Here is an 87,404-nt window from a genome sequence, read left to right on the forward strand (position 1 = left end):
CCTGGTCGCCGAGGCGGGCGGCCCGCCGGGCGTGGGCGTCGCGGGCCGCGACGAACCCCGCCGGCGGCAGCGCGTACAGCTCGTCGGCTATCCGGTCGATCGGCACGACGTCCACGATGCCGACCAGTCTGCTCGCCATCGAGTTGATGTGCGGTTCGTTACTGATTGCGGGGGTGATTCGACAATTCACCGTTGACACTGGTTGACACACCGGCCGGTTGGCTCTTGACTGGAGGGGTCGCGGCCCTCCTCGGCTTGTGCGGCACATTTCGCGCATTCGCGCAAGAGGTCATCCAGTCCAATGTGGACTTCACTGTTGCGCTGTTCGTCCGATTGTCCGGACAGACCCGGGGGGATGTGCTTGCGCCAATCTTTTCCCACGAAGGGTTTGCGCCGTGATCAATTCGGTAAGCCGGTGGAGACACCGCGCCGGTGCGGCCTTGCTGGCCGCTGTGCTGGGCACCGCCGGCCTCGGCCTCACCGCCGGCCCCGCGGTCGCGCAGGAGGCGCCGAGCGCGCCCGCGCCGGCCGACAAGCAGCTCGACAAGCAGGACCTGGAGCGGCTCACCGAGGCCGAGCGGGCCGGCCAGGCGAACGTCACGCTCCTGGTCGCCGCCGAAGAGGGCGAGCTGGACTCCGCGGCCGACGAGCTCCGGGCGCTCGGCGGCGTCGTCGAGACCACCGAGCGGGACGTCGACTACCTCCGGGTCTCGGTGCCGCGCGACAAGGCCGAGAAGGCCGCCGGGCTCGCCTCGGTGAACTCGGTGGACGTCGACGGCCTCGTCAAGCTGGACGACCCCCGGCCGGACGGCACGGGCACCCCGCTCCCGCAGCCGGCGCCGGGCGCGAAGACGCCCAAGAAGAACCCCTACATGCCGACGCGGGACACCAACGCGGCGCAGTTCACCGACCAGCACCCCCAGTGGGACGGCCGGGGCACCACCATCGCGATCATGGACTCCGGCATCGACCTGGACCACCCGGCGCTGGCCACCACGTCGACCGGTGAGCGCAAGATCGTCGACTGGTACAACGCCAACGCCACCAACTCCGGCGACGGCACCTGGGTCCCCGTGACCGGCTCGTACGTCGGCACCTTCACCAGCGGCGGCGCCACCTACAAGGCCCCGGCCACCGGCGGCCCCTACAGCTTCGGCCTGTTCCGCGAGACCGCGGGCGACCTCGGCCTGTCCAACAGCGAGACCGGCGGCGACATCAACCGCGACGGCGACCGCGTGGACGCGTTCGGCGTGCTCCAGGACCGGACCACCAAGGAAGTCCGGGTGGACGTCGACGGCGACGGCGACTTCACCGACCAGGTCGCGATGATCGACTACAAGGTCAAGAAGGACGTCGGCCACTTCGGCGCGGACAACCCGGGCACCCCGGTGCTCGACACCGTGGCGTTCGTGGTGCAGACCGACCGGTCGATCTACGACAACGGCGGCACCGCGTACGTCAACATCGGCATCTCCGCCGCCGCCCACGGCTCGCACGTCGCGGGCATCACCGCGGCGAACAAGATGTTCGGCGGCAAGATGCAGGGCGCGGCCCCCGGCGCGAAGCTGATGGCCGTCAAGGTCTGCCTGTCGACCCCGTCGTGCACCAGCAGCGGCCTGCTCGACGGCCTGCTGTACGCGGCGCGCAACGGCGCCGACGTCGTCAACATCTCCATCGGCGGCCTGCCGGCGCTCAACGACGGCAACAACGCCCGCGCGGAGCTCTACAACCGCATCATCAACGAGTACAACGTCCAGGTGTTCATCTCCGCCGGCAACAGCGGCGCGGGCGCGAACACCGTCGGCGACCCGTCGGTGGCCACCGACTCGATCAGCGTCGGCTCCTACATCACCAAGGAGACCTGGCTGTCGAACTACGGCTCGGTCACCGCGCAGCGCGAGGGCCTGCACGGCTTCTCCTCCCGCGGCCCGCGCGAGGACGGCGGCTTCAAGCCGAACATCGTCGCGCCCGGCTCGGCGATCTCGACCACCCCGCAGTGGCAGAACCCCAACCCGGTGCCCGGCACCTACCCGCTGCCGGCCGGCTACGCCATGCTGAACGGCACCTCGATGGCCGCGCCGCAGGCCGCCGGCGCCGCCGCGCTGCTGATCTCCGCCTACAAGGCCGAGCACGACGGGCAGCGCCCGCCGGTCTCCGAGCTGCGCAACGCCATCCAGTCCGGCGCCAAGTGGGTGTCCACGCTCCAGGCTTACGAGCAGGGCGCGGGCCTGTTCGACACCAAGAAGGCGTGGACGCAGCTCAACGCGCACCCGAACACCCAGGCCGTCGCCACCTCGGTGACCGTCAACACCGCGCTGTCGGGCCTGCTGGCCACCCCCAACACGGGTGTCGGCATCCACGACCGCGAGGGCGTGCAGGTGGGCAAGGAGTACACCCGCACCTACACCCTGACCCGCACCACGGGCCCGGACCGCAGCCAGCAGTTCCTGGTCAAGTGGCAGGGCAACGACGGCACGTTCTCGTCGAAGTCCCTGATCAGCCTGCCGCTCAACGCGCCGGTGAAGTTCGACGTCAAGGTCAAGCCGAAGACGGCGGGCGCCCACTCGGCCGTGCTGAAGCTCGACAACCCCGGCACCCGCGGCATCGACGTGTTCACCCTGAACACCGTGTTCGCGGCGGACGAGTTCACCGCGGCGGGCCGGTACGCGGTCGCCAAGACCGGCTCGATCGCCCGCAACCAGTCGAAGTCGTTCTTCGTGCGGGTGCCGGCCGGCGCCAGCGCGCTGAAGGTCGACATGGCGGCCGGCGGCACCGAGGCGGGCAAGGGCCAGGTCCGGTTCCTGCGCTTCGACCCGTACGGCGTGCCGTTCGACACCACCTCGTCCACCAACTGCTACAACCCCGACGCGGGCGCGGGCTGCGCCGGTGGCACGCCCACCAGCCGGACCGTCAACAACCCGACGCCGGGCGTGTGGGAGGTCGTGGTCGAGGCGCGGCGCACCTCGGACGCCGCCTCGGCGCCGTACTCGGTGACCGCGTCGGTGCTGGGCACCACGGTCAGCCCGAACCCGGACACCATCGAGTCGGTGACCGCGGGCACGCCGGTCGAGCGCTCGTACACCGTGACCAACGCGCTGGCCGGGTTCAACGGCAAGGCCGTCGGCGGGGCGCTGGCCAGCGCCCGCATCTCGCGGCCGACCATCGCGAACCTGGAGTCGCAGTCCTACGACCTGACCGTGCTGCCGGGCGCGACGCAGCTGCGGGCCACCATCGGCCGCACCAGCGACGTGGCCGCCGACCTCGACCTGTTCGTCTACAACTGCACCAGCGGCACCTGCGTGCCGGCGGGGCAGCAGGCGGACGGCGACTCCGAGGAGTCGGTGACGCTCGCCAACCCCGCGCCGGGCGCGTGGCGGGTCGTGGTGGACGGCTTCGAGGTGCCCGCGGGCACCACGGAGTACGACTACCTCGACCTGTTCGCCGCCCCGGGCCTCGGCTCGCTCCAGGTGACCGACGCGGACGCCGACCGGGTGGCCGGCTCCTCGTGGACGGTGCCCGCCGTGATCACGGCCCTGAGCCCGGCCGGCGCCGGCCGGGTGCTGCGCGGTGAGCTGACCGTGCAGACCTCGGAGGGCGCGGTCGTCGGCCGCGGCACGGTGCTCGTGCGGAACGTGGTCTGACGCTCTTCCGACCGCAGGGCCGTCCCCGGTTCGCCGGGGGCGGCCCTGCTCTTGTCGGTCGAGGGCGCGGGTTTCCGGTCAGGGTCCGCGTTTCTCGGTCGAGGAGCGGGGTTCTCCGGTCAGGGTGCCGGGTCGCCGTTGGACAGCGGCTCGTCCACGTCCACCTGCCGCACGCCCTCGACCCCGGGCACCCGCGCCACCTCGTCCACCGGCACGGTCGCCCGCACGTACCCGACCGAGGCGTCCGAGGACTCGACCGTCGCGCCCAGGCCCCGCAGCCCCGCCACGGCCCGCTCGACCTGGCCGGGTTCGGTGGAGACCGTCACCGCGACCGCCCGCGCGCCCTCCGCCCTCGCCCTGGCCAGCGCGTCCTGGGCCTGCGGACCGAGCTTCACCGGCGCCTCCCGGGCGGTGGGGTTGACAGGGGTGGGGTTGACAGGGGTGGGGCTGACGGGGGTGGGGATCGCGGGGGCCGACGACGGCGTCACGTCCCCCGCGGACGTGCCGGGGTCGGCGGGCCGCTGCCCGCACCCCGCCAGGGCCAGGGCCAACGCCGCCGCCAGGGCCGCCGCCACCGGTTTCCTCATGCAAGACCTCCCGAACCTCGCCCCACCACCAGGACGGGACGCGGGGTCAGCCCGGTTGCACCGGCTGGTCGGGTCCGCGGAACGCCTGCACGCGCTCCTGCCCGTCCGGGCTGTCGCCGAACACCCGGTTGTCCGAGGCGCCGTTCGACGTCGGCTCGGCCACCCGGCCGCCGGCGCGGGGCAGGTCGCGCACCCGCACCTGCGGCAGCGCGCCGGGGTGGGTGGACCGCAGCCACGACACCAGGTGCTCCCGCACCACGCACCGCAGGTCCCACAGCCGCCCGGCGTCGGAGGCGCTCACCAGCGCCCGCACCCGGACGAACGACCCCACCGCGTCGGTGACCTGGAGCACGCTCACCCGGCCGTCCCACAGGTCGCAGCCCTCCAGCGCGTGCCGCAGCTCCTGCCGCAGGTCCTCCACCGGCACGGTCCAGTCCAGGTCCAGCTCGACCGTGCCGAGCAGCGCCGACTGGGTGCGCGTCCAGTTCTCGAACGGCGTCCTCATCAGGTACGACGTGGGCAGGATGAGCCTCCGGTCGTCCCACAGGTGCACCACCACGTAGGTCAGCGTGATGTCCTCGACCCGGCCCCACTGCTTGTCCACGACCACCACGTCGTCGAGCCGCACCGCGTCGCTGAACGCGATCTGCACGCCCGCGAACACGTTGCCCAGCAGCGACTGCGCCGCCAGCGCCGCGATGGCGCCGATCACCGCGGTCGAGGCCAGTATCGAGGTGCCCGCGGTGCGCGCGCCCGGGAACGTCATCAGCACCGCGGCCACCGCGAGCAGGCCCACCACGACCACCGTGACCCGCCGGATCAGCGTGACCTGCGTGTGCACCCGCCGCGCGTGCCGGTTGTCGGACACGTCGACCCGGATGCGCGCCAGGGTCGCGTCCTCGACCACCACCAGCAGCGCCGCGAGCAGCCAGGCGCCCGCGAGGATGAGCGCTATGCCGGTCACGTGGATCGCGACCGGTCGCCAGTCGCCGTGGGCCACCACCCCCAGCGAGAACTGCACGGCCGACAGCACGGCCACGGCCAGCGCGGGCCGGTGGGCGTGCTCGGCGAGTTCGGCGAACAGCTTGGACCGCCGCCCCAACCGGCCGACCACCCGGTGGACGAGCGCGACGACCACCAGTGCGACCAGCAGGGAGCCGGCGAACGTGATGACGGCTGCGAGCACGAAGGGGAACCTCCTCGACTTCGGGTACTCCACTGGGCCGTACCCACGGGGGGAGCCGTTCAGCCGCCGGGGAGGAAGTGTGCGACTTTCCCCACGAAGGCGACCAACCGGTCGGGCGTGAACCGCCCGGGGTCGGTGACGGCCAGCCGGCCGGCCATCTCGGCCAGCGCGAGCATGGCGTGACCGAGCAGCTCGGCGTCCAGGCCCGGATCGCCCGTGGCCCGCACGCCGAGGTCGGCCAGCTCGTTGACCTGCGCCAACACCCGTCTGCGCACCAGCTCGACCTGCCGGCGGAACTCCGGCGGGGTGCCCTCGGGCGGCACCAGGACCAGCCGCCAGCGGTCCGGGGCGGCCACCACCGCGTTGACGAACGCCCGCACGGCGCCGGTGTAGACGTCCTCGGGGGAGCGGGCGGCGGGGTCGGCCCCCCGGAGGGCGTCCAGGACCTGCGCGGTGGCGCGCTCGGCCTCGCGCCGGAGCAGGGCGTCGAGCACCTCGGCGCGGTTCGCGTACAGCTCGTAGACCACGGGCTTGGTGACGCCCGCCCGCCGGGCCACGGCCTCCATGGTGAGCGCGTCGAACCCGCCCCCGGCGATGAGCGCGAGCGCGCCGTCCAGGAGCTGCTCGCGCCGCTGCCCGGGGGGCAGGCGCGGGGCGTACTTCCGGCGCGTTGTGCTCACCGGGCCATATTGCTACGGTGTCGTAGCTTTTCAAAAGCTACGTTGCCGTAGTAATTCATCAGTAGTAATTCATCAGGGGGGCGGTCCGGCCTTGTACGTGGAGTCCGACGGTGTGCGGCTGGCGGTGTTCGAGCGGGGCGACCGCTCCGCCCCGACCGTGCTGCTGGTGCACGGCTACCCCGACACGCACCGCGTGTGGGACGGCGTGGCCGAGGCGCTGGCCGGGGAGTTCCACGTGGTCAGCTACGACGTGCGCGGCGCGGGCCGGTCCGGCGCGCCGCGCGGGCTGGCCGCCTACCGCCTGCCCGTGCTCGGCCGGGACCTGGTCGCGGTGGCGCGGGCGGTCAGCCCCGACGCGCCCGTGCACGTCGTCGGGCACGACTGGGGCTCCATCCAGGCGTGGGAGGCGGTGACCACCCCCGGCGCGCCGATCGCCTCCTACACCTCCATCTCCGGGCCCTGCCTGGACCACGTGGGCCACCGGATGCGCGGCGGCGCGAACCCCGAGCAGCTGCGCCGCTCCTGGTACATCGCGGCGTTCCACCTGCCGTTCGTCGCGCCCCTGGTCTGGCGCTACCTCGTGGGCCCGAGGTGGGGCGCGGTCCTGCGCCGCGCCGAGGGCGTGTCGGCCCCCGTGTCGCCGACGGTCGTCGAGGACGGCGTGCGCGGCATGGCCCTGTACCGGGCCAACTTCATCCCCCGGCTGCGCGCGCCGCGCGTGCGGCGGACCGACGTGCCGGTGCAGCTCGTGCACCCGCGCCACGACCGGTACGTGACCGAGTCGCTGACCCGGGGCGTCGAGCGCTGGGTGCCCAACCTCAAGCGGCGCGTCGTCGACGCCGGGCACTGGGCGCCGGTCACCCACGCCGACACCGTCGCCCGGCTGGTCGCCGAGCACGTCACGGACTCGCGCACGGCCTGAGCGGCACCTCGCGCAACGCCTCCCGCGCCCGGAGGCGACCCAGGTTCCAGCTCCGCCACCCGTCCTCGTCGACGTGGCGGAGCCACAGGGCGCACCCGCGCAGGTCGTCCGGGAGGGCCGTCAGCGCGGGCACGGCGTCGTCGGACAGGCGGCCCAGGTAGGTCACGTCGACCTCGCCGGTCGCGCGCCAGCGGTCGACGTTGCGCTCCGCGATGAACCGGTCGGGGTTCAGCGCGGCGAGCCCGAGCAGGGTGGCGAACCCCGCGCCCAGCACCGCCCGCGGCAGCCACCGGCCGTCCAGCCGCACGCCCGCCGCCAGCACCAGCAGGTAGACCACGCCCAGCCACAGCTCGCAGGCCGAGACCAGGACGCGCAGCACGGTGAAGCCGTAAGCCTGCTGGTAGACCCACATCCGGGTCAGCGCGGAGGCGACGATCACCAGGGTGAGCGCGCTCAGCGCGCCCAGCAGCAGGCGCAGCACCCGGCGGTCGCCCGGCTCGTCCCGTGCGGCCCGGCCGGCGGCGACCGCGATCACCCCGAGGGTCAGCGCGGTGACCACGAGCAGCTGCCAGAAGCCGGAGCGGGCGTGCCCGGCGTAGGTCAGGCCCGAGGTGGTCAGCACGTGGTCGTCGCCGCCGAACAGGGTGCCGACCTGGACCGCCACGAAGGCGGCGAACAGCAGCACCAGCGCGCCGACCGGCAGCGCCCAGTCCCGGCGCGCCACCGGTCGGACGGGACCGCCGGGCGCGTCGTCGGGCGTCAGCGGCAGGGCGATCAGGCAGCACGCGCCGACCGCGCCCAGGCCGACCGCGAGGAACACCGCGACCGGCTGGAGCGAGGCGCCGGCGTCGGGCAGGACCGAGGTGAGCAGGTTCGCGAAGGTCCGGTCCGCGCTCGCCAGCAGCGGGGTGAAGACCAGCAGGAGCGCGGCGGTCACCAGGGCGGGACGCAGGAGCGGCGGGGCGCCACCCGCGCGGAGGCCGCGCGCCAGCCACGGCCCGGCCCGCAGCGCGGCGGCGGGGACGGCGATCGAGCCGACGAACAGGTCGAAGGTCGACCGGCCGCCGGCGACGGCGAGGGAACCGGCGGCGCAGCCGGCGATCGCGCAGAGGGTGAACAACCAGGGGGAGGCGGTGAGCGCGCCGACCGCGAACAGGGCGGTGGAGAGCGCGGCCCAGCCCGGTCTGACGTGGCGGAGCAGGGCGAAGACGAGGACGGCGGTGAGGGACCAGCCGAGGCCGGGTCGGTCGAGCGGGAGGAGGACGGCGGCGCCGGCGCCGGCGGCGGTGCCGATCAGGAGGACGCGGGTGGGGGACATTTCGGGGGCTCCCGGGCAGGCGTCATCGGCCCCCGGCGGCTCCGGGTGAGCCGGAGATGTCGGTGGTCGGTGGTTGAATGGAATTCGGGGGTCCCCTGGGCGAGGACCCTTGCGGAGCGGCGGGGTTGTTCGGCGGCCGGTGGTCGTCAGCTCGCCGCGACCGGCGGGGGCACCGCAGCCTGTCGTGCCGCCGTGGCCTGCCGTGCCGCCGTGGCCGGCAGCGTCGTCTTGACCGGCAGGGTCGTCTTGGCCGGCAGCGTCGCCCGGATCCGGCACCCCGGCCCGTCCACCACCGCGATCGTCCCGCCGTGCAGGTCGACCGCCCAGCGGGCGATGTTCAGGCCCAGCCCGGTCCCGCCCCCGACCGCCCGCTCGCCCCTGGTGAACCGCTCGAACACCCGCTCCCGGTCCGGCGGCGCGATCCCGGGCCCGTCGTCGGCGACCTCCAGCACCAGCTCCTCGCCCACCACCGCGGTGACCCGCACCTCGCCCCCGGCCGGCCCGTGGCGGGCCGCGTTGTCCAGCAGGTTCGCCACCACCTGCGCCAGCCGCCCCTCGTCCGCGTGCACCACCGCGCCGGGCGGCGAGACGTCCACGGTGAACCGCACCCCCCGGGCGGCCACCGACGCCTCCGCCACCACGTCCGCCAGCAGCGGTTCCAGGGCGAACTCCGCCCGGTCCAGCGGGTGCGCGCCCGCGTCGAGCCGGGACAGGTCCAGCAGCTCCGCCACCAGCCGCCCGAGGCGCTCGGTCTGGGCCAGCGCCGTGCTCAGGGTCGCGGCGTCCGCCGGCGCGACCCCGTCCACGACGTTCTCCAGCACGTTCTGCAACGCGGTGATCGGCGTGCGCAGCTCGTGCGACACGTTCGCGATCAGCTCGCGCCGCTGCCGGTCGGCCGCGCCGAGGTCCGCCGACATCTGGTTGAACGCCGAGGCCAGCTCCCCGACCTCGTCCCGCGCCGTCGCCCGCACCCGCCTGCTGTAGTCGCCGGCCCGCATCGCCCGCACCGCCGCCGTCATCTCGCGCAGCGGCCTGGTCATCCCGTGCGCGAGGACCTGCGAGGTCAGCACCACGATCGCCATCGTCCCGATCGTGGTGCCCGGCGGCAGCCAGCCGATCCGGTGCCAGAAGAACGCGAACCCGGCCGCGAACGCCGCCACCAGCAGGATGCCGATCTTGAGCTTGATCGACCGCACCGGGTCCAGCGGCCGGGGCAGCAGCTCCGCGACCGCCGACACCGCCGCCGCCAACGCCGACCCGGCCGACCTCGCCGACCGACCCGACCCCGCCGACCCCGCCGTCACGACGACACCGCCTTCGGCACCTCCAGCGCGTACCCGACACCGTGCACGGTGCGGATCAGGTCCGCCCCCAGCTTGCGCCGCAACGCCTTCACGTGGCTGTCCACGGTCCGCGTCCCCGTCCCCTCCTGCCAGCCCCACACCTCGCTGAGCAGCCGTTCCCGCGACTGCACCGCCCGTGGCCGCTCGGCCAGGTGCACCAGCAGCTCGAACTCGGTCGGCGTCAGGTGCGCCTCCTCGCCGGCGCGCAGCACCCGCCGCTCGGCCAGGTCGATCTCCAGGTCGGCCAGCGCGATCCGGGCCGCCGGCGCCGCCGCCGCCCGCTCCACCCGCCGCAGCAGCGCGTGCACCCGCGCGGCCAGCTCGCGCATGGAGAAAGGCTTCGTCAGGTAGTCGTCCGCGCCCACGGCCAGCCCCACCAGCAGGTCCGTCTCGTCACCGCGCGCGGTCAGCATCAGCACCGGCACCGGTCGCCGGGCCTGGACGCGCCGGCACACCTCCAGCCCGTCGAACCCGGGCAGCATCACGTCCAGCACCACCAGGTCCGCGTCCCGCGCCCGGTCGACGGCCGTCGGCCCGTCGTGCGCGAGCGAGACCTCGAACCCCTCCGCCCGCAGCCGCGCGGCCACGGACCTGGCGATCGTCAGGTCGTCCTCGACCACCAGCACCCGGCGTGTCGTCACGCGTCCGACTGTAGGTGCCCCCCCGTGGAGGCGGGCGGCGGGAGTTGTGAACGTCCTGTGGAGGGAGCCGCGGCGGACCTGACGCGCCGGGGTGTCGGTGCGGCGGCCTAGGGTGGCGGGGTGGGAGATGCCGTGCTGGAAGCGGTGCTGGAGAGGATCACGTTCGCCAACGAGGAGACCGGTTACACGGTCGCCCGCGTCGACACCGGGCGCGGCGCGGACCTGGTGACCGTGGTCGGCTCGCTGCTGGGCGCGCAACCGGGCGAGTCGATCCGGATGCGCGGCCGGTGGGGCTCGCACCCCCAGTACGGCAAGCAGTTCGTCGTGGAGGACTACACGACCGTGCTGCCCGCCACCATCCAGGGCATCCGCCGCTACCTCGGGTCCGGCCTGATCAAGGGCATCGGACCGGTCCTGGCCGACCGGATCGTCACCCACTTCGGCGTGGGCGCGCTGGACGTCATCGAGCACGAGCCGCAGCGGTTGGTCGAGGTGCCCAAGCTCGGCCCGAAGCGCACGAGGATGATCGCGGCGGCGTGGGAGGAGCAGAAGGCCATCAAGGAGGTCATGGTCTTCCTCCAGGGCGTCGGCGTGTCCACCTCGCTGGCCGTGCGCATCTACAAGCAGTACGCCGACAAGGCCATCGACGTCGTGCGCGAGGAGCCCTACCGGCTCGCCAACGACGTGTGGGGCATCGGGTTCCGCACCGCCGACGTGATCGCCAAGGCCGTCGGCATCCCGCACGACAGCCCGCAGCGGGTCAAGGCGGGCCTCCAGTTCACGCTGGGCGAGGCCACCAACGACGGCAACTGCTACCTGCCCGAGAACGGGCTGATCGCCGCCGCGATCAAGATCCTCCAGGTGGACACCGGTTTGGTCATCGACTGCCTGGCCGAGCTGGTCGCGGAGGAGGGCGTGGTCCGCGAGGTCATGCCCGACGGGGAGCCGGCGATCTACCTGCTGGCGTTCCACCGCGCCGAGATCTCCTTGGCCAACCAGCTGCTCAGGCTGCTGAAGACCGACGAGGAGCGGATGCCCGCGTTCGGGCGCGTCGACTGGGGCAGGGCGTTCGCGTGGCTGGGCGCGGAGCTGGAGGACAAGCAGCGCGCCGCCGTGCGGCTCGCCCTGACCCGCAAGGTCGCCGTGCTCACCGGCGGACCGGGGTGCGGCAAGAGCTTCACGGTCCGCTCGATCGTGAGGCTGGCGCTGGCCAAGGGCGCGCGCGTGGTGCTCGCCGCGCCCACCGGCCGCGCGGCCAAGCGGCTCACCGAGCTGACCGGCCACGAGGCCCGCACCGTGCACCGGCTGCTGGAGCTCAAGCCCGGCGGCGACGCGGCCTACGACCGGGACCGGCCGCTCGACGCCGACCTGGTCGTGGTCGACGAGGCGTCCATGCTCGACCTGCTGCTGGCCAACAAGCTCGTCAAGGCCGTCGCGCCGGGCGCGCACCTGCTGCTCGTCGGCGACGTGGACCAGCTGCCGTCGGTCGGCGCGGGCGAGGTGCTGCGCGACGTGCTGGCCGACGGCGGGCCCGTGCCGAACGTGCGGCTGACGCACATCTTCCGGCAGGCGCAGCAGTCCGGCGTGGTCACCAACGCGCACCGCATCAACAACGGCGACTACCCGCTGGTGCAGGGCCTGCCGGACTTCTTCCTCTTCCCCGTGGAGGAGGCCGAGGACGCGGCCGCGCTGACGGTCGACGTGGTGGCCAACCGCATCCCGCGCCGGTTCGGCCTGAAGCCGCGCACCGACGTGCAGGTCCTCGCCCCCATGCACCGGGGTCCGGCGGGCGCGGGCGGGCTCAACGCGTTGTTGCAGGAGGCCCTGACGCCCTCGAAGCCGGACCTGCCCGAGCGCCGCTTCGGCGGCCGGGTGTTCCGGGTCGGGGACAAGGTGACCCAGATGCGCAACAACTACGACAAGAACGTCTTCAACGGCACCGTCGGCGTGGTCACGGCGATTGACGTCGTGGAGCAGAGGCTGACCGTTCGGACCGACGAGGAAGAGGACGTGGACTACGAGTTCGGGGAACTGGACGAGTTGACCCACGCCTACGCCATGACGATTCACCGCTCACAGGGCAGTGAATACCCATGTGTGGTCATCCCAATCACGAATTCGGCGTGGATGATGCTCCAGCGCAACCTGCTGTACACGGCGGTCACCCGGGCCAAGAAGCTCGTGGTGCTGGTCGGCTCGCGCAAGGCCATCGGGCAGGCGGTCCGCACGGTGGGCGCGGGGCGGCGGCACACGGCGCTGGACCACCGCCTCGCCCGGGAGCTGTGACCCCCGGGACCACCACGTCCCCTCCGGGCTCCCCGGGGCCGGGGTGGTCGAGGAGCTTCCCGCGGGGGACGTCGCCCGGCGGTACGCGTGGACCCGCGGCCGGTGGCACCGCACGGGTGTCCCCCGCGCGGTGCCACCGGCCCGGTCGCTAGGCCACCGGGAACGCGACGTCGCAGACCTCGTCGTCCGGGCCCGAGGTCGCCCAGTCGGCGAAGTAGACCTCGCGCGGCGCGTCGGTGATCGAGCGGCCGTTCTCCTCGGTCCACCGGGCGACCGCGTCGAAGGCCGACAGGATCTGCGGGTACACGACCTGCGCCTTGCGCAGCCGCACGTACACCTCGGTGTGGGCCGGTTCGACGCGGGAGGCGAACTCCGCCGGCGGGCTCGCCGCGTCGATCGGGTAGCACAGCTCGGCCGGGCCGTTGCTGTCCTCGTTGACCTCGCCGTGGTACTTCACGTAGTGCGGGGCCGCCGCGCCGCCGTGCGGTTCGGCCGCCTTCGCCAGGCGCTCCCGGGCGGTGAGGATCCAGTCCTCCAGCTCCGGTTGCAGCAGGTGACGCTGCTCGGTGAGCACCACCCGTTCAGGCACTTCCCGTTGCTCGACCCGGTACATGTCCATCAATCCCTCTCCGCCGGACAACACGACGCGGAGGTGCGCGGCCAGACCGCGCTGGACGGTGATCCGCTCCTCGACCCGGGTCCAGTACCCGGCCAGCAGGTCGGCCCGCTCGGTCCCGGGGGCGGCGACGATCCGGGCCACCTCGACCAGCGGCATGTCCAACCGGCGCAGCAGGGCCACCAACCGGGCCCCGGTCAGCTGGTCCTCGCGGTAGCGGCGGTAGCCGTTCGCCCCGTCCACCCACGCCGGTCGCAGCAGGCCCTGGCGCTCGTACAACCGCAGCGCCTTGACCGAGAGCCTCGACCGGCGCGCGAACTCACCCGTGCCCAGCAGCCGTTCCACCCGCGCATCCTCCACGGCGACGACCCTGCGGGCTGCCCCTGGGGCCGGGTCAAGCGGCGGGCGGGGTCCCCGACCCCGGGATCGGGGTCACCGGCTCGAAGTCCCCGAGTTCACGATCGGGATGACCGGTTCACCGCCGGGGCCACCGGCTCACTGGCGGTAGTTCTCCACCGTGCCGGGCGGCCGGGCCTCGGCGCCGTCCGGGTCCAACCCCGCGTCGCGGCGCGCGCGGCGCTGCCGCAGCAGGTCCCACGTCTGGTCCAGGGCGACCTCCACGTCCCGCAACCGGCGGGAGTCGGCCTCCGACATGCCCTCGCCGGTGTGCGAGTTCTCCAGCCGGTGCTCCTCCTCCACCAGCGCGGTGATGCGCGTGACCAGTTCCTCGTCCCTCACGGCTCCTCCTCCACCGGGTCCCCGTCCGGACCCGTCCGGACCCGTCCGGACCCCCATCCGGACCCCGGTGTGGACCCTGTCCGGACCAAGATCCGGGTACCTCCGGCCGCACTCCCGAAACCACCGGCCACGACCTGCGGCCATGACGGAGAGCAATGGCCGGTTGGTGGGTGGGCAAGACACCCCCGCGTGCCCCATCCTCCGAATCACCCTGCCTAGGAGGAACGCGTGAAGTCCAGGAGACGCTCACTGCTGACGTTGGCCATGGCCGGTGTGGCGGCGGCCGCCGTGGTCACCGCCAGTCCCACCACCGCGGGCCCCGCGCCCGAGGTCGCGGCGGCGCCGGCCGGCCCCACCTACGTGTACAAGGTCCGCGCCCCGCTGGGCGCCGCCGCCCAGGACCTGCTCGGGCGCGGGTTCGACGTGCTGGAGGACCGCGACGGCGAGCACCTGTTCGTGCTCGGCGACGCCACCACCGGCGCCGGCCTGCGGAAAGCCGGGTTCAGCGCGGTGATCGACGAGGTGCTGCCCGCCCCCGAGTGGCAGCCGCCGGCCGCGCGGGCGCAGGTCGACGCCGCGAACATCGACGAGACCTACTACGGCGGCTACCGGACGATCAACGCCCACTGGTCGCACCTGGACCTGGTCGCCCAGCAGCACCCGGACCTGGCGACCGTCGTGGACTACGGCGACTCGTGGCGCAAGACCCAGGGCGCGGGCGGCTACGACCTGCGGGCCGTCTGCATCACCAAGAAGAACGCGGGGGACTGCGCGCTCGACCCGAACTCCCCGAAGCCCCGGTTCTTCGTCATGGGCCAGCTGCACGCCCGCGAGCTGACCACCGGTGACGTCGCCTGGCGGTGGATCGACCACCTCGTCCAGGGCTACGGCGCCAACGCCGAGGTCACCGCGCTGCTCGACAGCACCGAGGTGTGGGTGGTGCCCATCGCCAACCCCGACGGCGTGAACATCGTCCAGCAGGGCGGCAACTCGCCGCGCTACCAGCGCAAGAACGCGAACACCACGAACGGGTCGAACTGCTCGGGCACCTCGTCCTCGCAGATCGGCATCGACCTCAACCGCAACACCGACTCGCACTGGGGCGAGTCCGGCACGTCGTCCAACCCGTGCGACCAGACCTACAAGGGGCCGTCGGCCAACTCCGAGGTCGAGACGCGGGCGCTCCAGGGCCTGTGGCGTTCCCTCTACCGCGACCGGCGCGGCACGGGCACGGGCGACGCCGCGCCCGCCGACACCACCGGCGTGGTCATCTCCATGCACAGCTACTCGAACCTGGTGCTGTTCCCGTGGGGCTGGAGCGCCACCCAGAAGACCGGCAACGACACCGCGCTGCGCGGCATGGCGCGGGACATGGCGTCGCTGGCCGGCGGTTGGCAGTACGGGCAGCCCGGCGAGGTGCTGTACAACGCGGCCGGCGCGACCGACGACTGGGTGTACGACGACCTGGGCGTGGCCTCGTTCGTGTGGGAGATCGGGCCGTCCTCGGGGACGTGCTCCGGGTTCCTGCCCGCCTACTCGTGCCAGAGCTCGACGTTCTGGCCGAAGACGCTGCCGATGCTGATGTACGCGGCGAAGAAGGCCGTCAGCCCCTACGGCGGCGGGGGCAACCCGCCCACCGGCTGCGCGCGGCAGACCAACGACGCGGACGTGGCGATCCCGGACAACGGCGCGGCCGTGACCAGCACCATCGGCATCTCCGCGTGCGAGGGCAGCGCGTCGGCGACCACGCAGGTCGAGGTGCACGTCAAGCACAGCTACCGGGGTGACGTGGTGATCGACCTGCTCGCGCCGGACGGCTCGGCGTACCGGCTGAAGTCGTCGAACAACGACTCGGGCGACAACATCGACACGACCTACACGGTGAACGTGTCGGCCGAGGCGCGCAACGGCGCGTGGCGGCTGCGCGTGCAGGACGTGTACTCGGCGGACACCGGCTACCTCGACTCGTGGAGCCTGACGCTGTGACCCGCGCGGGCCCGTGCGCTCCCGGGCGCACGGGCCCGTCCCGTGGGTAGCGTGCGCGTATGACCACGGTTCTGGTGACGGGCGCGGCGGGCTTCATCGGGTCTCACTTCACGCGGCACTGGGTGGCCGGGCACCCGGAGGACCGGGTGGTGGCGCTGGACGCCCTGACCTACGCGGGCACGACGAGCAACCTCGCCGACGTGCGGGACCGGGTCGAGTTCGTGCACGCGGACATCGCCGACCACGACCTGACCGGCGTGGACGTGGTGGTGAACTTCGCCGCCGAGTCGCACAACAGCCTGGCCGTGCTGGACCCGGCGCGGTTCTTCCGGACCAACGTGCTGGGCACGCAGGCGCTGCTGGAGGCGGCGCGGCGGGCGGGCGTGCGGCGGTTCCACCACATCTCGACGTGCGAGGTGTACGGGGACCTGGCGCTGGACGCGGACCAGGCGTTCACCGAGGAGTCGCCCTACCGGCCGCGCACGCCGTACAACGCGAGCAAGGCCGGGGCGGACCACGCGGTGCGGGCGTACCACGAGACCTTCGGGCTGCCGGTGACGATCACCAACTGCGCGAACAACTACGGGCCGAACCAGTTCCCGGAGAAGGTGCTGCCGCTGTTCACCACGCGGGCGCTGGACGGCGGCGAGCTGCCCGTGTACGCGTCCAAGGACAACCGGCGGGAGTGGGTCCACGTGCTGGACCACTGCCGGGCGATCGAGGCCGTGCTGCTGGACGGGCGGGTCGGCGAGACCTACCACGTGGGCACGGGCGAGGAGGCCAGCGTGGAGGAGATCGCGGATCTCGTGCTGGCCGAGCTGGGCCTGCCCGCGTCGCGCAAGACGACCGTCCCGGACCGCCCCGGCCACGACCGCCGCTACCTGCTGGACTCGACCCGGATCCGGCGCGAGCTGGGCTGGGAGCCCCGGGTCGGGTTCGCCGAGGGCGTCCGCGACACCATCCGCTGGTACGCCGACAACCGGGCCTGGTGGGAGCCCCTGCGCGACCGCAGCCCGGTGACCGAAACCGCCTGGACGGGCTGACACGACCGCAGAACTCAAGGGTCGCGAACGCTGAACTCGGGTGTCGCGAACGTACGACACGGTGGTCCCGAACGTACGACTCGCGCACGTGTCGAACCCTCACACCCGGCGTGTCGAACCCCCAGCCCGCGCGAGTCGTACGTTCAGGTCACGCGAGTCGTACGTTCGGGGTGGGTGAGTCGTACGTTCGGGGTGGGTGAGTCGTACGTTCGGGAACTCTGAGTTCTGCGTTCGGGGTCCCCTGTTCGGGGCGGGCGGCTGCCGTTCGCCGGACACGGATCTGGGGTGAAGTTGCTCTTCTCGGACCGTACTCGGGGAACCGCTCGATCATCCGCTTGACGTGACCGGACAACGCTGTCCGGGCGCCCGGGCACCTGCGCCCGGCAGCGCTAGCGGAAAGAGATCACATGCGTTCCTCCCCCCGGAGCGGCGTGCTGTTGGCGGTCGCCGCGTTGGCCGTCTCCACCGTCCAGTTCACCTCACCCGCGGTGGCGGCCCCCGCCCCCGCCTCCTCCCCGTGCGGCCCCCTCGACGTCGCGTTCGTCCTCGACGACACCGGCAGCATGGGCGGCGCCATCGCCAACCTGAAGACCGGCGTCAACTCGATCGTCAACGACGTGGTCGCCGCGTCCGGCGGCGACTACCAGCTGGGCCTGGTGACGTTCAAGGACAACGTCACCGTTCACCAGGACCTGGCGCCCGGCAACGCGGCGGCGGTGACGAACTACGTCACCAACACCCTCGCCCCCGGTGCCGGGAACAACGAGCCCGAGGCGTCCGACGAGGCCCTGAACACCGTCGTGAACAACCGGGCGGCGGCCGGTCGCCCGCAGAACGTCGACTTCGACGGCACGTGGCGGTCCAACGCGATGAAGTTCGTCGTGCTGGTGACCGACGCCCGCCCCGGCGGGTTCGACGACACGCACGCGGGCGCGGACGTCACCAACGCCGCCCAGTGGGCCAACGACGCCCTGGCTCGCGGCATCAAGATCAGCTCGGTGTACGTGCCCACGTCGTCGTCGTTCACCCCGGTGATCACGCCGATCATGCAGAACTACGCCACGACGACCGGCGGGATCTTCCTCCAGGCGTCGTCGACCGGCGCGGGCACGGCGGACTCGATCCGCAAGTTCCTGTCCGACTGCCGGCAGACCGACGTGTTCATCCGGGACCAGACCACCGACACCGGTGCCGAGCCCAACCCGGACGGCACGGTGTGGAACAGCCCGGACATCAAGGTCTGCCCGGGGATCGCGGACTGCGGCGCGGGCACCCAGCCCGTCGTCGGCGCGACGAACTACGTCCACGTGAAGCTGAACAAGGACCTGGCGGGGTCGGCCACCGGCACGCTCAAGGTCTACCGGACCCCGGCCGGCGGCGGCACGACCTGGGACAACGCCACCAACGGCGACTGGGTGGCGATCGGCCAGCAGTCGCTGACCGTGCCGCCGGGCGGGACCGTGGCGAAGATCCCGTGGCCGAACATCCCCGGCCCGGGTCACTTCTGCCTGCTGGCGCGCTGGGTGTCGGCGACGGACCCGATGACCTTCGCGGAGGGCCCGAACACCGCGCTGAACACCAAGAACAACAACAACATCGCGTGGAAGAACTTCCAGACCGTGCGCGGGCGCGTGCTGGAGCCGGTGCGCTCCTGGTTCACCCTGGGCAACGCGACCGGGCGGGACGAGGTCCGGACCGACCTGGTGCTGACCGGTGAGAAGCCGGTGGCGGGCGCCGTGGTGATCGACCTCGGTCGGGAGCTGTTCGAGCGCTGGCGCGCCGGCGGTGGCAAGGCGGAGGGCGTGCGGCAGGTCGGCGAGACCGCGCTCCAGCTCGACCCGAAGCGCGCGGCGCTGATCGGTGTGCCGCTGAGGGCGGGGGAGCGGTTCACGACGGAGCTGACCTTCACGCCGGAGGCGCCGGGTGACTACCTGGTGAACCTCGTCCAGTTCGTCGAGGGCGAGGACCACGGCGGGGTGGCCTACCGGGTCGTCACCGACCGCGGGTAGGGCGCGTGAACGTGGTCGCGGCCCTCCGCCTCCCGGGCCGCGACCACGTCCGTGCTGCCCGCCGTGGACGCGGAAGAGCCCCGCAGGGGGGACGCTGCGGGGCTCTTCCGGTCTTCCGGGTGCGGGAGGGTGAAGCCTGCGGGTTACTTCAGGCCGTTGGCGATGGCGGTGACGAGCTCACCGTTGCTGGTGTCGCCGTCGAGGGCCCAGAAGAACGCGCCACCCAGGCCCTGGTTCTTGGCCCAGGTCATCTTGCCGCCGATGGTGGCCGGGGTGTCGTAGCTCCACCACTGGTTGCCGCAGTGCGCGTACGCGGTGCCGGCGATGGTGCCGGTGGCCGGGCACCTGGTCTTGAGCACCTTGTAGTCCTCGATGCCCGCCTCGTAGGTGCCGGGCGCCGCGCCGGTCGCCGTGCCGCCCGGGGCGGCCTGGGTGACGCCGGTCCAGCCGCGGCCGTAGAAGCCGATGCCCAGCAGCAGCTTGGCCGAGGGCACGCCCTTGCCCTTGAGCTTCTGGATCGCGGCGTCGGAGTTGAAGCCCGCGGTCGGGATGCCGGACCACGAGGTCAGCGGGGAGTGCGGGGCCGTCGGGCCCTGCGCCGCCCAGGCGCCGAAGTAGTCGTAGGTCATGACGTTGTACCAGTCGAGGTACTGCGCCGCGCCGCCGTAGTCGGCCGCGTCGATCTTGCCGCCGTTGGAGCCGTCGGCGGTGATGGCCGCGGTCACCAGGTAGTTGGCGCCGAAGCGGGTGCGCAGCGCCTGGGACAGGGTCTTGAAGGAGCCGAAGCCGCTGGTGTCGCAGGTCAGACCACAGGCGTTCGGGTACTCCCAGTCGATGTCGATGCCGTCGAACACGTCGGCCCAGCGCGGGTCCTCGACCAGCTTGTAGCAGGACTCGGCGAACGCGGCCGGGTTCTGCGCGGCCTGGCCGAAGCCGCCGGACCAGGTCCAGCCGCCGAAGGAGAACAGCACCTTGATGTGCGGGTACATCTTCTTCAGCTTGCGCAGCTGGTTGAAGTTGCCGCGCAGGGCGCCGGTGTCCCAGCTGTCCGCGACGCCGTCGACGGAGTTCGCGGCGGTGTAGGCCATGTCGTAGTCGGCGTAGGCGTCACCGATGGTGCACTGCCCGTTCTGGACGTTGCCGAACGAGTAGTTGATGTGCGTCATCTTCGCGGCCGAGCCGGAGGTGTGGATGTTCTTCACGAAGTACTGGCGGCCGTAGACGCCCCACTGGGTGAAGTAGCCCAGGTTGATCTTGCCACTCCGAGGCGGGGTGCTCGTCGTGGTGGTCGGCCCCGTGGTGGTCGTGGTCGTCGTGGTGGTGGTGGTCGTCGTGGTCGTGGTGGTGGTCGGGTTCGTCCCGCCCGCCTCGCACGACGCGCCGTTCAGCTTGCAGTTGGTCGGGGCGGAGTAGGCGCCCGAGTAGCTCACGTTGAAGCCGAAGCTGACCGAGCCGCCCACGCCCACGCTGCCGTTCCAGGTCGGCTTGACGGTGACGCGCTGGCCGCTGGTGGTCTGCGTGCCGTCCCAGACGGAGCTGACGCGGTGGCCGGCGGGCAGGTCGAACTCCACGGTCCAGGTGCTCAGCGCGGTGGTGCCGCCGTTGCGGACGGTGAACTTGCCCTCGTAGCCGGTACCCCAGTCCGAGCCCTTGCTGAAGGTGGCCGAAACGCCGCCCGCGCCGCTCGCCGCGGGTGCGACGACCAACCCCACCACCAACGTGGCGACCGCCACGAACAACGCTGTGACATGCCATCGGATCTTGGACATCGTGCTCCTCGTCAGGAAAGGAGTGCAGGGTGATGTCACCATGTGGTTCAGACCACTTAAGGTCAAGGTCTAGACCATTCGTGTCACTCGAACGGAGTAGTGATATTACCCGCGGAATCGGTTCCGCGAAAGGTGATGACAGGCGGCGACCAGCCAACTACCAGGTAGCGGGCGGGCGACCACTAGGGGATCGGTCAGACTTCCGGACGACGCGGATCGCCACCACGGGGTGACGCCACGGGGCCGCCGGATCGGCAGGCTGGGGACCCTCAACGTCCAAGGGAGGACGCGTTGAAGGTCAAGAGGGGTATCGCCCTGGCCGCCGCGGTGGGGTTGGCGGTCATGGGTGCGGGCGGGACGGCGGTGGCCGCCCCGGGCGGCGACCGGATCGACCGCGAGGTGGTGCGGGGGGCGCTGGACGAGATGGCGGCGACCGGGGCGCAGGGGGTCCAGGTCCGGGTCGTCGACGGGCGGCGGGGGTTCACCGCGCGGGCGGGCACGGCCCGGGTCGGCTCGCCGCGCCCGGTGCCGACCGACGGCCGGTTCCGGGTCGGCAGCGTCACCAAGACGTTCGTCTCGACGGTGGTGCTGCAACTGGTCGGCGAGGGCCGGGTGGAGCTGGACGCGCCCGTGTCCCGCTACCTGCCGGGCCTGCTGCCGGACGGCGACCGGATCACCGTGCGGCACCTGCTCCAGCACACCAGCGGGCTCTACAACTACACGGACGCGCTGCCGCTGGACCCGGAGGACTTCGATCCCATCCGGTACAGGACGTGGACGCCGGCCGAGCTGGTCGCCCTGTCCACGGCACGGCCGCTCGACTTCCGGCCGGGCACCGGCTGGAACTACTCCAACACCAACTACGTCGTGGTCGGGCTGCTGGTCGAGAAGATCACCGGCAAGCCCTACGGGCACGCGGTCGAGCAGCGGGTCCTGCGCCCGCTCGGCCTGCGCGACACGTCCGTGCCGGGCACGCGGGTCGGCATCCCCGGCCCGCACGCCCACGGCTACGCGCGGGTGCGCGGCGAGGTCGTGGACATTACCGAGCTGAACCCGTCCGTCGCCTGGGCGGCCGGCGAGATGATCTCGACGACCGAGGACCTGGGCCGGTTCGTCGACGCGCTGTTGGACGGCCGCCTGCTGCGGCCCGCCCAGCAGCGGGAGATGCTGACCACCGTGCAGGGCTACGGCCTGGGCATCGAGGCCACCGAGCTGCCGTGCGGCGTGACCACGTGGGGCCACGGCGGCGGCATCCCCGGCTACAGCACCCTGGTGGCGAGCACCCCCGACACCGCGACGCGGCTGACCGCCTCGGTGACCTCGTCCCCGGACGGGGGTCCGGTCAACGGGGCGGAGGAGCTGCTGACCGAGGTGTTCTGCTGAGCTGAGCGGTTCGGTGCGAAGGGCTCCCCGGGGGTGGGGGAGCCCCTCGCACCCGACCGGCCCACTGGGGGGTTGGGCGCGGTCGGGAGGGCGGCGGCCGGGGCGGCCGGCCACCGCCGAAGATCACCGGGCGGCCAGGAACTCCTCCAGCCGACCCACCACGAACGCGTGGTCCTCGGCCTGCGGCAGGCCGGACACGCCGACCGTGCCGACCACGCCGACGCCGGCCACGGTCACCGGGAACACGCCGCCGTGCGCGGCGTAGCGGTCGGGGTCCAGGCGCGAGTCCTCCTCGAACGTCCGGCCCCTGGCCCGGAAGCCCTCGCCGACCCGGTAGGAGCTCTGCCCGTAGCGGTCGACCACGCGCGACTTGCGGTCGATCCACTCGTCGTTGTCCACCGAGGTGCCCGGCAGGGCCGCGTGGAACAGGCGCTGGCCGGCGCGCCGCACCGAGATCGTCACGGGCAGCCCGGCCGCGCGGGCGGCGTCCAGCAGGAAGGCGCCCAGGGCCAGGGCCACGTCGTTGTCGAACGACGTGAACACCAGCCGGGCCTCCTGCTCGGCCAGCTCGTCCAGCAGGCTCACGGCACCACCACCTGTCGGGTTCCGAGGGTCACCGGCCCCATTAAAGCAACACCGTGTAATAACGGCCAGGCGTGCCAGAATGGCCGGGTGCCCAACTTGCGCTTCCTGCGGGGATACAACGACGCGGTGGTGCTGGGCCTGGCCCGCTCCGGCGCGGTCACCAGGGTCGAGCTGGCCCAGCGCAGCGGCCTGACCCCGCAGGCGGTGTCCAAGGTCGTCGGCCGGCTCATCGCCGACGGCCTGCTGGTCGAGTCCGGCACCCGCAACGTCGGCGTCGGCAAGCCGCGCACGCTGCTGGAGCTGGTCGCCGACAGCAGGCTGGCGCTGGGCGCCCAGGTCGAGCGGGACGAGCTGCGCGTGGTGCTCACCGACCTGGCGGGCACCGTGCTGGACCGCGCGGTCGCCCCGCTGCCCCGCGACTTCGACCCGCCCACGTTCGTGGCCGAGCTGACCCGCCTGGTCGACGGGCTGCGCAGCGACCGGCTCCTCGGCGTGGGCATCGGGTTCGTCGGGCCGCTCGACCACCGCACCGGCGTGGTGCACGACCCCACCGGCCTGAGCGGGTGGCACGACGTGCCGCTGCGCTCGTGGGCCGAGGAGCGGCTGGGCCTGCCGGTCGTGCTCGACAAGGACACCAACACCGCGGTGGTCGCGGAGGCGTGGCGGCGCGGCGAGGAGCTGCGGGACGCGGTGCTCGTGCTCGTCGGCACCGGCCTGGGCGTCGGGATGCTGCTCGACGGGCGCGTGCACCGGGGCGTGCGCACCAACGCGGGCGAGTACGGGCACACCACGCTCCGGCTGGACGGGCCGCCGTGCGTGTGCGGGCGCACCGGGTGCGTCGAGGCGCTGCACAACCTCGCCGCCGCCCGCGGCGACCTGGTCGGGGCGACCTCGGTCGTCGGCGTCGCCGTGGCCGACCTGGTGCAGCTGCTCGACATCGACCACGTGGTGCTCGCCGGCCGCGCGGTCCTCGCCGAGCCCGCCGCCTACCTGGAGGGGGTCCGCGCCCGGCTGCCGAAGGACGAATGGCTGCCCGTGGAGGTGTCGATCACCCCCCTGGGTGACGACGTGGTCGCCGCGGGGGCCGCCATGCTCGTGCTGAGCGAGTTCTACGGCCGGCCCCGCTGAACCTTTTTGGAGATGCCCTGCTCACGGGCACTCGGGCGGGTGATTCACTATCCGGCATGTATGCGCTCCGGTACGCCGTCGGCACCGACCCCGGCCTGCGCCGTGAAGCGAACGAGGACTCGGTGTACTACAGCGAGCGCCTGTTCGCCGTGGCCGATGGGATGGGGGGTCACGCGTACGGCGAAGTGGCCAGCTCGATCGCGGTCGGGGTGCTGGCCGAGCTGGACCCCGAGGCCGACGACCCGCTCGCCGCGCTGGCCGAGGCGGCGCGGCAGATCGCCATCCGGCTGACCGACCTGGCCGAGGAGAACTTCGACATGCGCGGCATGGGCACCACGCTCACCGCGCTGCTGTGGGACGGCGAGCGGTTCGCGGTCGGGCACATCGGCGACTCGCGCTGCTACCTCGTCCGCGACGGCGGGCTGACCCAGGTGACCCGCGACCACACCATGGTCCAGGCGCTGGTGGACGACGGGCGCATGTCCGCCGAGCAGGCCGACGAGCACCCCGGCCGGTCCATGCTCATGCGGGCGCTCCAGGCGGGCAGCGCGCACGACCCCGACCTGTTCTTCCACGAGGTCCAGCCGGGCGACCGCTACCTGCTCTGCTCGGACGGCCTGTCCGACGTGGTCGCCGCGCCCGAGATCGCCGCGCTGCTGACCACCGACCCGGACGGCGACGAGACCGTGCGCGCCCTCATCGCGGCGGCCAACGAGCGCGGCGGTCCGGACAACATCACGTGCCTGCTGGTGGACGTGGTGCCCGCGGACGCCTCGTGGGTGCCGCGGTGACCGGCCCGCTGACCGGCCCGCTGACCCCGGGAGCCTGAGACCCGTGCAAGCCGACCTGCCCCCGCACGTCGACCTGGCGTGGCGCGACCCGGACCTGGAGCGCGCCGCCCGCGCCCTGGTCGTCGGCGACATCGCGCCCGCCCTCGCCCTCCTCGCCCGCGAGGCCCCGCCCGACCTGCGCGACCTGCGCGTGGAGGTGCTGGGTCAGGCCGGGCAGGAGGTGCTGGTCGACCTGGACGTGGCGGCGGAGGACGAGCCCGACCGCCTGCTGCTGCTCGGCAGCGCCCTGAACGCCGCGGCGTGGTGGGCCAGGGGCGCGCTCTACGCCGGGCAGACCGGTGACGCGCGGGTCGAGCGGTTCCTCGACCTCTCCGGTCGGGCCCGGGACGCGCTGACCCGCGCCGCCGCGGCCGCGCCCGCCGACGCGGCGCCGTGGAGCGCCCTGATGAGCTGCGCGCTGGGCGCGCCCGAGCGGGAGGGCGAGGGCGGCGAGGTCTTCGCCGGGGTCGTGGCGCGCGTGCCCGACCTGGTGTCGGCGCACGAGCGCAGGCTCCAGGGGCTGGCCGCCAAGTGGTACGGCAGCCACGAGCAGATGCTCGACTTCGCGCGCGTGCGGGTGGCCGACCTGCCGAACGGGCACCCGCTGCTGGCGCTGGTGCCCGCCGCGCACATCGAGGTGCACCTGCACGACAGCAGCGCGCCCGGCGCGATCCGGCGGTGGCGGGCCATGGACTACCCGGGTCGCCGGGTGGTGCGGGCCGAGGTGGCCGCGGCGTCGGACCGGTTGTCGGCGGCCGGTGGGGCGGAGCGGGCGCACGCGAGGTGGATCCGGGCCAACCAGGTGTTCGCCGCCTACTACAACTCGGTGGCGGACGTGGCCGGGCTCAGGCCGGAGGACGTGGACCGGTTGGCGCGGCACGTGGCGGAGGCGGGGGAGCGGCCGGCCCGGTGGCCCTGGGGGTACTTCGGGGACCACCACGCGGCGTTCGAGAAGGCCCGGAGGTTGGCGGCCGGGGCGCGCTGAGGTCGGGCGCCGGGGTTGGGCGCCGGGGTCGGGTGCCGGGGTCGGGTGCCGGGGTCGGGCGCTGAGGTCGGGACCGCGCCGAGGTGGCGGGCAACCCGGCGTCAGGTCGCGGCCGGCCCCAGCAGGTCGTGCAGGCCCCGCTCACCGCTCGGCGTGAGCCGCACCGCGCGACCGCCGCCCACCCGGCGCACCCACCCCCGCTCGTGCAGGTGGGCGCACAGGTGCGCCCCCGCCGCCCCGGCCAGGTGGGAGCGGCGCTCGGTCCAGTCCAGGCACGCCCTGCTCGCCGCGCGGCGCCCGCCGGGCCCGAACCCCAGCCCGGCGAACCACACCCACCCCTCCCCGGTGACCGCGCACCCCTCGTCGAGCAGGCCGCGCCCGGTCATGGCGTCGGTGAGGGCGACCCCCAGCCGGCCCGCCAGGTGGTCGTAGCAGGTGCGGCCCCGCCGCAGGGCCTCGTCGGCGGCGACCGCGCGCAGGCCGCCCCCGGATGCCGCCGGACCGAGGTAGGACAGCAGGTCCTCCACCAGCCGGGCCTGGTCGGGCCCCGCCAGCTGGACGTAGCGGTGCCTGCCCTGCCTGCGCTCGACCAGCAGGCCGCCGTCCACCAGGCGGGTCAGGTGCTCGCTCGCGGTCGACGCCGCCACCCCCGCCACGCGGGCCAGCTCGCCCGCCGTCCACGCCCGGCCGTCCATCAGGGCGAGCAGGAACCGCGCGCGGCTGCGGTCGGCCAGCAGGCCGGCCAGGTCCGCGAGGTCGTCGGCTGCCACGGCCGCCATTGTGGCGGGTGGACGGTTCGGCGCCCGCCGAAGCGACCCGGCCCTACGGTGGCGGCGTGGATCCCCGAGTGCTGCTGGACGCGTCCTGGACCGTGCCGCCCGTGCCCGCGAGCGGGTCGGGGGTCGCCTGGCTGAGGTCGCGGGTCGCGCGGTTCAGCGAGGGCCCCGACCACGAGCGGCGGCGCGCGATCGCCACGCGCGTGCTCGCCGGGGTCGACCCGGCGGTCCTGCGGCGGCCCGGCGACCCGGTGGCGGTGCTGGCCGAGGCGCTGGGCGTGCCGCGCGCGGTGACCGGGGACGTGGCGGCGGTCGCGCGCTGCCACCAGCCCCACGTGCCCGTGGAGCCGGGGGCGGACGAGGCGGTCGCGCGGCTGGTCGCGGCGTTCGGCGGGGTGTGGGACGAGGAGACGGCCAACCGGATCGGGCTGCTGGTGCAGGCGTGCGGGGCCACCCGGGCGGCGATCGCGGGCGCCGTGCCGCCGGTGCCGGTGACGCGGCGGGTCGCGCCCGGTGGCGAGGTGGTCGAGGTGGACCTGGCCGGCGCGGAGTTCGGGGCCGGCCGGCACGCCTGCCCCGGGCGGGAGCACGCGGTGGCGCTGGTGGAGGGCGCGCGGCTGTTCCACCGGCTGCACGACGGCCTCTTGGTGCTGCCCAACGCCTGGGACTTCGCGTCGGCGGCGGCGTTCGCGCGGGCGGGGTTCCCGGCCGTGGGCACGACGAGCCTCGGCGTGGCGGCGGCGCACGGCCTGCCCGACGCGGCCGGGGTGGCGCGGGAGGAGACGCTCGCGCTGGCCCGGCTGCTGGTGCGGCTGCCCGTGCCGGTCAGCGTGGACGTGGAGGCCGGGTTCGGCGGCGACGTGCGCGGGCTGGCCGCCGAGCTGCACGGGCTGGGCGTGGCCGGGGTGAACGTGGAGGACGGGCGGGGCGACCGGCTCGCCGACCCGGCCGGGCACGCGGCGGTGGTGCGGGCGTTCAAGGAGGCGGCGCCCGGCCTGTTCGTCAACGCCCGGGTCGACGCGCACTGGCTGGGCGTGGACCGGGGCAGCACGGTGGACCGGGCCCGGCGGTACGTCGACGCGGGCGCGGACGGGGTGTTCGCGCCGGGGCTGCGGGACGAGCGGGGGATCGCGGAGCTGGTGGCGGCGGTGCCGGTGCCGGTGAACGTGCTGGCCGAGGGGGACGTGGGCCGGCTGCGGGAGCTGGGGGTGCGGCGGGTGAGCACCGGGTCTTTGCCGTTCCGGGCGGCGCTGGGCGCGGCGGTCCGGACCGCGCTGGCCGTGCGGGACGGCGGGCGCGGTCCGGACGACGTGCCGGGGTACGCGGAGGTGCGGGGGTTGGTGGGGGGTTAGCGGGGGTTCGACGCGTGGGTCAGGGTCTCCCAGGCGATGAACAGCTTGTCGGTGCCCGCCGGGCGCTGCCGCTCGGTCAGGCGCTGGGTGTTGGTCATCGGGATGCCCAGGCGGGTGCTGAGCGCGGTGAACGCGACCTCGGTGGTCGGCCCCAGCGCCTGCTTGTACGACCCGCCGCACAGCCAGGACGGCACCGGCTCCGCGCCGAGCTGGTAGCGGCTGTGCAGGCCGTACGCGTGGCGCAGGCGCTCGCGCACCTCGCCCCACAGGTCCTGGCCCTGGAGGCGCGCGGTCTCCGCGACGTGCGCGGCGGCGGCCAGGCCGTAGCCGGTGTGCGTGAAGTCGCGGCAGGTCTCCTGGGACAGGCCGTCGACGAAGGTGCTCTGGCCGTGCCAGTGGGAGATGATCTCGTCGCGGGTGTCGATGCCGCTGCCGGGCACGGTCCGGGGCAGCGGGCCGTCCGCGGTGAGGTAGACGTAGGCGGCGATGCGGGTGCGGAAGATCGAGACCGCCTGGTCGTAGGCGGCGCGGTCCTCCAGGAACACCGCGATGCCGAGGGAAGCCTCCATCATGGACAGTTCCCAGTTGCCGTTGGTGTTCTTGCGGCCGTTGACGATCTCCGGCAGGTAGACGTCGCGGAGCATGGTCGCGAACCGGCCCGAGTTCGGCCAGTTCCGGTGCACGTGCTTGATGATCTCGGCGGCGCGGGGCCACGACGAGCCGGCCCACGCGGTCTGGAGCGGCGCGTTGCTGTTGGTGTGGTCGCGGATGGTGGCCGACCAGGCGTCCATGATCTCGATCGCCTTGGTCGCGTACCGGTTGTCCCGGGTGATGTACCAGGCGAGCGACAGCGTGTACGCGGCCAGCGCGTCCTCGCGCTCGTCCGTGCAGCCGTGGTTGGGGTTCGAGTAGGACCCGCACTCGACCACGGCGCGGGGCTTCGGGACGCGGGACAGGGAGGCGAACGGGTGCGCGATCATCTGGTCGAAGGCGGCGCGCCACGGTTGCTGGTTGGTGGTGACCTTGTCGCGGACGAAGTCCAGCTGGGACGTGCCGACCAGCACCCCGGGGTGGGTGAAGACGGCGGGGGCGGCCGACGACGGGGCGGGCGTCGTGACGGTCAGGGTGGCGGCCAACAGGGTGATGGCGGGAAGCAGGGATCTCCGGCGCATGACCCGGAGTCTGGGTGGTCCAGACCACAGGCGTCAACGGCTGTTCATGCTGGTGAAGTGGGGTTTCCTCCCGGTTCCGGCCGGTCGCGCTCCCACCCGGGACCGACCGGGACCGGTGGGGCGGGCACCACGACCGCCGAGCCCCGCCGAGGAGCACGACAACCGGTCGTCGGCCGGTGCGGCGCTAGTCTTCCGTGGTCGCCGGCACCGGCGGCCCCGGTGCCGTCCGGCTCCGGGTGAGGACCGGTCGAACCGGCGGGTGTACCGGCGGGACCGGCAACGGGGACCAGAGGATGATCCCGGGGACGACAGGCGACGGCGCGCACCGCCGGATCGAGCGGGACCCCGGGACGAACCACGTGTCCGGCCAGGTCGGCGGGAGCGTCATCCAGGCGGAGGTCGTCTACGGCGTGCCCCCCGCGACGGCGGTACCGGCCGCGACGCCCTGCCAGGTGCCTCTGGTGGCGCACCCCTTCGTGGCGCGGCCGGAGGACACCGACCGCCTCGACCTGATCACCGCTCCCGGCCCGACCCCCGTGATCGCCGTGCTCACCGGCCTGCCCGGGGTCGGCAAGACGGCCTGCGCGCTGGACTGGGCCCGCCGCAACGCGGACCGGTTCGCCGGTGGCCTGTTGTACGCCGATCTCGCCGCCCACCGGCACACCGGGGGCGTCGCGGTCACCGAGGTGCTCGCGTCGTTCCTGTCGGCGCTCGGCGCCCCGGACGTGCCCCCCGACCTGCCGGGGCGGGTGGCCCTGTTCCGCCACCTGACCTCGCGGGCGAGCACGCTCGTGCTGCTCGACGGCGTCGACGCGCCCGCGCAGGTGCGCGCCGTCGTGCCCGCCTCACCGGGCAGCGTGGTGCTGGTGACCAGCAGGTTCCGCCTCGGTGGCCTGGCCGTGGACGGCGCCCGGACGGTCGCGCTGGGCCCGCTGCCACCGGCGCTGGGCGCGGCACTCCTCGGGAGCGCGGTGCCGGACGGCCGGGTGGAGGCGGACCCGGACTCGGCGCGCGACCTCGTGCGGCTCTGCGCCGGCCTGCCCATCGCGCTGCGCGCGGTCGCGGCCCGGTTGGCGGAACGCCCCCACTGGCCGGTGTCCCACCTCGTGCGGGACCTCGCCGACGAGCGGACGCGGTTGGACGGGTTCGCCGTGGACGGTGAGGACCCCGTGCGGCAGCTGTTCGACGCGACCTACGAGGCCCTGCCCGCCCCCGCCCGCCTCGCCTACCGCGTGCTCGGCCTCCACCCCGGCCCGGAGTTCGGTCGCGACCTCGCCGCGGCCGCCACCGCCGACGCGGGGGTGGAGGACTCGCTCCGGGCGCTGTGCCGGGCGAACCTGCTGGAGGAGTTCGCGCCCGACCGCTACCGCTTCCACGACCTGGTCCACCTGCACGCCCGGGGTCGCGCGGAGCGCGAGGACACCGCCGCGGCGCGGGCCGAGGTCGAGCGCCGCACCGTCCGGTGGTACCGGCTCGGCGCGTCCGCCGCCGACCACGCGGTGCTGGGCCCGGCCCGGTGGCGGGTGGCCCGGCACGACCCGGACCGGCTGCCCGACCGCCCCTCGGCCCTGGCGTGGTTCGAGGCGGAGCGGGACAACCTGCGGTCCGCGGTGCGGCAGGCCCACGCGTCGGCCCTGCACGACGAGGTGTGGCGCACCTGCGAGGCGCTGTGGGCGTCCCACCTCCACCACGAGCACCACGACGAGTGGGTGGAGCTGCACGAACTCGGCGTCGACTCGGCACGTCGGGCCGACAACCCGCAGGCCGAGGTCCAGCTCCGCCACCAGTTGGCGCGCCTGCACGTCGAGGCGGGCGACCTCGTGCGGGCGCGGGTCGAACTGGACCGCGCGGCTGCGGCGATGTCCGGCTACGAGCGCGCCCACGCGCTGCTGACGGAAACGGCGGAGCTGCTGCGCGCCGAGGGCCGGCCGGGGTGACGGGCCGGTTGCTCAGAAACGGGGGAACACGCTCACCGGTCGACGACGGCGCGCGGTGAACTCGACGGCCGCCGTGCCGAGCACCACCTCGAACCGGGGCACGTCCCCGGGGTGCCCGGCGATCGACCAGGCGTGGAAGGCGGCAGCCGCGATGGCGGGGTCGTCGCCGTCGAGCCCGACCACCGTCCGGTCGCGGAGGGCCAGCAGGCACCCCGAGTCCAGCCGGGCCGCCGCGACCGCCGCGCCGGGGTACCGGTCGAGGGCGTCGAGCAGCCACGTCCGGGCCTCCTGCTCGGCCGGCCGGGGCTCGGAGTCCACGATCACCTCGGCGTTGGACCGGCGCACCTCGTCGACCTCCCACTGGACGTCGACCACCAGGAACGGGTCCTGCGCGGCGACCGGGGGCGGACACCCCGCGACGACGGGGAACCGCTCCAGCTCCACCCCCCCACCCCCCGGCGCGACCTTCGCGGCGCACCAGTGGCTGCCGACGGCCGGCGTCTCGAACCGGGTCGGCTCCGGGAGCGGGCGCAGCCGCGGCGGAGGTGCGGGCGGCAGCTCCAGCACCCCGCGGACCACGTCGTTGAGCAGGCGCGCCGACTGGCCCGGGGCGCCCAGGACCCGGTCCGTGAACTCGCCCAGCGGGCGCCGGTGGGCCCGCTCGACCCGGCCCCTGAGGTCGTCCCCGGCGGCCACGCGCTCGACCGCCGCCCACAGCCGTGCGTCGGCGGACCCCTGCTCGACCTCCGGACCCCCGTCCGAGACCAGCAGCACCGGCTTGTCCAGCGCGGCGCCGTAGAGGGTCACCGAACCGTGGTCGCCGATGACGAGGTCCGCCGCGACGAGGGCGGCCTGCCAGCCCCGGTCCGGCGGCACGGTGATCAACCCGCCCTCCCGCGCCCGGCGCAGGACGAGGTCGACCTCGAAAGAACTGTGGGCCTGCTCGACGTTCCAATGACGCACGAGCGCGACCCGGTGGGTGTCGGCGGGCAGCTGCGAGAGCAGCCGGTGCGGCAGGTCCGGGGCGACCCCCAGGGTGGAGTGCTCGCCCCACGTCGAGCTGATCACCACCAGCCGCTGGTGCGGCTCGACGCCCAACCGCCGGCGGTAGCGGTGGCGCAGGTCCCCGCTCGCGCGCAGCTGGTCCACCACGGGGTCTCCGATCACGACGGCGTGGTCCCGCGCCTCCGGCACGTTCGCCAGCAGGGTGCGCAGCTGCTCCTGGTGGGACAGGCCGATCACCGAGGGGATCAGGCGGCCCCCGCGCACGAGCTGGTCGCGGGTGAGCCCGGCGGGCGCGGTGCCGCCGGGCTGGAGCCGCCGGTAGCCGGCGCCGTGCGGCACGACGACCACCGGACCCGGCAGGCGCCCCAGCTCCGGGGTCACGTGCGCGGCCAGCACCAGGTCCCAGGGCGTGCGGCACGCCTCTTCCCACGGGAGCACGGCCCCGCCGAGCCGTTCCAGGTGGTCGACGAGGCCGCGGTCGAAGGCGGAGCCGGCGTCGACGGTGAACCGGATCTCGGTGAAGCCGTCGGGTTCGAGGAGGTCGAGTTCGAGGACGTCGACCAGCGACAGGAGGCGGTCCAGCGAGGTGGGGTTGCGGACGACCGCGAGCACGCGCCGCGCGGCGTTCCACGTGCCCTGCCGACCAGCACTCACGTGCAGCCCCGCCCCACCACGGCCGATCCACTGTCCCGCGCCCCTCTCGACGAACGGGGCGCGGGACGACGGTACCAGCCTGCTGACAACGGTTCCCGCCGCGCGGAGCCGCCCTCCCGCACCCGCCTACCGCCGCAACCGCGACAGGAACAGGGCCGGCACCAGCACCAGCAGCGCCACACCGCTCACCCCGCCCGCGATCCACGCCCCGTACACGGCCATCGACAGCACCTCGCTGCCCAACCCCGCCACCGACGTCACCGTGGCCCGCGCGTCACCGGTGATCCGCTCCTGCAACCGCGCCTCCGCCGACACCAGCACCAACTGGTGCGCCCCGTAGAACAGGGCCACCGCCGCCAGCCCCGCCGGGTGCCCGACCAGCCCCGCCGCGCCCAGCACCACCGGTCCGACGCCGGGGGTGCGGACCGTCTCGGTCAGGCCCGACCTCAGCACGGCCAGGTAGCTCTCCGGCTGGGGTCGGGGCGTCTCGGGGAGCCTGGTGGAGATCAGGGCGACCGCGTTGACGCGGGCCAGTACCCGGCCGAACGCCGGACCCTCGCCGACCGCCACCAGACCGTCGTGGAGGAGGGCCTCCAGGGCGCCCGACGACAGCGCGCCGCCCACGCCCCAGAGCACGAAGCCGGCCGCGAAGCCGGGGAAGCCGGGCAGCGCCGTCCACAGCGCGTAGCCGGCGGCCTGGCACCCGCCGGACGCGACCACCGACCACCGGCGGGAGAACCGGTCGGCGAACGCGCCCAGCGGCACCTCGGCGAGCACCGCGACGGTGGACCAGATCGCGAACAGCGCCGAGATCCGCACGTCCGACAGCCCGGTGTGGGTGAACAGCAGCGCGTACAGCGGGAACAGCGGGATGGTGTGGGCCGGTGCCGCCCAGCCCACCACGAGGCGGGCCAGCGGCCGGGCCCGGGGCGGTAGGGGGCGTCAAAGGAACGGCACGACGCCCAACCTAACCGCCACCGGCCCGGCCGTCGCCGGGATTTCAGGCCCGCGCAAGCCCGCGCAGTCCGGTTCGGACCGGCTCAGACCAGTGCAGACCGGCTCAGACCAGTGCAGACCGGCTCACACCGGTGCAGGCCGGCTCACACCGGTTCGGACTCCGGCGCGGGCTCCGGCCGCGGCTCGTCGGTCTTCTTGTCCTTCGAGCCCAGCAGCACGTCCACGGCCAGGAACGCCAGCAGCGACAGCCCGAACAGCGGGATGAACCAGCCGACCACCGCGGCCACCACGCCCACCACCGCCAGCTGCGCCGGCGGCACCTTCCGCCACCGCCCGCGCGCCACGGGCTTGCCGAACCCGCGCGTCGGCCGGCGCAGCCACCACACCCGGTACCCGAGCACGACCAGCGTCACCAGGCCGAGCCCGAGCGCGAGCAGCAGCAGCTGGTTGGGCCAGCCGAACAGGACGCCCATGTGCGCGTCGATGCCCCACCTGGCCAGCTTCGCGGCCACCGGGTAGTCGCTGAACCGCACCTCCTCCGAGACCGAGCCGCCGGTGATGGCCACCGCGTCGACCTGCGTGGGCCAGCCCCGGCCGATCTCGGTGACCTGCCAGGACATCCCGGCCATCGGCGGCACGGTGATCTCGATGTCGCCCGCGTCGATGCCGCCGCTGGTCCGGGCGGTCTCCAGGATGGAGTCCACCTCGCCGGGGAACACCGGGATGGGGTCGCTCATGTCGTGGCCGGAGTGGTCGTCGTTGCCGCCCAGCGCCGGTGTGCTCCAGTTCAGCGCCTTGCGCAGGTCGGCGACGTTCTCCCCGGCGTAGGTGGACCAGGTCAGACCGGTCGCGGACAGGAACAGCGCGCCGACCAGCACCCACAGGCCGAGCACGGCGTGCCGCCGGGTCGTGGGCTTGAGGCGCTGCGCGCGGCGGCGGCTGAACCACAGGAACACGCCGCCCAGCGCGACCACCCACAGCCAGGACGCGGCCAGTTCGCTGTAGAGCCGACCGGGTTCGCCGAGCATCAGGTTGCGGTGGATGGTGTCGATCGTGGTGCGCAGCGGCAGGACGCCGCTGGTGCCGTAGGTGTCGAGGGTGCCGACCACGGTCCCGGTGCCGGGGTCGACGAACACGGTGGGCCGCGCGTCGCCGTCGCTCGCGAACAGCACGCGCGTGGTGGCGCCCGGCTCGGGCGCGGGCCGCACCGCGACCCAGTCGTGGTCGGGCAGGGCGGTCTGCGCGGCCTTCACCTGCTCGGACAGCGGCAGGGTCTGCTCGGACGCGGGCACGCGCAGGTGGTCCTTGTAGATCCAGGACTCCAGCTGCGGGGTGGCGGCGTACAGCACGCCGGTCAGGGCGGCGATCAGCACGAACGGGCCCACCAGCACGCCCGCGTAGAAGTGGAAGCGCAGCACGAGGCCGCGCCAGGACTCGATCATGGGGGACTCCTGGGTACGGGAGACGCCACCGCTCGGGCAGGGGCGGTGGTGTGGGGAGAGGGGTACCTAGGAGAGGGGCGGGCCGCGGCGCGGCACCGTGCGGCGGCGCAGCACCTCCGCCAGCGGCTGCGGCGGGTGGGCGGCGATGGGGATGCGCAGCGGCGCGACCGCGAGCGGCGGGCTCAGCCTGCGCGGCAGGACCGCCGCCACGGCCGCGGCCAGCCGGAACACGGCCTGTTCGAAGCCCGCGAGGGCGACGACCACGATCGCCGTGGCCAGGGCGTGGCCCAGCAGCATCGCGGGCGCGGGCACCAGCTCGCGCGGCCGGCGGGACAGCACGACCAGGAAGACGTGCGCGGCCACCTGCACCACGCCGACCAGGGACAGCAGCTCGCCGAAGCCCAGTTGGCGGTCGGTCAGCGGGAGGCAGGTCCAGCCGATGGCGAGCGCGAACACCAGCAGGTGCGGTAACGACGGCAGGTGACCGCCGCCGCCCGCGTGGGCGAGGACCGCCAGCAGTCCGGTGGACAGCCCGACCGCGCCGCAGCGCAGGGCGCGCGCGGCTCCGCGGGTCGGTGCTGGTGCCACAACCCAGCAGCGTAGCGGCGGAGGGGGTGTTGAAGAAGTGCTGTTGAGACGGGGGACCCGGGCCGCCTGGCTGCCGGGGCCCACCGCGCCGGACGGTCGTGCGTCACGGCCGGGCGCTACGGCCGGGCGTCACGCCCGTGCGCTACAGCCGTGCGCTACAGCCAGGCGCCGCGCACGGGCGAGCAGGTGATCGCCACGGCCTGCGCCACGACCCCGCCCACCGCGAACGTCACGCCGAACGCGAACGCGTCGAACGCCAGGGTGTCCAGCACGAACACCGTGTAGACCGCGCCGACCATGGCGGAGCAGAAGAACCAGGCGTGCGTGGCGAGCGCCAGCGGGCGCAGCACGCGGTGGCGGTAGACCCAGCGCATCCCGTCGCGGATCTCGCCGCGCAGGTCGCGCCGTGCCGGCACGGGTTCGGGCTCGACGGTCCTCAACCGGGCCAGCACCAGGGCGGAGACGAGGTAGGAGAGGGCGTCGACGAGGAACGCCGCCGGCCCGCCGACGAACTTCACCAGCGCGCCGCCCACCAGCGCGCCGCCCACCAGCGCGCCGCCCACCAGCGGGCCGACGCCCTGGGCCGCCGAGCGGGTCTGCTCCAGCCGCGCGTTGGCGTCGGTGAGCTGCGCGGCGGGCACGAGGCGGGGCAGGAACGACTGGTGCGCCGCGTCGTGGAACAGCGACAGCGTGCCGAACACCACCACGACCGCGGCCAGCAGCGGGACGGTGAGCGCGCCGGTGAACGCCGGCACTGGGATCAGCACGAGCACCGCGGCGCGGGCGAAGTCGGTCGCGACGAGCAGCGGCAACCGCCGCCGGCGGTCCACCAGGACGCCCGCGACCAGACCGAACAGCAGGTAGGGCAGCCAGCGGGCCGACTCCAGCAGGCCCGCGGCGGTGGCCGACGCGCCGAGCGTCAGCACGGCCACCGCCTTGAGCGCGAGCGTGGTCACGTGGGTGCCGGCCGGCGACACGGTGTCCGCGGTCCAGAAGCGGACGAACTCGCGCTGCCTGCCCAGCCTCTCCTGCGTCATGCGAATCCCCCCTCCCCACCCTGCCAGAAGGTCGGGACGAGGGAGAACACCGTTTTGCCCGCGGGTGGGGAGGGTGCCCGGGGCAGGACGGTGTCCGGGCCGGGACCCTCAGCAGGCGGCGGCGCGGTCGAGCAGGAGCTTGCGCTCGCGCCCGTTGCGGGTCAGGCCCGCGGCCCGCTCGAACTCCACCCGCGCCTCGGCGGTCCGGCCCAGCTTGACCAGCAGGTCGCCGCGCACGCTCGGCAGCAGGTGGTAGTCCTTCAACGCGGGCTCCGCCACCAGCTCGTCCACCAGCTCCAGGCCCACCGCCGGGCCGAACGCCATGCCGATCGCCACCGCGTGGTTCAACGCCACCACCGGCGACGGCGTGACCAGCGCCAGCGCCTCGTACAGGCCCGCGATCCGGGTCCAGTCGGTGTCCTCCGGCACGCGCGCCCGCGCGTGGCACGCGGCGATGGCCGCCTGGAGGGTGTACGGACCGGGCGGGCCGGGCGCCGACCACGCCCGCTCCAGCGCGGTCAGCCCGCGCCGGATCAGCAGCTGGTCCCACCGGGCCCGGTTCTGCTCCAGCAGCAGCACGGGCTCGCCGTTCGGCCCCACGCGGGCCTTGGCCCGGGACGCCTGGACCTCCATCAGCGCGACCAGCCCGTGCACCTCGGGCTCGCGCGGCGCCAGGCCGGCCAGCACCCGACCCAGCCGCAACGCGTCCTCGCACAGACCGGGGCGCATCCAGTCGTCGCCCGCGGTGGCCGAGTAGCCCTCGTTGAAGATCAGGTAGACCACGCCGAGCACGGACGCCAGGCGGGCGTCCCGCTCGTCCTCGGCCGGGACCTCGAACGGGACGCCCGCCTTGGTCAGCGCCTTCTTCGCGCGCACGATCCGCTGCGCCACGGTCGCCTCGGGCACCAGGAACGCGCGGGCGATCTCGGCGGTGGTCAGCCCGCCCAGCATCCGCAGCGTCAGCGCCACCTGGGCCTCGGTGGACAGCACGGGGTGGCAGGCGGTGAACACCAGGCGCAGCAGGTCGTCGTCGATGTCGCCGACGCCCGCGCTCGCGTCCGGCGCGTGGTCGTGCTCCGTGTCGCGCCCGACCTCCTCCAGCTTGCGCCGGTAGTTCTGGGCGCGGCGGATGACGTCGATGCCCCGGTTCTTGGCGGCGGTCATCAGCCACGCGCCCGGGTTGCGCGGCACGCCGGTTTCCGGCCACTGCTCCAGGGCGCTGACCAGCGCGTCCTGGGCCAGCTCCTCGGCCAGGCCCACGTCCCGCACCATCCTGGCCAGACCGGCGATGAGGCGGGCGGACTCCATGCGCCACACCGCCTCAACGGCGCGGCGCGCGTCGGTAGCCGTCACGACCCGGGATCAGATCAGCTACCGACGCGCGTGGGCAAGGCGGGGTGGGGTGAGGTGGGCCGGTGACCCGGGGCGGGCCAGGCCATCCGGCGGCGGACCGGCCGACCCGGCGGCGGACCGGCCGACCCGGCGCGGGCCCGGCTCGACCCGGGTGGTGAACCCGGCGCCCCGAGGTCACCCCGGGCCCCGCCCTCAGCCCTTCGCGCGCGCGTCGGACTCGGCCCGCAGCTCGTTCTCGCGGTCGATCAGCTCCTGCGGCGCGTTCTCGAAGTCCTCCGAGGCGAAGACCTGGCGGATCTCGATCTGCGACTCCGCACCGGTCGGGTTCGGCACCCGCTTCACCCACTCGACGGCTTCCTCCAGCGACTTCAGCTCCAGCAGCCAGAAGCCCGCGATCAGCTCCTTGGTCTCGGTGAACGGACCGTCCACCACGGTGCGCTGATCGCCGGAGAAGTACACCCGGGCGCCCCGGGAGCTGGGGTGCAGCCCCTCGCCGGCCAGCAGCACGCCCGCCTTGACCAGCTCCTCGTTGAAGGCGCCCATCTCCAGCAGCTCCGCCTCGGTCGGCATCACGCCGGCCTCGCTGTCCGCGTTCGCCTTCACGATCACCATGAAACGCATCGCCTGATCTCCGTTCGGTTCGTCCAGCCGGGCTACATCTTGGCCTCTGACAACGCGACGAACGAACCGAACGGCGGATCGACACCTCCGGGGATTTTTCTCGAAGTTTTTTCCACGAGCCCCTGACCTGCGACTATCCCGTCAACCGCTCAGCTGAGCGGTTTGCCGCCGGTCACGCCCACGACCTCGCCGGTGATGTAGCTCGACTCCGAGGACGCCAGGAACACGTACAGCGGGGCCAGCTCGGCGGGCTGGCCGGGCCGCCCCAGCGGGGTGTCCTCGCCGAAGCTCTCCACCGCCTCGGGCGGCATGGTGGCCGGGATGAGCGGCGTCCACACCGGACCGGGCGCGACCGAGTTCACCCGGATCTTCCGGTCGGCCAGGTTCTGCGCCAGGCCCTTGGTGAAGTTGACGATCGCCGCCTTGGTGGTGGCGTAGTCGAGCAGCTGCGGCGAGGGCTGGAACGCCTGGATGGACGAGGTGGTGATGATCGACGAGCCCTCGCCCATGTGCGGCACGGCGGCCTTGCACAGCCAGAACATGGCGTAGATGTTGGTCTTGACCACCCGGTCGAACTGCTCGCTGGTGATGTCGAGCAGGCCGTTCTCCTGGGCCATCTGGTGGGCGGCGTTGCTGACCAGGACGTCGATGCCGCCGAACTCCTCCACCGCGCGGGCCACCACGGCCGCGCACTGGGACTCCTCGACGAGGTCGCCGGGGACGGTCACGGCCTTGCGGCCGGCCTCCTCGACGAGCCGCGCGGTGTCGCGGGCGTCCTTCTCCTCCGCGGGCAGGTAGGAGATGAGCACGTCCGCGCCTTCGCGGGCGAACGCGAGGGCGACGGCCCGGCCGATGCCGGAGTCGCCGCCGGTGATCACGGCTCGTTTGCCGGTGAGCCTGCCGGTGCCCCGGTAGGTCGTCTCACCGTGGTCGGGGGTGGGTCGGACGTCGTCGGTCAACCCGGGGTGCTCAATGACGGTTTCGGCCATGACCGCAGGGTGCCCAGGTCGGGGCGCTTCGAACACGCGTCGGTGGCGCACCCGGGTGGGGTGCGCCACCGAGGGGGAGCGGGGCCTAGCGGCGGAACGCGCGGCGGAGGGTGAAGGCACCCGGGCCGAGGACGGCCAGCAGGAGGAACACCCAGCTGTAGACGGCGGCCAACTCGCCCGCGTTGTGGATGGGGAGCAGCGCTTCCGGCTGGTGCACGGTGAAGTACGCGTAGGCCATCACGCCGGACAGCACGAACGCGGCCGGCCGGGCGGCCACGCCCAGCAGCACCAGGACGGCCCCGGCCAGCTCGATGACGCTGCCGTACCAGCCCGGCCACGAGCCGAAGGGGACGGCGGTGCCCTGGCCGTCGACGCCGCCGAAGAAGCCCAGGCCCATCAGGCCGTGGAAGCCGAACAGGAACGACACGACGATCCGGAACGCGCCCAGGGCGACGTCGTTGCGCCTGGCGTCACGAGCGGCGTGAGCGTCACGAGCGGTGGTGGCGGCGGTGTCGGTGGTGGTCATGTCCGGTCCCCTCTTCGGTGGTCTCACCCCTTCGTCGAACGGCGACCCCACCGGATCGACACCTCCGCCGAACTTCTTTCCGGGACCTCGTCCGAGGAGCCCACCTGGAGGGTGAACCTGCCGGTCGGAGCCGGCAGCGGCTGCCCGCGCCGGAAGAAGCGGACCTGCCTCGGGTCCTCCGCCTCGGACCGCATCGCCTCCAGGTCGGCCTCCGTGGGCACCCGGGCGACGGACGGACCGGGGCGGTGGTCCAGCGGCGGCGCGGGCGGCAGGTGCTCGTCGGGCAGCGGCGGCAGGTCGAGCCGCCAGGCGACCAGGCCGGGCGTCTCGGGCACCTCCTCCGGGTAGGACGGGCCGGGCCACACGTAGGGCAGGTCGTCGGGCACGCCGGGGAACAGCGGGGCGTAGTGCTCCGGCTCCTTGCGGATCAGGGAGGACTGGTGGCTGCGGTGCAGCTCGGCGTCCCCGAGCCACGGCGGCAGCAGGCCCTCCTCCAGGCACCACGACCAGGTCGGCTCGCGCCCGCCGTGGTAGTCGAGCAGGACCGCGCGCACCCCGTCCCGGTGCCCGCGCCGCCGCCACTCGTCGCACACCGCCACCCCGTAGGAGACCAGGGCCGGGGTGAAACCGCGCCACATCACCACCGCCGGGTGCCGCTTCCACCCGTACTCGGGCCACACCAGCGCGCGGAGCACCTGGAGCGTCTCCACCCGCTGCTTGCCCAGCCTCCGGGTGTCCAGGGCGGCGGCGCTGCGGCCGAACGTGGGGCACGGCAGGAACGTCTGCACCCGTGCCGTCTACCCCCGCCGGGCGGTCGCCAAGCGTGGTGTCGCTACATCGTGTGGTCGCCGCGCGGCAAAGTTGCACGCCGCCGTACGGCCGTTCGTCGCGCCGGCCGTACGGCGAACGGCCGGCCGCGCGGCGAATGCCGGAACCGCTGGGTCGAATGCCCCAGCGGAAAACCTGATGGCTCGCCCCGGAAGCCCTCCGAAGTCCATTCGCGGTCACGTCGAACAATGAAGATCGTGGCCCGATGTGACCACTCTTCCGGACTATCGCTTCTGATACCGATGGTCCTTACAGTCGTCCCGTGTCCCCGCCGGAAAGTCGGGTCGCGGGATAACCGAAAGCGCTCGAGAAAATTCTCGGTCAACCCCGGGGGTCGGTTCCGCGCGCCCTGCTCCACCGATTTGAGAGGTGTGACCACATGAAGCCGAAGATGAAGAAGATCACCGTCCGCAAGGTCGGCCCGGTTCGCCTGACCGCGGCGGCCTGCTCGCAGTACAAGGTCCCGACGCTGCCCGCCAGCTGATCGGACCGGTTCCGGGGCCGGGCGCGGTCACCGCGCCCGGCCCTTCCGTCACCGCAGCGCCCCACCGGGAGTACGACGTGTACGACCTGCAACAACCGCTCGCCCTGCACCCCCTGGTGTACCTGGAGGACGGCGACGACGTGACCGTGGGGCGGCGGGACATCGAGTCCTACGCGGTCTTCCCTCCCGACGGGGCCGAGCTGGTGCGCAAGCTCGCCGAGGGCGTCGCGCCCGCGCAGGCCGCCCGGTGGTACGAGGGCCGCTACGGCGAGGCGGTCGACATCGACGACGTGGTCGGCGTGCTGCACGAGCTCGAATTCGTGCGCGCTGCCGAAGGCGCCCGTGAAGGCGCGGCCGGAGACACCCCCGAACAATCCCCGGGACCGCCCGGCGCGCTGCCGCCGGTGCGCTGGCAGCGGCTCGGCCAGGCCCTGTTCTCCCGGGTCGCTTTCACCGCATACGGTTTGTTGGTGGTCTGGGCCGTGGTCGCGGCGGTACGGGCTCCCGAATTGCGCCCGAATTTTCGGCACATCTTCTACATCGACTACTACTCGGTGATCCAGGCGACGTTGTTCGTGGCCGCGGTGCCGCTGCTGCTCCTGCACGAGTCGTTCCACGCGCTGGCCGGCCGCAGGCTGGGCCTGCCGTCCCGGCTGAGCATCGGGCGGCGGCTGTACTTCATCGTGCTGGAGACGTCGATGGACAGCCTGGTCACCGTGCCCCGCCGGCAGCGCTACCTGCCGATCCTCGCCGGGATGCTCGCCGACGTGCTGGCCATGGCGGCGCTCACCGTGCTGGCCGACCTCACCCGCGCGCCCGACGGCTCCCTGTCGCTCGCGGGCCGGTTCTGCCTGGCCGTGTCGTTCGCGACGCTGCTGCGGGTGGCCTGGCAGTTCTCCTTCTACCTGCGCACCGACCTCTACGTGCTGGTCAGCACGGTGCTCGGCTGCGTCGACCTGCACGGCGCGGTCAAGGGCACGCTGGCCAACCGGGTCAACCGGCTGCTCGGCCGCACCGACCGGCTGCGCGACGAGACGGCCTGGCACCCCGTGGACCGGCGCGTGGCGCACTGGTACGCGTGGCTGGTGCCGGTCGGCTACGCGATCAGCCTCACCACGCTCGCGCTGGCGGTGCTGCCGGTCACCTGGTTCATGTTCAGCGGCGTGTTCACCCGCTTCACCGACGGCGGCACCGCGACCCAGGTCCTGGACTCGACGGTGTTCCTCGCCTTCTCGCTGATCCCCATCGCGGTCTACGGACTGCTGGCCCTGCGCGACCGCCGTCGTGGCCGCGTCCGGGAGAAAGGACGTGTCTCATGACCGGTCACCTCTGGATCCGCGCCCACCGCGCCACCGACCGGGCCCGCGCGCTCGCCGGGCTGGACCTGCCGCCCGTGCTGGCCGTCGTCGACGCCCACCAGCGGCGGCGGGGCCCGTACTCGGCCGCCGGCTCGCTGCTGCGGCAGATCGCGCCGGCCGCGTTCGCCGCGCACCCGGAGCTGGCGGTCCGGCACAACATCGAGGTCGCCACGGCCGCGCCCGAGCTGGCCGACCTGGTGCCGCAGGCGTGGTCGAGCATGGAGTGGACCGTCTCCGACGAGGAGCGCACCCGGTTCTACTCGCGGCTGCACACGCTGAACGTCGCCAACGGCATCGCGGAGCTGCTGCGGGTCGTGCTCGACGAGCCCCGCACGCTGGTCGTGGACAACGCCCACCACGCCGACCCGACCGACCAGGAGCTGGTCGCGGTCCTGCTGCGGCGCGCGGACCTGCCGCTGCTGACCGTGGTCGTCGGCACGGGCGCGGAACCGCTGGTCGACCCGCGCGGTGAGCTGGCGGTGTCGATGCGGGCCGAGCTGGAGGCGCACGCCACCCCGGTCGACGCCGCGGAGAGCGCGCCGGAGGGGCCGTTCGAGTCCTATGTGGACAGCGACGGCGCGACCGACGACCCGCGCGCCCTGGCCGAGTACGAGGCGCTGTCGCCGGAGCGCAGGACCGAGCTGCACGACGCCCGGCTGGCCGAGCTGGTGGCGCGCGGCGAGAAGTCGTGGACGCTCGGGGCGATCCCGTTCCACGCCGAGCGCGGTTCCGGCGGCGGCGCGGAGGAGCTGCGGGCGGCGATGGACCACTGCCGCAAGGTCGGGCTCTACCAGGCCGCCGCCGAGCTGGGCAAGCGCGGGCGGGCCGCGGTGGACCGGAGCGCCGACCCCCGGCTGTGGTGGCACTTCACCGAGGGCTCCAGCACGTCGCTGGCCTCGGTGGGCCGCGCCGACGAGGCCGAGGAGATCTACTACGACGCCCGCGCGGCGACCGCGGACCCGCTGGTCCACATGAACCTCGCCTACGGCAGCGCCATGCTCTACGCGCGGCACTTCACCGCCGACCGGCGCGACTTCCAGCGGGCCCGGGGTTGGATGAACCTCGCCATCGCCATCGCGGACCAGCTGGGCGACCCCAAGGAGCGGGCCTTCCACTCGGTGTTCAGCCGCAACGGGCTGGCGCTGGTCGAGGTGCGGCAGGGCAACCCGGGCGAGGCGCTGCGGCTGCTGGAGGAGGGCATGGCCCGGCTCGACGCGGACCTGGAGCCCGGCGAGCACGCGCTGCACCGGTCCGTCCTGCGCTACAACCGCGCCCAGGTGTACGCGATGACCGGGCGGGCCGAGGAGGCGCTGGCCGACTACTCGGCGGTGGCCGAGCTGGACCCGGACTTCCCCGAGCACCACTTCCACGTCGGCAGCATGTTGCGGAAGCTGGGGCGCGACGAGGAGGCGCTGGCCGCGTTCGAGCGGGTGCTGCCGCTGTCGCCGCCGTTCCCGGAGGTGCACTACAACCTGGCCGACACGCGGCTGGCCCTCGGTGACGCGGAGGGGGCGCTGCGCGAGTTCTCGGTGGTGCTGGAGCTGGACCCCGCGCACGTGGAGGCGAGGTTGGCGCGGGCCGAGCTGCGGTGCGACCTGGACGACCTGACGGGCGCGGAGGCCGACGTCGAGGCCGTGCCGGACGAGGTGAGCCCGGCGCTGGCGCTGTCGCTGCGGTGCGTGCGGGCCAGGGTGCTGGCGGCTCGCGGAGACCTGGCCGGCGCGCGGCGGGAGGTGTCCGAGGTGGTCGAGGCCGACCCGGGCTTCCACCAGGGCTGGGCGATCAGGGCGCAGTTGGCCTACGAGTCCGGTGAGCTGGAGGGGGCGCTGGCCGACTTCGACCGCGCGGTGGGGTTGTCGGACCTGCCGGAGGTGCGGTTCAACCGGGCCGTGGTGCTGGAGGAGGCCGGGCGGTTCGACGCCGCCGCGGCGGACTACCGGGTGGTGCTCGACGCGACCGGGGACGAGGACGCGCGGGACCGGCTGGACCACTGCCTGGCGCACGCGTAGTGGTGCGGAGCGCGGCACCGGCCACGGGCGGGGGGTGGCCGGTGCCGCGCTCGCGCGCTCTCCGCCCCCTCACGCCCCCGCTTCCGTGCCTCGCCTCGCCCCGCGCCCCGGCCTCGGCCCCGCGCGCCGCGCCTCGCTTCCGCGCCCCGCGCCACCGCGGTCCCGCCCCACCTCCGCTCAGCCGAACAACGGACCGCCGGGTGGTTAGGGTGACCGGGTGGAGTTCCAGCGCGCCCGGCGACCCGAGCAGGTCGAGCAGCGGCGGCGCGCGATCCTGGAGGCGGCCCGCGCCCTGCTCCGGGAACAACCCCTCGCCGACATCAGCCTGCGCGAGCTGAGCTGCCGGGTCGGGCTGGCCAAGTCGAACGTGCTGCGCTACTTCGACAGCCGGGAGGCGGTCTTCCTGGAGGTGCTCGACGAGGAGTGGGGCGCCTGGCTGGACGCCCTGGACGCCGAGCCCCCCACCGGCGACGAGGCGGCCGTGGCCACCGCCCTCGCCTCCTCCCTCGCCGGGCGGCGGACGCTGGCCGAGCTGTTCGGCCACGCGGGCGTCCTGGAGCGCAACATCACCGTCGAGCGCGCCCGCCGGCTCAAGGGCCGGGCGGCGACCCACTCGACGCGGCTCGCGGACCTGGTGCGCGCCCTCCTGCCGGTGCTCGACGAGGACGCGGCGCGGCACTTCGCGGACGCCGTGGTGGTGCTCGCGGCCGGGCTGTGGCCCCGGGCGGACCCGACCGAGGCGGTGGCGCGGGCGCTGCGCGAGCTGGGCTCGCCCGAACCCGCCGAGCTGTTCGCGACCGGGCTGGCCGAGGCGCTGGTCAACCAGCTCGCCGGGCTGGTGGCGCGGTCCACGCGGGACTGACGGCCCGCTAGGAGCGACCGTCCCGCTGGTCCTCCCACCTCTTGCCGAACTCCCGGGCCCGGTCGAGCACGGCGCCGCCGATCCCGTTGAAGTAGATCTCCACCAGCTCGGCCCGCGCGATGCGCCCCGCGCCGACCTCGTCGCGGACGAACTCGGTGGCCCTCAGGTACATCGTCGACTTCTTCGCGTGGTCGGTCCTGACGTCGAACCCGGTCGCCTCGGAGGTGAAGAACTCGGTGATGCCCTCCTGGAGGTCCGCCCCGATCGGGTTGTCGAACGAGAAGTTCATGACGTCCGGGTGCTCCAGCACGTGGAACAGCTCGTGCACGAGGGTGCCCCAGGTGTGGTTGTCGGTGTTGAGGACGACGTTCCGCGACCCGCGCGCCTCCGGGGTGGTCTGCCCCTCCACGTTGGCCGCGTCGATCACGCCGGGACCGGCGAACGCCGTCTTGTCCCGCGCCGTCACCCCGGCCGTCGCCAACCACTTCTCGACCGCCTGTTCGTCGATGCGGGTCAGCCCGAGGCCCGCCAGGTAGTCGCGGACGGTGTCCAGTGCCGGCCGCAGCTTCTCCGCGGCCGACGGGAACCTGCGTTGCCCGCCCTCGTCCACGAACTCCGCGCTCGGCTTGCCCGGGGCCGGCGACAGGGAACCCGCGTTCGTGAAGAGGACCTCGGCGAGCGGCACGTCCAGGGCGGCGGCCAACCGCTCGCGCGCCGAGGGCGGAAACCCCATGGGCAGCAGGACCACGAACCTCACCCGCGGCCGCGTCGCGAGCGGGTTGCGGTCGCCGAACAACCACTTCCGGCCCCACAGCTCGACGGCGCGGTCCCTCTTCGCCCAGAAGACGGTGCGGGCGGGTGCGTCCCGCTCGACGAGCTTGCCGTTCTCGGCCGAGGCGCCGTGGACCTCCCAGGCGGAAGGCGGCGCGGTCGTCCCGCTCCCGTGCTCCGCCGCCAACTCCGTCGCCTTCTTGATCACGTCCTCGGCGCTCGGCTCGATGCCGTTGGCGGCGAGCCAGGCCGGCAGGGGGTGCAGCTGCTCGTCCGCGATCGCGGTCGCCAGCCTGCCGCGCAGGTCGGCCGGCAGGGGGACGCCGAGCGCCGCGAGCGCGGCGGGCAGGCGCTGCTGCACCTCCGCCGACAGCTCCACGCCCAGGGGCATGTCCGCGCTCGCGAAGCGCCGCTGCACCGGGACGGGGTCGTGGGCCACGAGCCGGCGGACGGCGCGGTTGCCGGCGGTCCGCTGCAACCGCAGCAACTCCTGCTCGGGAGGGCGGCCGCCGGTCCCGGCGGTGGGGCGCGCGGCCGAGTGCGACCGGTGCCGCTCCACCGGTGGCTGCCGCTGGTCTTCCCGCACGGACCGCTCGTTTCGCTTCGGTGGTGTGGTGGGTCGATTCTCCTGGACCGGTGGTCCCGCGTCGATCGTCCATCCCGTTCCACCGCTCCGTCGATCAGGTGACCCCGCCCCGCCGGCCTAGGGTGCGGGGTGTGAAGGCACTCGTGGTTCGAGGCGGCTGGGACGGGCACTCGCCGGTGGAGGCGACGGACGCGTTCCTGCCGTTCCTGCGCTCGTCGGGGTTCGCGGTGGACGTGTCGGACACGCTGGAGGTCTACGACTCGTCGCTGTCGGACTACGGCCTCGTCCTCCAGTGCTGGAGCGACGGCGAGCTGACCGACGAGCAGTTCGGGCACCTGGAGGCGGCGGTGCGCGCCGGTACCGGGCTGGCCGGGTGGCACGGCGGGCTGGTGGACGCCTTCCGGCACTCGCGCGGGTACGTGCGGATGGTGGGCGGCCAGTTCGTCGCCCACCCCGGCGACTTCGTCGAGCACCGCGTGGAGATCGTCTCCACGCACCCGGTGGTGGCCGGGTTGAGCGGGTTCACCGTGCGGACCGAGCAGTACTGGGTGCTCACCGATGGGCTGAACGACGTGCACGCGACCACCACGTTCGCCCCCGAGGACCCGTGGCACGCGCCGCTGACCGTGCCTGCGGTGTGGACGCGGCGGTGGGGCGCGGGGCGCGTGTTCGCCTGCACGCTGGGGCACTTCCCGGCCGACCTGGCGGTGCCGCAGGTGCGGACCGTGGTCGAGCGCGGCCTGCTGTGGGCGGCCGGGCGCGCGTGAAGCGTCAGCGGCCGGGCGTGCCCCGGAGGAAGGCGCGCCAGGTGGTGGGCGTGAAGGCCAGGTGCGGGGCGGTGTTCTTGGAGTCCCGCACGCCCACCCCCTCCGGCGCGAACGCCACTTCCACGCACTCCGTGTTCGCTCCGCCGCTGTAGCTGCTCTTACGCCACTGCTTCGCCTCCTGGTGCACTCTGTTCCTCCCGCAGTCGGTCGTAGCGGTCCGCCCACTCGGCGAACACCGACCGCGATTCTTCCTCACTCACCGCCACCAGGTCGAGATCGTTGCAGCACTGCCCGAACAGGTCGGTGGTCTCGACGGCGTCCGAGAACAGCGCCACCGGCCCGGACTCGACGTAGGAGACGGGTGGGTGGTCGGTGAAGTTCATGAAGCTGAAGCCCGAGTTCAGCGACGCCGGCAGCGAAGCGGCGAAGGGCACCAGTCGCACCCCGTCCCGGAACAGCAGTTGCAGCATCTGCTCGTACATCACCTGCGCGCCACCCACCACGCGCAGCAAGGCCGCCTCGTGGACGAAGAACCGGCCCTCGGGCGGCCTCGGGTTGTCGAAGATCCTCTGCCGGGCCACGCGTTCGGCCGCGCGGTGCTCGCCGTCGGTCCTGTTCATGAGCGCGCAGGCGTAGTCGATGGTCTGGAGGAGTCCGGGGATCATGATGACCTGGTAGGACCAGATGATCCTGGCGGTCTGCTCGTGGAGGAGCAGTGCCCTCAGGGAGTCGGGCACCGCCAGCTCGTGGGGCCGGACGAGGTGACCCGTGTTCGGCTCTTGGGCCAAGCCCATGATGTGGTCGTAGGTGGGCTGGTCGGTGCGGAGGTGGCCGACGTAGCGGGCGATGTCCACGGGGCTGGTGCCGCGCGTCCCGCGCTCCAGCTTCGACACCTTGCCGGCGGACCACCCCAATTCCTCCACGAGGGCTCCGAACCTCACCTCGGACCGTCGGCGCGCCCTCCTGAGGGCATCACCCAATTCGCGGCTCAACGCATTCGACTCACGGGAATCCATGCGGTCACGCTAGGGCGTTCGCAACCGCTCTACCAGCCGAAACGTTCTATTCCACCCCATGGGATCACAGTTGTACCCCGGGTCAACTATTGGCCTGTTCGAGGATTTTCCCCGGCGGTACAATTCATTTTGTTGCGCACGCGCAACGAAATGGAGTGGCGTCCTGTCCCGCCGGCGGCGAGGATCGCCGCGTGCACGTCTTCCTGGAAACCGCACGGCTCGTGCTGCGCCCGTTCACCGACGCCGACGCCGACCACCTCTTCGCGCTGGACGGCGATCCGGAGGTCATGCGCTTCCTCACCGGTGGCAGGCCGACCAGTCGCGAGGCGATCCGCACCCGCACCCTCCCGCGCCTGCTGCACGACCACCCGTGCCTGGGCACCCGTGGCTACTGGGCCGCCGAGGAGAGGGCCGCTGAGGAGAGGGCCGGCGGGGCGTTCCTGGGCTGGTTCGAGTTCCGCCCGCTCGTCGAGCACAGCGCCGCCGAGGTCGAGCTGGGCTACCGGCTGAACCGGGCCGCCTGGGGCCGGGGGTTGGCCACGGAGGGGGCGCGGGCGTTGGTCGACAAGGGGTTCACCGGGCTGGGGGTGGAGCGGGTCACCGCGAACACCATGGCGGTCAACACCGCGTCCCGGCGGGTGATGGAGAAGGCGGGGCTGGGGTTCCGGCGGACCTTCACCGGGGACTGGCCCGAGGTGATCGAGGGCGCCGAGCACGGCGAGGTCGAGTACGAGCTGACCCGGGCGGACTGGGCGCGGGGCCGGTGACCGGACCGCCGCTCGCACCGGGGTCGGGGTCCCGGCGCGAGCGGCGTCACCCCGTCAGTACATCGGCACCAGGCTGAGCCTGCGGATGCCGGTGTAACCGGGGCAGCTCACCGATCCGGGCGAGCCGTACATGGTCGGCTCGCCGTACACCGTGCTCCCGTCGCCGCACATCGCGCCGAGGGTGTAGCCCCGGCTGGGCAGGGGGCCGGTGTGGTAGCAGCGCGCCGAGGCCACCGCGTACGTGCCGGGCGTGTAGGTGTAGGTGCAGTACAGGGCTCTCGACTCGGCCCGGCCCGAACTGGGGGCGTTCGGGGTGAGCGGGACGGTGATCCCGTCCCGTTCGTCGGCCGCCATCGCGGTCGTGGTCCAGCCGGTCAACGCCCCCAGCGCCAGCAGGGCGGCCATCACCAAACGAACCGATCTCGACATGGTTCTCCCGTCGCAGGGCGGGGAGGGTGAGGCGGTGTCGACTCACCCCTGACGGAACACTTGACGATCCTCGGATCATGTCGGCGGACCACTGATACGAAACCGTGGAAAAAAGCGCCGGGGGCAGCAGCGGGTTGGGACCATTGCCCCACCGCGACGCCGGCGAACAGCCGCACCCGCCCGGTCGGCGTGCGGTGGGAACCGCGTCCGGACCGGCGGACCCGGTCGCCACCGGTGGTCGCGCCGCCCGCGACCGGGACTTCGCGGGACCAATCCGAATCCCGTTGACGAGGGTGGTTCGACCTCCCACCTCCTTCCGGGTGAAACGTCTATTCCGAGTTGACCGGGCGGACGAGGTGTCACGACCATGTTCCTGCTGGTGTGAACACGGAATTCCACCTTCCAGTGGATTTCCGGTCACGGCCGGGGCGGGGGCGATGTCGACCGGTGGGCGCAGATCCGGGCGAGTGGTGGTCGCCGTGGTCGCGATCGCGGGATCGTGCTCCGGGAGTGGAGCAGGCGCCCGCCGGGGTCGGACTCCAGCGCGAGTCCCACCACTGCGACGCCCCGCGGGTCCGCGACAGCGAGGAGTCGACCGTTGACCGTCAGCCCCAGCCGGTTCACCGCACTGTGGTTCGCGCGCTCCGTGACCGAGGTGTCCGCGCCCGGCATCATCGGCGTCGCGCTGTTCCTCGCCGTGGGCTGGCACTCGTCGTGGCCGGACATTGGCGGGCTGCTCCACGGCGCGGTGGCGGCGGTCCTGTCCGTCGCCGTGCCGTACGCGGTGCTGATCTGGGGCGTGCGCACGGGGCGGTGGAGCGACCGGCACGTGTCGCGCCGCGAGGACCGCGTGCTGCCGTTCCTCATCACGCTCGCCTCGGTGGTCTCCGGGATGGTGTTCCTGCTGTGGGCGGACGCCTACCGGGAGCTGACCTCCGTGGCCGCGTCCATGCTCGGGGGGCTGGCCGTGACGCTGGTCGTGAGCCTGGCGTGGAAGGTGTCGCTGCACGCGGCGTCGGCGGCGGGTGCGGCGACGGCGACGGTGTTCGTGTTCGGGTTTTCGCCGCTCGTGGCGGGTGTGCTGGTGGCGTTGGTCGGGTGGTCGCGGGTGCGCCTGGGTGACCACACGGCGGGGCAGGTGGCGGTGGGGGCGGTGCTCGGGGTCGTCGTCGCGTCCGCGACGTTCCACGCGCTGGGGTGAGGTGGCCGGGGTGGGCCGGACCGGACCCCGGTCGGGCCGGCGGCACGAAGGGCGGCGGCTGCCTCCGGCGATCGCGGACCGCCCGCAGGTAGGCCGCCCCCCGATGCGCAGTCGCGGCCCCGTGCCCACCCGGACCCGCCGGTCGAGCACCTGGTGGTCCGCCGCCTCGACCGCGTCGAGCAGCCGAGTTCCTCCGGCTCGCCGCCCTGTTCAGGGAGGTGGCTGACGGTATCGGTGAGCTACAACAGCAGCTCACCGGCATCCAGCAGTTCGCGACAGCGGCTGCGAATCTGCTTGAGGGGCGGGGTGCGCCGCACACCGTTGTGCCACGAGCGAAGCCATCGGCCACAAATTTGTCCGCGGTGCCCGAACCAGACGACCTCAAGCCGATCTCCGAGCTCGTGGGCGAGCTGTTCGAGATCCTCCCGGTTCGGGGCGACCTCGGCGGCAAGACCTCGGGTACTGGGTCGACGGAGGGCTTACGCCGCCCGGGGCTGGCTCCTGCGTGGGGAACCCTTGCGGTGGCCGACCACGTCGAGGTGCAAGTAGCCGTGCAGGTGCAGGAGATCGGTGGAGCTGACGCTACTGGCCGGGCGGCGTCAAGTCCTACACCGGGAAGGAGCGTTAGCCAGTGGGGTACGTGCTCGACGTGGCTTACCGGCACGACCAGGAGCCGAAGCGCCTCCGCACGCGCGAAGACGTCGTCGCCTTCGTCGACGAGCTGGCGACGCTCGGCCCGGCGTACGCCGCAGCCACCGCTTACGCCGTCGAAGAGGGCAGCGACGCACTGCCCGACCACGAGTTGCTCATCGGAGCCCGCGCCCGAACCGGCCTCGGCGCCGTGCGGTACAGCGGTGAGGCCGGCACCTGGTACGCGAAGGGGGAGCGGACCAATCCCGAAGGGGTCGCGTTCGCCTACTTCGGCACGTCCCACGAGTTCCCGGCGGACGCCGAGGTGCCGCTCGACCTGGTCCGCGAAGCCCTGTGGGGACTGCTGACGAACCGCGGTGGTCGACCGGACGGGATGACCTGGGCCGAGACCGACTGATCGGCCGTTCCGCGCGGCCGTCCGGGATCGGGTGGCGGCCACGCCGACCGGTGGCGCCACCCGGTTCTCAAACGCCCCGGTTCTCAGGCGTCCCCGGTTCTCAGGCGTCCCCGGTTCTCAGGCGTCCCCGGTTCTCAGGCGTCCCCGGTTCTCAGGCCCCTTCGGCGGACAGCGGCGCGGGTTCGGAGTCGGCCAGGTTCTCGGGCAGGCGCAGGCCCTCGTGCAGCGGCACCAGTTCGGACTGGAGCACCAGCGCCGCCCCGCCGATGGCGGAGGCGGTGGCGGCCGAGCGGGACAGGCGGACGTCGACCCGGTGGGCGGCACGGGAGAAGAAGGCGCGGTCGAGTTCGTCGCGGACCACCGGCAGGTAGACCGACCCCGCGATGGCGAAGCTCGGCCCCGTCAGCACCAGCACCTCCAGGTCCATGATGTTGGCCAGGGTGCGGGCGGCGGTGGCGATGTACCGGGCCGAGCGCCCCAGGATGGCCAGCGCCGACGGGTCGCCCCGGCGGGCCGCGCGGCTGACCGCGGCGAAGTCCGACGACACCGACCTGGGCCTGCCGGTCAGGCCGGCGGCGCGGGCCAGGGCCGCGTCGGCGCGGGCGGCGGCGACGACCGCGCCCGGACCGGCCAGGACCTCCACGCAGCCGCGCGCCCCGCACCAGCACTCGGGGCCGTTGGCGTCCACGCAGATGTGGCCGACCTCCCCGGCGTTGCCGCTGGTGCCCCGGTAGGTGATGCCGTTGATCACCACGCCCGCGCCGATGCCCGTGCCCATGTAGAGGGCCGCCGAGGTGGCCGTGCCGCCGATGCCGCCGGACCAGTGCTCGCCCAGGGCGGCGGCGGTGGCGTCGTTGTCCAGCACCACCGGCAGCGCGGTGGCCCGCTCCAGCGCCTCGCCGAGGGGGAAGTCCTCCCACTTGCGCATGGACGGCGGGGTCAGGCCCATGCCGGTGGTCGAGTTGAGCGGCCCGGGGGAGACCAGGCCCAGGCCGAGGACGCGGACCCGGTCGACGCCGACGCCCTCGATGAGGGAGTCCACCTCGCCCGCCATGCGCTCCACCACGGTCTGCGGCTCGGCCGCGCCCGCGCCCGCCCTCGTGATGCGCGCGACGACGGAACCGCCCAGGTTGGTGAGCACGTAGGTGATGCCCGCGTGGTCCAGGTGGACCCCGACCGCGTAGCGGGAGGAGTGGTTGAGCTGGAGCAGCACGCGGCGCTTGCCGCCGGTGGACTCGGCCCGGCCGGTCTCGACCACCAGGCCCTCGTCGATGAGCTTGCGGACCACGGTGGAGATGGTCGCGCCGGTGAAGCCCGTGGCGTTGATCAGCCCCACGCGGCTGATGGTGCCCGCCGCGCGGATCACGTCGAGCACGGCGGCCTTGCTGCTCGCGTGGTGGGTCGCCCGCGCAGGTCCGCTCACGTGGCCTCCGTCTTGGTTCGTCGTCGGTCGAAGGGTAGCAACTTGACCCGCAGATGAAGCGGAAGTGTTGACTTCGTTTCTTCGTTGACTTAACAATCTGCCTCAACGCGGGACCGCGGCCGGTCCTGGGCCAGGAGAGGAATCAACGATGTTCCTGAAGGCAAGGCGCTCCTCACGGGCACGCGTGGCGGCGGCCGGACTGGCCGCGGTCGCCATGCTGGCGACCGCGTGCGGCGGGTCGAACGACTCGGGCGGCGACCGGAACACCGACACGCTCGTCGTGTACACCGGCCAGTCCGGCGACTGGCAGCTGAACTTCAACCCGTTCTCGCCGACGATGCTGGAGGGACCGGGCACGATCTTCGAGCCCCTGTTCTTCTTCAACAACGTCCGCGACGTCGAGCCCAGGCCGCGCCTCGGCAAGAGCTTCACCTGGAACGCCGACGGCACCCGACTGGACGTCGAGCTGCGCGACGACGCCGAGTTCACCGACGGCGAGAAGTTCACCGCCGAGGACGTCGTGTTCACCCTGGACATGGTCAAGAACAACCCGTCCATGAACGGCACGGGCTACAAGGGCGTCGCCACCGCGGTCGACGACACCCACGTCTCGATCACGTTCCCCGAACCCTCCTTCATGGAGGGCCCGCAGGTGCTCGGCCGGATCTGGATGGTCCCCCAGCACAGGTGGAAGGACATCGCCACCCCCGCCACCGACGTCGTGTCCGAGCCGGTGGGCACGGGCCCGTTCCAGCTCGCCGACTTCAAGGCCCAGGCGTTCACGCTCAAGTCCAACACCGGCTACTGGGCCGGCGAGCCCGCGCTGAAGAACATCCGCTACGTCGCGCTGTCGGGCAACCAGTCCGGTGAGGCCGCGCTGCGGCAGGGGCAGATCGACTGGCAGACCGGCCCGGTGCCGGACATGGCCAACATCGAGAAGAACTACCCCGGCTACAAGGGCATCACCATCCCGCTCAACCAGGCCGCGTTGTTCACCTGCTCCAACGCCGAGCTGGGCTGCCAGGGCCCGCAGACCGACGTGGCCGTGCGCAAGGCCGTGTACTACGGCATGAACCGCACCCAGATCAACTCGCTGGCCTTCGAGAACACCGCCGGCGAGATCTCGCCCGGGTTCGCCCTGCTGGAGCGGGACGAGCCGGTCGTCTCCGACGAGCTCCAGGAGCGCTCCGCGCCGATGCAGCCGGACGTGGCCAAGGCGACCGCCGCCCTGGAGGGCGCGGGCTACGCCAAGGGCCCCGACGGCGTCTACGCCAAGGACGGCAAGCCCGTCGCCATGACGATCAAGGTCGTGGCCGGCTGGACCGACTACATCACCGCCGTGGAGACCATCGCCCAGCAGCTCCAGCAGGTCGGCATCAAGATCACGCCGCAGCAGGTGTCCTGGAACGAGTGGTCCGACTCGCGCGGTCGCGGCCAGTACGAGCTGCTGATCGACGCGCTGCACCAGGGCCCCGCGCCCGACCCGTTCTACAACGCGTCCTACTTCTTCAGCACCGCCACCACGGCCAAGGTCGGCGAGGTCGCCAACCCGAACTTCGCCCGCTTCTCCAACCCCGCCGTCGACGGCGCGCTGACCGCGCTCAAGGGCGTGAACCCGGAGGACGACGCGGCCCGCCAGCCGTACTTCGACACGATCCAGACCGAGATCGAGAAGTCGATCCCGTACATCCCGATCCTCACCGCCGGCACCACCAGCGAGTACAACGCCAAGAAGTTCACCGGCTGGCCGACCCAGGACGACCTCTACTCGTTCCCGGCCGTCTGGGCGCGGCCCGAGCACTCGGAGATCTTCCTGAAGCTCAAGCCCGCGGGCCAGTAACCCGGCACCAGAACCGATTGGCGGACCGATGAGGTACTACGTCCGGAAGTTCGCGTTCTACCTGGTCGCCTTCTGGGCGGCGCTGACGCTGAACTTCTTCATCCCGAGGCTGATGCCGGGAAACCCGGTGGACATCCTCATGGCGAAGCTCGCCCAACGGGGCGGGACCGTGGACCCGTCGGCCCGCCGGGCGTACGAGCTGCTGCTCGGCGGGAACAGCAGCGAGTCGCTCCCCCGGCAGTACCTGTCCTACCTGGGCAACATGTTCCGCGGTGACCTGGGCGTCTCGGTGTCGGCGTTCCCGACCCCGGTGTCCCAGATCATCGGGGAGGCCCTGCCCTGGACGCTCGTGCTCGTGGGCATCGCGACGTTCCTGTCGTTCGTCCTCGGCATCGCGCTGGGCATGTTCGTCGGTTGGCGGCGCGGCACCTGGCTGGACGGCCTGGTGCCCGCCACCACCGTGCTGGCCGCCGTGCCGTACTTCTGGCTGGCGCTCATCCTGGCCGCGGCGCTGGCGTCCGGCCTGGGCTGGTTCCCGCTGCTCGGCGGCTACGACGTGGTCCTGTCGCCGGGCTGGGACGCGGACTTCATCGGCTCCGCGATCTACCACGGCACGCTGCCCGCGCTGACCATCGTGCTGTCCTCGGTCGGCGGCTGGCTGCTGGGGATGCGCAACATGATGGTCTCGGCCACCGCCGAGGACTACGTGCTGACCGCGCGGGCCAAGGGCCTGCGCGACTCGCGGATCATGATCAAGTACGCGGCCCGCAACGCGGTGCTGCCCTCGGTGGCCGGCTTCGCCATCTCGCTGGGCTTCGTGGTGTCCGGGTCGGTCATCACCGAGCAGGTGTTCTCCTACCCCGGCATCGGCTCGAAGCTGCTCCAGGCCGTGCAGAACAACGACTACGCCCTGATGCAGGGCATCTTCCTGGTGATCACGGTCGCCGTGCTCGGCGCGAACCTCGTGGTCGACCTGCTGTACGCCGTCATCGACCCGCGCACCCGCGTCAGCGGCTGAGAAGGAGAACGGACACCGTGACGAACCTCAGTCCGGCCACCGTCGTGCCGCCCCGGGGACGCTCGGGCCTGCGGTCGATGCTGCCGCGCTGGTCGCCCAAGCTGGGCATCGGCCTCGCCCTGATCGTGGCGATCACCCTGTTCGGCCTGGTCGGGCCGCTGCTGCTGGGCGACCCAAACCTCATCCGGGACCTCGGCCTGACCTCGCCGGGCGGCGAGTTCCTCCTCGGCACCACGCTGACCGGCCAGGACGTGCTGGCGCAACTGGCCTCCGCCACGCGCGGCTCGCTCTACATCGGCCTGCTGGTCGGCGTGATGGCCACCGTCCTGTCGGCGCTGTTCGGCATCATCGGCAGCTACGTCGGCGGGTACGTGGACGAGGCGTTCTCGCTGTTCTCCAACGTCATGCTGGTGATCCCCGGCCTGCCGCTGGTGATCGTGATCTCCGCGTTCGTGCCCGCCGACCAGCGCGGCTCGTGGACCATCGCGGTGGTGCTGGCGATCACCGGCTGGGCGGCGTCGGCCCGCGTGCTGCGCGCCCAGACGCTGTCGCTGCGCAACCGCGACTACGTGGCCGCGGCGAAGGTGTCCGGCGAGAAGCCGTGGCGCGTGATCACCGTCGAGATCCTGCCCAACCTGCTGCCGCTGCTGGCCTCGCAGTTCGTCTTCGCGGTCATCTACGCGATCCTGAGCGAGGCGGGCCTGTCGTTCCTCGGCCTGGGCGCGTCGAACTCCTCGACCCTGGGCACGATGCTCTACTACGCCCAGAACGGCTTCGCGCTCCAGCGCGAGGCGTGGTGGTGGTTCGTGCCGCCGGGCCTGGTCATCGCCCTGTTCGGCTGCGGCCTGTCGCTGGTCAACTTCAGCATCGACGAGATCATCAACCCCAAGCTGCGCGACATCCCGCGCCGTCGCGCCGCCGAGCCGGACCGCGCGGCCGGGCCCGTGGCGAGCACCGACGCCGACGCCGACGCCGTGATGACCGTGCGCGACCTGTCCGTGGTCTACCGGGTCGGCACGCCGGTGCACGCGGTGAAGGACGTGTCGCTGACGCTGCGGCGCGGCGAGATCCTGGGCCTGGCCGGCGAGTCCGGCTGCGGCAAGTCGACCCTCGCCTACGCGATCAACCGCCTGCACCGGCCACCGGCCGAGGTCACCACCGGCTCGGTCACGTTCCACGACCGCGACGGCGACGACCTGGACGTGCTCGCGCTCGGGCCCGGTGAGCTGCGGGAGTTCCGCTGGTCGAAGCTGTCGATGGTGTTCCAGGGCGCGATGAACGCGCTGAACCCGGTCATCACCGTCCGGGCGCAGCTGGAGGACGTGCTCACCACGCACCGGCCGGGGATGACCGGGGCGCAGCGCCGGGCGCGGTGCGAGGAGGTGCTCCGGCTCGTCGGCGTCGACGTGCGGCGGCTGCGCTCCTACCCGCACGAGCTGTCCGGCGGCATGAGGCAGCGCGTGGTGATCGCCATGGCGCTGCTGCTCGACCCCCAGGTCATGATCATGGACGAGCCGACCACCGCGCTGGACGTGGTGGTGCAGCGCGGCATCCTGCGGGAGATCCTGCGGCTGCGCGACGAGATCGGCTTCGCCGTCCTGTTCATCACCCACGACCTGCCGCTGCTGCTCGAACTGGCCGACCGCATCGCGGTGATGAAGGACGGCGAGGTGGTCGAGTACGCGACCGCCGAGGAGGTGTACGCGCGGCCGGCGCACCCCTACACGCGCGAGCTGCTCGAATCGTTCCCCAGCCTGACCGGCGAGCGCGGCGCGTTCGTCCGGACCGGCGACCGGGCCGAACCCGCCGGGGCCGAACCCGCCGGAGCCGGCGGGGTGGCCGGGCTGCCCGGTGGTCCGATCCCCTCCGGTCCGATCCCTTCTGGTCCGATCCCTTCTGGTCCGATCCCTTCTGGTCCGATCCCTTCTGGGCCGACCCCCTCTGGAGGCGTCCGATGACCACGCTGGAAGCGCACGAACTGGTCAAGGACTTCCACGTCCGGGTCGGCCTCAGGCGGGTGCGGCTGCGCGCGGTGGACCACGTCTCGTTCACCCTCACGCCAGGCCGCACGGTCGCGCTGGTCGGCGAGTCCGGCTCCGGCAAGTCCACCATCGCGCGGATGATCGCCCGGCTGGAGAAGCCCAGCTCCGGGTCCATCACCGTGACCGGCGATGACGGGCGGCGGGTGGCCGACCGGCGGTACCGCGACCACGTGCAGATGGTGTTCCAGGACCCGTTCGCCTCGCTCAACCCGTTCCACACCATCGCCCACCACCTGGAGCGCCCGCTCAAGCTGCACGGCAAGCCGCACGGGTGGGACGAGGTGGTGCGGCTGCTGGAGCGCGTGTCGCTGCCCGGCCGCGACGTCGCCCACCGCCGCCCGCACGAGCTGTCCGGCGGCCAGCGGCAGCGCGTGGCCATCGCGCGGGCCCTGGCGCCCGGCGCGCGGGTCGTGGTGGCCGACGAGCCGGTGTCCATGCTCGACGTGTCGATCCGGCTGGGCGTGCTCAACCTGCTCGCCCGGTTGCAGCGCGAGGAGCAGCTGGCCGTCCTCTACATCACCCACGACCTGGCCACCGCCCGGCACTTCTCCGACGACATCCTGGTGCTCTACAAGGGGCGCGTGGTCGAGCGGGGACCCGCCGACGAGGTGATCCTCAACCCGCAGCACCCGTACACCCGCATCCTGGCGTCCGCCGCGCCCGACCCGGACGCGCGGGGCCGCTCCCTCGACATCGACCCGGCCGAGGTCGAGCGGGCGGGCGCGGCCGCCGCGTACGACCACGACACCCGGCGCTGGGAGGAGTCCGTCACCTGACGCCGACCCGGTCGCCCGGCCCCGGCCCCGGCTCGCGCTGCGGGTCGAGCCGGGGCCGGTGAGCCTGCTCTCGCTGCGCCCGGACGGGCCGCTCGACGGCGTCGGCGTGCCGCTGGTCGAGGTACGGGCGCACGGCCACGGGCCTGGGTCACCACTCGCCGATCACCGGGGGTGCGACCGCGTCGGTGTTGCCGAACACGGCCTCGGGGTCCGGTTCGAGCAGGTAGGACGGGGTTGCGTGGTCCTTGTCCTCGTCGTTGCCGCCGGAGGCGGGCGGCATCGCCCCGCCGCCCGGGGGCAGGGCGGACGCGGAGCCGGGACGGGCCGTCGCGGCACCCCGGGTGGCCGCTTCGGGGTGGGCTGGGTTGCCCAGGACGCCACTGGCGCTCCTGGCCGCACCGGGCCCGCCCGCGCCGCCGTGGTGGCCTGGGCCACCGCGCGACCCCGTGCCGGTGGGAGACCCCGTGCCGGCGTGCGGACCGGCGCCGCCGGCTAGCCTGGCGTTGATGCCCCTGGCCGAGCCGGGACCGCCGACCCCGCCGCCGTACCCGCCCGGGGGCGACCACGGGGAGTTGGCGTGCGCCGAGCTGCCGTGACCGGGTGCGTACCCGGGCTGCGGGGCAACCGGACCCGGTCCGACACCGCTGGGGGTGGTCGACGTGCCGCCGCCGGGCGTGGTGACGGCCGCTCCCTGGGGAGCTGTCGTGCCGCTCTGGTGCGATGGCGCCTGGGCGGTGTCGGTGGCACCGGGCGTGGGTGGAAGCCCGTGTTCGGTCGCTGACCGGTTCCCGTAGGTGGTGGAGATCGGCTGCTGCTGCTGTTGGTGCGGGGGCGGCGGGGACGGGGGTGGAGGCGGGGCGAACGCGGGCTGGGCGGCGGAGGTCTCGGCGAGGGTGTGGTCGTAGGCCCGCACCGCATCGGCGGCGTCCCGGTGGGCCTGCAGCTGCCGTTCGTACTCGGCGTAGTCGGCGCTCGCCTGCCGCGCCTGCTCGAACGGGTCGGTGATCCTCGCCAACCGCTGCTTGATCACCGCGAGGTCGAGCGGCTCGGCGGGTGGCCGCGGGACCTGGGCCCGCACCTGTTGCAGGGCCTCCGCCTGCTGGGCGAACAGCGTGCCGGCCAACTGCGCCGAGACCGCCGAATCGCCCACCTTGCGCCCCAGCTCGAACAGCGCGCTCCGGGCCGCGTCGCCGTTCTCGCCCGTCCACCTCGTGCTGCTGGTGTTGACGGCGTTGATGATCGCGTCGTTGAACTCGGCCAGGTGGTTGCCCAGCTTGTTCCACGCCTGGCCGTACTCGCCCACCACCCCGGGATCGCTGATCTCGTGGACCGCGTCGTACAAAGTCTTGTGCGGCAGCGCCGGGTAGAAGACGTCGGGGGCCGCGGGCGCGCCGCGGGTCATCACCTCGTCCTTGAGCTGCGCGGCCTGCGCCGCCACCAGCGCGGCGGCCTTCCACTTGGCGACCAGGGCGGCGAACGGTCCCCACAGGACTCCCTCCCCGGTCAGCCTCTTCTCCGCGTCCTGGATCGTCTCTGTCCTGGAGACGCGCTCGATACCGCGCCCCTCGGCGGGTGGCGTACCGGGCGATGGGTGGTTCACGTGTTCTCCCGGGGAGGTCAGGGGAGTCTGGGCTCCAGCAGTGCGGCCAGCTCACGGGCGAACGGGCACGGGTCCTCGTCCAGGTTGGCCTTCAACGCGATGTCGACCCGTGAGGACGAGGAGACGCCCAAGACGAGGAAGCAGCTGCCGTCCGAGCCCACCCACGACTTCGCGTCGTGGTCGCCCACCCGGAAGTCGGTCACCGGGCCGGTCGTGCTCGCACCGGCGAGCCCGACGTTGGTCCGGACGTCGATCGCCAGCAGCCGGCCCTCGGTCCGGTACACGCAACTGCGAGCGGTGCCGAGGTCGTCCCGGACCCCTCCGCCGTCGAGCGGACCGGACGCCCGTTCGACCTCCTCGTCGGTCAACAGGCCGCAGGGGTCGGCGTCGTCGAGCGTGCGCGGGGTGCCGCCGGGAGCGACGGACGAGGGCACCGGTGAGGCGGAGACCTCGACACCCGAGCCGCCGGCGGGGGACGCCTCACCCGCCACCGGCCCACCGCACGCCGCGGTCGCGAACAACACCGCGGCGAGGGAGAGGCCGACAAGGTGTTTACGGGAGTGCATTGCTGCCTACCTCGTGTAGTCAGTGGGAGAGAGGTGAGAAGCCTGTTTGTTCAGCTGTTGCGTTTTCTCCCGTTCTGCGGCTTGGTAATCGGCAACAGCTCGTTCGACCAGGCCACGCAGCCTTTCGAGCTCCTCCAGGAGCTTGGCCAGCACGACCGCTCCACCCTGGACGGGGTCGCCGGCGATGGAGGCGAGGAAAGGTTTGTAGACCTGCGCGGCGGGTGTCGTCCCCAGGGGTGGCTCCTGCTTTAGTCGATCGGTCTTCTGCAGCTCTTCTTTCAGGTCGTAGGATATCTCCTGTATCGATCGAATCAAAGCACCGCCTGCGCCCTCGTCGATCGTGAAGCCCCCGGTCACGGCGGTGCTGAACTGGGAGATCGCCCCCGTGACGCCCATCAAGCCGTGGAAGAGATCCGCCATGCCGGTGTCCGTCCCCTGCTTCGCGTGGTGTGCTGCGCGTTCGATGTCCCTGATACCGGTTGTGATGGAGAAATTCCGCGACCGGTTCGGTCTCTCACCCGTAAGTATCAATAATTCCACTCAAGTGGGACTCCGTGTACCGCCGGTCCCACGACCGGTAAGTGACACTGAGTTCGCCCACCGGTCCGGTCCCCGGCACCACCGCGTACCGGCCCACGTCGGTGTCGAGGTAGCTCAACGAGCCCACGGCCTCCTCCCGCCCCCGCCGGTCACGGGCGCCGACCACGAAGTACCCCGCCCCCGTCCGAGGCCGGCGCAGCACCTCGGCGGCCAGGGACTCCGCCGTAGGGGTGAAGCGCTCGCGCCTCGTGACGCGGAATTGCGAGAAGTCCTCGTCTTCATCGCGCGCCGCGCGTTCGACAACCGTAACGGGTTCGCCGGGGGCCGCCGGCCGATCGGGCAGCAGACCCACCAGTCCGCACACCGCGGACTGCGCGGAATACCACCTCAGGCTGATGCTCCCGCCCACTTGGACGGCCAGCAAAGCCGAATGCCCCTCGAATGCGGCCAGTGCGGCGATGTGTTCGCCCGACACCGTGCCGACCAGGGCGGTGGTCAGCGGCGCGCAGGCGAACAGGCGCAGTGCCTCGGTGAATTCCGGTGCGAACCGCGAACCCTCGACCAAACCCCGGGAAGCGAGGTCCCGGTGCACGGTCCCGACCAACCTCACCCGTTCGGCACTGGTGGACCCGTGGTACCCGATGGTGAAGGGAAAGCGCCTGACCTCCAGGCCGAGGGCATCACCCACCACGTCGAGTTCCGCTGGTGAACAGACGATCTCCTCGGGCAACTCGTTCTCTCCCCTTTCGCCCCGGCGGTCCATGATCACACCAAGCGGAGGAAAAGAAGCCGCACATTTCGGGGATAATCGGGTGACAAAACACGGGTGCCGCACACCTCCACGATGTGCGGCACCCGTTCGGGTCAAACCCGGGTCAAACCCCGCTCACACGGCGGTCACCCGCAGCAGCACCAACCGCTCCGGGTACAGCACCGGCGCCTGAACCCCCGCCGCCCCCAGCACCCGACCCGGCAGCACCAACCCGGCCGACCACCACGGCAGCGCGACCCCCCAGTCGTAGGCGTTCCCGTCCGGCCGATCCCCCGGCGGCAGCGGGCGGACGTGGTAGCGGCGGTCCGGGGACAGGCCCGGCAGCCGGACCGCCCCCGGCGGGTACGAGGCCGACGTGGTGGGTGACACCACCGCGAACACCGCGTCCGACCCGTCCTCCGCCACCACCCCGTGCACCTCGACCGCCGGGTCCGGGTGGTCGCCGTGCACGGCGACGCCCGTGTGGAGCAGGGGGCGCAACTCCTTGTAGAGCGCCACCCACTCGCGCAACCGCCCCAGGTCCTCCGGCGACGCCGCCGTCAGGTCCCACTCGATGCCGAAGTGGCCGAACAGGGCCGTGCCGGCGCGGAAGTCCAGCGGGTGCCGCCGGTGGGTGGTGTGGGAGGTCCCCGAACCGACGTGCGTGCCCATCAGCTCCAGCGGCACCAGCGCGTTCGTCCAGCGCTGCACGGCCTGCCGCTCCAGGGCGTCGATGCAGTCCGACACCCACACCCGGTCGGTGCGCTCCAGGATCTCCAGGTCCACCCGCCCCCCACCGGAGGAGCAGGACTCGACCTCGACGCCGGGGTGCCGCCGCCGCAGCTCGTCGAGCAGCCGGTACACCGCCAGGGTCTGCCCGTGCACGCCCGCGCGCCCGGTCACCCGGTGGCCCGCCTCGACCAGGTCCCGGTTGTGGTCCCACTTCAGGTACGACACGGGGTAGGTGGTCAGCAGGTCGTCCAGCCGCTCCAGCACGTACTCGTACGCCTCGGGCCGTGCCAGGTCGAGCACCTGCTGCGACCGCGCGGGACGGGGCAGCCGGTCGCCCGCCGCCATGAGCCAGTCCGGGTGGGCCCGCGCCAGGTCCGAGTCCGGGTTGACCATCTCCGGTTCGACCCAGAGGCCGAACTGCATCCCGAGGCCCGTCACGTGGTCGGTCAGCGGCCCCAGCCCGTCCGGCCACACCTCGTCCGAGACGTACCAGTCGCCCAGGCCCCGCCGGTCGTCCCGGCGCGACCCGAACCAGCCGTCGTCCAGGACGAAGCGCTCCGCGCCCACCGACGCGGCGGCGTCCGCCAGCGCCTTGAGCCGCGCCAGGTCGTGGTCGAAGTACACCGCCTCCCAGGTGTTGACCACCACCGGGCGCGGCGTGGTCGGGTGCGACGGGCGCGACCGCAGGTGCCGGTGGAAGCGCGCGGAGACCTCGTCCAGGCCGACGCCCCACGACCCGTACTGCCACGGGGAGGTGTACGACCCGCCGGGCTCCAGCACGACCTCGCCGGACAGCAGCAGCTCGCCGGACCCGAGCAGGGACACCGAGTGGTAGGTCCGCTCGGCGAACGTCCGGTGGTTGCCCGACCAGGCCGTGTGCACCGCCCGGATCTCGCCCGACCGGTTGCCGAACCCGGCCGTGCCCGCCGCGAGCAGGTACGCCGAGTCGTAGCCGGTGCGCCCGGTCCGGTTCTCCCGCACGCGCAGGCCCTGCGTGAACGCCGTGCGCTGCGGGCTGCGCTCCCGCGCCCACCGCCCGGTGAAGTCCAGCAGCTCCACCGCCTCCGCCGGCACCGGCAGCACCAGGTTCACCGCGTCCACCGCGAACGGGGTGCCGCCGGTGTTGGTCAGCGCCGCCCGCTGCCGCACCAGCCCGGCCGGGGTCAGCTCCACCACCAGCGCCAGCGCCAGCCCGGCCGCCTCGTCCACCGCCCGCACCACCGGGCCGTCCGCCCGGCCGTCCACCGACACCACCCGGAACGCGGTGGAGAAGTCGCGCCCGGCCCGGTTCCCGACGATCCCGGGCGTGCCCAGCCAGCCCGCCGACTGCTCCGGCAGCACGGCCACGTCCACGGTGCCGTCCACGGAGAACCCGATGGGGTGCGGCACCTGCGCGACCACCAGCGCCTCCAGCTCCACCGGGGACAAATCCCCCAGGTCGGCACCCCAGTACCGGACCCGGGGGAGGGTGCCGCCGGAGAGGTCGAGCACCAGGCTCACACCCGCCGCGCGCAGGTGCGTCACGTCCGCCACTTGTGGTTTTCCTCTCTGGCGCCCAACGTCGTTGACTTACTTTAGTTGCTGGCGTAAGAATCGCCATACCCTGCTGTTCACAAGGCAGAACCCGCCGCCGTCGCCCGGAAAAGAGGAACGATGATCCGCAGTACCCTGCACGACGGGTGGCGACTGAGTGCGGTGGGCGGTCCCGTCCCCGGGGACGTCGGGATCGCCGACGTCCCGGCCGAGGTGCCCGGCAGCACCCACCTCGACCTGCTGGCGGCAGGTCTCATCCCGGAGCCCTACCTCGACTCGAACGAGACCGGGCTGGCCTGGATGCACCGCGTCGACTGGCGCTACGCCCTGACCTTCGAGGCGGCGGCGGCCGGACCGGGCGAGAAGGTCGAGCTGGCCTTCGACGGCCTGGACACCGTCGCCACCGTCGAGCTCAACGGCACCGTCCTGGGCCGCACCGCCAACATGTTCCGCTCCTACCGGTTCGACGTGCGCGAGCACCTGCGCGACGGCGCCAACGACCTGGTGGTCACCTTCCGCTCCGCCCTCGCCTACGCCGAGGAGCAGGACGAGGCGCTGGGCAAGCGCGCCCGCGTCTACCCGCACCCGATGAACACCGTCCGCAAGATGGCCTGCTCCTTCGGCTGGGACTGGGGCCCCGACCTCCAGACCGCCGGCATCTGGAAGCCCGTGCGGCTGGAGCGCTGGTCCGCGGCCCGGCTCGGGCGGGTGCGCCCGCTGGTCACCGTGGCCGCCGACGGCGCCGGCCTGGTCGAGGTGCACGCGGAGGTCGACCGCGCCGACGCGGACGCGGAGCTGACCCTGGTCGCCAGGACCGGCGGCGTCGAGCGGGCCGTGCGCGTCGAGGGCGGCGCGGCCGTGGTGACCGTCGAGGTGCCCGACGCCGAGCTGTGGTGGCCCGTCGGCCACGGCGCGCAGCCGCTCTACGACCTGGAGGTCGTCCTCAGGGCCGGCGACGAGGACGTGGACGCGGCGAGCCACCGCATCGGGTTCCGCACCGTCGAGGTCGACACCGAGCCCGACGCGATCGGCAGCCCCTTCACGTTCGTGGTCAACGGCAAGCCGATCTTCGCCAAGGGCGCCAACTGGATCCCGGACGACCACTTCCTCACCCGGGTCACCCGCGACCGGCTCGCGCGCCGCGTCGACCAGGCCGTCTCGGCCAACATGAACATGCTGCGCATCTGGGGCGGCGGGATCTACGAGTCCGACGACTTCTACGACGTCTGCGACGAGCGCGGCGTGCTGGTGTGGCAGGACTTCCTGTTCGCCTGCGCGGCCTACCCCGAGGAGTCCCCGCTCCGGGAGGAGGTCGAGGCCGAGGCCCGCGACAACGTCGCCCGCCTGACCCCGCACCCGTCCCTGGCGCTGTGGAACGGCAACAACGAGAACCTGTGGGGCTTCGCCGACTGGGGCTGGGACGAGCAGCTCCAGGGCCGCACCTGGGGCCTCGGGTACTACACCGACCTGCTGCCCCGGGTCGTCGCCGAGCTGGACCCCACCCGGCCCTACTCGCCCGGCAGCCCGTACAGCCCCGGCGACCTGCACCCGAACGAGGAGACCCACGGCACCCGCCACGAGTGGGAGGTGTGGAACCGCGTCGACTACGCCCGCTACCGCGACTTCGCGCCGCGCTTCTGCTCGGAGTTCGGCTTCCAGGGCCCGCCGACCTGGGCGACGCTCACCCGGTGGGTGCACGACGAGCCGATGACGCCGACCTCGCCCGCGTTCCTGCTGCACCAGAAGGCCGAGGACGGCAACGGCAAGCTCGACCGCGGCCTGGCGCCGCACCTGCCCGCGCCCGGCGCGTTCGAGGACTGGCACTGGGCGACCCAGCTCAACCAGGCCCGCGCGGTCGCGTTCGGGGTCGAGCACTTCCGCTCGCACTGGCCGCGCACCGCGGGCGCCCTGGTCTGGCAGCTCAACGACTGCTGGCCGGTCACCTCGTGGGCCGCGGTCGACGGCGACGAGCGGCCCAAGCCGCTGTACTACTCGCTGCGGCACGCCTTCGCGCCGCGCCTGCTGACCGTCCAGCCCCGCGACGGCCGGGACGCGCTGGTCGCGGTCAACGACACCGACGAGGTCTGGACCGGTGAGGTGGCGCTGAGCCGGCAGACCTTCGCGGGCGAGGAGCGGGCGGCGGCTAAACTCCCGCTCGACGTGCCGGCGCGGTCGGTGGTGGCGTTGGCGCTCGCGGACGAGCTGCTGGCACCCGCGGACCCGGAGGGGGAGGTGCTGGTGGTGAGGACGGCCGACGCGCGCACCGCGCACCTGTTCCGGGAGGACCTGGAGCTGGCCTACGACCCGGAGCCGCTGACCGCCCGCGCGCACCGGGTCGACGGCGGGTACCGCGTGGACGTGACCGCGAACTCCCTCGCCCGCGACGTGGCCGTGCTGGCCGACCGGGTCGCCGAGGACGCCGAGACCGACGACGCCCTGGTCACGCTGGCCGCGGGCGAGAGCCACTCGTTCCTGGTGCGCACCGCGGCGTCGGTGGACCCGGCCGAGCTGACCGACCGGCTGGTGCTGCGCTCCGCCAACGGGCTGTGCGCCGTGGTCCGCGCGTGAGCACGGGCTCCGTCGGCCTCGTCCTGGCCCGCCCCGCGCGCCTGCTGGGCGCGGAGCCGTTCTTCATGGAGTTCATCGCGGGCATCGAGGAGCGGTTGGCCGAGGACGACCGCTCCGTCCTGCTGCACGTGGTGGGCGCCGAGGACGCCGAGATCGCCGCCTACCGCAGGTGGGCGGCCGGCTCGGTGGTGGACGCGGTGGTGGTGGTCAACCGCACCGCGGACGACCACCGGCCCGCGGTGCTGCGGGAGCTCGGGCTGCCCGCGCTGTACGTGGGGGAGCCGGACGAGCTGGCCGTGCCCGCGGTCCGCACGGACGACGCGGGCCCGGTGCGCGAGGCCCTGGCCTACCTGCTGGAGCTGGGCCACCGCCGCATCGCGCGGGTCAGCGGCCCGGACACCCTGCTGCACACCCGCGCCCGCACGGCGGCGCTGCTGGCCGGCTGCGCCGAGGCCGGCGTGGAGCCGGTGGTGCTGGTGGGCGACTACTCCGAGGAGTGCGGCGCCAAGCTGACCGCGGCGCTGCTGGGCGCCGCCGAGCCGCCCACCGCGATCCTGTACGACAACGACGTGATGGCGGTGGCGGGCCTGGCCGTCGCCAAGGAGCTGGGCGTGCCGGTGCCCGACCGGCTGAGCCTGGTGGCGTGGGACGACTCGTCGCTGTGCCGGCTGGCCTCGCCCGCGCTCACCACGATGAGCGTGGACGTGCACCAGTTCGGCGTGAGCGTGGCGGAGTCGGTGCTGGAGCTGGTCGCGGGCGGGCCGGTGGCCGAGCGCTGGTCGCCCACCCCGACGCTGCTGGCGCGGGGCAGCACCGCCGCGATCTGAGGGCGCGGAACGGGCGGGTTCGCCCGCCCCTTCCGCGCAACCGCTTAAGGGCACCGGCTCGTGGCGAAAACCCTGGCGTGCCAAGTGGTCTGGACCTCACGGACTCGCTTCCGCGGCCCCTTGACCAGACTTTGCTTAACCGCTTAACTAAGTCCATGGCCCTCAGCTCCGACCCGGTCGCGCTCGCCCTCGACATCGGCGGCACGAAGCTCGCCGCGGCCCTGGTCGGGTCGGACGGCGCCGTGCTCGCCCGCCGCACCGCCCCGACGCCCGCCGGCGACGCGGAGACCGTGTGGGCGGCCCTGTCCGCGCCGGTGGTGGAGCTGCTCGACCTGGCCACCGCCGGGGGCCGGGAGCTGCTCGGGGCGGGCATCGCCTCGGCCGCCCCGATGGACCGGCGCACGGGCGTCATCAGCCCGGTGAACATCCCCGGCTGGCGCGGGTTCCCGATCACCGCGCGGGTCGGCGAGCTGCTGCCCGGCCTGCCGGTGCGGCTCGGCGGCGACGCGCTGTGCATGGCGCTGGCCGAGTACCACCACGGCACCGGCCGGGGCAGCGGGTGCCTGCTCGGCATGGTGGTGTCCACCGGCATCGGCGGCGGGTTCGTGCTCGACGGCAGGCCGCTGTTCGGCGTCACGGGCAACGCGGGCCACGTCGGCCACTTCGTGATCGACCCGGCCGGGCCGCCCTGCGGGTGCGGCGCGAACGGGTGCGCGGAGGCCGTGGCCAGCGGCCCGTCCATGGTCCGCTGGGCGCTGGAGCAGGGCTGGCGGCCGCTGGGCGGCACCGCGGACGGCATCGCGCTCGCCGCGGCGGCCCGCGCGGGCGAGGCGGTCGCGCTGGCCGCGTTCCGGCGCTCCGGCGAGGCGGTGGCCCGGGTCGTCACGGTGGCCGCCGCGCTGTGCGAGATCGACCGGGTGGTGATCGGCGGCGGCGTGGCCCAGGCGTGGGACCTGCTGGAACCCGCCGTGCTCGAACCCCTCGCGGACCACCCGGGGCTGGACTTCATGCGCCGGGTGGAGGTCCGCCCGGCCACGCTGGGGATCGACTCGGGCCTGATCGGCGCGGCGGCGCTGCTCGTGGGCGACCGGGTCCCGTCGTTGCCGGTGGGGATCTGACCCCCCGTCCGGACAGGCTCGATGGGGGCGGTCGCGTCCCCGGTTGGGAACCTCTCGTGCGCAAGCTCGACACGATCATCCGGGACTACCACTGGGGTTCGCGGACCGCGCTCGCCGAGCTGCGCGGCGCGCCGTCGCCGAGCCCGGCGCCCGAGGCGGAGCTGTGGGTCGGCGCGCACCCCGACGACCCGTCCCGGCTGCGGGACTGCGGGGTGCCGCTGGACCGCTACCTCGCGGCCAACCCGGCCGGCCTGCTCGGGCCGGGCAGCCTGGCGGCGTTCGGCCCGCGGCTGCCGTTCCTGCTCAAGGTGCTGGCCGTGGACGCGCCGCTGTCGCTCCAGGTGCACCCGGACCGGGAGCAGGCCGCGACCGGGTACGCCGAGCGCGGCTACCGCGACGACCGGGCCAAGCCCGAGGTGCTGGTGGCGCTGACGGAGTTCGCCACGCTGGCCGGTTTCCGCGCGCCCGCCGCGACCGCCGCCCTGCTGGACGGGCTGGCCGTGCCCGGCCTCGCGCCGGTGCGGGCCGCGGTGGCGGCCGGCGAGGTCGGGGAGGCGCTGCGGCTGGCGCTGACCGGGACGACCGGCGGGCTGGTCGCGGAGGTGGCCGCCGCGGCGGCGCGGGCGCCCGCGCTGGCGCACGTCGCGGAGCTGGCGGAGGTCTACCCGGGCGACCCCGGGGTGGTCGCGGCACTGCTGCTCGACGCGGTGGTGCTGCGGCCGGGGCAGGCCGTGTACGTGGGACCGGGCGTGCCGCACGCGCACCTGCGCGGCGTGGGCGTGGAGCTGATGGTCAACTCCGACAACGTGCTGCGCGCGGGCCTGACCACCAAGGAGGTCGACGTGCCCGCCGTGCTGTCCGTCGTGGACACCCGCTGCGGGCCGGCCGCCGTGCTGGCCGGCGAGGTGGACGGTCCACTGAGGACATACCCGACCCCGGACCCGGAGTTCCGGCTGCACGAGGCGCGCCCCGGGGCCGTGCTGCCCGGCGGCGGTCCGCAACTCCTGCTGTGCGTCAACGGTTCCGTCGTGGTGCGCAGGGGCGGGGACGAGGTCGTGCTGGCGGCGGGCGAGTCGGCGTTCCTGCCCCACGACGAGGACGCGGCCCAGCTCGCCGGCGAAGGCCGGGCGTTCTGGGCCGCGGTGAACCTCGGTGCGTGAGCGCCTCCGGGGTGCGGCGGAGCGGGGAGGTCCCGCCGCACGACCGGGGAGCCCGGGTCCTACTGGAAGTTCACGTCACTGCACAGGTAGTAGGCCTGGTCCATGTGGCTGGCCTGCCAGATCGTGAAGACCACGTGGCGGCCGGTGCGGCTGCCCGCGTTCACCTGGGCCTGGTACAGGCCGGTGGTGCCGTAGCGACCGGTCGTGGTCACCAGCTCCAGGTCGCTCCAGCGCAGCGGCTGGGTGGCGGTGTTGACGCCCTGGCGGGTGATGTAGATCCGCAGGTAGTCCGCACCGTGCCGGGCCTGGTCGTCGATCCGCAGGGTGAACTGGCGCGACTTGTTCGTGACGTTCCACGCGCCGACCGTGTCGAGCGCCCGGTAGCGGCCGCTCTCGGCCAGACCACCGCTGCACAGCTGACCGTTCGGCAGGGCGCCCTGGTGGTTGCCGCCGACACCGTTGCGGTACAGGCCGTTCCAGTTCCACATCGCGTTGGGGTCGGCCTTCCACGCCTGCGCGCACATCGGGTCGGTCTGACCCATGTTCGGGTTCAGGTGGTCACTGCCCCAGCGCTGGTGACAACCGTAGTTGCGCGACGGCGGGTCGGTGACCGAGCCGTGTGCGCTGGCCACGGTCGTGGTGCCCACCAGGGTGACCGCGCTGGCGGCGAGGACCGCCAGGACCGAGGTGAAGACGCCGAAAACCGAACGGAGACCGCGTCTGGTCATGTGTGTCCTCCACGTTGAGGATGAACAGGATGTTCGACTGGGAGCGCTCCCAGTACCCCAAGGTAGCGAACTGGGCACGTTCTGTGAACCCCATGCGCGGACGAAGGTTTTTCGTTCCGGCAGAGCGCCGAACGGCCCAGTGGTCTGCCCTCGTCAGTGGTAATAGCCCTCCACGGCGGCCCGCGCCTCCCGGTACCGTGCCGGTCCCTCCTGCGGCACGGGCGGAAAACCACCACCCGGTTTGAGCTCGTCGAGCTGCGCGGTCGACAGCGCGAACACCACCCGGCCGAGCCCGGACCGCTCGATCGCGCCCGTGCACATGCCGCACGGCTGGCAGCTGGTGAACAGGGTGGTGCCCGCCGCCACCGCCGGGTCCAGCTCGCGCGCCGCCCACCGGGCCAGCTTCAGCTCCGGGTGCGCGGTGATGTCGTGGTCGGACAACGAGGTGTTGCGCTCCTCCGCCAGCACCTCCCCGTCCGGTCCGACCAGCAGCGACCCGAACGGCGGGTTGCCCGCCGCCCGCGCCTCGGCGGCCAGCTCGATCGCCCTGTCCAAGCTCATCCGAACTCCTTGCGCACGGTCGCCAGCGCCTGCCAGGCGACCTCGGGGTGCCGCGTCTCGGCGGGGTCGCCGAGGAACGGGTCCAGCACGACCGCTTCCGCGCCCGACTCGCGCAGCGCCGCCAGGTCGCCGACGACCTGCGCCACGGTGCCCTCGCCCATCCGCCGGTCCGGGCCGGGGTCGTCCGGGGTCAGGCGCAGCAGGACGCGCGGGGCGAGCGCGGGCACGGGCTTGCCCTCGCGGGCGGCGATGTCCGTCAACCGCCGCACCGCCTCCGCGTGCTGCCGGTGGGTGAGCCGGAGGCCGTGCCACGCGTCCCCGAACCGGACCGCCCGCCGCAGCGCCGCGTCCGAGTGCCCGCCCACCCAGACCGGCACGGTCCCGGCCCGGTAGTCGGCCTCGTCGGACCACGCCGCCCGCACCGCGCGCAGGCCCTCGTCGGTGAGCCGGCCGCGCTCGGCGAAGGGGACGCCCAGCGCCGCGTACTCCTCCCGCGCCCACCCGACGCCGACGCCGAGCACGAACCGGCCGCCGGACAGCTCGGCCAGGTTCGCCGCCATCCGCGCCACCAGCAGCGGGTGCCGGTAGGGCAGCACCAGCACGGTGGTGCCCAGGGTGATCCGCGAGGTCACCCCGGCCAGCCAGGACAGCGCGGTGAACGGCTCGTAGAAGGGGGCCGGGTACTGCTCCGCGACATCGGCGGTGACCGCCACGTGGTCGGAGACCATCAGCAGGTCGAAGCCCAGGCCCTCGACGGTCAGGGCCCACCGCCGCACCACGTCCGGGGAGGTGCCGGGGCCGAAGTTCGGGACGTTCACGCCGAGTCGCACGGGATCAAGGTTAGGCGGGGGAAGTGGTGTCGCTGAAGGGGTTCGTCCCGGTATGAGGGGGTCCGGCCCGTGGATACCACGGTACTTTGCCCCGGTGACCGTGAACCTCGACCAGACCGACTGGGCCATCCTCGCCGAGCTCCAGCGCGACGGCCGGCTCCCGATCACCGAGCTGGGCCGCCGGGTCAGCCTCAGCGCCTCGGCCACCACCGAGCGGGTCCGGCGCCTGGAGGGCGCCGGCGTGGTCACCGGGTACCGGGCCGAGGTCGACCTCGACAAGGCCGGCTACCCGGTGCTCGCGGTGGTGCGCCTCAAGTACCCCGGCAACCGCCACGAGCCGCTGCACGCGCTGCTCGCGGAGCGCGGCGAGGTGCTGGAGTGCCTGCGCACCACCGGTGACGACTGCTACACGCTCAAGGTCGCCGCCACCTCGATGGCGCACCTGGAGCGGGTGGTCGACGAGCTGATGGCGTTCGGCAGCACCACCACGAACGTCGTCTACAGCCAGACCCTGCCGTACCGGGGCGTGGCGCCGGCCGCGCCCCGGTAGCGGTTCACCGCCAGGGCGTGGCGGGCGGACACCCGGCCCACCGCCACGACCCGGCCCCTGGCGCCCCCGTGCCGGGCCTTGCCGAGGTCGCCGCCCGACGACACGACGACCGCGTCCGCGGCGAAGGGGCCCGGCAGCCACTCCCGGTCGCGCACGGCGGTGAAGGACGGGTGGTAGGCGGCGGTCGGGCCGTCGACGGTGCACTCCACCACGCCATGCTCGGTGTAGAGCACGGCGAGGTCGCCGCCGACCGGATCGACGTGGTACTGGTGCGGCACCGCCGGTTCGCGGTGCGGCGCGGCGGCCGCGCAGCCCTGCTCGATCTCGCCCACCCGCGCCGGGGCCAGGCCCGGGGACACCGACGGCGGCTCGGTGGTGGGTCCCGTGGTCGTCGCCGGAGCGGTCCTTGCCGGAGCGGTCGTCACGGGGTTGGTCGTCACGGGGTTGGTCGTCGCCGGGTTGGTCGTCACGGGGTCGGTCGTCACGGGGGAGGTCGCCGCCCCCGCGTCGTCGGTCGGCCGCTGCCCCGGCGCGAGCACCACGACCAGGACGGCCACGGCCGGCAGCCACGGCAGCGCCGAGTGGTGCTCCAGCCGCAGCCGGTCCCGCTTGCGCCAGGCGACCAGGAAGGTGTTCTGGAGGTGGTCCTCGGCCGCCGCCCACGAGGCGGTCAGCCGGAAGCAGTGGTTGTAGACCGCCCTGGCGTGCCGGTCGAACAGCACGCCGAACGCGTGCCCGTCGCCCGCCGACGCCTGTGCCCACAGCACCCGGTCGTCGGGATCATCGGTCGTCATGCCCTGTCAGTGCCCCCGGCGGCGGAAGTGTTGCCCCCGGGCCGGCGGAGCCCCCCGGCACGACCGGCCTCGCCGTTGAGGCCGGCCGCGCCGGGGCGGCCACCGCCCCCGCAACGCCCGCCGAGCGTTGCCGGGGCGGTTTTCGGCACGGGTGGGGAGCGCCCCCGCGGCAGCTCCCCACCCGGGACCGGGTGCGGCCGGGGTCAGGCGGGGATCCCCGCGCCCGCGGGCCGCCGGTGGAGCCCGGAATTGCGCGGACCCCTGCGCCAACTCCTCGCGAAAAGTTCCTGGGAACGCTCCCAGGATGACCGTAACCAGCGAGTTCACATATGGCAAGAATTTTCACATATCTGACCACAGGGCCGTTCACGCTGCTGAACAGCGCGAACGGCCCGTCGGGGAGGCATCGTCGAAATGCCGTCGAAACGGCAGACCGCCGGTGTTTCGTGAAACGGATTTACGAATGCGGGCAGGTGTCGCGGTACTCGGAAATGGCCGTGCCGCGCGGCGCCGGGCAGAGGAACTGCTCGTAGCGGGTGTCGTCGTCGATGAACCGCTTGAGCCACGAGACGCTGTACTTGGCGATGGTGGTGTTGGACGAGTTCGGCGCGAAGTGGCTCGCGCCCGCCAGCTCCAGGTACGCCTTGTCCAGGGTGGACGGCAGACCCGCGTAGAACGGCTCCGAGTGGGTCCGCACGGAGGCCACCGAGTCGTTCTCCGCGCCGATGACCAGCGTGGGCGTCCGCACGGAGGACCAGGTCTTGGTGGTGTTCCACGCGGTGAGCGGGATCGACGCCTGGAGGGTGGGCCGGTCCTTCGTGGCCTCCAGCGCGCCGCCGCCGCCCATCGAGTGGCCCATCACGCCGAGGCGGTCGGGGTCGACGCGGTCGCGCACGGAGCTGCGGGTGGTGAGGTAGTCCAGCGCCGCGAGGAGCTGGTCGCCGCGCGAGGCGGGCTGGTCGTAGCGGGAGTTCGTGTCGATGGTGAAGACCACGAAGCCCTGCGACGCCAACCTGGGGCCCAGCCAGGAGATGCTGGACTGCGCGGCGGTGTAGCCGGGCGAGATCGCGACCGCGCCGAAGGTGCCCTCGGCGGTGCTGGTCGGGTAGTGGATCGTGCCGCCGCCGAACCCGCTCGCGGACAGCGGGGAGACGGTGGTCTGACCGGTCGCGAACGGGCCGCGACTCGCTTCGATGCTGGAGTTCGTCGGGGCCGGGCCCCGCTCGTAGGGGTTGTCCGCGGCCTGGGCGACAGCGGTGGGGGCGGTGAGGGCGACCGCCGCGGCCAGGACGAGGACGCGGCGGGACAGGGGTGACCTCAAAGACATGCGTGTGCTCTTTCCCGGTGCGGGAGGACCTGGCGGAGAGTCCTGAGTGGACATTGCCTGCGCACTGACCGAGTGTGCGGCACTACCTACTGTCAGGTCAAGTAATTCGGCTCACAAAGGTTGGGTCCACCGGCCGCGTTCGGCTGGTCCGAATGCCACTCAGAGTTGGATGAAGATTTGACGAACTGCGTTGTCGCGAAATGGTTCAGACCTATTAGCGGGTCCCCGAAGTACCGGGAACTGCCGGGACCAATACCTCCTACCTGCACGGAAGCGCTCCCACGGAACCCTTGACCGGGACCGCGTCCGGAACGAGGATCGTGCGCGACAGAGCCGTCGCCCTGATGAACGGAACCGCCGAATGTCCCGCAGACACCTGAGCGCCGCGCTGGCCGCGGTGCTCACCGCAGGTCTCCTCACCGGGGGCGTGGCCACCGGTGTGGCCGGCGCCGCACCCGACTCCAAGACCCGGCAGCCGGTCATCGGCGAGCCGCGGACCGAGCACGGCTGCGCGCGGATCGAGAAGGACCTCCCCGAGCTGTCCGACTGGCCCGAGGTGCGCAGCCGGGTCCAGTCCACCCCCGCCGACGAGCGGCGGATCAAGAAGATCGTGGCGGGCATGACCCTGGCCGAGAAGGTCGGCCAGATGACCCAGCCGGAGATCGCCGCGATCACCCCGGACGAGGTCCGGGAGTACGGCATCGGCTCGGTGCTCAACGGCGGCGGCTCGTGGCCGAACCGCGACAAGCACGCGCCCGTCGACGCCTGGCTGGACCTGGCCGACGCCTACTGGCAGGCGTCCAGGACCACCCGCACCAAGATCCCGGTGATCTGGGGCATCGACGCCGTGCACGGCAACAACAACGTCTACGGCGCGACCGTCTTCCCGCACAACATCGGCCTGGGCGCGGCGCACGACCCGTGCCTGGTCCGCGACGTCAGCGCGGCCACCGCCGAGCAGATCCGCGCCACCGGCCAGGACTGGGCGTTCGCGCCCACGCTGGCCGTGCCGCTGGACGACCGCTGGGGCCGCACCTACGAGGGCTACTCCGAGGACCCGCGGATCACCCGCGCCTACGGCTACGAGGCCGTGATCGGGTTGCAGGGCCGCGGCAGGCGCGACGTGGACGTGCTCGCCACGGCCAAGCACTTCATCGGCGACGGCGGCACGATCGGCGGCAAGGACCAGGGCGTCAACCCCTCGACCACCGCCGAGATGATCAACGTGCACGGCCAGGGCTACTACGGCGCGCTCGCCGCGGGCGCCCAGACCGTGATGGTGTCGTTCAACTCCTGGGACAACGCGGAGCAGGGGATCGACGAGGGCAAGCTGCACGGCAGCGAGCTGGCGCTGAACGACATCCTCAAGGGCAAGATGGGCTTCGACGGCCTGGTCGTCTCCGACTGGAACGGCATCGGCCAGGTCGCGGGCTGCACCAACGCCGGCTGCCCGCAGGCCGTCAACGCGGGCATCGACGTCGTGATGGTGCCCAACGACTGGAAGGCGTTCATCGCCAACACGATCGCCCAGGTCGAGGGCGGCCAGATCCCGATGGCCCGCATCGACGACGCGGTGACCCGCATCCTGCGCGTCAAGCTCCGCTCGGGCGTGCTCGACAGCGCGAAGAAGCCCTCGGAGCGGCGCCACGCCGGCGAGGCCGACGCGCTGGAGGCCCGGAAGCTGGCCCGCGAGGCGGTGCGCCAGTCGCAGGTGCTGCTGAAGAACAACAACCGGGTGCTGCCGCTCAAGCCGCGGTCGAAGGTGCTGGTCGTGGGCAAGTCGGCCGACTCGATGCAGAACCAGACCGGCGGCTGGACGCTGACCTGGCAGGGCACCGGCAACACCAACGCCGACTTCCCGACCGGGCAGACCGTGCTCGGCGGGCTCAAGGAGGCGCTGGGCGAGCGGAACGTGGTGTTCAGCGAGACCGGCGACGTCGACCCGGCCGGGTTCGACGCGGTCATCGCGGTCATCGGCGAGACCCCGTACGCGGAGGGCGTCGGCGACATCGGCAAGCGGAGCCTGGAGGCCGCGAAGACCTACCCGCAGGACCTGGCGGTGCTGGACAAGGTCAGCGGCAAGGGCGCGCCGGTCGTCACGGTGTACGTGTCGGGCCGCCCGCTGCACGTCAACAAGGAGCTGAACCGCTCGGACGCGTTCGTCGCGGCGTGGCTGCCCGGCACCGAGGGCGGCGGCGTGGCCGACCTGCTGGTGCGCGGTCGCCACACCTGGCCCGGGTACACCGGCACGCTGTCCTTCTCGTGGCCGCGCTCGGCCTGCCAGACGCCGCTGAACCCCGGTGACGAGGGCTACGACCCGCTGTTCAAGCCGGGCTACGGGCTCAAGACCTGGTCCTACCGCCCGATGGGGAAGCTCGACGAGTCCTCGCCCGAGGGCGGCTGCTCCGGCAACGGCGGCGGTGGCGTCGCGACCGAGGACCTGGAGATCCACAACCGGGTCGACTCCGCCCCGTACCGCAGCTTCATCGGCTCCCCGGACAACTGGAGCGGCACGGAGCTGGGCCCGGACGCGGAGGCCGCGCACACCAACATCACCGTGGTGCCGGCGGACGTGAACGTGCAGGGTGACGCGCTGAAGACCACCTGGACCGGCAGCGGCGCGGGCCAGCTGTACCTCCAGGACCCGGCGGGCGGCAGCGACCTGCGGGGCTACCCCAACGCCAACGCCGCGCTGGTGTTCGACGTGGTCGTGCACCAGCCCCCGGCCGCCCGGACGGTGCTGAGCGCGCACTGCGTCTACCCCTGCCTCGGCGAGGTCAACGCGACCGGCGTGTTCGGCGGACTGCCGGTCGGCGTGAAGTCGACGGTGAAGGTGCCGCTGTCCTGCTTCGCCGAGCGCGGGCTGGACTTCGAGAGCGTGAACACGCCGTTCCTCGTCTACACGGAGGGCGCGTTCCAGGCGTCGTTCGCGAACGTGCGGTGGGTGCCGAAGGCGGCCGCCGACCCCGACGCGAGGACGTGCGCCGAACTGGCCGGCTGAGCCGGGACCGGATCGAGGACCGGGGGCGGGCCGTCAGTCACGGCCCGCCCCCGGTTCGCGTCGGCGCCCCGGTCCGGCCCGCGGCCGTGCGCCGGGACCGGGACGACCGCGCGAACCGGGACCAGGGCCGGGACGAGAGCCGCGACCAGGGCCGGGGCGCGAGCCGCGACCAGGACGCCGACGCGAGCCGGGACCACCCGCCGGCGTCACCACCCGCCCGCCCTCCGGCGTGCGCCGCGACCAGGACGACGACCGCGCCCACGACCTGGGTCGCGGTGAGCGACTGGTCCAGCGCGAGCCACCCGACGGCCGTCGCCACGACCGGGCTGAGCAACCCGAGGAACGCCACCCGCGTGGCGGGCAGCAGGCCGATGCCCCGGAACCACAGCGCGTAGGTCAGGGCGCCGCCGACCAGCCCCAGGTAGGCGTAGCCGCCGAGGTTGGCCGCGTCGAGCGCGGGCGGCGGCCCCTCGACCAGCAGCGCGATTGGCAGCAGCACCAGGCCGCCCGCCGCGAGCTGCCACCCTGTGACCGCGAGCAGCGGCGCGGGCGCGGGCCACCGCTTGCCCAGCACCACCCCGGCGGCCAGGGCCACCGCGCCGCCCAGCGCCGCCGCCACCCCGACCGCGTCGAGCCGGGCGTCGGCGCGCAGCACGAGCAGGGCGACCCCGCCGACGCCCGCCAGCCCCGCGAGGACCGCGCGCGTGGTGGCGGGCCGCCCGAGCAGCAGGGTCGACAGCCCCGCCACCACCAGCGGCTGCACCGCGCCCGCCGTCGCCGCGACCCCGCCCGGCAGGCGGTAGGCGGCCAGGAACAGCAGCGGCAGGAACAGGCCGATGTTGAGCGTGCCGAGCACCACCGCGCGCCACCACCAGTCGCCGCGCGGCAGCCGGCGGGTGAGCGCGAGCAGCAGCAGCCCGGCGGGCAGCGCGCGGAGCAGCCCGGCGAGGAGGGGGCGGTCGGGAGGCAGGAACTCGCTGGTCACGAAGTAGGTCGTGCCCCAGACGGCGGGGCGGTGGCGGTGATGGCGAGCGGGTATTTGCTTAGCACTAAGCTAAAGTAGCTTAGCGATGAGGTATCTAGGTGGGAATTCGACCATCGCTAAGCTGGGCGGGTGGCGGACCACGTCGACCTGGTGCTGGAGCAGTGGCACGCGCAACGTCCCGACCTGGACGTCTCGCCGATGGCGGTGGTCGGCCGGCTGACGCGCCTGAGCCGACTGGTGGACGGCGAGCTCCAGCGGACCTTCGCCGGCCACGGCCTGGACCGGGCCTCGTTCGACGTGCTGGCGACCCTGCGGCGCAGCGCCCCGCCGCACCGGCTCACGCCGACCGGGTTGATGCGCGCGTCGATGGTGACCTCGGGTGCGGTGACCCAGCGCCTCGACCGCCTGGAGGCCCGGGGGTTGGTCACGCGGACGCCGAGCGAGCGCGACGGGCGCGGGGTGGTGGTCGGGTTGACCGGGGAGGGGTTGGCCCTCGTGGACCGCGTGCTGCCGGACCACCTGGCCACCGAGGAGCGCCTGCTGGGCGGGTTGACGGGGGAGGAGCGGGCGGCGCTGGCGGGGGCGTTGGCGACGGTCCTCGAATCCCTGGGCGACACCCGCGACTGAGGTCCGACCCCGCTCCCGGAACCGCCCGCACTGGTCCGTTCGCCGGTCGTCGGCCCGTCTCGCCAGGGGCGAGCGGAGCATCCCACCGCACCCTCCCGGACCAATCCGCGTTCCGGGTCCTTCACAGCGAGTTTCCTTACCGTTACAGTTCTGGGAGCGCTCCCAGTCCGGTGTGCGGTCAGCGTCGACCGCGCACCGGACAGACCTCCTGCGCGGGACGACGTGGTCCCGCCCCGAAGGAAGTGATGCGGATGACCAGCTTCTCGTCCCGTCTGGACGCGCACGCGAACTCGCTGCGGGCGTTGAGCGTTCCCCTGCTCAGGGGCTCTCTCGGCGTGGTGTTCGTGTGGTTCGGCGCGCTGAAGGTGGCCGGTGCGACACCGGTCGCCGACCTGGTGGCCCGAACCGTCCCGTGGCTCGACCCGGGCACGTTCGTCCTGCTGCTCGAGGTGGTGGAGGTGGTGCTGGGGATGGCCCTGGTGGCGGGTCACCGGTTGCGCTGGGTAGCGCTGCTGGTGGTGCTCCACCTGTGCGGGACCTTCCTCACCCTGGTGGTGCAGCCGACCGTCGCGTTCCGGACGGGAAACCCGCTGCTGTTGACCATGACCGGTGAGTTCGTGGTCAAGAACCTGGTCCTGATCACCGCGGCCCTCGCGGTCATGTCGGCCGACACACCCGTGCGGCAGCGGGTGGCGCAGGTACGACAGCGGTGATCTGTGGTGCCGCGGGGCCCCGACCGGCCCCGCGGTGCCGTTCTCCTCCTACCCGCGGCGCGCCACGTGGGCGGCCACGCCGTCCAGGAAGACGTCCAGGCCGAAGGTGAAGTCGGCGTCCGCGTCCTCCTCCGCGCGCAGGTCGTCCAGGTCGAACACGCCCGCCTCGACCACCCGGCTCAACCAGGGCAGCCGGCGGGGGTCGACGACCCGCCTGAGCGCGGTCGAGTAGGCGCGGCTGAACGCCTCGGGGTTGTCCTCGTACCCGGCGGCCAGGTCGCCGGCCAGGCGCACCTCGCCGTTGATGAAGGTGAGCAGGCCCAGCACGACCCGCACCTTCTCCTCCTCCGTCAGGGGGGTCCCGGCCAGCGCGCCCAGGGCCCGGTCGAACCAGGCCAGGTTGCGCGGTCCGACGGGAGGTCCGCTGATCGGGACCCGGCTGAGCCACGGGTGCCTGCGGTGCACCGCCACCACGCCGTGCGACCAGGCGGTCAGCCCGGTCCGCCAGTCGCAGCCCGCCGGCAGCTCGGGCGGCTCCTCCATGGCCGCGTCGAACATCAGCGCCAGCAGCTCGTCCTTGCTCCGCACGTGCCGGTAGAGGGCCATCGTGGACCTGCCCAGCTGCTGCGCCACGTGGGCCATGGACACGGCGGCCAGGCCCTCGGCGTCCGCGACCCCGACCGCGGCCCGGGTGATGTCCGCGCTGGTGAGCGAGGGTTTGCGGCCGCGCCGGGGCGTGTCGCGCAGGCCCCACAGGAGCGCGACGCTGTCGGGTAGGCCGGTCTCCTCGGTCACGCGGCCGAGTCTAGGGCTTGGCCATCAATTGCGTATCAGCTACGCTAATTTGCGTATCGCATACGCACAGGGGGTTGTCATGATCGTGGAGGTGACCGGCCTGAAGAAGGCTTACGGGTCCACCGCGGTGCTGGACGGGGTGGACCTGGAGGTCGTCGAGGGGTCGATCTTCGCGCTGCTCGGTCCCAACGGCGCCGGGAAGACCACCGCCGTCCGAATCCTGTCCACGCTGACCCGGCCGGACGCCGGGCGGCTGCGGGTGGCGGGGTTCGACGTGGTGCGCGAGCCGGTCGAGGTGCGCCGGGTGATCAGCCTGACCGGCCAGTACGCGGCCGTGGACGCCGAGCAGACCGGGCGGGAGAACCTGGTGCTGGTCGGCCGGTTGCGGCGGCTCGGCCGGGCGGGGGCGCGGGCGCGGGCCGACGAGCTGCTGGAGCGGTTCGACCTGGTCGCCGCCGCCGACCGGCGGGTCCGGACCTACTCGGGCGGGATGCGGCGACGGCTGGACCTGGCCATGGGGCTGGTCGCCTCGCCCCGGGTGGTGTTCCTGGACGAGCCGACCACCGGGCTCGACCCGGCCGGCCGGGCGACCACGTGGGAGGCGATCCGCGAGCTCACGCGCACCGGCACGACGATCTTCCTCACCACGCAGTACCTGGAGGAGGCCGACCGCCTGGCCGACCGGATCGTGGTGCTGGACCGGGGCCGGGTGGCCGCGCAGGGCACCGCCGACGAGCTCAAGGCGCGGGTCGGCGGCGAGCGCGTCGACCTGAGCTTCGCCTCGGCGGGCGAGCTGCGCGCCGCGCGGGCCCGGCTGGGCGGGTTCGCCGACCCGGGGCACCGGGTGCTCAGCGTGCCGTCCGACGGCAGCGCCGCCCACCTGCACGCCGTGCTGGACGACCTGCGCTCGGCGGGCGTCGCGCCCGCGCGGGTGTCCTCGCACCGGCCGACCCTCGACGACGTGTTCCTCTCGCTGACCGGGGAAGGGGTGCCCGCGTGAGCCGCCCGATGACCGACCCCGTGGCCGGCCCGCTGGCCGACTCGATCACCATGATCGGCCGCAGCGTGCGCCTGGCCAGGCGCAACACCGACACGTTGGTCATGTCCGTGGTCCTGCCGCTGCTGATGATGACGCTGTTCGTCCACGTCTTCGGCGGCGCGATCGACACCGGCACCCGGTACGTGGACTACGTGGTGCCCGGCATCGTCCTGCTGTGCGTCGGCTACGGCGCCGCGTCCACCGCGATGTCCGTGGCCGACGACCTCACCAAGGGCATGGTGGACCGCCTGCGGTCCATGCCGATCCGCCCGTTCGTGGTCCTCACCGGCCACGTCGTGGCCAGCGTCGCCCGCAACGCCGTCTCCACCACCGTCGTCATCGGCGCGGCGGTCGCCATGGGCTTCCGGCCGACGGCGTCACCGGTGGAGTGGGCCGCGACGGCGGGTCTGCTCCTGCTCTACGTGCTGGGGCTGTCGTGGCTGGCGGCGGGGCTGGGCGTGGTGGCCAAGTCGGTCGAGGCGGCGGGCACGTTCAGCTTCCTCATGCTGTTCCTGCCCTACCTGAGCAGCGCGTTCGTGCCGACCGGCACCATGCCCGCGGTGCTGCGGGTGATCAGCGAGCACCAGCCGATCACGCCGATCATCGAGACCGTGCGCGGCCTGCTCACCGGCACGCCCGTCGGCGGCGCCGGGTGGGCGGCGCTCGCCTGGTCGGTCGGGCTGCTGGCGGTGTCGTTCACCCTGGCGACCCTGCTCTACCGGAGGCGCACCCGGGACTGAACCCACTCCTCGACCAGGTCGCCGGGCGTCGACAGCGCCACGCGCGCCTCCGGCGGCACCACCGCCCCCGGGTGGTGCCGACGTCACCGGACCAGGCGGTGGAGCACGAAGATCCCGCCGTGCAGCGGCCGGTCCAGGCGCTGGTCGTCGGTCGCCACGTACTCGTCGAGCACGGCGCTGATCCGGCGGTCCAGCTCGGCCAGCTCCTCGGGGGACAGGTGCAGCGCGAACCGCGCGTAGGTCCGCACCGACTCGGGCCCGGCCTCGGCCAGCTCCTCCTGGAACGCCTGGAGCGGGGCCATGGGCGCCGGGGGACCGTCGTCGCCCAGCGGCCCGTCCAGCCACCACGACCGGTCGGTGGACCGGTAGGGCTTCTCCAGGGCGCCACCCGCGCCCGCGCGCACCTCGCCGACCTCCAGGAACCCGGCGGCCACCAGTTGGCGCACGTGGTAGAGCACGGTGCCCGGGTCGCGCCCCAACCGCTCGGCCAGCTGCTTGTTGGTCAGCTCCTGCCCCATGCACAGCCGCAGCACGCGCAGGCGCAGCGGGTGGGCCAGGGCCTTCGTCTCCTGGACCGTCGCCGGACGCCGCTGCCGTTGCACCACGGGCCCAATCTAGTCGCGGCCAAACCGATGGAGAAAATCCCACCGATGTGTCAATCTCCACCAATGCACCTGGGGAGGGCGTTCTGGCGCCTGCTGGCTTCTTCCGGCTTCTCGAACCTGGCGGACGGCACGTTCAAGGTGGTCCTGCCGCTGGTCGCGGTGCAGATCACCCGCGAACCCGCGCTGATCGCCGGCCTCGTGTTCGCCCTGACCCTGCCGTGGCTGGTGCTCACCCTGCCCGCGGGCGCGGTGGTCGACCGCTTCGACCGGCGCGTGATCATGCTCGCGGCCAACACGACCCGCGCCGCGCTGCTCGCCGCGCTCGCCGGGGCGGTCGCGCTGGACGTGGCGGGCATCGGCCTGCTGTACGCGATCGCCCTGGGCGTCGGCGCCGCCGAGATCCTCTACGACACCTGCGCGCACTCCCTGCTCCCGCAGGTGGTGGCCCGCGACCGCCTGCCCCGGGCCAACGCCCGGCTGTTCGCGGTGGAGCTGACCGCCAACGAGTTCCTCGGCCCGGCCGCCGCGGGCCTGCTGGTGGCCGCGGGCGCGGTGGTGGCCTTCACCGTCCCGGCCGCGCTCTGGCTGGTGGCGGTGGTCGTGCTGCTGGCGGTCCGCGGCGCGTTCCGGGTGCCCCGGCAGCAGCGCACCACCCTGCGCGCCGACATCGCGGAGGGCATCCGCTTCCTGGTCCGCCACCGCCTGCTGCGCGCCCTGGCCGCCATGGTCGGCGTGTTCAACCTGGCGAGCAGCGCGACGGCCGCCGTGTTCGTGCTGTACGCGGTGGGGCCGGGTTCGGCCATGGGCCTGACCGACCGGGTGTTCGGCCTGCTGCTGACCACCCCGGCGATCGGCAGCCTGGCCGGCTCGCTCGCCGCCGAACGCCTGGTCGCCCGCCTGGGCCGCGCCCGCGCGCTCGGCCTCGGCTTCACCGCCGGCACCCTGCTCCTCGCCGCGCCGGCGGTCACCACCGACCCGTACGCGGTGGCGGCCGCGTTCGCCGTCGCGGGCTTCGGCATCGCCGTGCTCAACGTGGTCGCGATCTCGCTGCGCCAGCAGGTCACGCCGGACCGCCTGCTGGGCCGGGTGAACAGCGCCTACCGGATGGTCGCCTGGGGGACCATGCCGCTCGGCGCGGTCCTCGGCGGCGCGCTGGCCCACCTCGTCGGCCTGCGCGCGCTGTTCGCCGTCGCCACCGCCCTGGCGCTGACCGCCCTGCTCGGCCTGCTCACCGTGACCGACCGCCGGATCGACGAGGCGCTCCGGGCGGTGTCACCCGGTTGACCAGGCGCTCGACCAGGAAGTGCCCCAGGCCGATCCCGATCCCCGTGGTCAACGCCGAGAGCAGCGGCAGCACCGGCCCCGGAGTCCGGTAGACCGGCGCGGGCCCGGTGGCGGGCCCCGAGCGGGGCACCCGGAGCACCTGCCGGGCGGCGGCCTGGAGGCGGGTCGACACCTGCTGGTTCGTCCAGGCGATCACGTCGAAGTCGCCGAACTCGGCCAGCGCCGTGAAGCTGCGGTCCGCCGAGGCGACGCTGAACGTCCGGCACCCCCGGTCGTGGGCGTAGCGGGCGTGGGCGAGCAGCGCCTTCTCGGCCGCGTCCGGACCCGGCGCGACCACGCGGCTGGGCACGTTCATCTCGGTGAGCACGTTGCCGATCACGTCCAGCTCCGGTTCGGTCCGGGCGTAGCAGGCCAGCGCGTGGTGCACCGGCCCGGCCGCCCGCACCAGCGCGGTGATCCGCCCGCGCACCAGCTCGGGCCGGGGGTTGACCGGACCGATCATGTTCTCCAGGTCGATGAGCAGGACTCGCTGCGCCGCTTCCACTTCTCGATCTTCGGCACGCGACGCACCACGGGATCACTACCCGAACGGGTGACGGTCGCCCCGACCGCCCACGACCCCGCCCCGAAAGGGGCACGGCCGCCCCGCCGGTCAATGACCCACATCGACGCCGCGGGCATTCCGGCGAACGGCGGGCACCGGTTGCGAACACTATCGCAACATTGTTCGTTTCACGGGCTTCCGCGCGGGTGCGGCAGGCGTCCAATTGAGATGGGAGTACCGGGTTGTCGCTGGCAGGGGCCGGTGGAAAAGCTTCGAAAGATTTCGAAAAATATCGACAAGCGTTGACCCGGATATCGGGGGTGAATGACCATCGTGCTCATCGAGTGAGCCCGCACCGACGCCCGGCTCCGATCGTCCTCCGGTCCTGGTGCGGTGTTCCACCCCTGCACCAGGAAAGGACCAGTCGAGTGCGAAGATTCCTCCCGGCCCTGGCCGCGGTGGCCGCGCCCTTGGTCGTCGCGAGCGTGCTGCTCGCCGCCCAGCCCGCCTCCGCCGCCACCCTCACCCAGGTCACCAACTTCGGCACCAACCCGAGCAACCTGCGGATGTACGCCTACGTGCCGGACCGGGTCGCGGCCCGGCCGGCGCTGCTGGTGGCCATGCACTACTGCACCGGCACCGCGTCGGCGATCTTCAACGGCTACGCCCGCGACTACGTGACCGCCGCGGACCAGTACGGCTACGTCATCGTGTTCCCCGAGGCGACCCGCAGCGGGCAGTGCTTCGACGTGTCGTCCCAGCAGGCCCTGACGCGCGGCGGGGGCAGCGACCCGGTCGGCATCCTGTCGATGGTGAACTGGGCCAAGCAGCGCTACGACGTGGACCCCTCCCGGGTCTTCCTCACCGGGTTCTCCTCCGGCGCGATGATGACCAACGTGATGGCCGCGGAGTACCCGGACGTGTTCGCGGCCGCCTCGTCGTTCATGGGCGTGCCCGCGGGCTGCTTCGCCACCACCGACGGGTCCGCCTGGAACAGCCAGTGCGCCAACGGCCAGCTCACCAAGACCGCGCAGCAGTGGGGCGACCAGGCCCGCCAGATGAGCGGCGGCCACACCGGGCGGTTCCCGAGGGCGCAGCTGTGGCACGGCACCACGGACGACACCCTGCGCTACCCGAACTTCGGCGAGGCGGTCAAGCAGTGGACCAACGTCCACGGCCTGAGCCAGACGCCGACCGCCACCGACCGGCCCCAGAGCAGCTGGACCCGCACCCGCTACGGCGGCAGCGGCACCCAGCCGCCGGTCGAGGGGATCAGCGTCCAGGGCGTCGGGCACTCGCTGCCGCAGAGCGGCATGGTGCAGTACGCCATCGCGTTCCTGGGGCTCAACAGCACCGGGACCACCGACCCGACCACGACCACCAGCACGACGACGACCACCACGACCACCACCACGGACACGACCACGACGACGACCACGACGTCCCAGCAGCCGGGTCCGGGCAGCACGTTGGCGGCGGCGGCGAACCGGACTGGTCGGTACTTCGGTGTGGCGGTGGCGGCGAACAAGCTCAGCGACTCGACCTACGTCGGGATCGTGAACCGCGAGTTCGACTC

At 73.2% G+C, this 87,404-nt stretch carries 78 protein-coding genes (1 of these 78 cut by a window edge); 35 read left to right on the top strand and 43 right to left on the bottom strand.

Annotated features, from left to right (window positions below; translation table 11 throughout):
- Positions 1-139: the 5' portion of a hypothetical protein gene (locus ACFP3R_RS13370; RefSeq protein WP_380635999.1), read on the bottom strand. The gene continues 686 nt to the left of window position 1, outside the view; 139 of the gene's 825 nt are visible here — the first part of the coding sequence; its start codon is at positions 137-139; its stop codon lies beyond the left edge, outside the window.
- A 256-nt stretch (positions 140-395) separates the two neighbouring features.
- On the opposite strand from ACFP3R_RS13370, the gene ACFP3R_RS13375 reads away from it, so the two are divergent.
- Positions 396-3,641: a S8 family serine peptidase gene (locus ACFP3R_RS13375; RefSeq protein ID WP_380636000.1), complete on the top strand. Its 3,246-nt coding sequence runs from the start codon at positions 396-398 to the stop codon at positions 3,639-3,641.
- A 119-nt stretch (positions 3,642-3,760) separates the two neighbouring features.
- On the opposite strand, the gene ACFP3R_RS13380 is transcribed toward ACFP3R_RS13375, so the two are convergent.
- Genes ACFP3R_RS13380 through ACFP3R_RS13390 form a run of 3 tightly spaced genes read right to left on the bottom strand, consistent with a single transcriptional unit; the run spans position 3,761 to position 6,094 of the window.
- On the bottom strand, positions 3,761-4,228 hold the full coding sequence (locus ACFP3R_RS13380; protein ID WP_380636001.1) for a hypothetical protein: 468 nt from the start codon (positions 4,226-4,228) through the stop codon (positions 3,761-3,763).
- A 46-nt stretch (positions 4,229-4,274) separates the two neighbouring features.
- Positions 4,275-5,414, bottom strand: coding sequence for a mechanosensitive ion channel family protein (locus ACFP3R_RS13385; protein WP_380636003.1), 1,140 nt, complete (start codon positions 5,412-5,414; stop codon positions 4,275-4,277).
- Positions 5,415-5,473: 59 nt separating this feature from the next.
- Positions 5,474-6,094, bottom strand: a complete 621-nt coding sequence (locus ACFP3R_RS13390; protein ID WP_380636005.1) for a TetR/AcrR family transcriptional regulator — start codon at positions 6,092-6,094, stop codon at positions 5,474-5,476.
- 97 nt (positions 6,095-6,191) lie between these two features.
- Between ACFP3R_RS13390 and ACFP3R_RS13395 the strand changes: the two genes are divergently transcribed.
- Complete coding sequence (locus tag ACFP3R_RS13395; RefSeq protein ID WP_380636140.1) at positions 6,192-7,016, top strand: alpha/beta fold hydrolase; 825 nt, start codon at positions 6,192-6,194, stop codon at positions 7,014-7,016.
- Here ACFP3R_RS13395 and ACFP3R_RS13400 read toward each other — a convergent pair.
- The 3 genes from ACFP3R_RS13400 to ACFP3R_RS13410 all read right to left on the bottom strand — a co-directional run bounded on the left by ACFP3R_RS13400 (position 6,994) and on the right by ACFP3R_RS13410 (position 10,303).
- Positions 6,994-8,334, bottom strand: a complete 1,341-nt coding sequence (locus tag ACFP3R_RS13400) for a DUF4153 domain-containing protein (RefSeq protein ID WP_380636006.1) — start codon at positions 8,332-8,334, stop codon at positions 6,994-6,996. The two genes, ACFP3R_RS13395 and ACFP3R_RS13400, sit on opposite strands and share 23 nt — an antisense overlap.
- Positions 8,335-8,480: 146 nt before the next feature.
- Positions 8,481-9,584 (bottom strand): sensor histidine kinase, encoded by a 1,104-nt coding sequence (locus tag ACFP3R_RS13405; protein WP_380636141.1) that lies wholly within the window; start codon positions 9,582-9,584, stop codon positions 8,481-8,483.
- A gap of 50 nt (positions 9,585-9,634) precedes the next feature.
- The gene (locus ACFP3R_RS13410) at positions 9,635-10,303 is read right to left on the bottom strand and encodes a response regulator transcription factor (RefSeq protein WP_380636143.1); all 669 of its coding nucleotides are present in this window, start codon (positions 10,301-10,303) and stop codon (positions 9,635-9,637) included.
- A 135-nt stretch (positions 10,304-10,438) separates the two neighbouring features.
- Between ACFP3R_RS13410 and recD2 the strand changes: the two genes are divergently transcribed.
- The gene (gene recD2, locus ACFP3R_RS13415; protein WP_380636007.1) at positions 10,439-12,604 is read left to right on the top strand and encodes an SF1B family DNA helicase RecD2; all 2,166 of its coding nucleotides are present in this window, start codon (positions 10,439-10,441) and stop codon (positions 12,602-12,604) included.
- Between the two features lie 148 nt (positions 12,605-12,752).
- Here recD2 and ACFP3R_RS13420 read toward each other — a convergent pair whose 3' ends face one another.
- A complete protein-coding gene (locus ACFP3R_RS13420) occupies positions 12,753-13,565 on the bottom strand; it encodes a MerR family transcriptional regulator (RefSeq protein WP_380636008.1) in 813 nt (270 codons plus the stop codon).
- Positions 13,566-13,715: 150 nt separating this feature from the next.
- Complete coding sequence (locus ACFP3R_RS13425; RefSeq protein WP_380636010.1) at positions 13,716-13,958, bottom strand: DUF2630 family protein; 243 nt, start codon at positions 13,956-13,958, stop codon at positions 13,716-13,718.
- Between the two features lie 228 nt (positions 13,959-14,186).
- Between ACFP3R_RS13425 and ACFP3R_RS13430 the strand changes: the two genes are divergently transcribed.
- The 3 genes from ACFP3R_RS13430 (at position 14,187) to ACFP3R_RS13440 (ending at position 18,996) form a co-directional block, all read left to right on the top strand.
- Positions 14,187-15,944 (top strand): M14 family zinc carboxypeptidase, encoded by a 1,758-nt coding sequence (locus tag ACFP3R_RS13430; RefSeq protein WP_380636011.1) that lies wholly within the window; start codon positions 14,187-14,189, stop codon positions 15,942-15,944.
- A 59-nt stretch (positions 15,945-16,003) separates the two neighbouring features.
- Positions 16,004-16,987, top strand: coding sequence for a dTDP-glucose 4,6-dehydratase (rfbB, locus tag ACFP3R_RS13435; RefSeq protein ID WP_380636012.1), 984 nt, complete (start codon positions 16,004-16,006; stop codon positions 16,985-16,987).
- Between the two features lie 407 nt (positions 16,988-17,394).
- Positions 17,395-18,996 carry a vWA domain-containing protein gene (locus ACFP3R_RS13440; RefSeq protein ID WP_380636013.1) on the top strand — a complete coding sequence of 534 codons (1,602 nt, stop codon included), beginning with the start codon at positions 17,395-17,397 and terminating at the stop codon, positions 18,994-18,996.
- 143 nt (positions 18,997-19,139) lie between these two features.
- Here the strand turns inward: ACFP3R_RS13440 and ACFP3R_RS13445 are convergent, their stop codons facing one another.
- Complete coding sequence (locus ACFP3R_RS13445) at positions 19,140-20,765, bottom strand: glycosyl hydrolase family 18 protein (protein WP_380636015.1); 1,626 nt, start codon at positions 20,763-20,765, stop codon at positions 19,140-19,142.
- 342 nt (positions 20,766-21,107) lie between these two features.
- On the opposite strand from ACFP3R_RS13445, the gene ACFP3R_RS13450 reads away from it, so the two are divergent.
- Positions 21,108-22,148: a serine hydrolase domain-containing protein gene (locus tag ACFP3R_RS13450; RefSeq protein ID WP_380636144.1), complete on the top strand. Its 1,041-nt coding sequence runs from the start codon at positions 21,108-21,110 to the stop codon at positions 22,146-22,148.
- Positions 22,149-22,271: 123 nt separating this feature from the next.
- On the opposite strand, the gene ACFP3R_RS13455 is transcribed toward ACFP3R_RS13450, so the two are convergent.
- The gene (locus ACFP3R_RS13455; protein ID WP_380636017.1) at positions 22,272-22,733 is read right to left on the bottom strand and encodes a heme-degrading domain-containing protein; all 462 of its coding nucleotides are present in this window, start codon (positions 22,731-22,733) and stop codon (positions 22,272-22,274) included.
- Between the two features lie 87 nt (positions 22,734-22,820).
- On the opposite strand from ACFP3R_RS13455, the gene ACFP3R_RS13460 reads away from it, so the two are divergent.
- The 3 genes from ACFP3R_RS13460 to ACFP3R_RS13470 are packed head-to-tail and all read left to right on the top strand — an operon-like array spanning position 22,821 to position 25,676.
- Positions 22,821-23,861: an ROK family transcriptional regulator gene (locus tag ACFP3R_RS13460; protein WP_380636018.1), complete on the top strand. Its 1,041-nt coding sequence runs from the start codon at positions 22,821-22,823 to the stop codon at positions 23,859-23,861.
- A gap of 56 nt (positions 23,862-23,917) precedes the next feature.
- Positions 23,918-24,652 (top strand): PP2C family protein-serine/threonine phosphatase, encoded by a 735-nt coding sequence (locus tag ACFP3R_RS13465; RefSeq protein WP_380636020.1) that lies wholly within the window; start codon positions 23,918-23,920, stop codon positions 24,650-24,652.
- A gap of 43 nt (positions 24,653-24,695) precedes the next feature.
- Entirely contained in the window at positions 24,696-25,676 is a 981-nt protein-coding gene (locus ACFP3R_RS13470) for a hypothetical protein (protein WP_380636022.1), read from the top strand.
- Positions 25,677-25,777: 101 nt separating this feature from the next.
- On the opposite strand, the gene ACFP3R_RS13475 is transcribed toward ACFP3R_RS13470, so the two are convergent.
- Positions 25,778-26,455: an ArsR/SmtB family transcription factor gene (locus tag ACFP3R_RS13475; protein WP_380636024.1), complete on the bottom strand. Its 678-nt coding sequence runs from the start codon at positions 26,453-26,455 to the stop codon at positions 25,778-25,780.
- Positions 26,456-26,511: 56 nt separating this feature from the next.
- Here ACFP3R_RS13475 and ACFP3R_RS13480 point away from each other — a divergent pair, with 56 nt between their 5' ends.
- Positions 26,512-27,804, top strand: a complete 1,293-nt coding sequence (locus tag ACFP3R_RS13480; RefSeq protein ID WP_380636025.1) for an isocitrate lyase/phosphoenolpyruvate mutase family protein — start codon at positions 26,512-26,514, stop codon at positions 27,802-27,804.
- Here the strand turns inward: ACFP3R_RS13480 and ACFP3R_RS13485 are convergent.
- On the bottom strand, positions 27,801-28,976 hold the full coding sequence (locus ACFP3R_RS13485) for an alginate lyase family protein (RefSeq protein WP_380636027.1): 1,176 nt from the start codon (positions 28,974-28,976) through the stop codon (positions 27,801-27,803). The two genes, ACFP3R_RS13480 and ACFP3R_RS13485, sit on opposite strands and share 4 nt — an antisense overlap.
- Before the next feature lie 293 nt (positions 28,977-29,269).
- Between ACFP3R_RS13485 and ACFP3R_RS13490 the strand changes: the two genes are divergently transcribed.
- The gene (locus ACFP3R_RS13490; protein ID WP_380636028.1) at positions 29,270-30,913 is read left to right on the top strand and encodes a hypothetical protein; all 1,644 of its coding nucleotides are present in this window, start codon (positions 29,270-29,272) and stop codon (positions 30,911-30,913) included.
- A 12-nt stretch (positions 30,914-30,925) separates the two neighbouring features.
- On the opposite strand, the gene ACFP3R_RS13495 is transcribed toward ACFP3R_RS13490, so the two are convergent.
- The 10 genes from ACFP3R_RS13495 to ACFP3R_RS13540 form a co-directional block, all read right to left on the bottom strand.
- On the bottom strand, positions 30,926-32,572 hold the full coding sequence (locus ACFP3R_RS13495) for a hypothetical protein (RefSeq protein ID WP_380636030.1): 1,647 nt from the start codon (positions 32,570-32,572) through the stop codon (positions 30,926-30,928).
- Positions 32,573-32,698: 126 nt separating this feature from the next.
- Positions 32,699-33,472, bottom strand: a complete 774-nt coding sequence (locus ACFP3R_RS13500) for an MFS transporter (protein WP_380636032.1) — start codon at positions 33,470-33,472, stop codon at positions 32,699-32,701.
- Positions 33,473-33,672: 200 nt separating this feature from the next.
- Positions 33,673-34,971, bottom strand: coding sequence for a PepSY-associated TM helix domain-containing protein (locus ACFP3R_RS13505; RefSeq protein ID WP_380636034.1), 1,299 nt, complete (start codon positions 34,969-34,971; stop codon positions 33,673-33,675).
- A 66-nt stretch (positions 34,972-35,037) separates the two neighbouring features.
- Positions 35,038-35,559 carry a hypothetical protein gene (locus ACFP3R_RS13510; RefSeq protein ID WP_380636036.1) on the bottom strand — a complete coding sequence of 174 codons (522 nt, stop codon included), beginning with the start codon at positions 35,557-35,559 and terminating at the stop codon, positions 35,038-35,040.
- A gap of 155 nt (positions 35,560-35,714) precedes the next feature.
- Complete coding sequence (locus ACFP3R_RS13515; protein WP_380636037.1) at positions 35,715-36,596, bottom strand: MFS transporter; 882 nt, start codon at positions 36,594-36,596, stop codon at positions 35,715-35,717.
- A gap of 108 nt (positions 36,597-36,704) precedes the next feature.
- The gene (locus tag ACFP3R_RS13520; protein ID WP_380636039.1) at positions 36,705-37,949 is read right to left on the bottom strand and encodes an RNA polymerase sigma factor; all 1,245 of its coding nucleotides are present in this window, start codon (positions 37,947-37,949) and stop codon (positions 36,705-36,707) included.
- Between the two features lie 192 nt (positions 37,950-38,141).
- Positions 38,142-38,570 carry a YciI family protein gene (locus tag ACFP3R_RS13525; RefSeq protein ID WP_380636040.1) on the bottom strand — a complete coding sequence of 143 codons (429 nt, stop codon included), beginning with the start codon at positions 38,568-38,570 and terminating at the stop codon, positions 38,142-38,144.
- A 149-nt stretch (positions 38,571-38,719) separates the two neighbouring features.
- The gene (locus tag ACFP3R_RS13530; RefSeq protein ID WP_380636042.1) at positions 38,720-39,559 is read right to left on the bottom strand and encodes an SDR family oxidoreductase; all 840 of its coding nucleotides are present in this window, start codon (positions 39,557-39,559) and stop codon (positions 38,720-38,722) included.
- Between the two features lie 85 nt (positions 39,560-39,644).
- A complete protein-coding gene (locus ACFP3R_RS13535; RefSeq protein ID WP_380636044.1) occupies positions 39,645-40,085 on the bottom strand; it encodes a DoxX family protein in 441 nt (146 codons plus the stop codon).
- 23 nt (positions 40,086-40,108) lie between these two features.
- The gene (locus ACFP3R_RS13540) at positions 40,109-40,873 is read right to left on the bottom strand and encodes an MSMEG_6728 family protein (protein WP_380636046.1); all 765 of its coding nucleotides are present in this window, start codon (positions 40,871-40,873) and stop codon (positions 40,109-40,111) included.
- A gap of 601 nt (positions 40,874-41,474) precedes the next feature.
- On the opposite strand from ACFP3R_RS13540, the gene ACFP3R_RS13545 reads away from it, so the two are divergent.
- The 3 genes from ACFP3R_RS13545 (at position 41,475) to ACFP3R_RS13555 (ending at position 45,626) form a co-directional block, all read left to right on the top strand.
- Positions 41,475-42,716, top strand: coding sequence for a hypothetical protein (locus tag ACFP3R_RS13545; RefSeq protein WP_380636048.1), 1,242 nt, complete (start codon positions 41,475-41,477; stop codon positions 42,714-42,716).
- Entirely contained in the window at positions 42,713-44,764 is a 2,052-nt protein-coding gene (locus ACFP3R_RS13550; protein WP_380636050.1) for a tetratricopeptide repeat protein, read from the top strand. The genes ACFP3R_RS13545 and ACFP3R_RS13550 overlap by 4 nt, the downstream gene beginning before the upstream one ends.
- A gap of 217 nt (positions 44,765-44,981) precedes the next feature.
- Positions 44,982-45,626, top strand: a complete 645-nt coding sequence (locus tag ACFP3R_RS13555; protein ID WP_380636051.1) for a TetR/AcrR family transcriptional regulator — start codon at positions 44,982-44,984, stop codon at positions 45,624-45,626.
- A gap of 7 nt (positions 45,627-45,633) precedes the next feature.
- Here ACFP3R_RS13555 and ACFP3R_RS13560 read toward each other — a convergent pair whose 3' ends face one another.
- Positions 45,634-46,983: a hypothetical protein gene (locus tag ACFP3R_RS13560; RefSeq protein ID WP_380636052.1), complete on the bottom strand. Its 1,350-nt coding sequence runs from the start codon at positions 46,981-46,983 to the stop codon at positions 45,634-45,636.
- A gap of 131 nt (positions 46,984-47,114) precedes the next feature.
- On the opposite strand from ACFP3R_RS13560, the gene ACFP3R_RS13565 reads away from it, so the two are divergent.
- Positions 47,115-47,750 carry a ThuA domain-containing protein gene (locus ACFP3R_RS13565; RefSeq protein ID WP_380636054.1) on the top strand — a complete coding sequence of 212 codons (636 nt, stop codon included), beginning with the start codon at positions 47,115-47,117 and terminating at the stop codon, positions 47,748-47,750.
- A gap of 4 nt (positions 47,751-47,754) precedes the next feature.
- On the opposite strand, the gene ACFP3R_RS13570 is transcribed toward ACFP3R_RS13565, so the two are convergent.
- Both ACFP3R_RS13570 and ACFP3R_RS13575 read right to left on the bottom strand, forming a co-directional pair.
- Positions 47,755-47,874, bottom strand: a complete 120-nt coding sequence (locus ACFP3R_RS13570) for a DUF397 domain-containing protein (protein ID WP_380636056.1) — start codon at positions 47,872-47,874, stop codon at positions 47,755-47,757.
- A gap of 34 nt (positions 47,875-47,908) precedes the next feature.
- Positions 47,909-48,766, bottom strand: a complete 858-nt coding sequence (locus ACFP3R_RS13575) for a helix-turn-helix domain-containing protein (RefSeq protein WP_380636058.1) — start codon at positions 48,764-48,766, stop codon at positions 47,909-47,911.
- 191 nt (positions 48,767-48,957) lie between these two features.
- Here ACFP3R_RS13575 and ACFP3R_RS13580 point away from each other — a divergent pair, with 191 nt between their 5' ends.
- Positions 48,958-49,533: a GNAT family N-acetyltransferase gene (locus tag ACFP3R_RS13580; protein WP_380636061.1), complete on the top strand. Its 576-nt coding sequence runs from the start codon at positions 48,958-48,960 to the stop codon at positions 49,531-49,533.
- A gap of 54 nt (positions 49,534-49,587) precedes the next feature.
- Here the strand turns inward: ACFP3R_RS13580 and ACFP3R_RS13585 are convergent, their stop codons facing one another.
- On the bottom strand, positions 49,588-49,962 hold the full coding sequence (locus ACFP3R_RS13585; protein ID WP_380636063.1) for a hypothetical protein: 375 nt from the start codon (positions 49,960-49,962) through the stop codon (positions 49,588-49,590).
- Between the two features lie 598 nt (positions 49,963-50,560).
- Between ACFP3R_RS13585 and ACFP3R_RS13590 the strand changes: the two genes are divergently transcribed.
- Together ACFP3R_RS13590 and ACFP3R_RS13595 are read left to right on the top strand one after the other, a co-directional pair.
- Positions 50,561-51,163: a hypothetical protein gene (locus ACFP3R_RS13590; protein WP_380636066.1), complete on the top strand. Its 603-nt coding sequence runs from the start codon at positions 50,561-50,563 to the stop codon at positions 51,161-51,163.
- Between the two features lie 631 nt (positions 51,164-51,794).
- Positions 51,795-52,211, top strand: a complete 417-nt coding sequence (locus ACFP3R_RS13595) for an Imm1 family immunity protein (RefSeq protein WP_380636068.1) — start codon at positions 51,795-51,797, stop codon at positions 52,209-52,211.
- 151 nt (positions 52,212-52,362) lie between these two features.
- Here the strand turns inward: ACFP3R_RS13595 and ACFP3R_RS13600 are convergent, their stop codons facing one another.
- Positions 52,363-53,634, bottom strand: coding sequence for an ROK family transcriptional regulator (locus tag ACFP3R_RS13600; protein WP_380636070.1), 1,272 nt, complete (start codon positions 53,632-53,634; stop codon positions 52,363-52,365).
- A gap of 148 nt (positions 53,635-53,782) precedes the next feature.
- Here ACFP3R_RS13600 and ACFP3R_RS13605 point away from each other — a divergent pair, with 148 nt between their 5' ends.
- The 4 genes from ACFP3R_RS13605 to ACFP3R_RS13620 are packed head-to-tail and all read left to right on the top strand — an operon-like array spanning position 53,783 to position 59,310.
- On the top strand, positions 53,783-55,474 hold the full coding sequence (locus ACFP3R_RS13605; protein ID WP_380636072.1) for an ABC transporter substrate-binding protein: 1,692 nt from the start codon (positions 53,783-53,785) through the stop codon (positions 55,472-55,474).
- A 28-nt stretch (positions 55,475-55,502) separates the two neighbouring features.
- Complete coding sequence (locus ACFP3R_RS13610) at positions 55,503-56,492, top strand: ABC transporter permease (RefSeq protein ID WP_380636074.1); 990 nt, start codon at positions 55,503-55,505, stop codon at positions 56,490-56,492.
- A 17-nt stretch (positions 56,493-56,509) separates the two neighbouring features.
- Positions 56,510-58,450: a dipeptide/oligopeptide/nickel ABC transporter permease/ATP-binding protein gene (locus ACFP3R_RS13615; RefSeq protein WP_380636076.1), complete on the top strand. Its 1,941-nt coding sequence runs from the start codon at positions 56,510-56,512 to the stop codon at positions 58,448-58,450.
- Positions 58,447-59,310, top strand: coding sequence for an ABC transporter ATP-binding protein (locus ACFP3R_RS13620; protein ID WP_380636078.1), 864 nt, complete (start codon positions 58,447-58,449; stop codon positions 59,308-59,310). The genes ACFP3R_RS13615 and ACFP3R_RS13620 overlap by 4 nt, the downstream gene beginning before the upstream one ends.
- Here the strand turns inward: ACFP3R_RS13620 and ACFP3R_RS13625 are convergent.
- From ACFP3R_RS13625 to ACFP3R_RS13650, 6 genes are all read right to left on the bottom strand, one after another.
- Positions 59,303-59,449 carry a hypothetical protein gene (locus tag ACFP3R_RS13625; protein ID WP_380636080.1) on the bottom strand — a complete coding sequence of 49 codons (147 nt, stop codon included), beginning with the start codon at positions 59,447-59,449 and terminating at the stop codon, positions 59,303-59,305. The two genes, ACFP3R_RS13620 and ACFP3R_RS13625, sit on opposite strands and share 8 nt — an antisense overlap.
- A 9-nt stretch (positions 59,450-59,458) precedes the next feature.
- A complete protein-coding gene (locus ACFP3R_RS13630; protein WP_380636082.1) occupies positions 59,459-60,910 on the bottom strand; it encodes a hypothetical protein in 1,452 nt (483 codons plus the stop codon).
- A gap of 17 nt (positions 60,911-60,927) precedes the next feature.
- Positions 60,928-61,434, bottom strand: a complete 507-nt coding sequence (locus ACFP3R_RS13635) for a DUF3558 family protein (protein WP_380636083.1) — start codon at positions 61,432-61,434, stop codon at positions 60,928-60,930.
- 48 nt (positions 61,435-61,482) lie between these two features.
- Complete coding sequence (locus ACFP3R_RS13640) at positions 61,483-61,896, bottom strand: hypothetical protein (protein WP_380636085.1); 414 nt, start codon at positions 61,894-61,896, stop codon at positions 61,483-61,485.
- A gap of 94 nt (positions 61,897-61,990) precedes the next feature.
- Positions 61,991-62,746, bottom strand: coding sequence for an ESX secretion-associated protein EspG (locus ACFP3R_RS13645; protein WP_380636087.1), 756 nt, complete (start codon positions 62,744-62,746; stop codon positions 61,991-61,993).
- 156 nt (positions 62,747-62,902) lie between these two features.
- The gene (locus ACFP3R_RS13650; RefSeq protein ID WP_380636088.1) at positions 62,903-65,032 is read right to left on the bottom strand and encodes an alpha-galactosidase; all 2,130 of its coding nucleotides are present in this window, start codon (positions 65,030-65,032) and stop codon (positions 62,903-62,905) included.
- Positions 65,033-65,152: 120 nt separating this feature from the next.
- Here ACFP3R_RS13650 and ACFP3R_RS13655 point away from each other — a divergent pair, with 120 nt between their 5' ends.
- The 4 genes from ACFP3R_RS13655 (at position 65,153) to manA (ending at position 70,705) form a co-directional block, all read left to right on the top strand.
- Complete coding sequence (locus ACFP3R_RS13655; RefSeq protein ID WP_380636090.1) at positions 65,153-67,600, top strand: glycoside hydrolase family 2 protein; 2,448 nt, start codon at positions 65,153-65,155, stop codon at positions 67,598-67,600.
- A complete protein-coding gene (locus ACFP3R_RS13660; protein ID WP_380636091.1) occupies positions 67,597-68,427 on the top strand; it encodes a LacI family DNA-binding transcriptional regulator in 831 nt (276 codons plus the stop codon). Before ACFP3R_RS13655 ends, ACFP3R_RS13660 begins: the two co-directional genes overlap by 4 nt.
- A gap of 155 nt (positions 68,428-68,582) precedes the next feature.
- Positions 68,583-69,545, top strand: a complete 963-nt coding sequence (locus tag ACFP3R_RS13665) for an ROK family protein (protein ID WP_380636092.1) — start codon at positions 68,583-68,585, stop codon at positions 69,543-69,545.
- A 56-nt stretch (positions 69,546-69,601) separates the two neighbouring features.
- On the top strand, positions 69,602-70,705 hold the full coding sequence (gene manA, locus ACFP3R_RS13670; protein ID WP_380636094.1) for a mannose-6-phosphate isomerase, class I: 1,104 nt from the start codon (positions 69,602-69,604) through the stop codon (positions 70,703-70,705).
- A 59-nt stretch (positions 70,706-70,764) separates the two neighbouring features.
- Here the strand turns inward: manA and ACFP3R_RS13675 are convergent, their stop codons facing one another.
- The 3 genes from ACFP3R_RS13675 to ACFP3R_RS13685 form a co-directional block, all read right to left on the bottom strand.
- On the bottom strand, positions 70,765-71,433 hold the full coding sequence (locus tag ACFP3R_RS13675; protein ID WP_380636098.1) for a lytic polysaccharide monooxygenase auxiliary activity family 9 protein: 669 nt from the start codon (positions 71,431-71,433) through the stop codon (positions 70,765-70,767).
- A 153-nt stretch (positions 71,434-71,586) separates the two neighbouring features.
- Positions 71,587-71,994 (bottom strand): nucleoside deaminase, encoded by a 408-nt coding sequence (locus ACFP3R_RS13680; protein ID WP_380636099.1) that lies wholly within the window; start codon positions 71,992-71,994, stop codon positions 71,587-71,589.
- Positions 71,991-72,824, bottom strand: coding sequence for a TIGR03619 family F420-dependent LLM class oxidoreductase (locus ACFP3R_RS13685; protein ID WP_380636101.1), 834 nt, complete (start codon positions 72,822-72,824; stop codon positions 71,991-71,993). The genes ACFP3R_RS13680 and ACFP3R_RS13685 overlap by 4 nt, the downstream gene beginning before the upstream one ends.
- 94 nt (positions 72,825-72,918) lie before the next feature.
- Between ACFP3R_RS13685 and ACFP3R_RS13690 the strand changes: the two genes are divergently transcribed.
- Positions 72,919-73,374 carry an Lrp/AsnC family transcriptional regulator gene (locus ACFP3R_RS13690; RefSeq protein WP_380636103.1) on the top strand — a complete coding sequence of 152 codons (456 nt, stop codon included), beginning with the start codon at positions 72,919-72,921 and terminating at the stop codon, positions 73,372-73,374.
- On the opposite strand, the gene ACFP3R_RS13695 is transcribed toward ACFP3R_RS13690, so the two are convergent.
- Together ACFP3R_RS13695 and bdeA are read right to left on the bottom strand one after the other, a co-directional pair.
- Positions 73,323-74,168 (bottom strand): RNA polymerase sigma factor, encoded by an 846-nt coding sequence (locus tag ACFP3R_RS13695; protein ID WP_380636105.1) that lies wholly within the window; start codon positions 74,166-74,168, stop codon positions 73,323-73,325. The two genes, ACFP3R_RS13690 and ACFP3R_RS13695, sit on opposite strands and share 52 nt — an antisense overlap.
- A gap of 457 nt (positions 74,169-74,625) precedes the next feature.
- Positions 74,626-75,495 carry a bis(hydroxyethyl) terephthalate hydrolase gene (bdeA, locus tag ACFP3R_RS13700; RefSeq protein WP_380636106.1) on the bottom strand — a complete coding sequence of 290 codons (870 nt, stop codon included), beginning with the start codon at positions 75,493-75,495 and terminating at the stop codon, positions 74,626-74,628.
- Between the two features lie 361 nt (positions 75,496-75,856).
- Here bdeA and ACFP3R_RS13705 point away from each other — a divergent pair, with 361 nt between their 5' ends.
- Positions 75,857-78,496 (top strand): glycoside hydrolase family 3 protein, encoded by a 2,640-nt coding sequence (locus tag ACFP3R_RS13705; protein ID WP_380636108.1) that lies wholly within the window; start codon positions 75,857-75,859, stop codon positions 78,494-78,496.
- Between the two features lie 37 nt (positions 78,497-78,533).
- Here the strand turns inward: ACFP3R_RS13705 and ACFP3R_RS13710 are convergent, their stop codons facing one another.
- Positions 78,534-79,481 carry an EamA family transporter gene (locus ACFP3R_RS13710; RefSeq protein ID WP_380636110.1) on the bottom strand — a complete coding sequence of 316 codons (948 nt, stop codon included), beginning with the start codon at positions 79,479-79,481 and terminating at the stop codon, positions 78,534-78,536.
- Positions 79,482-79,610: 129 nt separating this feature from the next.
- Here ACFP3R_RS13710 and ACFP3R_RS13715 point away from each other — a divergent pair, with 129 nt between their 5' ends.
- A complete protein-coding gene (locus ACFP3R_RS13715) occupies positions 79,611-80,108 on the top strand; it encodes a MarR family winged helix-turn-helix transcriptional regulator (RefSeq protein WP_380636112.1) in 498 nt (165 codons plus the stop codon).
- A 251-nt stretch (positions 80,109-80,359) separates the two neighbouring features.
- Positions 80,360-80,821, top strand: coding sequence for a DoxX family membrane protein (locus ACFP3R_RS13720; RefSeq protein ID WP_380636113.1), 462 nt, complete (start codon positions 80,360-80,362; stop codon positions 80,819-80,821).
- A 48-nt stretch (positions 80,822-80,869) separates the two neighbouring features.
- On the opposite strand, the gene ACFP3R_RS13725 is transcribed toward ACFP3R_RS13720, so the two are convergent.
- Entirely contained in the window at positions 80,870-81,616 is a 747-nt protein-coding gene (locus ACFP3R_RS13725) for a TetR/AcrR family transcriptional regulator (protein ID WP_380636114.1), read from the bottom strand.
- 79 nt (positions 81,617-81,695) lie between these two features.
- Here ACFP3R_RS13725 and ACFP3R_RS13730 point away from each other — a divergent pair, with 79 nt between their 5' ends.
- Both ACFP3R_RS13730 and ACFP3R_RS13735 read left to right on the top strand, forming a co-directional pair.
- Positions 81,696-82,616 carry an ATP-binding cassette domain-containing protein gene (locus ACFP3R_RS13730; protein WP_380636116.1) on the top strand — a complete coding sequence of 307 codons (921 nt, stop codon included), beginning with the start codon at positions 81,696-81,698 and terminating at the stop codon, positions 82,614-82,616.
- On the top strand, positions 82,613-83,395 hold the full coding sequence (locus ACFP3R_RS13735) for an ABC transporter permease (protein WP_380636118.1): 783 nt from the start codon (positions 82,613-82,615) through the stop codon (positions 83,393-83,395). Before ACFP3R_RS13730 ends, ACFP3R_RS13735 begins: the two co-directional genes overlap by 4 nt.
- Before the next feature lie 83 nt (positions 83,396-83,478).
- On the opposite strand, the gene ACFP3R_RS13740 is transcribed toward ACFP3R_RS13735, so the two are convergent.
- Positions 83,479-84,000 carry an ArsR/SmtB family transcription factor gene (locus ACFP3R_RS13740; protein WP_380636120.1) on the bottom strand — a complete coding sequence of 174 codons (522 nt, stop codon included), beginning with the start codon at positions 83,998-84,000 and terminating at the stop codon, positions 83,479-83,481.
- Between the two features lie 63 nt (positions 84,001-84,063).
- On the opposite strand from ACFP3R_RS13740, the gene ACFP3R_RS13745 reads away from it, so the two are divergent.
- Positions 84,064-85,284, top strand: a complete 1,221-nt coding sequence (locus tag ACFP3R_RS13745; RefSeq protein ID WP_380636121.1) for an MFS transporter — start codon at positions 84,064-84,066, stop codon at positions 85,282-85,284.
- Here the strand turns inward: ACFP3R_RS13745 and ACFP3R_RS13750 are convergent.
- The gene (locus tag ACFP3R_RS13750; protein ID WP_380636123.1) at positions 85,229-85,828 is read right to left on the bottom strand and encodes a PIN domain-containing protein; all 600 of its coding nucleotides are present in this window, start codon (positions 85,826-85,828) and stop codon (positions 85,229-85,231) included. The genes ACFP3R_RS13745 and ACFP3R_RS13750 overlap by 56 nt on opposite strands.
- Positions 85,829-86,256: 428 nt before the next feature.
- Here ACFP3R_RS13750 and ACFP3R_RS13755 point away from each other — a divergent pair.
- The coding region (locus ACFP3R_RS13755) for an extracellular catalytic domain type 1 short-chain-length polyhydroxyalkanoate depolymerase (protein ID WP_380636125.1) at positions 86,257-87,404 on the top strand (1,148 nt) is incomplete at its 3' end.

Origin of the sequence: Saccharothrix lopnurensis (assembly GCF_042658445.1) — a bacterium.
Classification (GTDB): domain Bacteria; phylum Actinomycetota; class Actinomycetes; order Mycobacteriales; family Pseudonocardiaceae; genus Actinosynnema; species Actinosynnema lopnurensis.

Bases quoted from the DNA above. Each gene is read 5' to 3' on its own strand.
- ACFP3R_RS13675 (WP_380636098.1), bottom strand. From the start codon at position 71,433: ATGACCAGACGCGGTCTCCGTTCGGTTTTCGGCGTCTTCACCTCGGTC.
- ACFP3R_RS13640 (WP_380636085.1), bottom strand. From the start codon at position 61,896: ATGGCGGATCTCTTCCACGGCTTGATGGGCGTCACGGGGGCGATCTCC.
- ACFP3R_RS13585 (WP_380636063.1), bottom strand. From the start codon at position 49,962: ATGTCGAGATCGGTTCGTTTGGTGATGGCCGCCCTGCTGGCGCTGGGG.
- ACFP3R_RS13720 (WP_380636113.1), top strand. From the start codon at position 80,360: ATGACCAGCTTCTCGTCCCGTCTGGACGCGCACGCGAACTCGCTGCGG.
- ACFP3R_RS13525 (WP_380636040.1), bottom strand. From the start codon at position 38,570: ATGCGTTTCATGGTGATCGTGAAGGCGAACGCGGACAGCGAGGCCGGC.
- ACFP3R_RS13695 (WP_380636105.1), bottom strand. From the start codon at position 74,168: ATGACGACCGATGATCCCGACGACCGGGTGCTGTGGGCACAGGCGTCG.
- ACFP3R_RS13550 (WP_380636050.1), top strand. From the start codon at position 42,713: ATGACCGGTCACCTCTGGATCCGCGCCCACCGCGCCACCGACCGGGCC.
- ACFP3R_RS13745 (WP_380636121.1), top strand. From the start codon at position 84,064: ATGCACCTGGGGAGGGCGTTCTGGCGCCTGCTGGCTTCTTCCGGCTTC.
- bdeA (WP_380636106.1), bottom strand. From the start codon at position 75,495: ATGTCTTTGAGGTCACCCCTGTCCCGCCGCGTCCTCGTCCTGGCCGCG.
- ACFP3R_RS13665 (WP_380636092.1), top strand. From the start codon at position 68,583: ATGGCCCTCAGCTCCGACCCGGTCGCGCTCGCCCTCGACATCGGCGGC.
- ACFP3R_RS13530 (WP_380636042.1), bottom strand. From the start codon at position 39,559: ATGGCCGAAACCGTCATTGAGCACCCCGGGTTGACCGACGACGTCCGA.
- ACFP3R_RS13380 (WP_380636001.1), bottom strand. From the start codon at position 4,228: ATGAGGAAACCGGTGGCGGCGGCCCTGGCGGCGGCGTTGGCCCTGGCC.
- ACFP3R_RS13400 (WP_380636006.1), bottom strand. From the start codon at position 8,334: ATGTCCCCCACCCGCGTCCTCCTGATCGGCACCGCCGCCGGCGCCGGC.
- ACFP3R_RS13705 (WP_380636108.1), top strand. From the start codon at position 75,857: ATGTCCCGCAGACACCTGAGCGCCGCGCTGGCCGCGGTGCTCACCGCA.
- ACFP3R_RS13450 (WP_380636144.1), top strand. From the start codon at position 21,108: ATGGGTGCGGGCGGGACGGCGGTGGCCGCCCCGGGCGGCGACCGGATC.
- ACFP3R_RS13440 (WP_380636013.1), top strand. From the start codon at position 17,395: ATGCGTTCCTCCCCCCGGAGCGGCGTGCTGTTGGCGGTCGCCGCGTTG.
- ACFP3R_RS13605 (WP_380636072.1), top strand. From the start codon at position 53,783: ATGTTCCTGAAGGCAAGGCGCTCCTCACGGGCACGCGTGGCGGCGGCC.
- ACFP3R_RS13490 (WP_380636028.1), top strand. From the start codon at position 29,270: ATGATCCCGGGGACGACAGGCGACGGCGCGCACCGCCGGATCGAGCGG.
- ACFP3R_RS13505 (WP_380636034.1), bottom strand. From the start codon at position 34,971: ATGATCGAGTCCTGGCGCGGCCTCGTGCTGCGCTTCCACTTCTACGCG.
- ACFP3R_RS13620 (WP_380636078.1), top strand. From the start codon at position 58,447: ATGACCACGCTGGAAGCGCACGAACTGGTCAAGGACTTCCACGTCCGG.
- ACFP3R_RS13680 (WP_380636099.1), bottom strand. From the start codon at position 71,994: ATGAGCTTGGACAGGGCGATCGAGCTGGCCGCCGAGGCGCGGGCGGCG.
- ACFP3R_RS13535 (WP_380636044.1), bottom strand. From the start codon at position 40,085: ATGACCACCACCGACACCGCCGCCACCACCGCTCGTGACGCTCACGCC.
- ACFP3R_RS13465 (WP_380636020.1), top strand. From the start codon at position 23,918: ATGTATGCGCTCCGGTACGCCGTCGGCACCGACCCCGGCCTGCGCCGT.
- ACFP3R_RS13515 (WP_380636037.1), bottom strand. From the start codon at position 36,596: ATGACGCAGGAGAGGCTGGGCAGGCAGCGCGAGTTCGTCCGCTTCTGG.
- ACFP3R_RS13445 (WP_380636015.1), bottom strand. From the start codon at position 20,765: ATGTCCAAGATCCGATGGCATGTCACAGCGTTGTTCGTGGCGGTCGCC.
- ACFP3R_RS13575 (WP_380636058.1), bottom strand. From the start codon at position 48,766: ATGGATTCCCGTGAGTCGAATGCGTTGAGCCGCGAATTGGGTGATGCC.
- ACFP3R_RS13610 (WP_380636074.1), top strand. From the start codon at position 55,503: ATGAGGTACTACGTCCGGAAGTTCGCGTTCTACCTGGTCGCCTTCTGG.
- ACFP3R_RS13730 (WP_380636116.1), top strand. From the start codon at position 81,696: ATGATCGTGGAGGTGACCGGCCTGAAGAAGGCTTACGGGTCCACCGCG.
- rfbB (WP_380636012.1), top strand. From the start codon at position 16,004: ATGACCACGGTTCTGGTGACGGGCGCGGCGGGCTTCATCGGGTCTCAC.
- ACFP3R_RS13485 (WP_380636027.1), bottom strand. From the start codon at position 28,976: ATGCGCCGGAGATCCCTGCTTCCCGCCATCACCCTGTTGGCCGCCACC.
- ACFP3R_RS13655 (WP_380636090.1), top strand. From the start codon at position 65,153: ATGATCCGCAGTACCCTGCACGACGGGTGGCGACTGAGTGCGGTGGGC.
- ACFP3R_RS13475 (WP_380636024.1), bottom strand. From the start codon at position 26,455: ATGGCGGCCGTGGCAGCCGACGACCTCGCGGACCTGGCCGGCCTGCTG.